Genomic DNA, 115,343 nt, shown 5'->3' with positions numbered 1-115,343 from the left:
AGATAGCGGCATTGCCATTGCCATAAAAGAAAATGCTACAGACGCTTTAGGGAATTTGTACAACACTTATTCCAAACTTTATTTTACACAAAACAAGATTAAAGAAGCGGAAGACTACACTTATAAATATGATTCGTTGCAAAGCGCTTTAAACCTGAAAGAACTGAATTTCTATACCGAAGACCTTGAAACGAAATACGAAACCCAGAAAAAAGAATCACAGATTCAATTACAGAAAGCAGAGCTTCATCAAAAGAATACCCTCAACTATATTCTTGCGGGCAGCGCTGTTGCCTTACTTTTAATTTCTTTATTGAGTTACCGAAATTATAAGAACAGGCAAAAATTACAACAGGCAAGGATAGATGAATTAGAAACAGAAAAACAACTCACCGCTACTGGAGCTGTATTGAAAGGCGAGGAACAGGAACGCACCCGCCTTGCCAAAGACCTCCACGACGGATTGGGTGGAATGCTGAGTGGTATAAAACATTCATTAAGCAATATGAAAGGAAATCTAATTATGACGCCTGACAATGCGCAGGCCTTTGAACGCAGCATTGATATGCTCGACAGTTCCATCAGGGAGATGCGCCGGGTGGCACATAACATGATGCCGGAAGTGTTGGTGAAATATGGACTGGATACAGCGCTGAAAGAATTTTGTAATGAGATAGACAGTAGTGGTGTTATTCGTACAAGCTATCATTCGATGGCAATGAGTAAGGCTGATATCGAACAGACAACAGCCGTCACCATTTACCGCATTGTGCAGGAGTTGGTAAACAATGCCATCAAACATGCAGCAGCCACCAATGTATTGGTACAAACACAATATTCAGAATCCGAAAAATTAATATCAGTAACAGTGGAAGATGATGGCAAAGGTTTCGATTTATCTTCATTAACACAGGCAAGTGGTATTGGCTGGGGCAACATTCAAAACCGTGTTGATTTTTTGAAAGGAAAAATTGATGTGCAAGGCGGAGAAGGCAAAGGCACGTCGGTGTTGATTGAAATAGGAATTTAAGATTTTGCCACAAAAAAAACGAAGCAACGCAAAGAAATGAAAGCAAGCGTATTCATAGTTGACGACCATTATATGGTGATAGAAGGTATCCGCTCGTTATTACAAAATGAAAAGGATATTGACTGGATGGGACATGCCACCAATGCCGCATCCTGTCTTGCTTTTTTGAAACAACAGCAGCCCGATGTGATTTTAATGGATATTAGCATGCCCGACAAAAGCGGCATTGATTTATGCAAAGAAGTACGGGAAAAATATCCTTCTGTTTTTGTGTTGGGGTTGAGTACATTCAACCAGCAGGCCATCATCCGCAACATGATTGATAATGGGGCATCCGGTTATGTGTTGAAAAACGCAGACAAAACAGAATTGCTCGAAGCCATTGCTGCAGCCGCATCCGGCAAAACTTATATGAGCCATGAAGTAAGCCTTTCTTTGCGGGAATCAGATAGCAGCCTGCCCCCGGTAACAAGACGCGAAAAAGAAGTGCTGCAATTAATTGCTGAAGGCCTCACTAATGCTGAGATTGCTGAAAAACTTTTTATCAGTATCCCGACGGTAAATACACATCGCAAAAGCCTGCTTGAAAAATTTGATGCAAAGAATACTGCCATTCTTGTAAGCAAGGGTATCAAGAGTGGATTGATATAGGTGGATTGATAAGCCCTAATGGCAATTACTTTCCGATACAGAACTTACTAAAAATATAATCTAATTGATCTTCGTTTGTAATAAGCCCGGTTATTTCCCCAAGATAATGCAGGCACCGGCGAATGTCTAATGCAATAAGGTCACCAGGGATTTTATTATCCATTCCTTTTCTTATATCAATCAAGGCATCATTTATTTTTTGCAGCGCTTCATAATGCCGTGCATTTGTTACAACCACATTTTCTGTTTCTATATTTCCGGTTACAACTTCTTCAACCAGCCGTTTCTTTAAAAGATTTACATGCGTATGTTCTTTGGCCGATATAAACAAAATATCAAGCCCGTCAAACTTTTTAATGATGTCATCAGCATTCATTAGATCGAGCTTGTTACCAATAAGAAGATGATTTTTACAGGCTGATGTAAGTTGCTCCTGTTCATGCAGCAGGTTTTCTTTTGTTTCATGCGCACAATCAAACATGTAAATTACAATATCTGCATTGCGCATTTTTTCCAAACTTTTTTCAACGCCGATGCTTTCAATTTCATTATCGCTTGTTCTGATGCCTGCCGTATCAATCAACCGGAATAAAATTCCTTCTATATTAATCACTTCTTCAATCGTATCTCTTGTAGTGCCTGCAATATCGCTTACAATGGCACGGTTTTCATTCAATAATGTATTCAGTAATGTTGACTTGCCTGCATTGGGTTTGCCGATAATTGCTACCTGCACGCCATTCCTGATAACATTTCCCAACTTGAACGACTGTAATAAATTGCGGGTTATTTGTTCCGCTGATGTTATCAGTTCATAAAATTGTGTGCGGTCGGCAAACTCCACATCTTCCTGCGAAAAATCAAGTTCCAGTTCTATTAAAGCGGAAAATTTTAATAACTGTTCCCTTAAATTTTTAAGCACACCGGAGAAACCGCCGCGCATATTTTGCAAAGCTGTTTTACGGCTGGCTTCTGTGTTGCTGGCAATGAGGTCGGCTACCGCTTCGGCCTGCGTAAGATCGAGCTTGCCATTTAAAAATGCGCGTTGGGTAAATTCACCGGGCTTCGCCAGCCTTGCGCCTTTTTCAATACAGGCATCAATTATTTTTTGCTGAATAAAAGCTGAACCGTGACAGGAAATTTCTACCACATTTTCGCCTGTATAGGAATGAGGGCTGATAAATAACGAAACAACAACTTCATCAATCACTGCATCCATATCTTTTAAAATGCCAACATGCAATGTATGTGATGCCTGTTTGCTTAGATCTTTCTTTACGAATAATGTATTCACTATTTCAATGGCCTTGCTGCCGCTTAAGCGAATAACGCCAATAGCGCCAACACCCTGGGGCGTTGCCAATGCTATAATTGTATCGTTCCAGCTATCTGTGTACATAGCTGTCAAAAATAAAATATAGTTGTTAGCTATACATAAAAAGCCATGAAGCGTTCTTTCAGAAACTTTGCCTTGTCAGGGTTTCTGCGTGGAAATCCACGGTTTATTCCTGGTTGTTGTTCTTATAAAATCAACGTAAGATTTATTTGCCACAGGTGCACAGATTTTTACCTGCGCACCTGTGGCAAGGTTTACATCAACAACACATTAACTCCATAATCCGGGTTAACGTTTATTGCGCTTTCTTTTCATACCCCAGCATTTTATTAGCCCAGGGAATAAAATATTTAAAATTGGGCGCATCGGTATGGCCGCCATCGTGCTGGCGCCAGGCAAGCTGGCCATCCAATAAACCAGTATTTACAGGCGGCATGTATTCTTTTGTATAATCGTTGGAAACGCCGAGGTCTTTTGCGCCCAGCAATTTATAAGCCGCACCGGCAGCAATAATAGCTTTATAACTGCCGCGCTGATCGAGCCAGTTAGCATCGCCTTTTTCGGGAATACCGTAACTTAAAAACATAGGCCGCGGCGCACATAAGGCAATTAATTCATGCGAGTCAACAGGCAAATCACAGCCGGTCATCTTACCAAATTTGGATTCTTCGGTTCCATACTTTAAAAAATTACCTGCCATCCAGTAAAACCCGCCACCGGTAAGGCTTTCAACAGCTTCGCCAAAATTGCGGCGCAATAAAGTAGCACCGCCTTTTCCGGGCGAGCCCACCAGTGCTGTTGCAAAACGCGGTTCAAATGCAAGCGTTAATAATGCTGCCTTTCCATATCTTGAAACACCTTCAATGCCTACTTTTTTTGCATCTACCAAACTGTCTGTTTCAAGGTAATCCAAAGCCCTTGCCGCACCCCAACTCCAGGCCCGTAATGCGCCCCAGTCGTCGGGTTTGCGCGGCTGGCCTTTATTCACCAAACCAATAATGCCTTTGGTTAAGCCATCGCCGTTGTCGGCCTGTATGCTGGCAGGGTCGATGGTGCAGTATCCCCAGCCGGCTGCCAGCAGTTGTTCTGTTGGCGGTGCATCGCCCACACGCGGCGGTGCAAAAAAGTTAATGTTGATTTTGGTAACAGGAGAGTAGGCGGGATATTTATCAAATATATTTTTTACAGCAGGATTGGTTTTTATCATCAGTTCCTTAAAGGTTGCATTCAATGTTTCCATATCATCATTCAATGGTTGTGCAGGCGCAGGAAACGATGGCTGCCCAAACATCATCAGCACCGGCACGGGGGCTTTTACATTCATGGGAACTACAAGCATCATTTTTATATCAACATTCACTAACGGGTAAGAGCTATTATCTACATGCCCTACTATTTGTTTGGCAACAACAGGTATAAAACCGGGAAATATAAATTCGCGGTCGGTTACTTTCACTTCCCATTTCACCTTTGGCACATCCTTCGGAATTCTTCCATACACTTCGCGTTCATAATCCTCCATTATTTCCGCACGGCGCGTTTGCCACATTGCAGGCGTGGTTACTTTTTTACCATCTTTCATGGTGAGAATATCCGGCAATTGAGGACAGGGATCAGCTATAGTTGTATCGTAATTTGCATGATTGGGCGCAGCTTCATTGCCGCTTGGCCCCGGCCTTAATTTGGTAATGCCCAACTGCTGCATCATATTTTGCTGGTTTTGCTGCGATGTAAAGTTGGATGGCTTTGGATACGTAACGCCATTAACGATTGTATCCTGTGCAGTGCTGAAATATGCAATGCAGATAGCGATTGAAAAGAATAAAAGTTTTTTCATGTGGTAATGTTTATATGGCATTGGTGTTTGCAAATTAATTTTCTACATTTTGATTATTGATCAATTGAATTTTTGTGCTGATAATTTTTTAGCAGGAAAGTCCTGATGTTTTAATTCTAAAAGCCTGTTCATACATTAAACCAAACTCTTAAAAAAATCTAATACAGGCTACACTGCTGCAGAACTTTTTTTAGTGGATGGGTGTTTCAAACGGCGCTGCCGGCAACCCTTCTTTATTCGTTAAATTTGGATTGACGGGATCGTCTGCCCAGGCATACCGCACATATTTTGGATGGGGCACTTCATCGCTTGATACAACAATTGTATTTCCTTCAATGCTGGCATTCGCCCAAACAAATTTTTTATCATCACCGGCAATGGCAAATTCAGCAGGCGCTTCGCCATCGCTTGTTGCTAAACCACTGCCTGTATTTGTAAATGATACAATTATTTTATTGCCTTGTATTGTTTGTGATTGAAAGGTGGGTCCTGAATAAACTATGTTTTCATTATAAGCAATCTTCTCCGCTGCTAACGCCAATCTATCTCCAACTTCTTTTTTCCTGTCGGGATGAATATCGTTCCATTCACCTAAATCAATAGCAACCGCCATTGCCGTGTTTGGAATGGATAACGATTTTGCCTGCGCCTGCCTGAACGATGCCCAATTACTTTCAGCAGGCTGATAGCTATAATCCATAAAGCCGGGAAGCTGTACAAATAAAAACGGAAGGCCATCCTGCTTCCATTTACCGCGCCAGTCGTTAATCATAGCGGGTTGCAGCTTTGCATATTCCTCAAACCTGCCCGTATTGCTTTCACCCTGGTACCATACAAAACCTTTGATAGCATAATTAATTAATGGCGCTATCATGGAATTGTATAAAGCCGTTGGTTGATTTTGCAAAGCAATAGCTGGTGTAAACGCATCATTTTTGCGGCGGACGTTAACAGCGCCAACTTTATATTGCCAGTAACCGGTAAGGTCAATCGTGTCATTACCTGCTATTAACTGGTAAGGCTTATCGGGTACAAAACCACCTTTGCCAAAATTGTTTGTAACACGAACAACAAATAAATTTTTGCCTGCTTTTAAAACGCCATCAGGAATTGAATAACGGCGCTGTGGGTACATATAACCAGTGCTGCCTACTTTTGTTCCGTTGATATATAATTCATCTGCATCTACAATCCTTCCTAAAAAAACTTTAGCCGGCGTATTCGTCATTGATGCAGGTATATCTATTTCCCTTCTATACCAAACAATGCCATCCAAATCTTTTACGCCCTGGTCTTCCCAATAACCCGGAATAGCAATGGTGCGCCATCCTTTCGGTGTGTATGATGCGTCGTACCATTTTTCATTCATGCCTTTATCTTTAGGCTTAGGCATTGATTGCATGGCAGCAAATGCTTTGCGGTTGGTTTCGTTTACATAAGCCGTGTCTTTATTTTTTTCAACGGTTTGCAGTATAGACGGAAATGTTTTCAACGCATCTTCGCTCATCATCGATTCAATGGGAACGCCGCCCCAGCTTGCATTGATAATACCGATTGGTACATGGTATTTTTCATATAAAGATTTGGCGAAGAAATAAGCAACGGCTGAAAATTGCTGCACATCATTTGGGTTGGCCCATTTCCACGAACCGGATGGCAAATCATTTTGCGGCGCCTGCAAAATGGTTGTATTGGGCACCCAAAATTGCCTTATTGCAGGATTGTTGGCACTGGCAATTTCATCTGCATAGCGAATGCCATGCAAGGCCATTTGATGCACCATGTTTGATTGGCCTGCACATAACCAAACATCGCCAATCAATATATCATGCAATGAAATTTTATTCTTGCCTGATATATCCATAGTGTATGGCCCGCCTGCTTTTCCGGGGGCTAATTGTACCATCCATTTACCATCATTATCTGTGGTTGTTTTATAGGTTTTGTTATTGAATTTCACACTTACCTTTTCACCTTTTGATGCCCATCCCCATATATTTATTTTCGCATCGCGCTGCAGTATCATGCTGTCTTTTATTAACTGCGGAAGTTTTATTTGCGCATTAACAAAAGAGGTTATGATCAAACAAAAACAAACTGTGATAAATCTTCTTATAGCCATCGTAATACTTTATTTAATCTTATTAACAAATTCACTGTTGCCATAGCGTTCCAGCCTGAAACCTGAAACATTGCTTTTATCATCTTTCTCAAAATGTATTTTCAGAAAGGAGGAAGTGATATAAAAATCAGTTTCAGATGCTGCCAGTAATTTGAATGTACTATTGCCAACGGTTGCAACGAGCGAACCGTTTCCCGGTTTTATTTGTGCGGTTGTTCCATCGCTCATTTTATAACTGCCTTTATATTGCTCCAGTATGTTTGATGATAATTGCAGCGATGGCCGTTTAAACACAAACTGCAATCCTCTTGCATAGCCTTCGCCTTTTGTGCCCGAATGGCCTGTGTTTTCCAATACTTTGCTTTCAATCCGGAGGTTGGTATAATGACGGTTGTTTAAGAGTGACGTTAATTTTTCAAAGCCCGGCACACTTGTTTCCACGCCGCCAACACACATAAATAAAGTTGCTGAAGGATTAGATGTATTAGCATGATATTGTTCTTCATATTTGTTCAGTATATTATTATCCCACATAAATGCAGGGCTTGCTGCCACATAGCGATTAAACATGCCCGGATGCGTGAACAAGGTGTACATGGTAAACAGGCCGCCGAGCGAACAGCCAACCAATGTCCTGTCATTTGTATCGGTGCTGTAATTGCTTTCAATAAGCGGGAACACTTCGTTTTTTATAACAGATAAAAATTGATCAGCACCGCCACTTTGCGGTAAGCGTTTTTCATTGGTAGGTGTATAATCCCTGGAACGTAAACTGTCGGGATTTGGATGATTGCCACCCCAGGTAATGCCAACGATAATCAGTTCGGGAATAAAGCCATCATAATATTGCTGGCCATATAATGCAGTTAACAACGGAAAATCCCATTGAGAATCCATGAGATAAACAACAGGGTATTTTTTATCACTCTTATCATAGCCTGAAGGCAAAGAAATTTGCAAAACATATTCCTGCCCGTTTACAATTTTTGAGGTAAATTTTCTGGTTTGTGAACCGGGAATCGTTACTTCAGTTGATTGGCTGAACAGGATTGATGCAGGCAGCAGGATTATTAATGCAAGAAAAATTTGTTTCATATTTTAATTACAATTTTTATTAAAGCCGGAACGCGAAACAGATGCGATCATTATTATCATTTTTACGGTTCATGTAAACCGGGCTACACTCTGCCAAGCCTCCTGGCTTTGCAGTTCTATGCGTTAAGCCCCCATACTTAAACCAATGCTTTTAAACTGCCATAAGGCTTTATTGTTTTTATAAACCCATTTTCATCATATTCAATCTTTGCAACTTTTATGCTGCGTAAATGCGTTACGCCTTTGCTTAAACTGCTATCGTGATAAAACAAATACCATTCGCCGTTAAATTCAGTAATGGAATGATGCGATGTCCAGCCAACAACAGGTTCTAAAATTTTGCCGGCATATTTAAACGGTCCATAAGGATTATCGCCAATGGCATAACAAATAAAATGCGTGTCGCCTGTTGAGTAAGAGAAATAATATTTGCCATTGTATTTATGCACCCACGATGCTTCAAAGAAGCGGCGGTCATTATCGCCCTGTAACAATGGATCGCCATTTTCATCCACTATAACAACATCTTTTGGCGCTTCTGCAAAGGCTAATAAATCATCGGTAAGTTTTGCAATTTTAGCACATAAAGCGGGCTCGTTATTTCCTGGTAAATGTGCCAAAGGGCTTTCCGGTTGCGTTGCATTGAAACTGCCGTCGCGCCAGCGTTGCAACTGCCCGCCCCAAATGCCGCCGAAATACATGTAATAGCTGCCGTCATCATCTTTAAATACTGCGGGATCTATTGAAAAACTTTCTTTAATTGCTTCTGGCTGCGGTATAAATGGCCCTGTTGGCACATCGCTGACAGCTACGCCAATTTTAAAAATGCCGTTATAATCTTTTGCAGGAAAGAAGAGATAATATTTGCCATCTTTTTCATTGGCATCGGGCGCCCACATTTGCTTCTCCGCCCAGGGCACATCATTTACGTGCAAAGCCACACCATTGTCTTTCGCTTCACCTGACGGAGAATCCATTGAAATAACATGATAATCTTCCATGGCGAAATGGCTTCCGAGATCGTCAAAGGCTTCACCGGCATCCACATCGTGCGATGGATAGATATAAATTTTTCCATTGAATACATGCGCCGACGGATCGGCAGTATAAATATGATTAATCAATGGTTGTGAAATAGCTTTGTTGTTCAGCTCTTCAAAATTGATGTGTTGAATACTTTCTTCAGGCATGGTATTGATCTCCTTAAACTTCCCGCTTGCCGGGAAGCTTTGTTGATTGTTGTAAAATATTGTTTTGTTTTCTTTGAACAAGTCCGGAGGCTTCGCAGAACAGTGTTAAAAATTCTTTCTTCAGCACAAGTGTTGCGACGCAACCGTGCTTGCCACAAATTCATTTGCCTGTATCATGATTCTTATAAAACACCTTGTTGTTTAGCTGTTCCTTTTTTGTTTTAAATCGTTCTCTATCTGTACTTCCATTTTTTTATTGATAACATAGAAAAACAATAAGCCTGCGCCAATTAAAAACGGTATGGATGGATATACGCTCACCAGCATTTTTGTGCCGTTAATGGCCGCGGGTGTTTGTACATCGCTGTTGGGAACATAATTATATAAACCCAATATCCATGTTACCAATGCGCCGCCAATACTGAGGCCGGCTTTTAAGCCCACCATCATGGCGGAAAATATAATGGCGGTAGCGCGGCGGTTATTTTTCCATTCGCTGTAATCGGCCACATCGGCTATCATGGCCCATAACAATGGTATGGTGAGGCCATAAAAAAAGCCGTGCAGAATTTGGGATAGAAAGATAAGTTTTACCGATGTTGGCGGATAAAAAACAAATGCCAGTATGAATAAAGTGGAGATGAATAAGCAGATGCCAAACACATCGCGCTTGCCGTATTTGTCAGCAAACCTTTTTGATAAGGTGATGCCGACGATCATAAAAATGATACCGCCTGCATTGAATAAGCCAAAGCCTGCTGATACGGGATCATCTTCAAAAACATTAAGGCCGATAGCTGAAAAGAAATGTATGATTGGGTTTACAAAGTCTGTCAGGCTTTCCTTATCAACATAATTTTTAAAATAATAAACATACGAGCCGCCTTTCATGGAAAGCGTTATAAATACCAGCGTTGTAAGCACGAGCATAATTACCCACGGCCTGTTTTTAAAAAGATCGCTTAAGTCTTCCTTCAAACTTGATTTTTGTTCAGGGCTGGGCACAATGCGCTCTTTCGTAGTAAAAAAAGTAATGAGCAACATGATAGTGCCGATGATAGCCAGCCATGTCATTACTTTTTCTATGCCCAGCGATTTATCGCCACCGCCCGCCGATACAATAATGGCCAGCATAAATACCTGCACAAAAAACTGCGCAAACATTACCGCTACAAAACGGTAAGAAGAAAGGCTGTTGCGTTGCTTCATATCGCCCGTAATAACGCCGCTTAATGCAGAGTAGGGAAGATTGTTGGCAGCATATAATAACAATAATAAAGTGTAGGTAACAACTGCATATATTACTTTGCCTTTATAAGAAAAATCGGGTGTGCTGAATGCAAGCAATGCAATTACGCCAAGCGGGATAGCGGTAAATAAAACCCATGGCCTGAACTTTCCCCAGCGCGAATTGGTTCTGTCGGCCAGTGCGCCGATTACAGGGTTGAAGCCAAAGGCCGCAATAAGCCCTACTGTTAATATCAATACAGATGCATGTTTTGGCTCAAGGCCATAAATATCTGTGTAGAAATAGGCGAGATAGGTCATTAAAGTTTGAAACACAAGGTTGGCAGCAAGGTCGCCTAAGCTGTAACCAATTTTCTCTAATACGGATAGCTTTTGTGAAGCAGTTGCTTGTTTTACTGTTGTGGAATCCTGCGCACTCATAAATTGTTTTTAAAGGATAAATTTTATTGGCTCGATATGTTTTTTAACACGGTTAAAACCTATAAGGTTTTAAAACCTTATAGGTTTAATTATTTGCAGTTGCAATAACGCTGAAAAAAGCAGGCTTAGGTTTGAAATCCCTGTCAAATAAAAGCGGGTAATTGGTGCGCCCCGGAATAGGCCAGCCGTTAAGCCACGACTGCCCGTCGTTAACGCCCCAGAATGTAATACGGCTTATATCATTTTTATATTTTACAAAGAGCCTGAATAAATCTGCATAAGATTTGGTAAGTGTTTGCTGCGCAGCATCAGGCAAACCGGCGGCATAAGGGTTCATCTCTTTGCTGCCCTTTGCAGTGGCGCTTACTTCAGCCGTTGCATTGTCCCACGGATTGGGCAATACGGTTAAATCAAGTTCGGTAAACATTACTTCAACACCTAAAGCACTAAATGCTTTAATGCTTTCTTCAATATCATTTAAAGGCACGCTGCCCGCTTTCCAATGGCCCTGTATGCCAACACCGTCAATGCGCACGCCTGCGGCCTGTATTTTTTTAATAATAGCAATGGCGCCTGCTCTTTTTTGGGGTTGTTCAATATTATAATCATTATAGTAAAGCTTTGTATGCGGCGCTGCTTTTTGCGCCAGGCGAAATGCTTCAACAATATAATTATCGCCGAGTTTTTCGAGGAAGATGGATTTGCGCAAACTGCCATCTTCATTCAGCGCTTCATTCACCACATCCCATGAATACACTTTGCCATCATAGCGGCCTGCCACTTTTGTAATGTGATCTTCAAAATATTTTTTTACAGAATCAACGCTTTGTATATGGTGCATGAATGCAGGCAATTGGCTATGCCATATTAATGTATGTGCATTTACTTTGATGTTGTTTTTTTGGGCATAAGCCACCAGTTTATCAGCCAGGTCAAAATCATATTTATTCCAGCCGGGCTGAATGATTTCCGCCTTCATGATATTCTCCGGCGTTACGGCATTGAATTGCTGCTTAATGAGTGCATCTGCAGCCGCATCTTTTTCTTCTATTTGCTGCGCATCCATTGCTGTGCCGATGAGAAAATAGTTTTTAAAAACTTCCTTTAATGAAGGCGTTGTTTGGGCGGCGGCATTTTCGCCGGTGATGCAGCAGGCCATTACCAGTGCTGCGAATGAAAGAATGTGCGAAAACCTTTTTATCATATAATCAGTTGTTTTTTAAATTGAAAATTGTCTCTTCCGGGCCGAGATATGATGGCTTTAAACCGCCAAAATCAAGCACTATTTTTTGCAGGATAACTGCAGGGCTTATCATCTGGTATTTTATTGTATGCTTTCCATTTTTATTGATGGAATGATTGGTTGTTTTAATGATGATATTGTTGGCGGCCCATCCATCCCAAACACGTGGTTTGTTTTCATCGTTATTAATGGAAATAATTTGCGGCTTTTCATCGTCTATTGAAATGGCATACTGCAAACCTGTTGAATCATTTTGAAAATTTAAGGTAGGGGAGAAGTACGCATTCAGTTTGAACGCGCCTGTATCGGAAGTATGAAATTCATATTCAAGGTAAGGCGTGTTTTTATTGATGGATTGGGTTGGCGCAGTTACCGGAAAACTTGTAATACCATCGCCATCTTTACCAATGTTTGGAATGATTTTCCAATGAATGCCTGGTGCATCTTTTTTATTGGTATAATGTGATGCTGCAATAGAAACATAACCATCCAGTTCATAAAAAATATTTCTATTCACGTCTGGTGGGTCAGGTTCAAAATCCGGTGCAACGTCTGTAAGAGTTATATCTTTAACAATGAGCTTAGAAGAATCTATTGATCTTTTTGGTTCTGTAAATACATATTTTACTTCAGGCATTTTTTGTTGCTCAGGTTGCTGCCAGTAGGTATAGCCAATATGTGTTTGGTCCATCATGTGGTTCCACTTGCCATTATTTAATTGATTGTATTCAAGTGTAATTAAAGAATCATTTGCATAAAACTGTTTTGCTTCATCTGCATATTTATTGGCAAGCGGGCTGTTGTTTTTGTAATAAAAATTATTGCGGGCAACCGCTGTATATAAATTCTGCAGGTTTGTATATGCTTTTACAGGATGCAGCACCAATTGATAAAATGCATCTTTATATTCAGAAGGCAATTCATTATTTATTTTTTCTGCTGATGTCAATAAAGCATTCCAGTCATTCGTTATTCTTTCTGCTTCATAATAATTTTCTAAACTGTAAGTTTTGGCATCTAATAATTCTGGCTTTCTCCGTGCCGCATATTGTGCATATTTCATCATTACACCGGCAATATCTTTTGAATATGTTTTGCCAAATTGCTTTGCTGCCCATTGCGTATAATAATCATTCAAATTATCTTCATTCCAGTTGTTTACATTATATGCATAATCTAAAAAGAATGATATAGGAAATTCCATCGGTTTTAAATCGCCCACATTTACCACCCATATTTGCCGGGCGCCATATTCATAAGCCAGGTGCATTTGTTCCCATACTCTTGCAATATTGTTGGTGTTTATCCATTTATAATTTCTCGGCCCGCCCACATAATCAAAATGATAGTAAATGCCATAACCGCCTTTGCGCGGCTTATCATTTAACTTTGGCAACCTGCGGATATTGCCCCAGTTATCATCACACAATAGCAGAGTAACATCATCCGGCACACGCATGCCCTGGTCGTAATAATCCTGCACTTCTTTATACAAAGCCCAATCCTGCGGCGTTTCACTGGCGGGCTTTCCGGTAACTTCTTCAATTATTTTTCTTTGGGCTGCAACAATTCTCTCTAATAAATCTATGGCAGTTCCTTTTGTCATCGGCATATCGCCATCACCACGCATGCCAATGGTAACAATGCTTTCATGATGATCCATGTTTTCAATACCCTTTTTCCAGAAGGCACGCAATGCAGTATCATTCTTTGTATAATCCCATGCACCACTGCCATAACGTTTCCATTCCTGCTGCGCACGCAGCATAGGCTCATGATGTGATGTGCCCATAACGATGCCCCATTTATTGGCAAGAATTGGGTTCAATGTATCATCATCATTAAATGCATTGCCCCACATGGCAGGCCATAAATAATTTGCTTTTAGGCGAAGCAGCAGTTCAAAAATGTGCTCATACACTAAATGGTTTACGCCGCCAAACTTTTCTTTTGTCCAGCCGCTGAATGCCGGCGCTTCATCATTAATAAATATGCCGCGATATTTTACAGACGGCGATGGATAAGTGTAGCTTCCTTTTTTTACATATACTTCAGCTTTCTTTTTTGCAGGCACATCTGCCCACCAATACCAGGGGGAAACGCCAATCTGTTCTGATAATGTAAATGTTCCATAAGCGGCGCCGCGTTTATCGCTGCCCGCAATTATTAAAGCATTTTTTATTCCTTTGATGGGGTTGCTGATTGTTTGCAGTGTAAAGGCTTCCCATTTATCTTTTATATCATCAACATTTAATTTTTTTGTTTTTATTAATTGATTGATTGTTGATGAACCCTTTATTGTTCCGATAATAATTATACTTTCTGCTGATGAAGGCAATGAAGAGATCACTCCAGGTTTTTTGCCGGTTATCATTTCTATGTCGTGCTGTAATAAAGAAGCAGCTTTATGTACAAGCCAGTCATCATGTTCATCAACATATATGGAAGTTGTTTGTGATGCTGCAACAACCGGGAAATCTGCACCTGTATTTTTTTCCGATACAAAAGACTGTGTATAGGAAGTGACCGAAAAAGCAATTGCCGAACAGAGTAAAAAAATAAATTTAATCTTCATGCAGTAAATTATAAAGGCCGACATTAAAAACCGGTGACTGGCTGGCACACTTAAAATATAGCAGCAGGTTCAGTGGCTTCGCAAACGCACCGTTTTTGCAAACAATTCTCTGGCAAAGTTTATTTTACTATTTAAAAAGGCAATGTAGTAAATAAAACGTAACCGATTGCATTAAATCTGGATTTTCTCTTATTTTAGCGGAGCTTTACATGCATCCTGGTAACTTTTAATAAATAACTATTGCTTTTATCTTTTAAAATTTTATATGAAACTGTTTGCTGTATTTGTATGCACACTGTTGTCTTATTGCTGTGTTGCCCAACATTATAATAACTTCAAAGTATCTGTTTATTGCCGTGCCTACGAGGTTAGGCAGATGGGCGATACCAATAATTATTTGAAGCCGCTCTGGAACGAAATTTCGAGGCAGTTAAAAGTTGATAAAGTTTATCTTGAAACGCACCGCGACCTGATTGTCGTGAACCAGGACACCTTAAATATTGCTAAGAAATTTTTTAAAGACAGGGGCATTGAAGTGGCTGGCGGCATCACTTTAACGATAAGCGAGCCTAACCGGTTTCAAACATTTTGTTACAGTAACCCCGATGACAGGAAATGGGTAAAACATTTAAGTGAATACACGGCGAAAAATTTTGACGAATTCATTCTTGATGATTTCTTTTTCACCAATTGCAAAGATGATGGCGCTATAAAAGATAAAGGCGATAAAAGCTGGACCCAATACCGTTTAAACCTGATGACAGAAGCTGCAAAAAGCCTGATTGTTGACCCTGCTAAAGCCGTGAACCCAAAAGTGAAAGTGGTTGTAAAATATCCTAACTGGTACGAACATTTTGCCGGTATGGGTTTTAACCTTGAAACAGAACCCAAAATTTTTGATGGCATTTATACCGGTACGGAAACAAGGGATGCTGTAACGTCTGCACAGCACCTGCAGCCTTATCTTGGTTATAATATTATCCGTTATTATGAAAATATTGCGCCGGGCAAAAATGGCGGCGGCTGGGTTGACCCGTTTGGAAGCAGTTATGCCGACAGGTATGCGGAGCAGCTTTGGATAACCTTATTTGCAAAGGCCCTTGAACAAACCTTGTTTGATTTCAGAAGTATAACCAGGCCGATAGCCGCCACAGACCGCGCCGCATGGCAGGGGCAGCATACCAGCTTTGATTATGATGAAATGATGCAGCCGGTGAATTACAACAGCGGCATACCTGCAAGGCCAACAACCATTGCAAGGTTTGCCGGTTATGCATTTGAAAAAGCAGATAAATTTTTAGGACAGTTGGGAAATCCTGTGGGTATAAAAAGTTATAAGCCTTATCATTCCGTTGGCGAAGATTTTCTGCAGAATTTTTTGGGAATGGCTGGCCTGCCGATGGATATGCAGCCTGCGTTTCCGGCAGCAGACAGCATTGTTTTGCTAACGGAAGAAGCGAAGTTTGATAATACAATTGTTGATAAAATAAAAAAGCAATTAACCGATGGAAAAACGGTTGTAATAACATCGGGGCTGCTTAAAAATATACAGGATAAGCTGAATGATATTGTTGAATTGCGTTATACCGACAGGAAAGCTATCGTGCAGGATTATAGTGCAGGCACTCTCCGGCTGGTACATGCAGATAAGCCGGTGCTTATTCCGCAAATACAATACATCACTAACGATTCGTGGGAAATTGTTTCCGGCATCAGCGGCGATAATGGCTGGCCCATCCTGCATTCGGCAGATTATTCAAAAGGGCATTTGTATGTATTAACTATTCCGGATAATTTTTCAGACCTGTACAATTTACCTGTTGAAGCATTAAATAAAATACGCCAGGTTTTAGGCGGCCAGCTCAATGTGCAGATAGAAGGCCCGGCTAAAATTAGCTTGTATGTGTATGACAATAATACCTTCATTGTAGAATCTTTTCTTGATACGGAAACAACAGTAAAAGCTGTAACGCCCACATCATTTAATACAATCACAGATATAAATTCGGGCGCTGTTATAAATGGCGAATTAAGGAAGCCTGGTTTTAGTTATATAGACAGAAGCGTGGGCGTTAAAAATGTATATACATTTACACTGAAGCCTCATTCGTTCAGGGTGTTTAAAATGCAGCAGTAAACAGGTATTAAACGCGTAATGGTTGCAATCGATTGCAATTTTTACAGGAAATTTTATACAATAATATGCATGCTGCCTGAAGCCGCATGTTCTATTTGAAAATATAAGCAGATGAAAGCATGTCTTGTAATTTTAATAACAGCGTTGAACATAGTTGCAGCAACTGCACAGAAATTTCCGCTAAGGGAAAAGATCAGCATTAATGATAACTGGAAATTTATGCGCTATAATGGTGCAGCCGACAGTTTAATATATGATGAGCGCCCGCAGGCAGACAACAGCAATGACAGCAAGGTGGCCGATACGAGGGCTTCGGAATCGGGCATGGCCACCACGTCAGAACATGCTTTAAAAAACTGGATATTGCCAACTGCCAACGATTTTATTAAAGACCCTGCAAAACATTATCAGCGCCCCGAAGGCCATCCCGGCAGCAATTTTTCTTTTGTTCAAAACGCTTTTGATGAGAAAGGCTGGGAAACAGTAAACCTTCCCCATGACTGGGCTATAAAAGGGCCGTTTTATACAGAACAAAATGCCATTATTGGCGGCGGCATGGGCAGGTTGCCGGTGCAGGGCGTGGCCTGGTACCGCAGGAAAATTGATATAAGCGCTGCCGATGCAGGCAAATCAATTTATCTTGATATTGATGGGGCGATGAGTTATGCTATGGTTTGGCTTAATGGCAAGCTTGTGGGAGGCTGGCCTTATGGGTATAATTCTTTCCGTCTTGATCTTACACCATATATAAAAACCGGCGGTGATAACCAGCTTGCTATACGGTTAGATAACCCGCCCAGCTCTTCAAGATGGTATCCCGGCGCCGGCCTTTACCGCAATGTCTGGCTAATAAAAGTAAACCCGGTGCATGTTGCACAATGGGGCACGTTTGTCAAAACGAAAAATGTTTCATCCGCTTCGGCTGCTGTTGATTTATCAGTTCAGGTTGAAAATAAAACAAACACAGATCAGCGCGTGGAAATTATTACAGATATATATGCATTGAATGATAAGTTTGAAAGGGCAATTAAAAAAACAGCTTCTTTTTCAAAACAAATTGAAACCGTAAAAGCAGGGGAGAAGCAGCAGTTTGAAAACACAGCCGCCATCAATAATCCAATGTTGTGGGGGCCGCCGCCTTCGCAAAAACCAAACCTTTATGTGGCTGTTACAAAACTGCTGATAGATGGTAAAGCTGTTGATGAATATGAAACTCAATTTGGCATACGCTCAATACAATTCAACCCTGAAAAAGGATTGATTGTAAATGGAAACCCTGTGCGCATACAAGGCGTGAACCAGCATCACGACCTGGGTGCACTGGGCGCTGCTTTTAATATAAGGGCCGCTGAAAGACAACTGGAAATTTTAAAAGAGATGGGCTGTAATGCTATTCGTCTTGCACATAATCCACCGGCGCCGGAATTGCTTGCACTTACAGATCGCATGGGTTTCCTGGTAATTGATGAAATATTTGATTGCTGGGAGAAAGGCAAAAACCCGCTCGATTTTCATTTGATATTTAAAGACTGGCATGAAGCCGATACACGTTCTTTTATTCGCCGGGACCGTAATCATCCTTCTGTTATTGCCTGGAGTTTTGGCAACGAAGTAGGCGAACAATATACCGGTGAAGAAGGCGCAGTCGTGGCAAAACAATTATATGATATTGTAAAAGAAGAAGACGATACAAGACCTGCCACCGCTTCTATGAATTATGCAAAACCCGATATGCCATTCCCGGCGGTAATGGATATACTCACGCTCAATTACCAGGGCGAAGGCATTCGCGATGCACCGGCTTACGCGCATTTAAAAGGCATAAGAACATCGCCTTTATATCCTGCATTTAATGAAAAATTTCCGCAAAAACTTATAGTGAGCAGCGAAACAGCTTCTGCATTAAGCACCCGCGGCACGTATATTTTTCCTGTTACGGGCGGCATAAGTGCACCCGTTAGTGACAGCACCGGCGGCGACCCGGTAAATAAATATGTAAGCGCTTATGATCTTTATACAGCGCAGTTTGGCGCTTCGCCTGATAAGGTTTTTGCGGCGCAGGATCACAATCCTTACGTAGCTGGTGAATTTGTGTGGACGGGCTGGGATTATATAGGCGAACCAACGCCTTATTATTCAGCCCGCAGTTCCTATTCAGGTATCATTGACCTGGCAGGATTTAAAAAAGACAGGTTTTATTTATATCAATCTCGCTGGCGGCCGGATTTGCCTGTGGCGCATATACTTCCGCACTGGACATGGCCTGACCGCATTGGAAAAATTACACCCGTACATGTTTATACTTCCGGCGATGAAGCGGAGTTATTTCTGAATGATAAATCGCTTGGCAGAAAAAAGAAAGCTGAATATGAATACCGTTTGCGCTGGGATAGCGTGGTGTATGAACCGGGGGAATTGAAAGTGATTGCTTATAAGAATGGAAAACAATGGGCAACAGATGTGGTAAAAACGGCGGGTGCTGCGGCAAAGCTTGAACTTATTGTAGACCGTGATGTAATTGCTGCTGATGGTAAAGATTTATCGTTTGTTACCGTGCGGGTTTTGGATGATAAAGGAAATGTGGCGCCGCAGGCAAATAATATAATAAAATTTGAAGTGGCAGGTAATGGAGAATTTGTTGCGGCAGATAATGGAGATCCTGCTGACCTTGTTTCTTTCGCCTCAAAAGAAAGGGCTGCTTTCAGCGGGTTGGCGCTGGCAATTATCCGTTCTGAAGCCGGTAAACCGGGTTCAATAAAACTAACTGTAACGGCAGATGGCCTGCAGCCGGCATCTGTAATTATTAAAAGCAAATGATCGTATGACAGATTTTTTTACTGGTATAATGCTTTAAGCCGGCAAATAAATTCAGTTGCTTCGGAAACACCTGGCTGTTATTCATAACCAATCTTAAGCAAATGAATCAAACAACTTCTTAACCTCTTTATAATTCAGTGGTGGCAGATTTTTTGAAGTTAATATGCTTCACTATAAAACAATAAGGCTGCCATTCGGCAACCTTATTGCAATTATTAAACAAATAAAAAGTTATTGATGATCCGGAGGTGGCGGAGGCGTATTGCTACTGCTGTCACGGCCCGGAGGAGGGGGCGGAGGCGGCATATTACCATGATCATCGTCCGGCAAAACTGCATCTTCAGGATGCGGGTTACCATGATGACAGGTTACGCATTTTACAACAGAAATAGTATCCGGCCTTTCCGAATTTTCCGGATTAAAATATTTCATGTTTATTTCATGCGTCATATTAAGCATATAACGGGCAATGTCTTTTTCAGACTTCGCATCGCTGGAAAAATCCATTTTACCATTAGCTCCCGGTGAGTGGCAAAAATTACACCGCACACCCAACGCTTTATTAAAGCCATGCATCACTTTTTCGAGGTCTTCTTTGCTTATATCTTTCGGTAAAACCTTAAGGTTTTTAAATAACCCTGTATCGCTTAAGCTGGTATTGTTCTTAGTGCTGACAGCAGGCTTGGTTGCAGCAACACTTATGAAAACACATACAGCAAGAAATAGCAGGAAATTAAGTTTTCGTTTGTTTGAATGCATCATAAAGAATTATTGAAGCGGTAAAATAATTTTATTTTTTTAAAATGACAATTTTATTACAATTGTTCATCAGCCGGGTAAGTTATGCCTGCTTTTCTTCTTATCGAATCCAATGTTTCTATCAGCGATAAAGAATCTGCGAATGTCATTACGGGGCTTTCAATTAATCCCTTTGTCAGGCATTCGCCAACATGCCTTGCCTCGTATTGATATCCGAAGCCTTCTTCAGGCCTGCCTGTATCAATAATTTGTTTTGTATCAAGCCTGCCGGGATAATATTCAACAGTTGCAAACGGTGTATAATAGCGGGAGGTTAAACGTATGCGGCCTTTGGTTCCGCAAATGTCTGCTTCCGTTGTGCAATCAGAAAGAAAAGTTGAAAACAGTTGTGCAAGCCTTCCATCGTTATATTTAAAAGTAACGGCGCATTGCTCATCGGTATTTCCTGCAGTCAATATTGCTTCTGCTGTTATAATATCGGGCTTACCTAAAAAGAACAAAGCCGTAAATACATTATAAATACCAATGTCAAGCACAGTGCCGCCGCCTAATGAGGGATCGAGCAAACGTTGCGGTGCATCCGGCGGCGCTTTAAAACCAAAATTTACAAGCAGGCTTTTTATATCGCCCAGCATGCCGTCATCAATCATTTGTTTTACTTTATTGAATGGCGGTAAAAATTTCGTCCACACAGCTTCCATTAAAAAAACTTTTTTGCTGCGTGCTGCATCAATCATTTCCTTTACCTGTTTATAATTAATGGCAAATGCTTTCTCGCATAACACAGCTTTACTGTTATTGATGCACAGCAGTGCGTGTTCATGATGATGGCTGTGCGGCGTTGCGATATATATCACATCCACTTCATCGTCTTTTACCAATGCTTCATAGCTGTAATGTTTATGTTTTATATTGAACTCTTTGGCAAACGCATCTGCCGATGCAGCATTGCGTGCGCCACAGGCAACGAGGGCTGCATCTTCAACAAACTTAAGGTCTGATGCAAATTTTCTTGCTATACGGCCACAGCCTAAAATTCCCCAACGTATCATATTATTTTTTTGAGTGGAAGATAAAGGATTTGGTTATTTTTTATGATGAACTTGTTTAAGCATTTGAAATAAATCACACAGGTGCATAGTTTTTTAGTATAAGCAAAAACAAAAGCAACACAAAAATTTCATGGAAGATGAAATACTATCACCTGTACTTTGCTTAATAATAAATACATTTTCCGAAGTAGTTACTATGGTTCCATACAGTTGAAATAAGTAACGAATAATAATTATAAAAAGTAAAGAATTACTGTCACAGATGCACCGATAAAATCAGTGCATCTGTGGTTGAAATGTGGTTATGCAAGGTTTTGTAACTTCATACAACTAAATTCTTCTCAAATGTCAAACACAGAAAACGATGCAACCAGGCTTCGCCGTAAAATTAAGACTGCTGTAATTTTTATCATTATCGGTTTATTGTTAAACGGTATTTCTGCAATACCACTGCAGGCGGAGTTAAAAATTTTGCTGTCAAATCCCGATGCGCTGCCACCATTCCTCCGCGATTGGTGGACTTATGTAAATAATGGGATAAATGATACAGGCAAAAATTATCCTTTTATGCGTTATGGTTTTGACTGGCTCGCATTTGCGCATTTAATGATTGCAATTGCCTTCATTGGCCCCTTAAAAGATCCTGTAAAAAATGAATGGGTGGTGCAGTGGGGCATCATTACATCTGCGCTTAGCATAGTGATGGCGCTGTGCTGGGAACGTTTACGTGAAATACCATTCTGGTGGTCTTTCATTGATGCATTCATTGCGGTTGTTGCGCTTATTATTCTTTTATTATGCAATGGCTGGATAAAGCAATTGAAGAAAATTGAAACTGCGTGAACAGGAAAAAGTAAATTAAGGCCTTCAATAATATAAATGAAAAAGCGTATGCCACAGATGCACGGTATATTGAATAATTAAACTGTCCTACCTGTGCATCTGTGCTAAAAATAATCTGTAAACGGTTTCTTAATTGCCATCATAATAAAAGAGTATTTTGGCGTTGGTTGAAAGATCGGTTTTTACAAACAGCTTATATGTTTCTTTGCCAACTGTAATACGCATAAGTGCACTGTTTGGCGATATGTTTCCCAGGTTATCGGCAACCAATATAAATTCATGCTGCCGGTTTAATGCATCGGCATGAATAGTAAAAGTTATAGGCTTTGTTGAAAGAAGCTCATTATTAACTACCGGCATATTGTTGTGATAAACAGATATCCTGTCGCCGTCAACTTCACCGTTATCAAACAGGTCAACAACAATATCGGGCGTTGTAATGTGATAAGCACCCAGCAGCACGTTGCCCCTTTGTTCCAGCACTTTGTCTTTAATGGTTGCAGGTTTTGCTCTTGCTGTTTCCAAAGAGTCGAGTATTGCACGCTGTTCTTTTGCAGCAAGCGCTTTACTCAGGGAATTTTTGGTGCGTTGCTGTTTTATGGCTGCAATATTTTCCAAAGAATCTGCAATCTGTTTTTTTCTTTTTTCTGAAAGCTGTGCATTCGCTGAATTTAGTTTTTGCTGTTCTTTCAATTTTGCAATTGTTTGCAAAGAATCCGCAATTTGCTGTTGCCGTTTTTTTATAGCAGCAATCGAATCTTCAATATGTTGCTGTTTGATTTTTGCTGCTACTTCATTCAAAGAATCCAACCTTCGTTGTTCCTTCAGCTTTGCAATTGTTTGTAAAGAATCTGCAATTTCTTGTTGCCGTTTTTTCACAGCAGCGATAGAGTCTTCAATATGTTGCTGTTTGATTTTTGCTGCTACTTCATTCAAAGAATCCAACCTTCGCTGTTCTTTCAGCTTTGCAATTGTTTGAAGAGAATCCGCAATTTGCTGTTGCCGTTTTTTTATAGCAGCAATCGAATCTTCAATATGTTGCTGCCTGATTTTTGCAGCGACTTCATTTAAAGAATCCAGCCTTTGCTGTTCTTTCAGCTTTGCAATTGCTTGTAAAGAATCCGCAATTTGCTGTTGCCTTTTTTTCACAGCGGCAATCGAATCTTCAATATGTTGTTGTTTGATTTTCGCTGCAACTTCATTTAAAGAATCCAATCTTCGTTGTTCTTTCAATTTTGCAATAGCTTGCAAAGAATCTGCAATTTGCTGTTGTCGTTTTTTAACAACAGCAATCGAATCTTTAATATGTTGTTGCCTGATTTTCGCTGCGACTTCATTTAAAGAATCCAATCTTCGCTGTTCTTTCAGTTTTGCAATTGCTTGCAAAGAATCTGCAATTTGCTGTTGTCGTTTTTTAACAACAGCAATCGAATCTTTAATATGTTGTTGCCTGATTTTCGCTGCTGCTTCATTTAAAGAATCCAATCTTCGCTGTTCTTTCAATTTTGCAATTGCTTGCAAAGAATCTGCAATTTGCTGTTGTCGTTTTTTAACAACAGCAATCGAATCTTCAATATGTTGTTGCCTGATTTTCGCTGCTGCTTCATTTAAAGAATCCAATCTTCGCTGTTCTTTCAATTTTGCAATTGCTTGCAAAGAATCTGCAATTTGCTGTTGTCGTTTTTTAACAACAGCAATCGAATCTTCAATATGTTGTTGCCTGATTTTCGCTGCTACTTCATTCAAAGAATCCAATCTTCGCTGTTCTTTCAATTTTGCAATTGCTTGCAAAGAATCTGCAATTTGCTGTTGTCGTTTTTTTACAGCAGCAATCGAATCTTCAATATGTTTCTGCCTGATTTTTGCTGCTGCTTCATTCAAAGAATCCAACCTTCGTTGTTCTTTCAGCTTTGCAATTGCCTGCAAAGAATCTGCAATTTGTTGTTGCCGTTTTTTTACAGCAGCAATCGAATCTTTAATATGTTGCTGCCTGATTTTCGCTGCTACTTCATTCAAAGAATCCAACCTTCGCTGTTCTTTCAGCTTTGCTACTGTTTGAAGAGAATCCGCAATTTGCTGTTGCCGTTTTTTTACAGCAGCAATTGAATCTTCAATGTGTTGCTGCCTGATTTTTGCTGCTGCTTCATTCAAAGAATCCAATTTTCGTTGTTCTTTCAATTTTGCAATTGCTTGCAAAGAATCTGCAATTTGCTTTTCATGTTTTTGCTTATATAATGCTATAGCTTTAAGTGAATCCCGTTTCAGCTTTTCCCGTTCATCTGCTTCAAATGCCAATCTTTCTTCGAGCCTTTTTTTTCTTAGTTGTGCAATTAAAACGAGGTTTGTAGTGGAGTCTTCTATTTGTTTCAGCCGCTTCTTTTCCTCTAATACTTCAGGTGTTTCTTTACAGGGAACGAAAGATTGAATGTTATTACCTGAACCGAAATTTTTTACAAGGTATAATTGCGTTGGTTCATCAAATTCACACAGCAGCCGGTAATAAACATTTATGCCATTGCAACTGTCACTGCACGCAATTATGCGGCTGGTTAACAAAAGGCTGTCTTCTTTAATCGTTAATTTATTTTCTGTTACACAGGAAAGGCATTGCGGTGTATAATCCTTTTGGGATGCTTCGCCTGAAAGAACAGTAATGCCTCTAAAAAAAAACTGGCTTGTTGTGTAGCTGCCCCGTATATCAATTATTACGGGCAGCCCTTTCTGTTTAAAAATAGTTATACCTGTAAAAGAGCTGCCTTTAACGCTGTCAATTATTAAGTTTTTTGAATTGAGCTTGGGTTCTGTTTTTTCTTTCCATAGCCCTGCAAGCCAGTTTGACTGCTGTGTATTGCCGCATAAGAATGCAAGGCATAACAGAATTGCCAGCGCGGATTTTTTTAATTTGCCCAAAGGCATTTGCGCGAATATGTAATACAGGCTGCTGATAGTGTTTGATTTGAATAAAAGGGTACAAATAAACCGAACTGAATATTAGCCAGTTTGAAGCGAAAGTAATAAAGAAGACAAAATGCCGGCGCAGGTTTCTTGCGGGCAATTTTTTTATAAATGATCTTGTGCGTTACGGTTAAATTTGTTTACACTTGTATTAAATTAATTTTTAGCACCAAACTATTATATTATGTTATCCCCATCAATGCAGGAAGCTCTGAATAAACAAGTGCTTATGGAGGCGCAATCTTCGCAGGCATACCTTGCTATGGCAAGCTGGGCCGATATACAACCGGGCCTGAAAGGCGTAACACAGTTTTTCTTTAAGCACAGCGACGAAGAGCGCATGCATATGCTTAAACTCATCACTTATATAAATGAGCGTGGCGGTTTTGCTGTGGTGCCGGCTTTGGAACAACCCACTTTAACTTTCGTTTCTTTAAAGAAAGCATTTGAAGAACTTTTTAAACATGAAGTAAAGGTGAGTGAAAGCATAAATGAACTGGTGGATATGAGCCTGAAAGAAAAAGATTATGCCACCCATAATTTTCTGCAGTGGTACGTAAATGAGCAACTGGAAGAAGAAAAGCTTGCGAGGGAATGTAATGATAAACTTGAATTAATCGGCGATGATAAAAGCGGCCTCTATCTTTTTGACAGGGATATTATGAACATGGGCGGTGAAGGCCATGGCAATAAAAAACATTGATTTATTCTAAAGCGAATTAAATGAACAATGCCTGCTCTTGCAGGCATTGTTCATTTATATTCTTTCGCCGTGCTCGTATTTCACGGCATTAACGTTTCAGCTTTATCTTCCTGAAAAAACAGGTTTTCTTTTTTCAAGAAAAGCGGCGGCCCCTTCTTTTGCATCGGCCGTATCAAAGCATTCCCCAAATTTTTTCATTTCAAAATCATAACCCTGTTGAGTATGATCGAAGTTGTTAATGCATGCAATAACTTTTGCAATGGCCAGCGGCGCTTTTGTATTAATAACATTTAATATTTTCTTTACTTCATTCAATAATTCTACAGGCGCAACAATTTTATTTACTATTCCATATTGCTGTGCATCTTCCGCAGAAATTATTTCGCCCGTCATCATTAACTGCATTGCCCTGTTTTTGCCTGCCAGTTGGGTAAGCCGCTGCGTGCCCCCATAACCGGGAATAAGCCCAAGGTTTACTTCAGGCTGGCCAAACTTTGCATTGCTGCTTGCTATAATAAAATGACAGGCTAATGCCAGCTCGCAACCGCCGCCCAATGCAAAACCATTTACGGCGGCAATAATTGGTTTGGGACAATTTTCAATTTTATCAAACACCATTTCCTGTCCTTTTCTTGCCAGCGCTTCGCCGGCAGTGCCATCAAGCTGAAGAAACTCGCTTATATCTGCGCCCGCAACAAAAGCTTTTTCGCCGGCGCCCGTAATAATGGCAGATTTTATTTTATCGCTTTTATACACTTCATCAACTGCAGCGCTTAATTCTTCTATCACGGTTCTGTTTAATGCATTCAGTTTATCAGGCCGGTTAATGATGATCGTGTAAATATTATCATCTAATAATGTTTGTAATGTTTGGTAACTCATTTTTTGTTTTTTAATTTCTGCAATTCGTTAAGCCGTGCAATATCCCACAAGTCTTTATCGCGGCTTGCTTTTAATTTCATGTTGATTAAAATTTCATAAGAAACAAAATTTGCCGGAATGTTTTTATCAATTTCAAGGACTTCTCTTTTTAAGTAAGCGTCTTCAAAGTCTAATGAAAAATCAAAAAAAGTGAGAAAATCAATAGAAGCATCATAAGGCCCGATAGTTGCTTTAAACAGGCCGGTAAAGTCTTCTTCATAAAGAGGTGCTACTTCCTGCTCTGAATAATTCATGCAAAGCAATGTTTTAATAAAGATATCCCTGTTTATATTTGTTGGCTGCAGCCATACATCCAAATCTCTTGTGTTCCTGTTATAACCATGATAATTTACCGCATAACCACCAACAAGCAAATATTTCAGGTTGTTTTGAAATGCGCAGGAAAGAAAGAGCAGAAATTCATTATTGAGCAGATCCATTATGGATTATTATAGTTCTTTTTGCGGGAATATTTTTTTTAAACTTATTTGTCAGTTGCTGCATTTTGAGAAGTGCACTAAACCTTTCTTTTGGGGTACTGTTTATCATCCATTGGAGATGATGTATTTCTTGTTCCTGGAAAGTCTTAAATATTCTTATCTTTTTTCCATTCATAATACAAATTTAAAAGTTCCTGTACTTCTTCACCCAATCCTTAATATAACCAGCTATTTCATGCGTGTTGGCGCCTGGTGCAAATAATTTGCCCACGCCCATTTCATGCAATGCCTTCATATCATCATCGGGAATAATGCCGCCGCCGGTAACCAGCACATCATTCATATCTTTTTCCTGCATCAGCTTAATGATCTTTGGAAAAACCGTCATGTGCGCACCGCTCAAAATGCTTATGCCTATTGCATCAACATCTTCCTGCAATGCAGTGTTTACAACCATTTCAGGCGTTTGGCGCAACCCGGTATAAATAACTTCCATGCCAGCATCCCGCAAAGCTGTTGCAATAACTTTTGCGCCACGGTCGTGGCCATCCAGCCCAACTTTGGCAACCAGCACACGTACCGGCCGGTTTAATGTTTCACTCATGCATTCCTTTTATAATTCATCAATAGATAATGCAATTTACGATTGAATTGCATTGATAATTTCTTTGCTTAACGGATCAATACCCGGTTCAAAATAATGCGTAAGCATGCCTTCTTCATTAATAAGGTATTTGGTGAAATTCCAAACAGGCGCTTTATTCAGCCAGCCATTTTCGTGTTCATTACTCAGCCATTCAAATACCTTATTTTGATTGGGCTTTTTTATAACAACTGATTTTTTTGCCAACGGAAATGTTACGCCGTAATTCACTTTGCAAAACTCCGCAATAGCCTCATCGTTACCTTTTTCCTGTTCATGAAAATCATTTGCAGGAAAACCAATGATGGCCACATTATACTGTTTGTATAATTTTTCCAGGTTCTCATATTGATTGGTATAACCACAATTGGAAGCGGTATTTACAATCATCAGTTTTTTGCCTTTGAATGAAGAAAGATTTTCTGTTTTACCATTGTTTAATTCAACACTGAAGTTATAGATTGATATTGCGGGTTGAGCGTGTTGCTTGTTAAAATAAATGCCCTTATTGGAATTTCTTTTCATAATAATCGGGTACAAAATCTTCATTATCCTTTGCCGTATGGTCATTTCAAAAATTTTGATGAAAGTACAGCCGGTAATGTTAATGAAGAATTATTGACTGATATTAAGTAAATCTATTTTCTTCATCAAAACCTCTTTATCAGCAGTGGTTTTAGCCAAATGAATAGCATTGTCAAAATTTAACCTGGCCCTGTTGTTATCAATGCCTGTATATAATTCGCCAAGCAAAGCATAATAATATTGGCTGCCCGTTAACTGCAGTTTTTCTGCTTCTTTAATTGCCCGTTCTTTTCCATAAACTTTTGAAAGCGCAAATGTGCGGTTCAGCGCCGCCACCGGCGAATATTCAAGCTGCAGCAAGCGGTTATACATTTGTAAAATGTTTTCCCATTTTTCTTCGCTATCTTCTTTTATTGTGTGCCAATAGGCAATGGTTGCTTCTATATGATATTTTGAAATAGTATTTCCTGTTGATGATTTGTGCAGGTAATATATTCCTTTGGTTATAAGTTCACGGTTCCATAAACTTTCGTCCTGGTCATAGTATAAAACCGGTTCACCGTTTTCATTCTTCCTGGCCGCAAAACGTGAAGCTTGCAAACACATTAAAGCCAGCAGCGCATTCACCGGCGGCAGGTTGGTTTGTTCATTATCAGCAAGCAAATAAGTTAACCGCATTGCTTCCTGGCAAAGGTCTTCCCGAAGCACAACATCTTTACTTTCTGAATAATAACCTTCATTAAACAATAAGTATAAAGTAATAAGCACATTATGTAAGCGCTTATATATTTCCTGTTTTGGCGGAAATGCAATTATTACATTTTCCTGCTTCAGCTTTTCTTTGGCACGCGATAACCTTTTGCTAACGGTTTCTTTATTGCTGAGAAAAGCATTGGCAATTTCTTCTATCCCAAAACCGCAAAGGATGCGCAAAGCGAGGCCTATCTGCGCTTCAGCGGGTATGGAAGGATGGCATATAGCAAACATCATTTGCAACTGGCTGTCGGTAATATTTTTTTCAGAAAGATCTATCTCTATCGTTTCAACGTTTGTAAAATCATTTTTTAATTGCGATTGAATTTTACCTCTAAATATTTTATTACGGGCGATATGGTTTTTTGCTTTGTTTTTAGCAACTGTATAAAGCCAGGCAGCAGGATTGGGCGGAATGCCTTTGTACGTCCAGGTTTCGAGTGCCGATAAAAAAGTTTCGCCTGCAATATCTTCTGCTGTTTCAATATGTTCAATGCCAAAAAACTTGCATAAAACAGCAGTGATTTTTGCAAATTCTGTTCTGAATAAATGTGGTATTAATTGCTGGTTTTCCATAAAAAGCTTCCGCAATATTGCTCGCGGAAGCTGCTTTTTGATTATTTAATGCTTATCATCATTTTTGGCTATTCTTCTTACTTCCATCGTATTGCCGGGGCCTTGCAGAACCGGCGATCCTTTAGCAAATTCAACAGCTTCATCAATAGATTCCGCTTTCACAATAAGATACCCGCCCAGTGTTTCTTTAATATCGCCAAAAGGCCCGTTGGTTACAACATTATTATGATGCACAACTTTGGCATCATCAAAAATAAGCCCGTTGCCAGCCACAAATTTATTTTGGGCTGCAATGCTGCCAATCCAGTCCATTGTTTGTTTCATCCAGGTTTGTATCTGCTCCGGTGATGCTATTTTTTTACCATCTTCATGCCGGAAGATTAACATGTATTCATCCATAAATTAAAATTTTTTTGTTCTCGCTTAAAAGAACAGGTTATAAAATTTGATTAATAACTGTATAACAAATGCGTTTTAAAAAAATGGACAAGCTTTGTAAATTTTTTATGATTCTTCCGGAGATTGCGTAAATCAATGTGAAATATATTATCTGCGCCTGCAAGGCTGCCAACTTGTTTGCACAAATGAAATTAAGCTTTTGATGATTTTTGAATAATAGATAAGCTCAGAATGCACCCGGAAAATATAACATGCTTAAAACCCGCATTTGAATTTAGCTTTACAGTCATAAATTTATCACATGCCCCATACATTTTCAGTTAAAGGAAATTATGTAAATATCAAAAGCAAAGCCATAAATGAAGCAGCGTTTTTTATAGAAAATGGAAAAATAGTTTCTGTTGAAATTTATGGTGAAGAGAACAAAACATTGCCTTACATTTTGCCAGGTTTTATTGACAGTCATGTGCATATTGAAAGCAGTATGCTTGTGCCTTCGGAATTTGCGAGGCTGGCAGTTGTGCATGGCACGGTGGCCACCATAAGTGATCCGCATGAAATTGCCAATGTTTGCGGCATGGAAGGCGTTGAGTTTATGATTGAGAACGGGAGGGGAGTGAACTTTAAATTCAATTTTGGAGCGCCCAGTTGTGTGCCTGCAACGGTTTTTGAAACAGCAGGCGCTGCCTTGAACAGCAACGATGTTGAGCAATTATTACAGAAGCCGGAGATAAAATATTTAAGCGAGATGATGAATTTTCCCGGCGTATTGTTGGGTGATGATGAAGTGATGAAAAAGATTGCGGCTGCTAAAAAATTAAATAAACCTGTCGATGGGCATGCCCCGGGTTTGCGCGGTGAAGATGCTAAAAAATATATTGAAGCAGGCATATCAACAGACCATGAATGTTTTACGAAAGAAGAAGCGCTGGATAAACTGCAATATGGCATGAAAATACTTATTCGCGAAGGCAGCGCTGCCAAAAATTTTGAGGCGTTGATTGATTTGCTGAATGATTACCCAAACAAAATAATGTTTTGCAGCGATGACAAACATCCTGATAGCTTGGCCGAAGGGCATATCAACAAATTGTGTGAGCGCGCCGTTGCAAAAGGAATAAATGTTTTTAAAGTATTGCAGGCTGCATGCATCAATCCTGTTGAACATTATAAGCTGAATGTTGGCTTGTTGAATAAAGGCGATGCCGCAGATTTTATTGTTGTAAAAAATCTTACATCATTTGATGTATTACAAACCTATATTAACGGTGAGCTTGTTGCTGAAAGCGGATCAACAAAACTTCAATCCATTCCTGTAAAACCCATCAACAATTTTTCTATTGATAAGGTAAGTGTAAACGATATAAAATTTACTGCGGATGAATTGAATTTAACCAATGATAAAATTCCGGTAATAGAAGCGTTAGACGGCCAGCTCATCACCAATAAATTACTGGTAAAACCAACGCTGGCAAACGATGAACTGGTAAGCAATGTGGAAAACGATATTTTAAAAATAGTTGTGGTTAACCGCTACAGGAAAGCGCCTGTTGCCAAAGCGTTTATAAAAAATATGGGTTTGAAAAATGGGGCCATTGCTTCGTCTGTTGCACACGACAGCCATAATATTGTTGCAGTTGGCTGCGATGATAAATCATTAATAAAAGCGATCAATTTAATTATTGAAGCAAAGGGCGGTGTAAGCTGTGCAGATGATGCGGGTAATGAAAGAATAGTTGCTTTGCCGGTCGCAGGTTTGATGAGCGCAGGTGATGGTTATAAAGTTGCGGCAGCTTATACGGAGATTGATAAAATGGCAAAAGCGCTTGGCTCAAATTTATCAGCGCCGTTTATGACCTTAAGCTTTATGGCGCTGCTGGTGATCCCGCATATAAAACTCAGCGATAAAGGCTTGTTTAATGGCGACAGTTTTTCATTCTTTTGAAGAAGCAATGGCATCGCTTAAAGTGTCTGCACTCATAACAGATAAAGCCAGGCTGTCTGTGCCTTTTGGCAGGTGGTAACGTATCTTAAAAGTTTTAGTTGCTCCGGGTTTGAGTATGGATGGTATAACATCTTCGTGTTCTTCCACGCGTATGCCGTTTTTATAACAAAGCATTTTAAGGCGCGTATTTTTATAAGCTGCAACAGAAGCGGTATTTACAAGTTTTCCTTTAATTACCGTATTTCCAAAAAGATTTCTTTTATCATCCGACGACAGGTGAATGAATTGTTCAGGATGTTCACTTTCACGCTGGGCAAGGCTTATCTTATTTTCAGCGTAGTTTTTTGAATCAAATTTCTCTTTGCAGGAGAAAAAAACAAACACAGTTAGTGCAACAATCAAATACTTCATACAATCTGTTTCAAATATATTAACGGCATAAGCATGGTTTTATTACAGCATCAGGCTTCCTGTCCCATCCAAACGGCGCCACCGATGCTGTTTCTTGATGCGCCTGTAACCGAAGCCAGTACAGTATTTTCTTCCCGCCATCTTAATATGCCAAGCAAAGCCATAATTAAAGCTTCCTTATACTGTACAATATTATTTTCGGCAACAATCGTTTCAATGTTTAAAGATGCTAAATTTTCCTTTATTTTTTCAATAAGGAATTTATTGAAAGCGCCGCCGCCGGTAATAAGCAGTTTATAAAGCTGCTGCGCCTGCCGGTTTGCAGTTAATGCAGCGGCAGCTCGTTTTAACTGGTAAGCAATATGTCCGGTATAAGTATTCAAAGCATCTGCAGTATTTGCATCGAAAGATTTAATGATTGGAAATACAGTATCTGTTCCAAAATTATTAGAAAGTGATTTGGGCGCAGGCTGCTGATAATAATCCAATGCATTCAGGTTTTCAAGGAGTGCAGTATTTAAACTGCCTGATGAAGCCATGTTCCCGTCTTCATCAAATTCTTTACCGGCTTCCTGCGCCAGCATATTTAATACGCGGTTGGCCGGGCAAACATCAAAAGCTATAAAATTATTTTGTTGCTGAAAAGAAAGGTTGGCAATGCCGCCGATATTCAGGTAAAAATCATAATCAGGAAATAAGAGTTTTTCACCCATTGGAACGATAGGTGCGCCCTGCCCGCCTAAAGCGACATCTATTATCCGTAAATCGCTTACTACATTAATGCCCGTTAAAGCAGCCAGCGTTGCGCCACAGCCCAATTGTGTTGTTATACCATTAGAAGGATCATGAAAAACCGTGTGGCCATGCGAAGCGATTAACTGAACCCGATGATGCAGGTTGTTTTCCTCAATAAACCTGTTTACACAATCCGCAAGATATTTACCATAAGCGGCATGCAATAAACAATAATTATATGCGCTGCTTGTTTTTGCATTGGTGAGTTGTTGCTTCCATTCATCATTGTACCCATAACAATCTGCTGCAAGTATATTATAACTCCATGAGCCGCGGTTTTCTTCCAGCTCTGTAAAAACAATGTCCAGCCCGTCTAAAGAAGATCCACTCATTAAACCAAGAACCCTGTATACCATTATAATTAATTTCTTAAGCCCGCAAGTTATTTGAATTATTTTTTGATTGGAATATTACGGGCTTCAAAATACAATGGCTGCTCTGCCATCTTCACATGCTGCAGGCTTTGATTGGCTATTAATTGATGGCTTACGAAAGTGGCTCCGGTTTGGGCGGCCCGCCTGCTGGCCTGGATTTATCTTCAGGCAATGGAATAAATTCATGGTTATCTGTTGGCGGTAATATGATGCGTCCCTGTTTCCAGTCTTCTTTCGCCTGTTCAATCCGTTCTTTTCTTGATGAAACAAAGTTCCACCATATATATCTTTCGCCCAGCGGTTCACCGCCAAGCAGCATTAATGTTGAATGTTCTTTTGCAAGCAGGTGCGGGTCTGAGCCTTTGGTAAATACAAGCATTTGGCCGGCCTTGTATGTTTGCCCGTTTATTTCTATGCTTCCGTGAACAATATAAATGCCGCGTTCTGCATGTTCTTCCGGTAAGGCGAATTTCGTATTGGCTTCTATTTCTGCATGCAAATAAAACAGCGGCGAATGTGTTTTTACATCGTTGCGCAAGCCGTAGGCATTGCCGGCAATCAGCCGCATCCAGACACCTTTATCTGTATAAACGGGTAAAGCACCAGGTTTATAATTATCAAAGGCAGGCGCCGATTCTTCATCTTTTTCAGGAAGCGCCACCCAGGTTTGTATCATTTCAAGCTGGCCGCCAGCCAGTGTTGCCGGGTCTTCAAACCGTTCAGAATGTGCAATGCCACGGCCCGCCGTCATCCAGTTTACTTCACCGGGTTTTATTACCTGTTCCACGCCCAGGCTGTCGCGGTGCGTAACCTGTCCACCAAAAAGATAACTCACAGTTGATAAACCTATATGCGGATGCGGCAACACATCGAGCGAAGATATTTGGTCCGGCGCCTGGGTAACCGGGCCGGCATGATCCATAAAAATAAACGGCCCAACCATTCGCCGCAGGCGGAAAGGTAATATGCGTTTTACCTGCATTGCCGGGCTTATGGCCGCATTGCGTGCTTCAATAACAATATCCAGCATAATTATGTTTATGTAAATCTATGCTGTTTTTAACGGGCCGGCCTTTTGGCCGGCCCGTTATCTTTTTTGAAAGAGTTTTAAACCTGAATCACCGGCTAAAATTATTGTATTACTAACCGCATTGTTTCGTTCAGCTTATCACCTTTAATTACTACGTTATAAACGCCTGCGGCCGGTTTGCCTGCAAACGGTATTGCATAATTTCCATTCTTTTGCACCTGTATATTTTTAGATAAGATCAATCTTCCATTTATATCTGTTACTTCTGCTTTTATGTGCGTGCCGCTGTAATTATTCAATGCAATAAAAGCATCGCCATTGGATGGATTGGGATATACTTTTACTGTGGGCGTTTCAATGTTTAAGGTTACAACTTTTACATCAGAAGTGTTACTGCTGCCATCTTTATTTACCTGCACAAGCTGATAATAATTATTACCATTTACAGGTTGCAAGTCATACGTGTTGTATGATTGTGCATCTAAAGAATTGCCCCTGCTTTTTATGGTAGCCACATTGCGCCAGCCTGTTTTGCCATTTGCGCTGTGTTGTATTATGAAGTGGTCGTTGCCGGTTTCTGTTGCCATCTTCCATTGTAATAACACTTTTGTATTGTCTTCAGGTTTCGCATCAAACGCATCCATTTTTGCAACCGGAGAACCATCTGTAAATGGCGACAGGCTTTTTAAATCAGCACGCTGAAACGTAGGCCAGTAAACGGTTTTATCGTCGAGCATTTGACCAATATCCCCAATGTTGCAATAAGAAAAAGTATAGTTGCCATTGTTTTCCGTTTCCTCATGGATTAATGCGAAATAGCTCATAATATCAGCCTGCCCTTCCGTTTGCCCAACAATACTTCTGTTTACCCACGGCCCGATGGGCGATTGTGCATATTCTACTTCAATCTTATCGCTTAAAGGTGTCATAAATAAGGCCACATAATGATTGGGGCCCATGCGCACTACGGAATACAAATTCACATCTGCAATTTCTTTGCTGTTTTGATAATCGTAACTCCAGCCTGTATCTGTTAAAAACTGCCACGGTGTTGTTGCGGAAAAATGGCCTGTTGGAAACCTTGCTACAACTGCATGCGATTCATACGGATTTATTTCACGGGCAGCGTAAGCATAAGTGTATCCGTCATCAGCTTTGCATAAAGTATTGTATTGAAGCGTGCCAATCCACGGCATCCATTTTATGCTGTGCAGCGTAAGGTCGGGCAATGAAAAAACGGCTACGGCTTCGCGGTTGCCATACATTAAAGGATCGTTTTCATTAAGCTGCACCACATCTGGCAGCAGCACTTTCAGCGAATCATTTTCCACGATCATATCCCTCGGCCAGAAAAAGTCATCATGCCCAACAGGATTGGGTGGTTCCATAATGGCTTTGGGCGCATCAACCGTGCCGCCAATCATCGTATGCAAAATGCCATTGGGTTTATCTGCTGTTTGCAATACCAGCGTATTGCGGAGCAACTGGTGTGTGTTCATGGAGTTGGTGGTGGTATCGTTATAGCCATACCATCCGTCGGAGAAAGTCCACACCGTTCTTCCATCGGGCAACGGTTCAGATATTTGCCCATCTGCACTCAGCCATGCATATTCATTTTCGGGCCGGTTGTTTTGCCACATATAATTCATGGCTACATCAATTTCATTATTCGTTTCATCCAATATTTCAACCTTGTCAATATTATATTCTGTATTGGATAAAAACACAAAAACAAGCGCAGCCCTGGCGTCTGCTGCTTTAAATGCAAACTGAAATTCTTCCCAGCCTGTATATAGTTTATAATCGTATTGCAGCAATTTGCCAGGGCCTTTTATAACCAGTTTCATTTTGGCTGACCTTTTTTTTGCCTTTGCCCAAAAACGCACCATATATACTTTGCCTTTTTTGAAAGCTATTACATCATGCTGCAATCCCACATCCGGTGCGGCGCCGCGGCTGGTAATATTTACCTGTAAAGATTTTAGCCCGTCTTTATACAAAGAATCTATAATGGCAGCAGTGGCTACAACGCCGGCCCGCTTTTTAAATTGCCAGTTTTGCATATTCTTTTCAAAGCTTCCGTTGGCCAACAGCTTTGCTTTTGCATTAATGTTTGCAGTGGTTTTAATTGAAGGCAGCGACAGGGGATAATCAAGGTTAGGAATTTTAAAATAATACGTTGTTCCTGCTGTTATATTTTCTGTAGGCTGAATGCTGTATTCATACTCCGTTACTGTATTATTATCCATTGACTGGCTAAGTTCATTCGTCCGGGCTAATAATTTTCCCGGTATGAATGCATTGCCCGTGCTGCTTAACTGTTGCGTGGTTGCAGCAAGATCAGTAACGGCCGTATTAACCATCGTTATCTTAAACGGATTATTGTTATCGAAATTGGTGAGGTAGCGCCAGGGGCCATTGGGCGAAGAAGCCACCTGCAGGTTAGCATTAAAGCCTTTGTTTTCACCGGTGGTGTTTTGCAACTGGATACGCAAACGCAAAATGCTGTCAATTGAATTAATGGTGATTGACTGGTTTTCGGCAGCCTTCCAGGTAGCCGAAGTTTGTGAACCGTTATTATTGCGCCATCGCCAGTTGCCTTGCGTAATCAAAGCAAAAGATGATGTGCTGAATGCAACACACAGAATGATGAGCAGTGTACATTTTTTCATGCTTTTTCAAGTTTATGTGGAGAATTTATTGAGCTGTTAGTTTACTGTCATACTATAGCAGAGATAAAATAATTTAACCTGTGAATGCTTCTCAAGGCTGGACATAGCAATCGTTACAAAGCATATTGTATAGTACGTTTAAATGAAGATAACCGCTATTGCATGTTAAACAAATTTTGCCGGCCTTCCAATATATTTCCGGCTGCATGCTGAGGTAATGATCCTTTTATACAACTATTTATATACCGCTGAAATTATGCGCAACAATAGATTTTACTTTTTTAATTTACCGCCGATGAATAAACGGGGCTTGTCTGTTTTGCTGCCGGTTGTTGCCGGGCTGCTTGCTTTTATTTCAATTGGAGAAATTAATTTTTATACAGGATGGATAGCATTTGTGCCGCTGTTTGCCTGCGTAATCAATGCGCCTTCGAGGCGATGCTTTAAAGCAGGTTTAATTTTTGGCGCGGCCTTTTCTTGCTTTGCTTATTCATGGATGATAACAGGCGCACAGCGGTTTACCGGCTATAATTTTTTATACGGCGCAGGAATTATGTTATTATGCGCCCTGTTTGTTGCATGTTACTGGGGCTGTTTATTGTTCTGCCTTTCTTTATTACAAAGGCGGGCAACGGGTATTAAAAACATCTTACTTAACAGCCTGATTGCCGCTGCTGTCTTTTGCCTGGTTGAGTTGTTATTATCATTTGTTTCAGAAGGCTTTCCGTGGTTTGGTTTTTATGCAGGCAATTCGCTTATTGATAATGTTTATTCCATTCAGCCTGCTTCATTATTTGGCGTTGGTATTTTGTCGTTTATAGTTGTTGCGGTTAATTACCTGTTTGCAGTTTTTCTTATTCAAAAGCAATGGTTGAGGTTAACTGTTCCGGCTGCAGTAATTGTTGTTTTTTTATTGGGCGGATATTTGGTTTTGCACAATTTCAATACGCAGGTTAATAAAAGCAACCCGGTAAAGATTGCCTTAATTAATGAAAATATTCTTCCGGATATTAAATGGGATGATACCAATGGCAACCAGCTTGTACAGCGCCTGCTCCGGTTGAATGAAGCTGCAACGGCACAGCAGCCCGGCATTATTGCCTGGACGGAATCTTCCATTCCCTGGACATACAGGAAAGACGATGATTTGGTAAACGAAATATTGAAGACAAGCGCAGCGGCAAAGGCAACACAAATCCTTGGCATTAATACGGAAGTAAGCGATAATGTTGTGAACAATTCAGCCTATTGTATTCAGCCCGATGGAACCGTTACCGGCCGTTATGATAAGCAATATCTTTTATCGCTGATAGAAGCGCCGTTTATCAATATCAATATTCCATTCTTTTCAAGTAAAGGTTTTACAGTGAATGCAGATAGCAGCCACCATCTTCCTTTAGCTACTTCGTATGGTAAGGCAGGTATGATGATCTGCAATGAATCTGCAGGGTATAAACCTGCTGTTCATGCAGTGAACAACGGCGCCGTTTTCTTATGCAACATAAGTAACGACGGATGGTTTAATAACACGTACATCGTGCGCAATCATTTTTACCAGGCAAGGTTAAGGGCTGTGGAAACAAGGCGTGATGTTGCGGTTAATTCCAATAATGGTTATTCCGGGTTTATTGATGCAAACGGCATTATTATAGAACAGAAAAAAGATGTTGAACCTTTTGTTTTAACCAATGCTGTTCAACTTAATAATTATAAAAGCTTTTTTGTAAAATATCCGTGGTTATTTGCTGCCGCCTGTGCGATATTTGTATCGGGCGTTATGCTGCTTACAATCTTCAAAAAAAATAATTAAACAATATGAATGTTTTGGTGATGCTTGCAAATGTTGTAATGCAACTGGCTATGTGTTTTTATGCCGATACAAAAACAATAGCTCATCCGGCAGGCTTATTTATGGCAACCGGCGATTCAACACCTGTTGTTTATCCTGTAATACCCGGCGATTGTGCAGACCCGTCTGTTATACGCTCGGGCAGCGCTTATTACGCCACCGGCACTTCTTCAGAATGGGCGCCGCATTACCCGCTTTTTAAGTCAAACGATCTTATTCACTGGAAGCAGTTGGGTTACCTGTTTCCACAAACGCCGGCATGGGCTTCGTCATCATTCTGGGCGCCGGAATTGTATTATCACAACGGTACATATTATGCTTATTATACTGCCCGCAAAAAATCTGATAATATTTCATGCATAGGCGTAGCCACTTCAAAAAATCCGGAAAAAAGTTTTACCGATCATGGCATTGTGCTGGAGTTTGGCAAAGAAGCCATCGACCCATTTATTATTGAAAGCGATGGTAAATTGTATATGTCGTTTAAAGCTTATGGTTTGGATAAACGGCCAATTGAATTGCTATGTTACCAGCTTTCAGATGATGGGCTAAAAACTGTTGGCGAACCTTTTATGTTGCTGCGCGATGATGAAAAGATAGGACTGGAAGGGCAATGCATCATTAAACGCAATAATTATTATTACCTGTTTTATTCGGCTGGCAGTTGCTGCGGAAGCAAATGCAGTTATCATGTAAATGTTGCAAGGTCAGCTTCCTTAAAAGGGCCTTATACAAAATATGAAAACAATCCTGTATTAACGGAATTTGGTGAATGGAAATGTACCGGGCATGGCACTATTGTAAACACGGCAAAAGGCGAAGATTATTATTTGTATCATGCCTACAGTAAAACAAATGATGTTTATACAGGAAGGCAGGGCATGCTGGCAAAGCTGGAATGGAATAAACAAAATGGCTGGCCGGTAATTAAACCTGTTAGCGGAGAAAAACCTGAAGGCTTTAAGGATGATTTTTCAGCCAATAAATTAAACAATAACTGGCAGTGGGATTTTCGTCATACGCAGCCGCAAATAAAAATTGAAAAAGGGGCATTGTATTTATCAGGTGAACCCACAGCAGATAATATGACAGGCACAGTATTATCAGTGCGCCCATATAAACCCAATTATGAAATAACCACGGCTATAATAAATAACAATGCTTCATTAAAAGGCTTATGTGTTTATGGTGATGCGAGTGAATCTGCGGGCATTAGCATTAAGAATAATATTGTGCAGGTTTGGTATGTAAAGGATAATGAAAAGAAAGTATTGAATGCTATAGATGCAAATGATATACAACCTGTGTATTTAAAGCTGGCAGTGAAGGATGGTTGTAACCTCAGGTTTTACTGGAGTGATGTTGCCGGAAAATGGAATGAAATAGTAACAGGTGAAGAATATTTTAATGCAGGTTTTTTGCCGCCCTGGGACCGCAGCCCGCGGCCGGGTTTATTGCAGCAGGGAAATGAGCCCGCTGCATTTGATTTTTTTGAGATCAGGTATTGATGAACTTTTGATAAGTTTCATTTAATCTTATTTGCATTCAGTTTTGGCGCTATAAAATATAACAACAGGCCGCAGCAAAAACAAAGCACAGCAAGCATTTCAGCCTGCGTGGGATGCATTCCTAAAAAGTTATAACGAATATCAACGCGTATCTTCTCAATCAAAAAACGTTCAATGCCCATCAGCATTAAACAGTAAGCCGATACACGTCCCGCAAGCTTTTCATGCCTTAACGCAAATAATAATATCAGCACAATTATTAGCCCTGCGGCCAATTCATATAAAGGTGTTGGATAAACAGGTACGGCAAGTTTATAACAATAATCATCCCATGTGCAGCCTTGCATATAAATGCCTTTGCGTAAAATATTATGCGGATAATCATAATGCCATAGCCAATCCGGCAGCCAGCCAAACGGGTTGGGTTTTATATTGTTGATGCCCCAATCGCCATCGCCAGCAATATGGCAGCCTAACCTTCCTGATGAATAACCTAATATTAAAGCCGGGGCCAGCGCATCGGCCATACGCATACGCTGTACGCCAAATTTGTAATGATATAACCACATGGCAAATGTGGCCACTATAAAACCGCCGAGAAAAGCATAGCCTTCCGAAGAAAAAAAACTGTGCACGGGGTTGCTGATAAAATTATCCCAATCCTCCAGCACGCCGAATATTTTTGCGCCGATAATGCCCGACAAAGCTGCTACCAGAATTGCATGTGGCACATATTCATGCGGGTAAATTTTTTCAACCGTTTCAATTGCAGCAACTGAATGTTGTTTATGCTGAATATAAAAAGTTATTAAAGCCCATAACGCTCCGCAAATTATACCTGCTGTTACATTGCCCTGTAACGAAAAAAAATAATCTGCATTATTTTGATTAGCATGCCCTGTAAATAAACCAATGAGCTTAAAACCCCCGGTAAAGCCCAGCAGAAAATGAAACAATATGCGTTTAATGTTTATGCTTTTTTCAGCAATGGCCACTTCTGTTCTGTAAGTTAATTCACCGGTTTTTTCTTTATATTTCAATTCATATTCCCATAACCATGCAGCCGGCACAAAAGCCAGCGCCATAAAAAAACCCGCGGTGCTTATGGCTTTTAAAAAGGGAAGGCTAATGTCGGAAAGTTCTTTAATAAGATAATATAGGTTGGGATACATGAAATTTTATCTTCTGTTAATATGCATGAAGATATTATTATCGGCACACGATTTAATTTATTCTGTATAATTAAACTTTTTATAGGCTGTCATCAATTTAAAATCATCTGTTCTGAAAGGCGCAACCGGCAACCCTTTCTTATTATACAAATCAACTTCATCTGGCTGGCTGCTCCACAAATAACGAACGGCAACCGGCGATGAAATATGCCTGTTATATACCACAACCGTATTATCATTTTTTACATAAGCTCTTGCCCAATGAAAAACGCTGTCGCTGCCCGCAATGGCAAAACCATGTATATAACCATATTTGTTTTTGCAAACAATGTTATTATCAAATGTTATAATGATGCTGTCATGAACAACCTGCATGCTTTTATAACGAGCGCTCACTTCAATGCTATCTATATCATATACCATGTTTAATGCTGTCATTGCAAGGCGGTTGCCCACAGCCAGCTTATTATGCGGATGCAGGTTGTCCGTTTCGCCAATATCAATGGTTACAGCTAAACCGGTATTGGGCAATGCTAATGTTGATGCCTGTGCTTCCCGCAATTCAGCCCATTCGCTGTTTTCAGGCTGTTCAGGTTCTTTGCCAAGATTGGGTAATTGCACAATTAAAAAAGGCAAATCGCCCTGGCCGAAATGTTTGCGCCAGTCTGTTATCATCGCCGGTAATAATTGTTTGTATTCTTCGGCCCTGCCTGTATTGGCTTCGCCCTGGTACCATATAAAACCTTTAATGCTTAACTGCGTTAACGGCGCAATATTCGCATTGTATAAAATGGCAGGCGTACCAAAAATATAAGCATTGGACACAAGCGGCCTCTTAAATTTTGATGCATCAATTTTCACCCCTTTTTTATACCTCCATTTGCCGGCCCAGTACGGGCTCCAGAACATATTATACATGCCGCCTTTTCCACCGGCATCAAACACGCGCACTGCAACAATATTATTTTTTGGCTTGATGATGCTGTCCGGAATTTTAAATGCCGTCATATTCATATTGCCGTAAGCTTCTCCAACCTTAACACCATTTACCCAGCAAATATGATAATCATCCACCTGGCCTAAATTGATGTTGGCATTGCCAAAAAAATCTTTGGGAAAAGAATCATAACTTTTCCTGAACCATACAGAACCATCATAATCTTTCAGTTCATTATCTTCCCAGTGTGATGGCTGGTTCATAGTTTTCCAGTTGCTGACATCTGTTTCAGGTTTATACCATTGCTGTGTTAACCCCGGATCATCTTTTAAATAATATTTTTTATTCCACGATGACTTCATCTTTTCAAAATCATCATTCATTTGCTGCATGCTTTTATGCGGGGCGAGATAGGTGTTATAAAAATTATAGAATTGTGGAAACTGGTGAACCGCTTCGTTGCTCATCCATTCTTCAATAGCGGTTGCACCCAGGTTATCGCTTATTAAACCTATTGGAATATTTAAGTGCTGTTGCAGATAACTTCCGAAGAAAAAACCAACGGCTGTAAACCCGTTTACATCTTTTGCGTTGGCAACTTTCCATGTACCGCCTTTTATTGTATCCTGCGGAACAAAATCAGTTCCAATGCCAACTGTAAACAACCTTATTTGATTATTGTTGAATGTGGATGTATCCGGCTTTGGATTAGCTTCTTTAACTGAAAATTGCATGTTGCTCTGGCCGCCGCATATCCAAACATCGCCAAACAAAACGTTATTTAATTCGATAGTATTTTTTCCTTTGATAATGATTTGATAAGGCCCGCCCGCAGTTTGCGCGGGCAATGTTATTTTCCATTTGCCATTTATTGCAGTGGCATTATACGTTGCATTGTTAAATGATATTGTTACGGCTTCATTATTATCAGCCGTGCCCCATATATTGCAGGGTTTATCGCGCTGCAACACCATATTGTTTTGGAATAATACAGGCAATTTTACATTAGCGCCGGCATTGGTGAACGCCATCAGGAAAAGAATAGAAAGAAAATAACTGTTTCTATGTTTCGTCAATCGTGAAAAGTTAAACGTGAAAATTTCAGCCATGCTTGGAAATTGTTTGAATGAATAAAGATATTATCAGCCACAGATGCAGGCGTTTTATCTGTGTATCTGTGGCCAAAAAAAATCTGCCAATCAGGGGCATTTTAATTTAGTCTTGCATTAATTAACCTGCTCAATAGTAATTGTATGCTCAACGGGTTGCGCCAGTTTATACATCTCGTCAGCCATAATATCCATTTGTTTTTGAATAACATCGCGCTGGCTTTTTGTATGCGTTTCCATGTAGGCATCTTTCTTGCCATTGATGAACGGGTTCTTTTTTGCTTCCTCCCTTACAGAATCGGTGATGGCCTGCGAATCCTGCAGGAACCAGCCTTTATCGTATAAATAATTATAACTGATCCAGTAAAATGCACGCAGTTTATCTTCAAGGTCTTTACGTTTTAACTGCAGCTCCATAATTTTTTTGGCCTGCTGATATTGCGGCGTATTGCTTAATAACGCAAGATTGATACCCTCGTTTAATTCAGCGCCGGTAAAGGTTTTAATAGCAGCGCCATCAATCTTTAAAGCATAATTTTTAGCTGCATCGGCATTTTTTACCGTTAATATTTCTTCATCAAATTCTTTCACAAAAGGAATTACACTTAAAGCTTCATATTGTTTTTGCGGATTTAAAAATACCCTTGCAGTTGAATCTACCGGGAATGGCAACGACTTCGCTAAATATTTAAATGAAACGGCATTATTCTTTTTACCGATTGCTGTAACAGTTGCATTATCTGCATTGATGAGCTTACCGGTTTTTGCATCGATGGAAACATTGGCGATAGGTTTATTCGCTAATCCCTGCGCTTTTAAAAACAACCAGGCCATCACCAAATGGCCTGCATTGCCGGGGTGAATCCTGTCAGGCCCTGTAACCGTAAAAGCGGTATCTGTTTGCTGGCCTTTTAAATTAATATCAGTCATTGGGTAGAACAAATCAATATATGGCCAATTGTTTTTTATTGCAGCCTCTTTCTGAAAGGCAACTATGCCTTCCATGGTTTTAAACTTGCCCCAAAACGGGTCTTTACCATTCTTTACCGTTTCATCATACGGTGATGAAGCCATCATTATTTTTTTAATGCCGGGATAGGCATTCACTTTATCGCGAATTTTTTCAAACCATTTATAAGCTGTATCAATAGCGCTTTTGCGCACACTGTCCGTCTTGTCTTTATGCATCCAGTATTCAAAATAGCGGCTGTCGTTCATACCAAAACTTATGGATAAGACTGTTGGCTTTTTTGCAAGCAGGTCGCTATCCATACGCAAATAAATTTGTTTTGCCACATCGCCGCCAATACCACCATTGAACACGGTAATTTTTCTTTCAGGAAAATGGGTGATATAATACAGCCAGATATAAATTTCATAAAAACCGGCTTCCGTAATGCTGTTGCCCGCAAATACAACGCGGTCACCATTTACAAAAGGCTCAGGCGCTTTTTGTGCGAAAGAAAGCAAGCAGGCCATCAAACAAAAACAGCTTATAACGAGTTTTAATTTCATAACAACAAATTAGTAATGTAAATGGGTAATCATATTTTTTTAAAGAAAATATCGTTTGAACAGATGTAAGCCTGAAAGCATTTTATTCTTCATAATAATAGGGGCAGTTAAACCTGTTATTCAATAAATCTTACCGGCAGCAGGTAATACATAGTACATTCAGCAGGCAGTTACCACTATTGCGGGGACACAATTAACGCTTTTATATAGCGGTAAAACTATTGTAAAGTGTCTTATGGGTTACCACATAAACTTTTGCCTTGAAAAAAATTTCTTTCCTGTTTATATGTTGCATTGTTATTGCTGCGCATGCACAAACACAATACCCCGCTGATTATGTAAACCCGTTCATCGGCGCCAGCACCAGCGCGGGCAAAGCGGGCATTTATCATGGGCTGGGCAAAACTTTTCCGGGCGCTGCTACACCTTATGGCATGGTACAGGTGAGCCCGAATACCATTACCGGCGGCGATAACGGTTCGGGTTACAGTTATGAACACAACAGCATTGAAGGTTTTGCATTTACGCAAATGAGCGGTATTGGCTGGTATGGCGACCTGGGTAATTTTTTAGTGATGCCAACAACCGGTAAGCTTAAAACATCTTCGGGAAAATTGGAAGATAAACCTGGAGAAGGCTATCGTTCACGCTATGATAAAACAAGTGAAAAAGCATCTGCCGGTTATTATGCGGTTCAGTTAACAGACTATAATATTAAAGCAGAAATGACGGCCGCGCCACACAGCGGTATGTTGCGTTTTACGTTTCCTTCCAGCAAAAAATCACGCATACAAATTGATCTTGCGAGAAGGGTAGGAGGAACATCAACAATACAATACGTAAAACTTGTAAACAATAATACAATTGAAGGCTGGATGAGATGCACGCCTGATGGCGGCGGCTGGGGCAACGGCGATGGCAAGGCTAACTATACCGTTTATTTTTATGCGCAATTCAGCAAGCCTTTAAAAAATTACGGCGTTTGGAGTGCAAGCATTCCTGATACAGCAAGCCGCAAACGTGAAGCCGTTGAAAGTGATTATTATCAGCGATGGATTGCCAATGCCAGGGTTGAAAAAAATAATAAAGAGAAAGAAGGAAAACATCTTGGCTTTTATACAGAGTTTGAAACAAAAGCGGATGAACAGGTGTTAATGAAAGCAGGTATTTCATTCGTAAGCATGGAAGGTGCAAAGCATAATCTTGAAACAGAAATAAGTGATTGGGATTTTGATAAAGTTCATCAGAATGCAGTTAAGCTTTGGAACAATGCATTGAATGTTATTTCAATTAAGGGCGCAACAGAAGAACAAAAATTTGTTTTCTATACAGCGTTGTATCATACCATGATTGATCCGCGGATTGTAACCGATGTTGATGGTAACTATACCGGTGGTGATAATAAAATCCATCATTCCGCCACCTTTAAAAAGCGCACTGTTTTTAGCGGGTGGGATGTTTTCAGAAGCCAGTTTCCTTTACAAACTATTATCAACCCAACGCTGGTGAATGATATGATTAATTCGCTGGTAACATTGGCCGATGAAAGCGATAGCAATTATCTTGAAAGATGGGAATTGCTGAATGCATACAGTGGCTGCATGCTGGGCAATCCTGCTGTTGTGGTGCTGGCCGATGCATACGTAAAAGGCATTCGCAATTATGATGTTCAAAAAGCATATCAGTATGCCGTAAATACCAATGAAAAATTTGGAAACGGTAATATAGGTTATGATGCAGGCAGCATAGCCAAAACGCTGGAATATGCTTTTGACGACTGGTGCTTATCGCAGCTTGCAGATAGCCTGCATAAAACAACTGATGCAAAAAAGTATGCATTGCGTTCAATGAATTATAAAAATATTTGGGATACCGCACATAACTGGTTCCGGCCACGCAATGCAGACGGCACATGGGAGCCATGGCCAAAAGAAGGGCGTTTAACAGATTGGTATGGTACGTTTGAAACCAATCCTTACCAGCAGGGATGGTTTGTTCCGCATGATGTGGATGGCATGACTGCATTAATGGGCGGCAAAGAAAAAGTGATTGCCGATCTTGAAAACTTTTTTAATAAAACGCCAAAAACTTTTTCATGGAATAGTTATTATAATCATGCGAACGAACCGGTGCACCATGTGCCATTCTTATTTAACCGTCTCGGCGCTCCGTGGCTTACGCAATACTGGACAAGGATTATTTGCGACAGTGCTTATCACAATTCTGTTGAAGGCCTGGTGGGGAATGAAGATGTTGGCCAGATGAGCGCCTGGTATGTATTGGCGTCTGCTGGTATTCACCCGGTTTGCCCCGGATCAACAAGAATGGAAATTACAAGCCCTTTGTTTGGTGAAACTGCAATTCATTTAAAAGATGATAAAACGTTTACCATCATCGCACATAATAATACTTCATCCAATATTTATATACAAAGCGCTTTACTGAACGGGAGGCCGTATAACAAATGTTATATTGATTATTATGATATAATGAAGGGTGGTACACTTGAATTAACCATGGGCGAAAAGCCTAATAAAAATTGGGGTATAGCACCACAGCAAACTGCCTATAAGGATTCTGTTATTACCGGTTTTTTTAAAAGAACAAAAGGCGTTGTGGCTATGGATGGCGGTTATACAATCAGCTTGAATGATGGCAAAAAATTATGGCTGTTTGGCGACAGTTATATTGATGAATATGATAGTATAACTAAAACAGTTCCGTGCTTATTCCAGGCAAGGAACAGTGCTTTATTACAGCCTTCTGCAAATGATTGGAAAAAGGCTAATACAATTCCTTTAACCGGAAGTAAAAGCAATGACAAAACATTTTTAACAGATAAAAATAATCCTAATCATTTCTTCTGGCCGGGTTGCGGTTATCAGTTGAATGATACCATTTTTGTGTATGGCATGAACATGAAAAATGCAAAGGGCGGTTTGGGTTTTGCCAAGGCCGGCAACGATGTTTGGATAAAGCTTTCCTATCCTTCTTTAAAAACAATTGCTATACAGGAATTGGCTGATAACGACAGCATACAGTTTGGCAACGGTTTAATTGAAGATAAAGAAAATGGGTTTGTTTATATCTATGGCGCAAAAGCAAAATTTATATCAGCGGATGTATATGCGGCCCGGTTTCCGTTCAATAACCCTGCTGCGAAATGGATGTATTGGAACGGCTCATCATGGAACAGTGATATTAAGGATGCAAAATCTGTTACAGAAGCTTTATCCAACAGTACCACCGTATCAAAAGTGAAGGATAAATACCTTTTACTTACAGCAGAATTCAGTGTAAGCTGCGATGGCGGTAAAAATATTTATGCGGCTGTTGGCGATCATCCCCAGGGGCCATTTTCAAAACCTAAAATCATTTATACCATCAGCGATACATTGCAGGGCCATTATCCTTTTTTCTATTTACCAATTGCGCATCCTGATTGTATTAACGATCAAAATGAATTGCTTATTCATTATTCCATTAATGGTTATGAACCTTGTATTAAAAACTGCATTGATAACAGGTTTAACCCGGAATATTACCGCCCGCAGGCAATATATGTTTCATTGAATGAACTGGGCATTGAATGAACCAGCCCTGCGTGTTCTAAAATCTTCTACAGTGCAACACTGGCAACCGCAGAGCTTGTCCGCCGTGGCGGATTCCGTTCAACAGCGCTTTCATTGTTCGTCCTGCGGACGCAACGGGAGCTTAGTTATTGGCAGTATGTGGCTTTCGTTACAATTGTTCAAGCTGTTTAATTTCCGCAATTATCTCGTCAATTACTTCTTTGTTTTGGATTTCTTTCTTGTCACCAACTTTTGCCGAAAACAAATAGAATACTTTGCCACCAAAAACTTCTGTGAATTTTTGATGTGTCTTTTCTTGTAATGCGTATTCTTTGAAAATTTCAGGCAGTTGAATTCCTGTATTAATGGGTTTTATTTGAAGTCCAATGTATTTGTCTTTTACCTGAATAAAGAAATCAACGTTAAATAATCTGTCCCATTCATCGGGTTTATGAAACAAAACGGTTAAAAGCCAGTTTCTGAAGAGAGCATGTTTTCTAAAACCGCTCTCTTTTCTTTTTCATAATGAGGGTTGTATTCTGTTTTGTTTTTGAAGAGGATATAAGATAACTTCAACATTTTTCTTTCAATTGCCATTAAGTGCGCCGGTTTTCTTTTACGGTTGAATAGCTCAACACTGATTTTTAGAAACAATTACCCGGCAGATGTGCCAGACTGGTTTAACCCGGAATATTACTGCCCTCAGAATATATATGTTTCATTGAATGAACCGGGCATTGAATAGTTGAGAAGCGTTGTCTTACTGATACCTTGCATTTATCAGTTTAACTGTTTTAAAACCAAATAACGGAATGTTACATTCAAAATTAACTTTTTGCTTTTCTTTAAATTGAACAGTTGAAGTTATGATATCATTCAGTTCAACAAACTGCAATTCATCTGCATAACAATTCAGCCTGATATGGTGTTTTGCTTCATCAGAAGAATTGTTCACCAACCTTATATACAGATCATCACCTTTATAATACATGGCTGTAACAGCCAGGCCATCATCCACACTTTTAATAAAATCATTAACTGCTTTACCGGCATTGGCTGAAGCTGTAATAACAGGTTGGTTCCACTTAATCGTTTCATTGTTTAAACCAGCTTCATTCCATTTGCCTCTGTGCGGTATAAGTGCATAATGTATATCCGTTGGCCCGCTAATGCTGTAATTTCTGTCCCATAAACCAATACCCGCATATTGAATGGTTAAAGCCAATGGGAAATTTTCGCCATGCGAATAACTGGTTACATGGTCTGAAAGCAAGGCCATACCATAATTGCCATCACCATCGGTTACATCAACCCAGTTAAAAACAATATTGTTTTTAATACTGTCCCATCGGTTGTAAAAAGTATTGGATAATTTACTTTCCGTTACATCAAGCGGTGCATCTTTATATAGTTTTTGATGTTTTAAGTTTAGCGGAAATGCAGCCAGCAATTTGCAACTGTCATTATAAAAAGCTTTATGCCGGTCGGCCGAATAGTAGCCGCCATGTTGCCTGTAATCTTCACCAATGCCAATACCTTTTTTATAATCAATATGCAGTCCTGCGTCAATGCGTTTTTGCCCTTGCGTTATTGTAATAGTTTGAATAAAATTATTTCCGCTTATCGTTCCTTCAACCTGCAGTTTTATTTGCAAAGGACCGTTTTCAACAATGGTAATTTTTACCGGTTTGTGAGTGCTTGCTGCATAGCCGCCATTATTAAAAAAATGCCCGCGCAAAGTATTAAAATCGTTTGCATCATCAGCCACGAAATTTTTGTTATCGAGATTTTTTGCGATGAGTTGTTTAATGTTGCCACCTTGTGCATCAATTATTAATTTATACAGATCGGATTCCATTACAAAATCACCGGCTTTATTTTTTATAATGGAAGCGCCTGTTAATGGTTCCTGTTTTGTTGCCTGGATGAATGAATAACTGCTATAACTCAAAGCAGGAACATCTGCTTTAAATAATAATGTTTTAGATGAATCTTTATTGCTGATGATTTGAGAGGGAACATTGTTGCCATCTTTTTCTATGCCTGTAACTAAAGAATTATCATCGAGCGGTACCGATATAATTTCATGCCTGTTAATAGCTGTTGTATTAAATGCAATTACGTTTTGCCCATCGTTATTTGAAGCTCCGGCAGTTAATGCCTGCAGTGATTGCTGTATAATATTATTGGCTGTTGAGCCGGTAAAATTTGTCCAGTCCTTTACATGGGCAGCCCAGGTTTTTCCATTGTGCATGTTATAAGGAACAATCCAGCAATCGTGATGTTGCGCCAGCAGTAATGTTCGCCAGGCTTCGTCAAATTCTTTTTCAGGATAAGGAACGCCTGCATAGAGCGTTGCCAGCGCAGCAGCTTTTTCAGCCATGGTTATTTTATTTTCAACTGCACGAACTTCCTGTGCAATGCGCTGTAAAACCTGTGCGCCCCAAACAAGGCTTACCTGTATGTCTTCCTGTGAAAGCCGCCAATTTTCAATATTTTTTTTATTTTCTATCAGCCCGAAATAATTGCGCCATGTGGTGTATTGTGTAAGCGCGGATTTATGGTTGCCAAGCCAGCGTCCGTTTTTCCAGCCGGCATCCTGCAGGCACATACCAACGGGATATTGTATGCCCTGTTTGAATGCAGCATTAATGTATGCTTCCGAATTATTCCATGCTGTTGTTTGCCAGGTTGACCTTCTTTGTAAATCTTCCGAAGTATAACGGGGAACGGTTAATATACCTGTTCCATCCGGGCCAATCCAGTTCAATGATTCGCCGCCATAAGCTTTTACATAACCGCCCCAGCAGGTATTGGGATTTTTAAGCGAAGCGTATTTAAAACCCAGCGATTTTAATATGCCGGGCAATGCGCTTGTAAAGCAAGGCTCCTCCGATGAATACGTAGTAAATTTTATGGCAGGAAAATGTTGCTGCAATTTATGCATGCCATATTGAAATTGCCTAATGATGCTTTCCTCCGAAATATTGTATAAATAACTTTGCCCGTAAGATGGGTTTACATATTCGATGGCAACATTATCAGAAGAATCATCAATCAATTTTTTGATAGCTGCATACCCGGCGGGATCTTTTAGTTGAATGGTATCCCAGCTTTCGGGCTCAATTTCAAGGTTTACTTTCCAGTCTTTATGCATGTTCAAACTATCGGCAATAAATTTTGTTACCCATAAAGGATAATGGCCATAAATGCCGCCATGATAACCGTCAACAAAATAATTTGTTTGGGCAGTGAGCGGTTGATACGTTGTTAAAGCAATTAAAAGAAACAGGGAAAAGACAGTTATTCTTCTCACAGGCATTTAGTTTAAAAAAGGGGCAGGAATACCCCTTTTAATTTTACGACTGCTTGTGTATGAGACAAAAAATATATAGTTGATATGTGTAACAATTCTAATAGTTATTGGGATTAATAAATCTCTGCAAAACCGCTCTTTCTCAATTACATTTCACAGCTATAAGTAACCTTAAAAATCGTTTCCCGCTATTCATAAAATTTATTTATGGATTCATGGTAAGAATTGTTTAACCGGCAATTGTTTTTGAGATAAAAGCTGTTGAATGAACTTGCTTTATATGAAATGGTTTTTCCGTTTTTAAAAGCAGGATTACAGGTTCATTGTTGTCTGTATAACCTGGGCTAAAGCCGCATTGTACAAGGATTTCAAGCATAACCACAGGCTTAAGCCTGCGGTTAGTAAAAGCAGGCCGTAAAGGGCTTTAGCCCGGGAGAAAATATTTTAGCCGAACAATAATGTTACAGGTTATGTAAAAAAGTTTTTTTCTGCATCTGTTGTTGAAACAATTGTATGAAGAAAAATATGATTACCCTTTTACTGCTTATTACCTTCTTTAATATTTATGCAGCAGATAATAAAAATGAAGTGCAGGCAAGCCTTACCGCTGTTACCGTTTACAGGTCCGGAGCGGAAATGACACATACTGTTTCCGCCACTTTGGTTGCAGGAAATAACCAGGTTATAATTGATAACATAAGTAATGCAATTGACAGCAGCAGCATTCAAATAAAAGCGCCGTCTTCTGTTACAATTCTTGGATTTGAATTTTCAAAAAACTACCTGGTAAATACAACTAAAACGCAGCGCAGGCAACTGCTTGACGATTCCTTGCAAACGGTGCAAAGCCATATTGATAAACTTTCGCTTTCCATCAATAATGCAAAAGAATTGCTGGATGTGCTTAAAGCGAACCGGGAAATAAAAGGGGAACAAAATGGTGTAAGTGTATCTGAACTGGAAAAGCTGATGGATTATTATTACTCAAAATCAACCGAACTGCAAAACACCATTGCCGCATTAACTGAAAAGAAAAATAAAGCAATTGTTCTTATCGATAAAATAAAAGATCAAATAGATGAAGAAAATAAAAAGAATATAAATACGGCGGGCAGGTTAACGCTTGAATTAAATGCCGCTATGCCTGTAAAAGCAGATTTTGTTGTTTCTTATATTGCCCGGAATGCTTACTGGCAGCCGTTTTATGACATGCGTGCAGACAATATTCAGCTTCCTTTAAAAATTTTTTATAAGGCAAAGATTGTTCAAACTACCGGCATTGACTGGAAGCATGTAAAGCTTTCTTTGTCAACAGCAACGCCATCGCAAAAAGGCAATGCGCCGGAGTTGCAATCATGGTTTCTCGGTTATATTAATCGTTATCAGCATAATAATCTTAATAGTGCTTTAGCGGGCAGCGCAGCCGGTATTCAAATACGTGGCGCTTCAAATTTGAGTGAAGTAGTTGTTGTTGGTTATGGCGCCGAAAAGAAGGACGACATGGCCGGTAATTATGTTGCGCCTAAACCTGTATATGTTGTAAATGGCAATGTTGTAAGCGATGACGTGTTCCGGCAAATAGACCCTAACAGCATTAAAAGTATTGATAAATTAAAACCTGCTGCTGCAAAAAATATGTATGGCAGCGTTGCAGAAGGCGGGGCTACTGTTGTGCAATTGAAAGAAGGCCTGCAGGATTATATTGCCGTAACCGATAAAACGCTGAATGTAAATTTCGATATAGATATTCCTTTTGATGTGCCAACAAGTGGTAAAGAACAAACGGCCACTTTGCAAATTATTGATGCCGGTACGGCATACGAACACATTGCTGTTCCTAAAATGGATAATGATGTTTACCTTATAGCGAAACTGCAAAACTGGGAAAGGCTGAACCTGCTGCCGGGTGAAGCCAATATAATAATAGAAGGCACTTATGTTGGCAAAACTTATATTAACCCGGAAAAAACATCTGATTCGCTTGATATAACGCTGGGCAACGATAAGCGTGTGGTTGTAAACAGGAAAAAGCTTGAAGACTTTAGCAGTGTAAAGTTTTTAGGAAGCAACAAACTTCAAAAATTTACTTATGAAATTGTGGTAAGGAATAATAAAAAAGAAGCGGTAAATATTATTGTAAAAGATCAATACCCGCTAAGTACGAATAAGGATATTGAGGTTGAATTAAACGAAACTTCAGGCGCTGTGGCTGATAAAGATAATGGTACGCTGGCCTGGCAACTGCAACTTGGCCCGAATGAATCAAAAACCCTCCGGTTTTCTTATTCGGTTAAATATCCCAAAGACAAAACAATTAATATTTACTGATCAGCGATCGCTTTTCTCTTTCAAACGATGGTGTATATATTCAGAAGGCATTATGCCAAATTGCTTTTCAAAATTCTTGCTGAAAATTTTGGGAGAATTGTAACCTACAATTTCAGACACTTCATTAACGTTGTGGCCTTCTGCCATTAACTCAGCCGCTTTTTTTAAACGGGTAAGATTAATGAGATCGTTAGGGGTGAGGTTAGAAATGGAATTTATTTTACGGTAAAATGTTGGCCGGCTCATATTCATAAATTTTGCAAGCCGGTCAACATCCAGGCCGGTATCCTGCAAATGTTCAACAATTACCTCGTTTACTTTATCTAAAAAATGTTCATCAGATTTTGTGTGTGCAATGGTTTTTAACGCTACCAGCGGGGAGTTTGCAAAGAATTGTTTTACCTTATTCCGGTTGGCCAGCAAACTTGCTATTTGCGTTTTTAAATATTTAGGCGAAAAAGGTTTTTCAATATAAACATCAGCACCCAGTTCAAGGCCTTCAATTTTTGCCTGCAAAGTATTTTTGGCCGTTAATAATACCACGGGCAAATGACTTAGTTCAACATCAGATTTAATAATGCTGCATAATTCAAAACCGTCCATCACAGGCATCATTACATCGCTTACAATAAGGTCGATCACCTCATTTCTCAATACATCCAGCGCTGCTTTCCCGTTTATTGTTTTTTTTATATCATATAAATCCAGCAGGTTGCTTTCAATAAAATCAAGTATCTCCACATTATCTTCCACTAATAAAATTACCGGCTTCATATTCAGTCGCTGTTATGTGTATTATTGATGGGATGAACCGGCAATGTAAGCACAAATACATTCATGTGTTTTGCAGATGTATCCAACACCAGCGTGCCGCTATGCATTTCTGCCAGCGAGCGGCTTAGCGTTAAACCAATGCCGGTGCCGGCATGATTAGATGTTTCCTTAAGGCGATAAAAACTATCAAATATCACTTCCTTATTTTCTTCGGGAATAATAAAGCCATCGTTGGAACATATTAACTGGTATTTTTCTTTTTTGTCATTCGTATAATGCAGGCTGATGGAAACAAATTTCTCTGCGTATTTAACCGCGTTATCAATAAGGTTGCTGAATATTTTATTCAATGCTTCCTCATCTGCATAGGCAGATAAATTTTCAACCGACTTTACATCAAGCCTGATATTTTTTTGCTCAGCCACCGGTTTAAAACGTATATAATTATCATACAAAAGGCCGGAAACATTTGTTTTAATAAAACTGAGATGAAAGCCGTTCATTTCAATTTTTCTGAAATCAAGCAATTGATTGGCCAGGTGCATCAGCCTGTCTGTATTACGGCTCATCAGTTCAACACTTGTTTTAATGGAAGGCAGTTCATCAATCTGGTCCATAATATTTTCCATCGGGCCTTTTATTAATGTAAGCGGCGTTTTAATTTCATGCGCCACGTTGGTAAAGAAATTTATCTTGTCTTCATAATTTTCTTTTTCTTTTTCAAACGCCAGTTTTTCAAGCCTGCGCTGTTGCCTTGCCCTCGACCGGTCAATAAAAAATTTAATTGTAAAAAATATTACCAGTAAAGCCAGCACAACATATAAAGTGTATGCCTGCCAGGTGCGCCAGAACGGCGGTAATATTTCAATATCAAGTTTTGCATAATTGCTGGCTGCATTTTTTTCGCCCAATGCTTTTACAAGAAAGGTGTAGCTGCCCGGCGCCAGCTCTGTAAAGTAGGCTTTACGGTTGGTGGAGAGATAAGTCCAGCCTTTATCAAGCCCTTCCATTTTATACGCATAGCCAATGGTGGAAGGTGCGTTATAATTAAGCGCAGCAAAATCAATATTGAAAGATGATTGATTATGCGCCAATGTGATTTTTTTGGTGAACGTGATAGATTGTTTAAGCGGCGACTTTGTTGAATCTATCGCCAGCTCTTTGTTATATACCTGGAAACCGGTAATATAAACAGGTGGAATAAAATCGTTGTTAGTGATGGAGTCAGGATTAAAACTAATCATGCCTTTAACACTGCCGAAATACATATTGCCTTTATCGTCCTTGCAGGCTGACCGGTAGTTAAACTGGTCTGTGAGTAGCCCATGCGATTTATTAAATATTTTTATCTCCTTTGTTGAAGGCGTAAACCTCACCAGCCCTTTGGAAGTGCTTACCCATAAATTATTATGGTTGTCTTCAAGAATAGCATACACCACATCTGCGGGCAGGCCATCTTTCGATGTATAAATATGCAGCTCTTTTTTTTCAGGTTTATAAGCGCAAAGCCCGCCTTCAGTAGCAAACCATACCGTGTTTTTGCTATCGTAATAAATATAGTTTACAATGTTGCAGGCAATAACCTGGTTGTGATTGATAGAAAAAAAATAATGGTCTGCTTTGTTAGTGGAGGGGTTATAAATGTAGATGCCATCGCCATAAGTGCCGCCCCATATATTGCCCTTATCATCTTCGCCCAGCGCACGAAAAAAGCCTTTTGGCAAGGCGGTAATGCGTTCAAAATTGTTAGTTGATGGCAGGTATTTAAATGCGCCTTTATCAGTGGCAGCAATTATTTCACCACGCTTTGTTTTAAGTAATGCCCCTATAAAATTGCTGCCTATATTGGCATTAAGCGTATTAAAATTGTGCAGCCTTTTACCATCGTTGTTCAGTAAATCGAGCCCGTGTAAATAAGTGCCCGCCCATATCGTATCATTATAAGCAAGCAGGCTGTGAATATTGGAATATGAAACCGTTTGCCTGTTTTTCGCCGGGTTGTAATTGATGAAATTGCCGGTTGCGGGATTGAATTTGTTGAGCCCTGCATCTTCTGTGCCTATCCATAACATGCCGTGGTCATCTTCATAAATTTCACTCACGGCATTACCGCTTATGGCATTCTCATTTACCTTGGGAAAATATTTTTTAAAAATAATATCCTGTTTAGGATAATAATTTACGCCGCCAAAATAAGTGCCTGCCCATATACCGCCTTGTTTATCCATGCAAAGCGTTTGCACAATATTATCTGATAAAGAATAAGGGTCTTCAATCTGTTTTTTAAGGTTGTAATAATTGCCGTTGCTGATATTTAAAATATAAATGCCCGACTGTGTTGCAATCCAGTATTCATTTTTATTGATGGCCAGTATGTCGCGTACAATTATATCTGTTTTGTCTGTATTTAAAGTAAGCAGGTCTTTATACGTTGATGTTTTTATATCGAATAATTTCAAACCCTGGTTAGATGTGCCGATGAGCAAAGTGCCATTGCCTGCATCGTACAGCGATTGAATCCATTTTGAAACAACATAACCGGAATGGCTGAAGAGATCATATTTTTCATCGAAGCTGTTGCTGGCTGCATTGTATTTTGCAATGGTGCCCGATGAAGTGGTTACCCATAAACTGCCATCTTTTAAAATATTGTAAGCCGTTACTTCTTTATTTATTTGAAATGCACTGGTAACATTTGTTTTTATGTTGTGCCGGTACAGTGCATACAGCGTTATATAATATACGTTGTCGCCAACAACTTTTACAGATTGCACCGAGCCATTGCCTGCAGGCTCAAATTTTGTAAAGCTTTCTGTGAGTTCATCAAAAATGAATAAACCTTTTTCCGTGCCCGCCCAAATTTTTTTATCTGCTGTTTCTGATAAGCTCATGATGGCGTTACTGCCAATACTTTTTTTGTCTGAAGGATTATTACGAAAGATTTTATAAGAAAGCCCGTCAAAACGGTTCAGTCCATCCCTTGTGCCAAACCACATAAAACCAAGATGGTCCTGCATTACGCAAAGCACAGCATTGTTTGAAAGGCCATCTTCAACCTGGTAGTGCGTAAAATAGTAAGGCTGGCTGCGGGCATCAGCCATAATAAATAACAATACCATGAATGCAAAGCATTTCCTCATATATGGCAAATATGCGGTGAAAGTGAATTGTTTGATTACCGGCAGTTGTGCAGATGGCAGTGTTACTTATTCCTAATGCTGCATAATTGCATGGCAGGTTTATCGTGAAACGTCAATCGTAAAACCTGAATATAACAATCTGCAAATTTTCAGAGAATAAGGTTGGAATGAGGGATGTAACTTTTTCTGCTACTAAGGTTTAACACATTCTCTTTAAAAAATTTTATGAATATGTAACCTTATTGTTTTGCTGATCTTAATAGCAGAACGATCAATCATTTTTGTTCAACCTTATCACCTTATTCAATCCACCTGGCAAACTGTAATAATCTTTGTCAATATTAACCAATACAATTGTTTCAAGTAATTGCTTTATCAATTTTGAGACAAATCCGTACAAACATGAAACAAAAAATCTTCTTGCTACGGGCATAAATTTTTCTTTTTGCTACGGTTACTGCTTATCATTTGTAAGAAAGCTATACGCCAGTACTTAAAATTGATTGCCATGATTATGATGAATAACTGCCACCAGCAACTTTCAGACAGGGAACTGCTTGATCTTATAAAAGAAGATGACAAAAAAGCTTTTGAAGAAATATACAGCCGCTACTGGGATTTTTTAATGCAGCTTGCAATGAAACTTTTACAGTCGAAACAAAAAGCGGAAGATATGGCGCAGGAAATCTTTATCAGCTTTTATAACAGGCGTCATAAGTTTGAATTAACGGTTTCGCTGCGTGCCTATTTTTCGCAGGCTTTAAAATTTAAGGTGATGAATGAATTCCGGTCGCAGGTGGTTAGGGATACGTACAGCAGGCATATACGATATGTTTATACTTACGCGGTTAATACAAGCTGCCATGCTTATGAAACAAAAGAACTGGCTTATCATATCAGCCGTTCCATTAATTTATTGCCTGAAAAATGCAGGCAGGCTTTTTTATTAAGCCGCAGTGAAGACCTTTCTTATAAGGATATTTCCGGCCAGTTGAATATTTCTGTAAGCACGGTAGAAAAACATATCAGCAAAGCGCTGAAGTTTTTAAAAACCAATGCCTGCCTGCAATAATTTCAACCTGTAATAATAATTTCATCTTATAACATGATTGCATTTATACGAATTAAATTCATCGCTATTTTTCTTTTTATTACCTGCTGTTTACATGCACAAAAACCATTGGTTGAATATGTAAATACATTGCAGGGCACTAACTCAAGCTGGGATTTATCTTACGGTAATGTTTATCCAACCATAGCCTTGCCGTTTCCCATGCATTCATGGTCGCCGCAAACCGGCAAGAATGGCGATGGCTGGAAATACACTTACGATGCAACAACCATTAGAGGCTTCCAGGAAGTGCACCAATGCAGCCCGTGGATGGGCGATTACGGCGTGTTTGCTTTAATGCCTGTTACCGGAAAATTATTGGTGAATGAAGATGAACGCGCTTCCTCTTTTAAACATGATAATGAAGTTGCAAAGCCATCTTATTATAAAGTAAAATTCGATAATGGTATTACAACTGAAATAAGCCCAACGGAACGCGGCGCTTTCATGCGTTTTTCTTTTCCAAAAAAAGATGCGTTTATGGTGTTTGATGGTTATACAAAATTCAGCGCCATACAAATAATACCGGAAGAAAAAAAGATCATTGGTTATGTTACCAACGGCACATTCATCCCCAAAGAATTTAAAAACTTTTTTGTTATACAATTCGATCAGCCTTTTGTTGCTTATGGCACCTGGAAGCAGGAAGATGGCAGCATAACTGCGAATAATTTGTTTGACTCAGGGCAAAAGCGCGGCGCTTATATACAATTTAAAAAAGGCGCGAAGGTGAACGTAAAAATCGCTTCGTCTTATATAAGCCCGGAGCAGGCTGCGCTTACTTTGCAACAGGAGCTGGGCCAATACAAAAAATTGAAAGAAGCCACTGCTGCTGCTAATAAAACCTGGAATGAATTGTTAGGGCGCGTAAAGGTTGAAGGGGGCACAGAAGAAGAAAAGGCCACGTTTTATTCCTGCCTGTTTCGTGCAAATTTATTCAGCCATAAATTTTATGAAATAAAGGAAGATGGAAGTCCATATTATTTTAGTCCTTATGATGCCAAAATACATGATGGGTATATGTTTACCGATAATGGTTTCTGGGATACATTCCGTGCACAATTCCCGTTAAGCAATATCCTGCATCCAACCATGGAAGGAAGGTATATGCAATCGTTGCTGGATGCACAGCAGCAATATGGTTTTTATCCAACATGGTCAAACCCTGGCATGAGCGGCGTAATGGTAGGCAATCATGCTATATCATTATTAACCGATGCATGGATAAAAGGCATAAAAACTTTCGATCCGGAAAAAGCATTGGAAGCCTATTTGCATGAAGCCACCAATAAAGGATTTTGGGGCGGTTCAAGCGGGAGGGAAGGCCATCAATACTGGTTTCAGCTTGGCTATATTCCATACAAAGAAGTAGGTGAAAGCGGCGCTAAAACATTGGAATATGCCTATGATGACTGGTGCGCTTATCAACTGGCAAAACTTACCGGCAATTCATTTTATGAAAATGTTTTTGCAAGGCAAATGTTTAACTATAAAAATATTTTTGATACTGCGGTTGGCTTTGTTCGCGGCAGAACAAAAACAGGGGAGTGGGTACCTGAAAATTTTGATCCTGTTGAATGGGGCGACCCGTTTACCGAAGGCAATCCATGGCAATGGACATGGTCGGTGTTTCATGATATAAATGGTTTAATAAAGCTGATGGGCGGCGAACAAAAATTTAATGCAAAACTGGATAGTTTATTTACAGCGCCGAATGTTGTAAAGTATGGTTCTTACGGCCACGAAATACATGAAATGAAAGAAATGGTATTGCAGGATATTGGCCAGTATGCACATGGCAATGAGCCGGTGCAGCACGCAGCTTATTTATATAATTACAGCGGCCAGCCCTGGAAATCGCAAAGGCAATTACGGGAAATAATGGCGAAGATTTATAATGCAGGCCCCAATGGTTTTCCGGGCGATGAAGACCAGGGTGAAACTTCATCGTGGTATGTGTTGAGCGCTTTGGGCTTATATGCTGTTTGCCCCGGCACAGATCAATATGTAATTGGCAGCCCGGTGTTTAATAAGGTTACAATTACGCTGGAAAATGGTAAGCAGTTTATTATTGAGGCAAATAACAACAGCGCTAAAAATGTATATATACAATCAGCCAAACTGAATGGCGTAAACTATAACCATAACTGGATTACTTATAATGATATTATTAACGGTGGCGTATTGCATTTTGAAATGAGTGATGCGCCCAATACCAAACGCGGCATTGATGATGCAGATAAACCGTATTCTGTTTCCGTAACGCTGCCAGGCACTTCAAAAGCCTCAGACCGGTAGCAACAATTTTAGGTATATCTAACGTGATGTGCTGTTAGAATTATGAGCATGTTAGTATTAAATTATGTTGACAGAGCGTCATGCCCGGGTAGCGAGACGTCTCATAAAATTTATGTTGCTAATTATTCAAGAGATTTCTCCTATCGTCGAAATGACGGTTCGGCTTTTCTTTATATAATTTAATAGCACCGCAGGTTAAAAAATAATTAAGAAATAATTAGAACTTAATAGCGGTTGCAAAAAAAATGAGTGACTATATACAATAACGATGATATGAAAAGATTATTCTTTGGTGCCATTACTGCCTGCGCATGTTTAATTACAGCCTGCACAAAAGAAAATTTCCTTGATAAAACTGCAACGACCGATCTCGATGAACAATCCGTATTTTCTGACAGCGCCCGTTCAATGGATTTTCTTTCGAATATTTATGCAAATGTAGATTTCAGTTTTAGCCTTTCCAGGTTTGGCGGTGCTGCAGGCCTTGATGCCGGCAGCGATGAAGCCGAAGGGCCTTTGTCAACAACCGTTACCACCTACAACCAGTTTGCATCCGGCGGCGTAACGGCATTCAGTATTGCAACAGATGCATGGAATAATTCCTATACGCAAATAAGGGCCGTAAACCAATATTTAAAACATCTTGCTGTTATTCCCTTCCCCGATCATTTAAAAAGCAGGACAAAAGGCGAAGCCATTTTTTTACGTGCATGGTATTATGCATTGATGCTGAAACATTATGGCGGTGTGCCTGTAATTGGCGATACCGTATATGCAGAAACAGATAAAATTAATACGGTAAGAAACACTTACGAAGAGTGCGTGAATTATATTACGGAACAATGCGATCTTGCTGCTTCTTTATTATCTGCATCTTACGCCGGCCTTGATTATGGAAGGGCAACAAAAGGCGCAGCGCTTGCTTTAAAAGCAAAAGTGCTGCTGTATGCGGCAAGCCCGTTGTTTAATGGTGGTGCAGAAACAGATGACGCTGCATTAAAAGCAATTATAAGTTATCCCACTTATGATGTAAACCGCTGGAAACTGGCTGCAGATGCGGCTAAAGCGGTTATTGACCTTGGCGCTTACAGTTTAAATATTGATAACGATACAAAGCCCGGTTATGGCTTTTACAACCTGTTTCAAAAGCGTGTAAACAGCGAATACATTTTTGCAAGGATGGAACCCGATAATAAAGATCTTGAAAATTTATGGAGGCCGCCTTCCCGCGGGGGAAGTTCCACGCAGGGTTCTTTTCCTTATCAAAATCTTGTTGATGCCTTTGAAATGAAAAACGGGTTATCTATCACTGATCCAGCTTCAGGTTATAACGCAGATGATCCATATACCAACAGGGACCCGCGTTTAGACTTTACCGTTACGCATAACCTGTCTATGATCTATGTTGCTTACGACCAGCTGCGCCCTGTTTACACGTATGACGGCGAGCCAAACGGCGATGGCTTTGGCGCAGGCACGCCCACCGGTTATTATGGAAATAAAATGTGTAATGATAATGTAATTCCTAACTACTTCTTTAATGTATCGCAGCGGTGCTACCCGATGATAAGATATGCCGATATTTTGCTGATGTATGCTGAAGCTATGAATGAATATGCAGGCCCGTCGCAGGAAGTATATGATGCCGTTGAAGCAATAAGGCAGCGTGCAGGCCTTGATCCTTACCAGTTGAAACAAGGAATGAATAAAGATGAAATGCGCACGGCGATACAGCATGAAAGACAGGTGGAGCTTGCATTTGAAGAATCAAGGTTTTGGGATGTAAGAAGATGGAAGATTGCAGATCAGACAGATAACCAAACCATGTATGGCATGCGTGTGCAAAAAGATGCAAACGGCAACTACAGCTATTCAAAAGAAACGGTGCGTAAACGCAGTTTCAGGGCCGCTATGTATTTATGGCCTATTCCGCAAAGCGAAGTTGCCAAATCTTCTGACTTGTTGCAAAACCCCGGATATTAAAAAAGATAAAATTGAAATATATGCTTGCGAGAAAAATATTTTTTCCTGTTATAATGATTATGGCCGCTGCTTCCTGCTCCACAAAAAAAGAAATGATGGCCGAGCCGGTGAAAGATCTGAATGCAACCTGGCATATTCAAAATGTTACCAGGAATACGGTTGACATAACACAATACATTGATGCGGCTGATTTCAGGCTTACATTATCGCCCGATAATACTTATACGCTTGAAGGAAACAACATTCCGTTTCTTGTAAACAATGCAGCCGGCACCTGGTCATCGGATGATCCGCAATATCCTTACAACATTACACTTAAACCTGCTGACAGCACCAGCAGTTTCAGCGGCAGCATTGCAACGCCTGTATCAAAAGGGCAGCGCACATTAAGCATAACATTCAGTCCCGGATGTCACTCCAATACTTACATCTACACATTTGAAAAATCTAATTAAACATGCAGGCAACATCAAAAAATAAAGGATCGATCAGGAGAAAGATATACCTGTTATTGTTTATTGCTTTTGCAGGTTTAATTATTACTGCATGTGTTTCAACGCTCACCATTGTAAGCCAGGATGCATTGGTTACGCCCGGCGATTCTGCACACATGGTGATAGCGTTGCAATGGTCTGAAATAAACTACGACCGCAACGACAGGCAGGTGGTTGGTATTTGTGTGCCCAAATCATGGAATGCAGCACTCAATACCACCATGACTTATACAAGTGATGTAGGAAATGGAAAACTCGTTGTGATACCCGATGGCATTACAGAGCCTTCAACCGGGTTATCTTATCCCACTGCAATGATGAACAAGTTTGGCATTGGCCCTAACTATATCAATGACATGGAATGGGTTGTTTTCTGGACGGACAATAAATTATTCGCAGCCAATCAAACCACTGTAAATGGCACTATATACATCAGCATAAAAACCGGCGAAGATTATTTAAGCTTTAAGCCTGGTTATGCCATGTGTGAAGATGAAGATGGCTTGTCTGATGAAAATTCCGGTTATTATCAAAGCCAGTTTGGAACCTGTATGGAAGTGATAGGAAATGACCTCACTGTGGATGTGCAGGATTTCTGTAATCCGCAAATTGGGCCAGCAGAACCGTCAAGCTCCACGCTCAACGATATTATCACTATCAAATACAATGGCAATCTTGATACCTCTGCATTAAAGAACCAGGCCAATATTTATTTCTGTGCAAAAGCCTTTACTACCACGGGCGACAGCATAGAAGTTTGCCAGCCGTCGGCACAAACACAGCTCACGCCTTTTGATATAAAACAATGGCGCATAGATTTCTGGCCAAAGAAGTTTTTCAACGTGCCGGATGGCATTGAGCTGAAACAACTGCAATATTATTTCACCGATCAAACAGGGGCGCTTAAAACAGGTTATGGCAATACGGATGCACCGTTTAAATACACTTTTAAATGCAAATGATAAAAGCCTGAACATGCATAAAGCCATCATAGCTAAAACAAATTGTTGTATGAAAAAATTTTTAATACTGGTGTTTTTTATAACCTGTTATTGTGCGCAAACAATGGCCCAGCAATTCACGGTTAAGGGTAATGTGGTTGATGAATACGGGCGTGCGCTGGCAGGCGTTACCATTCAGTCAAAGAAAACAAACGCCGTAACAACTTCGGCTGAAGATGGCGTGTTCAGCATTGCAATACAGCCAAACGATGTGCTGCAATTCAGTTATTCCAACTATAAAACCAGCAGCATTGCCGTACCTGATTCATCAGCCATAATCATTGCAAAGCTTACACCCGCTGCATTTGCAGCGCCTGCCACAACAGATGTTTTGTATGAAACAAGGGATAATCAAAAAATATTAGGATCTGTTTCCACCATTTATAACGGCCAGCTTACAACAACACCGGCATCATTGTATGCGTATGCACTGGCAGGAAGGCTGCCGGGTTTATATACGCAGCAAAACCGCGGCTGGAAAGGTTTCAACGATAATGCACTTGGCTCGGTTGACGTGGATGGATTGTTTTATCCAAACCAGAAAGGCCTCGGTGCACCTAATGATAATACCGAGATAAACCTTACCCTGCGCGGTCAATCACCCATTACAATTGTTGATGGCGTGCAACGCGATATTTATACGATCGATCCTGAAAACATAGAATCTGTGAGCGTGCTGAAAGATGGCCTTTCAACCATATTGCTCGGGCAAAGAAGTTCAAGAGGCGTTATACTGGTTACAACAAAAAAGCCGGTGGCAGGTAAGCCGCACATTTCTTTAACGGCGCAAACAGGCATACAGCAGGCGCTTGAATTACCCGATCCTTTGCCCGCATACCAGTATGCTTATTTGTATAACGAAGCGCAAAGCAATGAAGGCAAACCTTTGTCTTACACAGAAGCAGACTTTCATGCATACCGGGATCATTCGGACCCTTATGGCCATCCCGATGTAAACTGGTTTAATACCATATTAAAAAACAATTCGCTTATAAACCGGTACAGCCTGAATGTAACAGGTGGCGGCACAGCAGCACGTTATACAATTGGTCTGGGTTATTTATCTGACAATGCATTGTTCAATGGCAGTAACCCTGCTTATGAAACCAACGCTACGATAAAGCGTTACACTGTTAATTCCAATATTGATGTGGATGTAACGAAGTATTTTAATGCAAAGCTGCAATTGTTTGCACGGGTGCAGGAAGAAAACCAGCCCGGCGGCGGCACAGATGCCATCATCAGCCAGATGTATTCAACGCCTAATAATGCTTATCCTGTATTCAATCCTGATGGTTCTTTTGGCGGCACACAGGCTTTTCAAAGAAACTTGTATGCGCAATTAACCCAATCAGGTTATATAGAAGATTATGAAAGGGATATTTTTTCAAACCTGGAACTCAATTATAAATTCGACCAGTTTGTGCCGGGTTTATGGGCAAAAGTGCAAAGCAATATTTCGGTATATGCAGCCAATTCCACCAACAGGAGCGCAGGTGTTCCTTCTTTTAAATTCTCTGTAAGCGGCAACGATACATCGTATAACCGTTATGGAAATTTTACCGACCAGGGAAATAATTTCAACCTCACTTACAGTGCGCAGTTCTGGTATTTGCAGGGTGCTTTAGGTTATACGCGTTCCATCAGGAAAAACAACTTTACTGTAAAAGCTTTTTACGACAGGTATGAAAGCATATTTAATTACGACCTGCCTAAAACGCTGCAGAATATTGCACTTGCAGGAACGTATGATTTTGATGGAAAATATTTTCTTGAAGCAGCCGTGAATTACAGCGGACAGGATTACTATCCGCCAGGCAACCAGTTTGGTTTATTTTATGGTGCCGGCCTGGGCTGGAACCTTGCCAAAGAGAACTTTATTAAAGACAATGTTAGCTGGATAAACAATCTTAAACTCCGTGCAACTTACGGCAGAACAGGCAATGATAATGTGGGCTATTTCACATGGCGTGAAAGCTACCAGTTGAATATCGTTAACCCAACCTATCCTATTGGTATAAACAGGGCCTCACAGGGCGTAACACAGCAAACCACGCTTGCCAATCCGAATGTAACATGGGAGAAAGCTGATAAATATAATGTGGGTATAGATGCCGCTTTATTTAAGAATAAGTTCTTATTAACTGCCGATTATTATAACAACCGCTACTTCGATTTATTGCAATTGCGTGGCAAGCAATCATCCATGATCGGTATTGGTTATCCGTATGAAAACCTTGGCATTAATAATTATTCAGGCATTGAAGTGCAGGCTACTTATCAGAATAATATCAAAGATTTTAATTACGCTATTTCAGGCAATATTTCTTCGCAGCAATCAAAAGTTATTTACAGTGATGAGATTGAACAGGCTTATGGGTGGAATAAACGCACCGGCCAGCGTGTAAATATTGAATTTGGATATATAGCCGATGGATTGATTCAAACACAGGAAGAAGCTGAAACAGCAGCAGCGCCTGCAGGTTATACGTTGCAGCCCGGCGATATAAAATATAAAGATTTAAATGATGATGGTTTGATCAATCAATACGATCAAACAGCTATTGGCGAATCAAAGTCTTTAATGTTTTATGGCGTAACAGCCAGCATCAGCTACAAAGGTTTTGATATAAGTGTATTGCTGCAGGGTGTTGCCAACAGAAAATATTTGCTGATTGATAATTCATTCGGGTCAGGCACACAGCAGGCATATACTTACATAGTTGGAAGATGGACGCCCGAAATTGGTACTGCGTCTGCATTTCCGCGGCTTACGCCTGGTATCAATGCCAACAATGATCTCTGGAGCAGCTACTGGATGCGCAACGGTAATTACTTCCGTTTAAAAAATGCAGAGATAGGTTATTCATTGCCTTATAAGCTGGTTAACCGTTTAAAGATGACGCAGATAAGGGTATTTGCCAATGGCCTTAACCTGTTTACGCATGCGGCCTTCGACCGTGTTGACCCGGAAGTATATCAGCAGGCTTATCCCAATCAGCGCATCATCAATTTCGGCCTTAATGTTAAGTTCTAAGTAAGAAGAATTATGAAAAAATATATTGCCATATTTATTGTTATAGCAGGCTGTGTTGCAGCATTAAGTTCCTGCAGAAAATATGAAAGCGTTCCGGTAGAAACAGTTACGCCCGATTATATATGGGATGCAAAAGATTCGAACGGAGTCTATGCAAGCCAGTACTTGTTTTCCATTTATGCGGCCTTACCTCAGATTACAAGCAACCGCATTGGCCGCGATTTTCTGGATGCCGGTTCTGATGATGCAGTTACATCGCAAACAACGGCGCAATCCATCACCCTGCTGGCCACGAATGGTATAACCATTTTTAATAATCCTGATGATGCATGGGCCAGCAGTTATAAAGGCATAAGAATGGCTACGAATTTTCTCAACAATTTTGGCGCAGTGCCTTTAAAGAATGTGAATGAAAAACGTTCCTGGTTTGGTGAAGCAAGGGTGATGCGTGCATTCTTTTACTGGGAACTCGTAAGGCGGTATGGAGGCGTGCCCATATTAGGCGATTCATTAAAAACGCTGGAAGATAATATTGAAATACCACGCAGTTCATTTGCAACCTGCGTAAACTATATTGTAAATGAATGCAACCGTGCAGCCGACAGTTTGAGGGATGACCCCGTTGATGATGCCAATTATGGCCGCTTTACAAAAGATGCGGCAAGGGCTTTAAAAGCGCGGGTGTTATTATATGCTGCAAGCCCTTTGTATAATGGCGGCAATATAGCTGATTCATTAAATGGTTACGATAGTTATGATGCTAACCGCTGGAAGCTGGCTGCTGACGCTGCCAAAGAAATAATGAACCAGGGCGTTTATGATCTTGAAGAAAATTTTATCGACATATTTATTTCGCAACGCAGCAAGGAAGTTATTTATGCCAAAACAAATACTACGGGCAAAACGGTAGAAACTACTAACGGGCCTATCAATTATGCTACAGCGCCGGGCTCCGGCAATACAAGCCCAACGCAGGAATTAGTGGATGCTTATGGCATGGCAAACGGCCTTGAGATTAATGATCCCAATTCAGGTTATAATCCTGAAGACCCATACACAGGCAGAGACCCGCGTTTAGGATATACAGTATTGTACAATGGCGCCCAATGGTTAAATACGCCTATTCAAACATACATAGGCGGCATCAACAGGCCGGGCGGTGCAACAGTGCAAACACAAACCGGTTATTACCTGCGCAAATTCATGGGGCATTTTGAAAATACAACTACTTACGAAGATCATTATCACGATCTCATCTATTTCCGTTATGCAGATATTTTATTGATGTATGCAGAAGCCATGAATGAATATGCAGGCCCTTCTGATGATGTGTTTGCAGCAGTTGAAAAAATAAGGCAGCGGGCAGGATTAAACCCTTATGCTTTGGATCATGGTATTTCAAAAGATTCATTGCGAACTGTTATCCGCAATGAAAGACATAAAGAATTGGCATTTGAAGAACAGCGCTACTGGGATATACGCCGCTGGAAAATTGCGGGCCATGTTTATAATGATGCGCCTTTACATGCCATGAATATTATCAACAGCCCCAATGGCCTCGTGTATAATATTCAGCCGGTGCTTACAACAGCTTTTGACGAATCGAAAATGTATTTCTATCCCATTCCATACAATGAAGTGGTGAGTAACGAAAACATGCGGCAGAACCCGGGATGGCAGTGATGGCGTGAATGGTTAATCGTGAATCGTGAATGCAAACGATAGCTGATTTACGGTTTGATTTTGTAAAGCCTTTTCCGGCGATGCATGTTATAAAAACCTGGACAGAAATATAAAGCTGGATTAAAACAAAATATATTATTCACGAAAAGAATAACAAAGACTTAAATAACAAAATGAAAGATGAATTATCAACCTGGTGTATTCATGTTTGACGATTCACGTTTCACGAAAATTATAAACTTCATACGATGAAAAGAACTTTTTCATTCATATTACCAATACTTATTTGTTTATGTTTTACTGTTGGCGTGCATGCGCAAACAGTAAGGGGAAGCGTAAAAAATATAGAAGGGCCGCTGGCATCTGCATCTGTTGTAGAGAAAGGTTTGCCGGCCAATGGCACGGCCACAAATGCTGATGGAAACTTCAGGCTTACTCTTAAAGGAAGATCAAAAACATTGATAGTTTCAAACATTGGGTATGTAACGCAGGAAGTGAAAATTGAAGATGCATCAAAAACATTGGAAATAATCCTGCAGCCAAACGACCAGGGACTTGACCAGGTGGTTGTAGTGGGTTATGGAACAAAAAAACGTGTAACCAATACCGGCGCCGTAAGCACAATTTCGGGAGAATCTATCAGGCGTGTGCCTACCTCAGCTGTACAAAATACTTTACAGGGAAGAGTGCCTGGAGTATTCTCCGTACAACGTGGCGGGCAGCCGGGCAAAGACGCATCAGACTTTTTTATACGCGGTATAAGTTCATTAAATCCTGATGGCAATAAACCATTGATTATTGTGGATGATGTGGAATATACTTACGAGCAGCTTGCACAAATAAATGTAAACGAAATTGAAAGTATTTCTGTTCTAAAAGATGCTTCTACCACAGCAGTATATGGCATTAAAGGCGCCAACGGCGTATTGATTGTAAAAACACGCCGCGGTGCAAATGGTGCGCCGCAGGTGAATGTGCGTGTGGAAAGCGGTTACAACACACCTACAAGAGTGCCCAAATTTTTAAACGCTTACGAATCTGCAACACTGGTAAATGAAGCATTGAACAATGATGGCCTGCAGCCGCAGTTTACACAATCGCAGTTAAATCATTATAAAACAAAAGACGATCCTTATGTTTATCCCGATGTGAACTGGTATGATGTGGTGCTTAAAAAAGGTTCACTGCAGGCCAATACGAACGTTGATATTTCAGGTGGAACCGATAATGTAAAATATTTTATTTCTGCCGGCGCCTTTACGCAGAATGGCAACCTGAATAATTTTTCCGATCCGCGCAACCAGGGCGTTCATAACAACTATTTTTATAACCGTTATAACTTCCGGAGCAATTTAGATATACAGGCCACGAGGACAACCAAGCTCAGGCTTGATGTTTCGGGCAGGTTCGGGCAGGTGAATTCGCCGTTATTCTATGCGCCAACACTCAGCCCCACTACCATCATTAACAGCGTTATGTCTGAAATATATAATTACCAGATCATAACGCCGTATGCTGCGCCGGTATTGAATCCTGACGGAAGTTATGCTTATGCTTTCGGGCCAAACCTCAGTAATGTGCCTACCCTTAATGCAAGGCTTGCGACCATGGGTTATTCAAGAAACAACAGGACCGATTTTAATGTTTTATTTGATGTAAACCAGCGCTTCGATTTTATAACACAAGGCCTCGGCGCTTCCCTGCGCATTGCTTATGCAGGTACAAATGATATTACAAGAACGCAGGCACGCACGGCTACGCCGCCTGCCTATCATTACGATTCATCGGGCGGTTACACGCTTGATAAAAACGGCTTGTATGAACTGGCTCCATTTGCTTTAAGCGGCGGCAACGATCTTTTTGACAAACGTTTAAATATCCAGGGTTTTATAACCTATGACCGCACTTTTGGCCAGGATCATTTTTCTGCATTTGCATTGTTTAACCAGGAAAGTTATGTTACAAAAAGCGGCGGCACACTGGCGGTACCGCAAAAACTGCGTGGCACTACATTAAGCCTCCACTATGATCATAAACAAAAATATATAGTTGATTTTAACGCAGCCTATAACGGTTCAGACCGTTTTGCGGCAGGCCACCGTTATGGCATATTTCCTGCCGGCAGTATTGGCTGGAACCTGGCGCAGGAAGATTTCTTTAAAAATGCTTTCCCTGTTTTCCAACTGTTTAAACTTCGTGGCTCTTATGGTTTGGTGGGTTCTGATGCGGTGATTGACAACCGCTATTTATACCAGCAGGTGTATTCAAGAGGCAGCTTCTATTATTTCGGCACTAACAGCAACATAACACAAGGCCTTTATGAAGGCAGCCTGGGCAATCCCAATGTTACCTGGGAAAAATCAAGAAAAGCAGACATTGGCCTTGACATTAACATGGTGCATGATAAAATATCCATGCAGTTTGATGTGTTCAATGAATACAGGTACGACCAGTTGTGGTTTCCCGGTTCAGTTCCATCCATTATAGGCGTTGGTTTGGCCAGGGCCAATATTGCCAGCGTACGCAACCGCGGGTTTGAGGGATTGATAAAATTCCAGGATAAGGTGGGCGATATTGCGTATGATATTACAGGCGTTATCAATTATGCAAAGAATAAAATTATTTATGAAGATGAACCAAACCAAACCTATCCCTGGCTGGCAAGAACAGGCCATCCTATTGGCCAGCCATTTGGTTATACGGCCATTGGTTTTTATGAAAGCCAGGAAGATATTGATAAGAGCGCAAAGCCGAATATTGATCCTTCTTCTATTAAACCCGGCGATCTTAAATATAAAGACCTCAATAATGATGGTGTGATTGATGAGCGCGACCAGGGGCCAATTGGAAAGCCCAATATACCCAGTTTGAATGCCGGTATAACATTTGGGTTTCACTATAAAGGTTTTGATTTAAGTATATTGTTCCAGGGCGCATTTGATTATAGTTTCCAGGTTACAGGTATTGGCATACAGCCTTTTCAAAGCCAGTGGCAGCCGGTGCATGAATTAAGATGGACGGAAGCAACTGCAGCTAATGCAAAATTTCCAAGGCTGAGCAGCAATGCATCGTATGAAAGCAGCCCCACTGCTTATCCTTCCGATTTCTGGCTCGTAAATGCTATGTATGTGCGTATGAAATCTGTTGATATTGGTTACCAGTTTCCAAAGAAATGGCTGCCTTTAAAAATTAATAATGCAAGGTTTTATTTCAGTGGTTATAACCTGCTTACATGGACTAATTTTAAACTTTACCAGCAAGACCCAGAAGTGGCCACCAATACAGTTGGTGATGCTTACCTAAATCAACGTGTATTTAATGTGGGTTTGCAGGTAGGGTTATAATGATAACTTTTGAAAAAGTTTTCAACTTTTAATGCCAACAGTTATAATGAGCGCTGTGATAACAGTATTGATGATGCAAGAATAAAATGGAAATAAAGGCTTTTTCTTTTCCAGGAACCAATAGGCAGAATCAATAGATAAAGACAGATGCCGGCATAATGATACTCGTGGTAAGAAACATTGTTGCCGGCAACCTAAAAAAACAAAAGCGAAGCTTTTATCCTAATTCAGGATACAAAGGAAACTGCGTCATAAACTCGTTCACTTTGCCTTTAAGTGATGAAAGATAAGCCTCGTCATCAGCATTCATTAAAGCAGCATCAATACTGTCAACAATAAACTGCATGTGTTCTTCTTTCATGCCGCGTGTTGTAACCGCCGGCACACCCACACGAATGCCCGATGTTACAAATGCGCTCTTGTCATCAAACGGCACCATGTTTTTATTTACAGTAATATCTGCTTTGCCCAATACCTGTTCGGCTTTTTTGCCGGAAATATTTTTATTGCGAAGATCAAGCAGCAGCAAGTGGTTATCGGTGCCATCACTTATGCTCTTATAACCTTTATCATTAAAAGCTTTTGACATGGCCTGCGCATTGGAAATAATCTGCTTTGCGTAAACGGTAAACTCATCCGTAAGAATTTCACCAAAAGCAACAGCCTTTGCAGCAATAATATGTTCCAGCGGGCCGCCCTGGGTGCCTGGAAAAACAGCCAGGTCGAGCAGGCTGCTCATCATACGGATATTGCCTTTTGGATCTTTTATGCCGAATGGATTTTCAAAATCTTTACGTAGCATTACAATACCACCTCGGGGGCCACGCAATGTTTTATGCGTGGTAGAAGTAACTATATGGCAATGATCGAAAGGATCGTTCAATAATTTCTTTGCAATTAAGCCGGCCGGGTGTGCAATATCCGCCATCACCAAAGCGCCCACTTCGTCGGCCACTTTGCGAATGCGGGCATAATCCCAGTCGCGGCTGTAAGCGCTGGCGCCGCATACAATTAATTTAGGTTTTACTTCACGGGCTTTCGCTTCCAGCATTTCATAATCAACCGTACCGGTTTCACGCCCAACCCCATAAAAATGCGGCTGGTACAATTTTCCGCTGAAATTTACAGAAGAACCATGCGTAAGATGGCCACCCATGCTTAAATCCAAACCAAGAATGGGATCGCCTGGTTGCAATAAGGCCAGCATAACGGCAGCATTGGCCTGTGCACCGCTATGTGGCTGCACGTTGGCATACTCAAGATTAAAAATTTGTTTAAGCCTGTCAATGGCAAGCTGCTCACATTCATCCACCACTTCGCAACCGCCATAATAGCGGCGGCCCGGATAGCCTTCAGCATATTTATTCGTCATTACATTACCCATGGCCTGCATGGTTTGCAGGCTGGTAAAATTTTCACTGGCAATTAATTCAATACCGCGGCGCTGGCGTTCAAGTTCTTTTTGAATGAGAGAAAATACAGCTGTATCTTTTTGCATGGCTTTAATTCAATTTGCCGCAAAAGTAACTGTTCAAAAAAATAATTGGCCTGTAAGTTTTGTACATTTTGTAGTTACATAACTTCCTTAATTATTGTTTTATTCACCTTCACAAATAGTTTTTTACTGATGAACTATGTTTGCAGCAGCAGATGAAGCAGCATTGTTTTAATTTCAGGGAGCAGCATTTATGGCTTTCGCCGGAGCGGGCTATTTTTTGGGAAGATGAAAAAACACTCATTTTAAGCGACAGCCATTTTGGTAAAACCGGCCATTTCAGAAAAGCCGGCATTCCTATGCCGCAATACGTTTTTATAGAAGATTTACAACGTCTTTTTAATCTCCTTCAATTTTATAAACCTGAACAATTAATTGTTGTGGGCGATTTTTTTCACAGCCGCTCCAATAAAGAACATTTATTGTTTGAAAAATGGCGCAACGATTTTACCCAGCTTGAAATTTTACTGGTAAAAGGCAACCACGATATTTTACACCGCGACTGGTATGCACAAACAAAAATCAATGTGTTTGATGCTGATCTTTTGCGCATAAATCAGTTTGCCTTTATGCATGATTGTGCCGACATTGAAAAACACACTGCACATACAGATGCCTATTTTCTTACCGGGCACCTGCATCCCGGCATTTCCATTAAAGGGAAAAGCAGGCAGCATTTAAGCTTTCCCTGCTTTTATTTTAATGATGCATTTGCCATTTTACCGGCATTTTCCAAATTCAGCGGGCTGGCTTTGATCAACAAAAAGAAAGCAGACCACGTTTTTGCCATTGTGAACGGAGAATTAGTGGAGATATAAATTTTTCTGCTATCACCATGTCCTGTCTTTCAGAAATTCCTGAATCTGTTCTTTTCCAACGGGCAGTTCGTTAATATGTTCATTAAGCCATTGCGAAAAATCTTTTTCAATATCATCTGCCCATTTTGTATCAATCTGGCCTGCCGTATATTTTCCTTCGCGCAAACGCTGGTGCCCGAATAAATCCCTGAGCCGTACAATCTCTGAAGTTGTAACCACCTTTTCGGCAAGGTGTGGCGGAATAAAAATCACCACGCCCAGTTTACCCAGCACCACATCGCCGGGCATTACAGTAACTGTTCGTATGCGGGTTGGCTGGTTTATACCAACGATCATCGTATTCAAATCGCCCGGTGGGTTATGATAAGACGGGTCGTAACTGGTATAATACGATGTGAAACCGCCAATTTCTTTTAATCCCTCCACATCCCTAAGCGCACCATCATACACAATTCCATTTCCGGATTTTGCGTAAATAGCGTTACCCACATTGTCGCCAATAGTCGGGCCATTGCGATGAGCGCCAAACTGGTCGGCCACATACACATCGCCCTTCACCAGCAAATCAACCGGCCAGGTATTCTGCCCGCGTTTGCCTTCTTTTTTGCCGGCTGAATCAATCGCTTTCCATACATCCGGGCGGGCGGGCATAAAGGTTGCCGTAACGGCGCGGCCCACTAAAACGCTGTCAGGATTTATTACCTGCCAATCTTCAGCAACCTGGTAACCGTAACCGGCGTTTTTCATTACAGCCCAGGCTTCTTCCACACTCACCGATTTCATGCGGCGAATAATATCGTCCGGTACTTTTGGGCGGCCATCCGGAAAACGTTCACCTTTCCATAAAGGTGTTAAAGCAATTAATTGTTCTTTACTTATTTGTACCTGCTGCGCCTGCATTGGTATGCAAAAAGCAAGTATTACAATGGCTAATGATATTTTTTTAAGTGTTGACATAGATAACTATTTAATTGTAATAACCTCTTTTTTATTATTTGTTCTTGAGACTGTTGAACCATCCGGTGGATGATTATGCCACCAGCTTGCCAGCGTTGAACCGGTAACATTCATAACCGGGCCGAAAATAGCCGGCGCCAAACCGGCAGTAGCCAGTTTGCCCATTGCCAGCGCCAGGCCCGATGCAAGCCCTGCATTCTGCATACCCACTTCCAGTGCGATTGTCCTGCAATCTTTTTCCTGGAATTTTAATACACGGGCTGACCAGTATCCCAGGAAATAACCGGCTAAATTGTGAATAAAAGTTGCTATCAGCAGCAGTGCGCCAACTTTAACCAGGTTATCCCTCCCGGCGGCTGTAATAATTGTTAGAATGAATGCTATGCCCGCCATCGAAACCAGCGGCATCGCCTTATCAAGCCATTGAAATTTACCATGAACGAGATAGTGAAATGCGAGGCCTGCAACAACAGGAATAATAACAATCTTGGTAATATCCCATACCATATCCCAGAAATGCACTTCCACAAAACTTCCGCCCAACAATTGCATTAATAAAGGCGTTAGAAATGGTGCAAACATGGTAGAAATAGTGGTGACTGATACGGACAAAGCAAGGTTGCCTTTTGCGAGATAGCACATTACATTCGATGCAAGCCCGCTGGGGCAGCAGCCAATCAATATAATGCCCGCAGCAATTTCTGCAGGGAAATTAAATGCCTTTGCAATGGCAAAACCCACCAGCGGCATAATGATGTAATGACAGGCTACACCGATAATAATTCCTTTCGGCATTTTTAAAACATTGGCAAAATCTTTCAGGCTTAGCTCGGTGCCCATTCCAAACATAATTATTTGCAATAAAGGAATGATTAAAGCCGATAATTTAAAGTCGCCAATGGTTGTGAAATACTGCGGGTGGTACATAGCAATGCTTACAACAGAAACTATCATTACAGTATAGGAAAGCCCTTTCAGAAAATGGTTTCCCCTGAATGCAATGGCAAGCGTTGCAAAGAAAAATGCCAGGAACCAACCGGCTACGTCATGATTTTTATTAATCGTGGTAAATACAAAAACAAGCAGGCAGGTGCATGAAATAGCATAAAAAATATTATAGATAGTTTTTTTTGCGGCAGGCATAATCGTTATTAAGTGTTTAAATCTTCTTAATCAGGATATTTTTACAAGGATATTTATTGAAAAAAAGGCACATCCCTGATGGCGTATTTTTTCATTCCTTCCTCGTTTATCTCCACACCAATCCCGGGTTTTTCTGAAATTGTGATGAAACTGTCTTTCACCCATTCACCATCATAGGTAACAATTTCCTTAAACATAGGATCGGTATGGAAATATGACTGCCATTCGAGTATTAAAAAGTTAGGTACTGATGCGCATACATGGCAGGAGGCCATTGCCCCGAGAAAAGAAGCCACCATGTGCGGCGCAAAAGGCGTGTAATATAAATTAGCAAGGTTGGCAATGCGCTGTCCTTCTCCCAACCCCCCGCATTTTTGCAGGTCGGGCATGATAATATCAACGCCGCCAATTTCAAGCAACCGCCTGAAACCATAAGCCAGGTAATGATTTTCACCGGCAGCAATTGGCGTGCTTGTGGATTCGGTTATAAGCTTATAAGCTTCCGAATTTTCTGCGGGAATAGGCTCTTCCAGCCACAACAGGTTCAGCGGTTCCAGCCGTTTGGAAATAGCTTGAGCTGTAACGGCATCGTACCGGCCATGCATATCTACCAAAATATCATTTTTAGGCCCGACAGCTTCCCGTGCAGCAGCAATTTGGTCATACATTCTTTGTAATTCACCGGGACTGGCCGTCCAGTTATAGGCATCATATTTATTGGGGTCGTTTGCCTGGTCAAGATCGAATTTAATGGCATTAAAACCCATGCCCGTTGCCTTTTTAGCGGCGGCTGCAAAATCTTCCGGTTGCGGCAGGTTGCGCTGGTATAAAGCTGTATCGCAATATACCCTTATTTTATCGCGGAATTTGCCGCCAAGCAATTGATACACAGGTAAATTCAAAGCTTTACCTGCTAAATCCCATAAAGCTGTTTCAATGGCCGAAAGCACTGCCACATACATACCCGATTGAGCGCCCTGGAAGAAGCCCTGCCTGCGTATGTCTTCAAAAAGCCGGTGTACATTCAGCGGGCTTTTTCCTTTTAAACGCATGCCGAAATTTTTTACGAGATAGTAAGTGCCGGGTATGGCATCAACGCCTTCGCCGCAACCCCAGATACCCTGGTTTGTATAGATTTTTACAAACAGGCTGCCGCGTATATAACCGCATTTTACATCTGTAATTTTTAAGTCAGATGGCGGTGAATGCTTCGGCGTTCTCTCAATAGCTTGCTGGTATGTTTGGCCGAAACCGGATAACGGTGCAAATGGTGTAATGGCTGCAGCAATAGCTGTCTTGGATAAAAAAGATCTTCTTGAATTGGTCATTCTTAAGATGTTTTAGATAGTTATACAGAATAATAAAAAACAATCGTTTACAATATGCTAAAAGCTGATTTTGTGTTATTACAAATATAGTGTTTTGACAAATTTATGCAATCGGTTGCTTAACCGGGCCTGAATTTTTTTCCTTGAATACATTCACCAAGATCCGCAAAACCAAACTGCTTGAAATATCAGGATAACTGCCGGTGCTAAAAACCTTTTAAGCAACTGCCATTGACTTAATGGCATGGCAAAACAATACGTAATTCTAAAATTGAAGATAGCAACAAATTTTGAATGGGGAAGCTTTGGTATTTTTAGTGTTATCAAAAAAAATCAAAAAGTATGTTAGCCTATTTGCTTTAAGGGATGGTATAAAAAGAGAAAAATTTGTACCCATCTTTTGTCATTATAAAATCAAGTGCAATTTGCGCCCCCTCAAATTTTGGAGAAGGGTCAATCCGTGTAACAAGAACTTCTTGTATGTTGGGGAATTTATTTTTAAATATATTCTTATAACAAGGGTGAATGTTCGTCATTGCGTTGTTGCCTCTGTTTAAGAAATTTAATTTTGACTGGTCAGCTATTCGCCTGATTAAATCGCTGTCAAAAATTAATTGATAATCTTCTTTAAAAAAAATATCAGCCGCGATATAAGACAGTTCATTGTAAAATTTGTTATACCATATTTTTTTATTCCTCTTTTGAAAATCTTTGAATAAAGAATCCTTGTATTCAGTATCTATTACGCAGTAAGCACAATAAATACAATTGGTTGATAATTCCCTCAATCGTTTAATATCGTTATGAATGGCTGCATCTGCAAATGAATTCCATGTTTCTTTAAATTTTATACTGTCAGTGTTAGTTGTGTCGTAAGTAATTTTTGAATCATGATAAGGAACGGGTTTATGACTGCCAGCAAATGAACATTTTGATAATATCGTAAAAAGAAATGGAATAAATAGATTAAGACATTTCATAAACAGCTTGCAGCCTGATCGCAAATATACTAACATGCTAATGCCTATAATTTTACAGGTAACATTAATCTGTATAAAAACAATACAACTTATAACCGGTTTATTGCTGGCGCTATGAGAGAAAAGGGGAGAAGGATATAACAGAATTATGTGTTTATAAAGTGAGAATGGAAAAATTACAGAAGAGTAATTCTATCTGTAAATTGGCGGGTAAATTTTTACTATGCCTCAATTTTTAATTCTTGCCAAAGACTATACAGATGCCTATGCATTGCAGAGGCGGCTTTCTGTTCGGGAAACCCATTTAAAAAGAATGCGTGTGGAAAAGGCTGAAGGGCACTTTATTGTTGGCGGCGCCAAGCTTAACAAAGAGGGTAATATGTATGGCTCTATGTTAGTGGTGCAGCTTGAAAACGAAGAAGCGGTGAGACAATGGATAAATGAAGACCCCTATATTACAGGTAATGTATGGGAGCATGTTGAAATATTGCCTTTTAAAATTGCAGAGGTTTGAATTTTATCTGCTTCTTCCCATCCAAAGAATTGTGTTGATAATAAACCGGTTTTGCATTTCACTTGAAAAGGTTGAAGAAAGTTGTGCATTGGTGCCATGCTCATAATCCATATCGTTATGGCCCATATTAATGTACACCATTTTATAGTTGATGTTTGTCCACGCAACTGGATAATAGCCGCTATGCCATATCTCATTTAATTTGGGGCCGGTGCCCAAAGGAAAGCTGGTTGTATCAATAGCCAGCAGGATTTTTATATTCTTGTTTTTTCGGATATCATTCTCCCAGCTATACCATTCATTGGGAGCCGATTTAAATATTTCAGGTAACCCTTTTGTTGAAGGGGAAACCGCATCTTCTACCCGTAATATGGCTGATGTGGGCCGCCATGTATTGGATTTGTATTCACCGGCGCCAATAAACTCATTATGATACCAGTTCCAGTTTTGCGGATAATCTGAAGGCGTTAATGCAAAACCCGAAAAATGAAAACCTATCCATCCACCACCGTTTTTCATATATTGCTCAAAAGCCAGCCGCTGCAACGAATCTTCGGGCCTGGTATCTAAAAACATTACAACTTTATATTGTTTTAAAAATGCAATGTTCAGTTTACTCCAGTCGCTGGTTGAATCATAAATAAAGCCATATTGTTTTGCCATTTCCGGGAACCATTTATTAGCCTCGTGCACAAAACTTATATGGGCAAGGTCGTGCTTTGCCGTATAAAAAGCTATTACTTTAAAGCTTGTGTCATTTTTCTGCGCATTGGCATTCATCAGCGAAAAACAAACAGAAAAAAAAATAATTATGATTGATCTGGCGCCTGGTAATTTAATATATGCCATGAATTAAAGAAGATTTATTTTGAGAGCCCTGCTATAAGATTAATAGTAAGTGCCACGACAAAAGTGTTGAGTGCAAATGATAACAAGCCATGAAACAATACAATGAGCCTTATTTTGGGCGATGATACCTCTACATCAGAAACCTGGAAAGTGCAGCCAATTACAAAAGAAAAATAGGCAAAATCGAGATAGTTAGGTTTGGTATTTCCCGGAAATTCAAGCCCTGTGGCATCTTTGCCCGGGTTGTTTTCGTCATCATCATAATATATATGTGCGTAGTGAAAAGTGTAAATAGAGTGCACCATTATCCAGGAAAGCATCATTCCGCTTATAGCTGCGGGTAAGTAAAGAATATCTCTTTCTGAACTGTTTTGCTGCGAAAGCATAAGCAGCAAAACAGTAAACATACTGGCCAGCGACGAAAGCACTATCAGCATAAATACAAAAATAGCGCTGCCATCATCTTTCGTTGCCAATTTTTTTATTTGCGGAACAGATCTTTTTGCAATCACTATCCAGCTTAATATAAGATAGCATAATGCAAATGCATCCCACATAAGCGTTATCTTTATGAGCGATGATGTTTTCTTTAAAATAAAAAAGGCAATAAAGCTTATGATTAAGCTAATTGCAATCCTTTGTAAAGGGTGCATCCGTAAAAGATAACTATCGAAATCTTTCTCTTTTTTTGACTGCATATTTTTTATACTTGGAAAATGTTTGAGTTAATAAAAAATGTTATGATTTTTCATAATCAATTTACCTGGCTCAAACAACTCCTTAAGCTGAAGGTAAAATTAAATGTTATGCTTCTTTAAAATGTACCTAATATCCGGGCGCAGGCAATCACCTTTAAATATTGCGTGTTAAATTGCATGTATAAGATGATCTTATTTAGATGAAAAGAATAGCCATCATAATTCCTGCATTATTTTTTTATATGGTTTCGCTTGCGCAAAGCCAGAAAATAATTTCTGATTGCACCATTTTATATTCAATAAACAGCTCCGGTTCGGAACACAGGGATATGGGATCGAAAACACTTTATATTAAAGGAAAACAAATGCGGGTTGACCTTGCGGGTAAAGCTTTTAAGCAAGCATTATTTTATAACAACAACACTGGCAATGCTACTGTTTTAAAAGAAATAGGCGCATCAAAATATATTGCTCAATACAATGCGGCGGAATGGAAAAAATTAAATCATATATATGACAGCATCAGGGTTGAAATAAAAGACTCGGTAAAAAATATTCTCGGTTATAATTGCAGGCAGGCAGTCCTTACTTTAAAAAACGGCAAAGTTTACACGGTTTATTATGTGCCGGGATTAATTCCATCGGTTATGGAAATGCCCTTTGAAGCTAAAAATATACCTGGTCTTGTACTTGAATATGAATCAACCGGCAGAGATAATGAAAACATTATTTACGCAGCACAGAAAATTGATTTCAAGCCTGTAATTACACACCTGTTTGATATACCTAAGACCGGTTACAGAATTTTACACTGATTAATGTGTGCCAGGACGGGAAGGCGTTTTGAAAAAAGGTGTTTTCACCTTGTATTTGTATGGATAAACATAAGCGGTATTACCGTGCTCCATACGTATCATTGACTGGCCTTCAACAGAATTTAAAGAATTTATCTGGTAAAGGTTTGAAGATCCTTTATATTGGAATTGGGAAAGCCTGAAACTTGGATAAGCAGTATTTTTTAAAGTGGTCCGGGTAAAATTTTTAAGGCTTAAGTCCGTAGTATCGCCTTTTTTCCTGCTTTTATTATTATCTACAAAAGAGGCAAATGCCTGTACGCTGAAAGCAAAAGCAAGCAGCAGCATTAGTCTTTTTGGAGATAAAATCTGTTTCATGGCGCAAATATACAACTTTAACACGAAATATACTTTTCTATAACGTAAATAATAATCTTTTGTTACAGAAATTGGAAAATATATTATCATTTTTTAATTTTCCGCAACCTCACGCCTATGCATGACCGTCCTTTTCGCGGAAATACAGATGAAATTGATGATTTGATCAGGCAATATGAAGATTTACGGGCCGGCAGAAAATCTTCCTTTCTTGAGGAAGAGTCCTTCGAAATCCTGATAGAATATTTTAATGAAAAAAACAGTTTTCATAAAGCACTTGAAATAACGGAAACAGCGCTTGATTATTTCCCTTATTCCGGGGACCTTTTTGTGAGAAAAGCAGATTTGCTTGTTGCCATTCATAATTACACCGCAGCGCTTGAAGCCCTGAAACAGGCTGAATTCTACGATCATGATAACATAGATATATACATTCTGAAGACAGATGCCTACCTGGCGCTGGATTTGCCCCAAAAAGCTGCATCGTTACTCGAAGAAGCTTTGTTGATTTTTGAAGGCGATGACCGCCTTGATCTTTTATTTGAACTGGCTGATGTGTATGATGATTATGAAGATTTTGATAAAGTTTTTGATTGCCTCGTTTTAATACTTAAGCAGGAACCGGCCAATGAAGAAGCACTGTATAAAATTTGTTTCTGGACAGATTTTACGGGCCGTAATGAAGAGAGCATAAAGCTGCACCAGGAAATAATTGAAGATCATCCTTATTCTGAACTGGCATGGTTTAATCTTGGTTCAGCTTACCAGGGGTTGAAACTGTATGAAAAGGCCATTGATGCCTATCAGTATGCAGTTGCCATAAATGATAAGTTTGATTACGCCTATCGTAATATGGGCGATGCCTATATAAGGTTACGCAGGTATAAAGATGCGATAGAAGTGCTGGAAAAAGTGGGTGAAATTACCAGGCCTGAAGATGTGATTTTTGAGGCCATCGGCCATTGTTATCATAAGCTTGGAAAATTTGCATCGGCGCGGTTTAATTATCGCAAAGCGAGCCACATAAATACCGGCGACAGTAAACTTCAATATAAAATTGCCCTTACATACATTAATGAAAAAAAATGGGATAAGGCAATTGTACATCTTGAAAACGCATTGCGTATTCATAAAAACGTTCCTGAATATAACCTGGCCATGGGCCAGTGTGTGCTGCAGCTTGAAAACTATAAAGATGCTGTGCATTATTTCAGCATGGTTGTAAGAAGCCGCCCTAAAAATGTACGCGGCTGGAAAGCGCTTATTACCTGCCTTTATCAATCGGAATATTTTGAAGAGGCTATTCAGCAGTGCATTACAGCATTAAAACTTACGGAAGGGAAACCGTTAATTCACTATTTATACAGCGCGGTTTTGTTTGCTGCGGGCAAACAAAAAGAAGCATTGATGCAACTGGAAGCCGGGCTTAAGAAATCGCCTGCACTTGTAAAGAGCTTTGTGGACCTTAATCCATCCATACTTCAAAATTCTTTTGTTGTAGATTTGCTGGCGCGTTACAGGAAATCAAAACGCAAAAAATAAGTTGCTTTTTTCATTACATATCATAATAATACCTCATACCCTTATTTTTGCGACCCAAATAAGTTTGCATGAATTTTAATCTTACTCAAATTCCGGAGAGGAATCAGAAGCCCCGTGCAAGTGGAATAACAATGGTTATGGATAAAGGGCTTAGTATTGAGGAAGCAAAGAATTTTTTAAGTATTGCTCATCCCCATGTTGATATTTTAAAGCTTGGTTTTGGAACTGCCTTCGTTACGCCCAACCTTCGGGAAAAAATAGAAGTCTATCAGTCTTTTGATATACCTGTTTATTTTGGAGGTACTTTGTTTGAGGCTTTTCTCATCCGCAACCAGTTTAATGATTACATAGAAATGTGTAAGAATTATAACATTGCTTATATGGAAGTAAGCGATGGTTCCATCACCATACCGCATGCTGAAAAATGTGGATATATAGAAAAGCTTGCTAAGCATGGGACAGTGTTAAGCGAAGTTGGCTCCAAAGACGAAACCAACATTTTTCCGCCTTATAAATGGATTGAACTGATGCGGGCAGAACTTGGCGCTGGTTCTTCTTACGTAATTGCAGAGGCAAGGGAAGCGGGCAATGTGGGTTTATACCGCGGCACCGGAGAAGTAAGGCAGGGCCTGGTACAGGAAATCCTTACACAAATACCGGCGGAAAAAATTATATGGGAAGCGCCTCAAAAATCGCAGCAGTTATATTTTCTTGAACTGCTGGGCGCCAACGTAAACCTTGGCAATATTGCCCCCACAGAAGTTATACCACTGGAAGCTATGCGGGTGGGTTTAAGAGGTGATAGTTTTCATTTGTTTTTGAATAAAAACTAAGCCATGCGGCAATTTGGCCTGATCGGTTTTCCGCTTTCGCATTCTTTCTCTCAAAAATATTTTACCGAAAAATTTTTGAAGGAAAATATTACCGATGCGGCTTTCCTGAATTTTTCTATTCCTGATATTGCAGATATTGAAAACATATTCCGCGATCATCCTTCATTGCAGGGTTTGGCAGTAACCATTCCTTACAAGAAATCTGTTATACCTTATCTAAACAGCGTTGATGATGCCGTTAAAGAAATGTCTGCCTGTAATTGTATTAAAATACGGGGCGAAATAAAAACGGGATTTAATACAGATACAATTGGTTTTGAAAAATCGTTTGTAAAACAGTTAAAACCGCATCATAAAAAAGCGCTGATATTAGGCACGGGCGGTGCTTCCGCAGCCATACAATATGTATTAAAAAAGCTTAATATTGAATATTTGCTGGCTTCAAGAAATAAATCCTTGAAGGCAATTGCATACAGCGATATTTCTCCTGCAATATTTCTTGAATTCAATATTATCATTAATTGTACACCCCTTGGCACTTATCCTGATACAGGCAAAGCTCCTTTATTGCCTTATAATTTATTAACTCCGGAGCATTACTTGTATGACCTCGTTTATAACCCGCCACTAACCAAATTTTTGCAGTATGGAAAGGAAGCGGGGTGCACCATTAAAAACGGTTACGAAATGCTTGAATTACAGGCAGAAGAAAACTGGAAAATCTGGAATAGCTGAAAAACACGTGTCACCGGTTTAAAACAGTTATGAAATGCCCTTAAATCTCTGGTATGCCCAACGCAATGATTATTTAAAGCGTATTCCGTCTGGCAATTGAAAAAAGCAAAAAAATAAACAGATGAAAGAGTTTGTAAAAAAATTTTTGCGCTAATAATAATTTAATATTATTGCAAACTTGAGAAGCACAAATTAAAGTTGCATCATGCCAAAAAAACAAATTTTTACCCTCGAATATGCCGTAAGGTGCTCGCCAGGCATCCTGTATGGATTTCTTTCTACACCGGCCGGGTTAGGCGAGTGGTTTGCTGATAAAGTTGATGAAAGAGATAATATATTTATTTTTTCATGGAACGGCTCTATTGAAAAAGCTGAGGTTGTAGACTCTGAGCTTGATAAGTTCATACGTTTTCACTGGCTTACCGCACCAAAAGATGAATATTTTGAATTTAAGATTGAGAAAACTGAAATCACCAATCAAACTATACTGGTTATAAAAGATTTTGCTGAGAAGAATGAAATAAAAGATCAAACCCAGCTTTGGGAATACCAGGTTAAAGAACTTTTTCACCGGTTAGGTAATTAATCCATATCTAACTATTTCTTCCGAAAGAAATACTCAATATTCCCCGCCTGACCGAATCAGCCGGGAAAGAACAAGACAATATGCAATGTTCAATTGTAAACTTCTGCAAATTGAATATTGCTTATTATAAAAATTAAGCCCTGATCAGCATTTCAATAAATTCCCTGTATTGCTTTCTAAAAAATATTTCAGCATCATTCCATTTATTTAACGGAAGCCGGGCGGCTATTTTTATAAACTCTTTTTGAAGTATTTCTTCAGAAGGAACAGCATTAAAAGGCTTGTAATTTGATTCTTCAAAATGATGCACCCATGGCGATGTGTTTACGCAAATAAAATAGGCTTCGTTCTGTTTATTTTTTATGAATTGCGATAGTGCAGCTTTATATTGGTTGAAAAATTTTCCTGAAAGCTGAAGTGTTATACTGAAATAATTTCCCCACCAGAAAAAGCATCTTATGGCAAATGCATCATCTTTATTAAAAAACCTTGGGTGGTCCATCATTATATAAGGCAGTCCCAAATAATTTTCTCCTTTATAAATTTTTGGCGATGATGAATGCATTTCACCCGGCAGTGAATTTGAAAAGCTGTTTAATATCTTTCTGAAATCTTCACTCAGCACGCCAAATAAATCATACACCTTTTGTATAATTCTATTCTTTGTTAAAATAAATTCGCTGTTTACAACCAGTTCCAATTCCTTTTTTGAAAGCTCTACATTTGTAGCGGGCATAAGCGTATTTTAAAACTTATTGCAAAGTGTTGAAAAAACTTGACATACTTATTGTTAAAGCATTTGTCGGCCCTTTTATTGCCACCTTTCTCATTTCATTGTTTGTATTGGTGATGCAATTCTTCTGGCTGTACATTGATGACCTTGTAGGCAAGGGGCTTGATGTATTTACTATTTTAAAACTCATAAGTTTTGTAGCGGCAACAGCGGTTCCGCTTGCATTACCGCTTGCATTGCTGCTTTCATCTATCATGACGTTTGGCAATCTTGGTGAAAGCTTTGAGCTTGTTGCCATAAAATCTGCAGGCATTCCGTTGCTGCGGTTTATGGCGCCCCTGCTTATACTGGCCATTCTTATAAGCTCTGTTGCTTTCTTGTTTGCCAATAACATTATACCGGTTGCCAATCTTAAACTAAACGCTTTAAAATATGATATTATAGTTACCAAGCCTGCGCTGGATATTAAAGAAGGTGTTTTTTATGATAAGATTGAAGGCTTTGTAATAAAGGTGGGTAAAAAAGAAAAAGACGACAGCACTATTCACAACGTAGTTATTTATGAAAAGAATTATGGCCCGCAGGATCAATTCCTGGTAGCCAACAGTGGTGTGATGAAAGTAACACCGGATAAACGTTTTCTTCAATTTACGTTGCATGACGGATGGAACTACCAGGAAAACGGGAACCGCTATAGTACCAATACAGATTTTATAAGGATGGGCTTTAAAGACTACCAGAAAGATTTTGATTTAAGCAGTTTCCAGATGAACAGAACAGAAGACAGCCTGTTTAAGTGGGACCCGAAAATGCTTACAGTTCATCAGCTTAATTTATCTATTGACTCCATTTCAAAACTGAGGGATTCAAATATAAACCGTTTGAAATCGCAGTTGCAGCCCGTGCTTGTCTTTTACAAATACCGCGACAGTGCCTGGGTGCTGCCCGATTCATTGAAAAATAAATCATTAAAAAATATTCGTTCTATTATTCCCGATAGTATGGCCACAACCGTGTATGACAGGTCATCTTCAGCCATAAATTCAGTAAAAGGGTTTGTTGATATTGCGCAGGGCGAATACAGCGACAGGCAAAACCTGCTGCGCAAAAACCGGGTGGAATGGAACCGTAAATTCAGTTTGTCTTTTGCGTGCATTGTGCTCTTTATGATTGGCGCCCCGCTTGGCTCCATTATAAGGAAAGGCGGTCTTGGTTCACCGCTTGTGTTTGCCGTTATCTTCTTTGTTTTATTTCATTTGCTGAACACCTTCGGCGAAAAATTTGCCAAGCAGGGTGTTACCAGTGCAGCTTTCGGAATGTGGCTTTCCACTATTATCCTGGTACCGGTTGGCGTATTTTTAACTTCAAAAGCTATGAGGGATTCGCAGTTGTTTAATAAAGAGTTTTATTTCAGGTTTTTTAAAAAGTTTAAGTCGTTGATGGGGGCAAAAGCCAAACCTGAAAATTGATAAACTGTATTTATATAAAACTTATTTCCGGTATCAGTTTTTAAAATCTAATAAAGGCAATTGCAGACAGCACAACAAAATTTCAGGGTTCAAAAATGGATTACGGCTTTGTCTGTAATACTTTTTGCCGCAAAGATTATCGCCTATTATTTTACAAATTCGCTGGCAGTGCTTTCTGATGCGCTTGAAAGCATTGTAAATGTAATAGCGGGTTTTATAGGGTTGTATAGTTTATATATTGCTGCAAAGCCTAAAGATGCCGATCATCCTTACGGGCACGGCAAAGCTGAATTTGTTTCTGCTGCGGCTGAAGGAACATTGATTGTTGCATCCGGTATTCTTATTCTTTACGAAGCTGTTATAAATTTTATACAAAACAGGCCGCTTGAAAAGCTTGATACAGGGCTGTGGCTGATTGCCTTTACAGCGGTAGTAAATTTTATTGCCGGTTTTATTTGTGTAAGAATAGGCAGGCGCAACAGTTCGCTTGCTTTACAGTCGAGCGGCAGGCATTTAATAATTGATACGTGGTCAACACTTGCTATTATTGCAACGCTTGTAATTATTTTATTCACTAAATTTTATTGGCTTGATAAAATAGTTGCCTGCATTATTGCCTTCGCAATTATCTTTAACGGCTATAATATTGTGCGCAGCTCACTGGCCGGGATAATGGATGAGGCCGATACGAAGTTATTGCAGCGGATGGTACGGTTGCTTAATGAAAAGAGAAGGCCAAACTGGATTGATATACATAACCTGCGCATTATAAAATATGGCAGCGTATTGCATATTGATTGCCATCTTACCCTTCCTTTTTATTTAAATGTGCTGGAAGCGCATGATGAAGTAGTGGCGCTGGAAAATTTAATTATTTCAGAATTTGGGGAACAGGTTGAAATGTTTGTTCACACAGATGGAAGCTACCCGGTAAGCTGTGCTGTTGTATTTAATGAAGAAGAAAAATCGGCCTGCCCGGGTTCTCAGCCGGGAAAAGAATGGAAACTGGAAAATATAATGAAGAACGAGCGGTTTGGGCTGTCGCAGATAGAAGTTGATACCGCCGGCTGAATTTATTATGGCTTAATATTATTTAAAACCGTACCTGCTTATTTTGTTTTATGAAACCGCACATAAAAAAAATTCTAATCATAGAAAGATAAATATGTGAGGTTTCATCCGGCAAATAAAAAATCAAAAAATATTCGGATGAAACGCCCATGCAAAATATTTTTTTCACATAGGGGAATGTAGATCAGGGCGTTCCATGAAACCATTGAAAAAACAAATATGTACGAATGAAAGGTTTTATTCTTGGCATTTTATTGCTTTGTATTTCACCATTGCTCAACGCTCAAAATAATAGTGCGCATATGCGCATTAGTGTTATAACCTGCGGGCCGGGCAATGAGCTGTATTCTTTATTCGGCCACACTGCATTGCGTATAATTGACAGCGTAAATCATACTGATGTAGTGTATAACTGGGGTGGCTTTACTTTCGATCAGCCTAATTTCTATTTAAAATTTATGCGTGGTAAGCTGCTGTATTATTCTTCTGCAGATGCTTTCCCGGAATTCATGTATGAATATATTTACGACCACCGAACTGTTTATGAACAGGAATTGAAGATAGACAGCGCATCAAAACAAAACATTATTAATGCCGTTAACTTCAATATGCAGGGCAATAACCGTTTTTATAAATATGATTTCCTGCTTGATAACTGCACAACAAGGGTAAAGGATATTGTTTTAAAGAATATACAGGGCGATACCATACACAACAGGATTGTTCCTGCCGGAACTACTTCGAGAGACCTGATTCATTATTACCTGGAAAGAGGCGGCCAGCACTGGACGAAGATTGGCATAGACATTTTACTTGGTGGCAGGGTTGACCAGGTTGTTTCAAATGATGAAGCGATGTTTATGCCCGAATTTTTTATGAAAGGCCTTGCCACTTCTTCTGATAAAGGCGTTTATGTGGCAAAAAATAAAACCGTTTTATTAAAAGGAGATAACGGAGATGGGTCTTCGGGCAAATACATTCCGCTTATTACGCTTACCATAATTTCGGTGGCGCTTTTTGTGGTTTCAAAGCTTCATGCAAAATGGGCAAAAAGATTCACAAGCTTTGCTGATGCTTTGCTGCTTTATATAACAGGCCTTATAGGCTTGCTTTTATTGTTCATGTGGTTTGCTACGGATCATACCGTTTGCAAAAACAATATAAATTTAGTTTGGGCCTTGCCATTCAACCTTCCCGTTGCTTTCTGCCTCATTAAAAAACCTTCCTGGCTGAGCAACTATTTTTTTATTGTGGCCGTTATTACAGCAGTATTTATTGCCACATGGTTCTGGGTGCCACAGCAGTTAAATATTGCCTTGCTGCCTGTGGTAATTTTACTGTTAAACAGGTATATAAATCTTTCCAATAAGTATCGTAAGGTAATTTAAAATGATAAAGACCATTACGTATAAAAACACTCCTTTATCATATTATGCCTGCGGCAAGGGTTTCTCCGTTGTATTGTTGCATGGCTTTGCAGAAACATACGCAATATGGAAAAATCAATCCGGTTTTTTGAAAAATTATTACAGGCTTATAATACCCGATTTGCCAGGTTCAGGCGCATCCGCGTTATTTGAAACCGGTAAGAATAATTTAACCATTGATGAACTTGCAGATAGCATTCATTCAATAATAATAAATGAAAATATTGAGCGTTGCATAATGCTTGGCCATAGCATGGGCGGATACGTTACGCTTTCTTATGCTGAAAAATATGCTCATAAATTACAAGCCTTTGGCCTTGTGCATTCAACTGCTTTTGCAGACAGTGAAGAAAAAAAGCAAATCCGCAAACGCGGTATTGAAATAATGGAAACTTATGGCGGCTATGCTTTTCTTAAAACAACCACTCCTAATTTATTTACCACAGGCTTTAAAAAAAAGCATAATGAAATAGTAAAAGAATTAATAGAAGAAGGCCGGCATTTTAAAAAAGAAAACCTGCAGCAATATTACTATGCCATGATGAACCGTGCAGATAAAACCAGTGTGCTTAAAAACACTGTGTTACCGGTTTTATTTGTTGCAGGAACAGAAGACGCTGCCGCCCCTTTGAATGATGTATTAAAACAGGTGCATGCGCCTGAAATTGCATACATTCACATTATAAATAATATGGCTCACCAAAGCTTGCTTGAAGTGCCTGTGGAATTAAACAGTGTATTGAAGAATTTTATAGATGAGGCTGCATAAAAATTTAAATATTTTAAGACTGTTGTTTGTGTTAATAATTCTTTTATCGGCACAAAAATCTTATGCCGACCATCTTAAAGGTGGCTGGATGAAATATACATTTACAGGTAAAACTGGCAGCACGCTTAATTACAAAATTTCTTTCTATCAGTATTCAGACTGCAGCCAGCGCGAAAAGGTGGATGCCGGTATTTACATGGCGGTGTTCGATGCAAATTCTTCACAGCCAACGATGGTTAAATATATTCCTCAGGCCACCTTAACCACTGAATCAAAAAATGATTTCGGTCCTTGTTTTCAAAACCCTCCGTATGTATGCTATCTCGTGGCAGAATATACAACCACCATCAGTGTTCCTGAAAATGAAGACGGTTATACGCTTTCGGTGCAACGTTGCTGCCGTATTGCCGGCATTGCAAATGTGCCGGTTTCAAACAGTTTTGGATTAACTTACACCATTACAATTCCCGGCGGGAGCAACAGCAACGATAACAGCCCTGTTTTTAGTTTCAATGATGCATCAGCTATTTGCGTTGGCTCTCCTTTTTCTTTCGATTTTTCAGCTAAAGATATTGATGGGGATGAACTCGTATATTCACTGTGCAGCGGATTAACCGGCGGCACGCAGTTTGAACCGGTGGTGGAAGATCCATCCGCGCCTCCCTATAGTTCTATTTCTTACATTTCCCCTTATTCCGGCACACGGCCGCTTGGCGCAAATGTTTCAATCGATTCAAAAACAGGCGTACTTTCAGGCATAGCCCCCGATAAAACAGGCACCTATGTTGCGGCAGTTTGTATTGATGAATACAGGAATGGAAAGTATATTGGCCATACAAGAAAAGAACTGCATCTTGAAGTGTCTAATTGTAAATTAGGCGGCGCTCAATTGGATCCGTCTTACATAACCTGTGATGGTTTTGATTTTACATTTGTAAATAAAGCGGGCAATAATCCTAATTATACATATTCATGGGATTTTGGTATTACCAACCTTACTTCTGATACTTCTGCCGAAGCTTCTCCAACTTATACTTTCCCCGATACAGGCGTTTATACGGTGCGGCTTAAAGCTAACAACAATAAGGGTTGTGAAGATTCAGCGAAGGCGGAGGTAAAAATATTCCCCGGTTTTAAAACAGATTTTTCTATTGATGGCAGTTGCATATTCAACCCGTATAATTTAAAAGATTTAACCACAACAAAGTATGGATTTGTTGATTCCTGGAAATGGTATTTTGGGGATGAAATTAATGATGGCGGAATTTTTATTCCGCCTGGTGATACTGTTCAATATCCAACTCATAACTATTTTGATACCGGCCAGAAGATCATTACATTAATTACAACCAGCTCAAAAGGTTGCATTGATACAGCTACGAAAGTGCTGGCGGTTAATACCGGCCCCAATGTTGCCATGGGTTTTAGGGATACGCTCATCTGCAGCATTGATACACTCAGGTTAAATGCATCTTCATCCACGGAGGGTGCAACCTTTAATTGGTTGCCAGCCTACAATTTAATTGGCTCAAACACAGCGAAGCCTTATGTTTATCCAAAACAAACCACTAAATATAATCTTACTGTAAGCTATAAAGGTTGTGTTGCTGAAGACTCGGTTGTCGTAAATGTTATTGATAAAGTGTCGCTGGAATTGCCTGCCGATACAGCTATTTGTAAAACAGACAGCATACTGCTTACGCCATCCACCAACGCGCTTTATTTTTCCTGGGCGCCTGCACAAAATTTAAGCAGCGACACTGCAAAAGCACCGGTAGCGGTTCCGTTATCAAACACAAAATATACTGTTACCGCTTCAGTTGGAAAATGCAAGGCAACAGATGCAATTAATGTAACTGTAGTGCCTTATCCTTCCGCTGATGCGGGCGATGATATAAGTATATGTTATGGCACCACAACTCAATTGCACGCTAATATAGAAGGCTCCGGTTTTTCTTGGACGCCGGTAAACTCACTGGTAAATTCACGCAGTTTGTCACCACTTGCCGGGCCGCAGTCAACAACAACATATATATTATCGGTTACAGATACAATTGGCTGTCCCAAACCTGTAAGTGATTCTGTTATAATATCGGTTATTCCAAGGGTGATGGCAGATGCGGGTAATGATACCGTTATTGTGCGCCAGCAACCGTTGCAGCTTGAGGCTAAAGGCGGCACTAATTATCAGTGGATGCCTGCTTCCGGTTTAAGCGATCCGTTTATAGCCAATCCTGTTGCAACATTTACTGACGGCCCGGATACGGTTTCCTACAAAGTAAAAGTGAGTACGCCTGAAGGCTGTTTCAGTTACGATAGCATTAAAATCTACATTTTTGAAACAGAACCACAGGTATTTATTCCAACAGCTTTTTCACCTAATGGTGATGGCGTAAATGATGTATATAAAGTAACGGTTGCAGGAATGAAACAGTTTTTCTATTTCAGGATTTATAACCGTTGGGGACAATTGCTGTTTAATACCGGCACTCCAAACAAAGGCTGGGATGGAACCTACAATGGGAACAAACAACCAGGCGGCACGTATGTTTACGTTGTGGAAGCAACGGACTATAACAATAAGCCCTATTTAAAGAAAGGCAGTTTTGTTTTAATAAGATAAGAGGGGATGTTACAGGTAGTTTTTGTATTTATTAGCAGATTCGACTTGACAATATACATTTTGAAATGACAAAAGAGGACCTGATAAATATAAAGAAACATGGACGTTGGCGAATAACATTACAAGATGCTTATAGTAAATTTTTTTTCATTCTGTTCCCGCTTGGGATTGTGGTTGTGGGTGCTTTTGCAGCGCTTTCCGGATTTAAAAATAACGTTGTAAGTTTAAAAATTTGTTCAATCATCATTTTGATGACCGGATTTTTTTTGACTTTTTTTGTTGGCAAGAAACTTTATCAAAATCAAATCTTTCAACGATTTCAGATTCATGGGTTGACACAAGATAAAATAGAAATAACTCTGAAACGAGCAGGGTTTAATAATATAAAATATTATAGTGTAGGCTATTATACTGCAACAACAAATATGTCTGGCTTTTCATGGGGAGAAGAAGTTACAATAATATTTGACGATGATTATATATTGGTGAATAGCAGGCCCAATGGAAATACGTTCTCCTTTTTTCAACCATTCACAATTTTTAAAGATCGCCATAACATAAAGAAAATAACAGATGGGCTTACCTGAATAAAGACATATAGTCCACTAAGGTCGCGGGTATTTATATATTTTCATAAATTACATTTCTTCTAACAATTCTTTCGCTGTCTTCATATAAGTATTTATTATAATTTTCGTTTTAGTGGAATAATCTTTGAGTTAACTCTCAACGGTCAACCCATTGAAAAAATAAAAATCTGCGAATGAAACAAACGCCAATATTGTTTTGTTTTTCTGTTGTTTTTAGTTTGATGATCTGTTCATGCAATAATGTGTTGCAGAAAGATTACGAGTTTTATTACTATCCTGAAAAAAACACTTATTATGATGTTGTGAATAAAGAATATATCTATTCTTTAGACGGCGGCGAAACCTGGGATTCTTTATTTGTGGCTTCAGGAAAAGAGCCCGGCACACTTGGCACCAAACGCATTTTACATAGTAAACAGCATAGCATCTGGCTTAATAATGCGGAGCATATTCAGCAATATAATGGCCGTGCAGTGAATGTGCTGGCAAGCGATACCACTGCTTCAAACCAGGCACTTGCAGCAGAACGCAAAATAAAAAAAGCAGCAAGTACAACAACTCAAAAAAAAGAGCCTGAAAAAAAGCCCGGCTTTTTTAAAAGACTTTTTGGAAAAAAAAATAAAAACTAATGAAACCAGGTATGATAATTTTTCCCAACAATGGGAATATACATAGCGAGGTTCTCTGCCGACTGAGCTGTTCAGGCGGGCATGAGACAACTGAAAAAATAAATATGCACGAATGAAAACAACTTCTTTCTGGCAACGCATGGGTTTTCACGAATGGTTTTTGAAACGGGAAGCCACTTATGATATAAAACAGGCGCCGCCGCTTACTGCCGATGATATATATAAATACATTATTCAGAAATTTGAAGACTCTGTAAAAGAGCTGTCATTTGCCAACCGCATTGTTTTCTTTCATGAATACATTGTATGTTTTAATGAAGAAGATTATACACAGTTCACGCAAAACAAAAAAGGCATTTTCGGATTGATTGTGCAGGAATGTGTAAAGCAATTTTACAATATTCTTGAACGGTATAACAATGAAGGAAAGGTGGTTGCTCCATCTTCCAGTAAATGGGTGTTCCGCTTTGCAGCGCACCCTGAATATTTACGCGGTGATAAAAGCGTTATTGGTAAATTAATGCCGGGCAGCATCCATCAAAAAAAAGAAAGTTTAAGGGTAACTTTTATACCAAGGCAAACAGGCATTGCAGAAACATTTGATGTAAACCCTGAGTTATTGGACGGTTTTATTTTTTACAGCGATGGCTATTATGAAATTGCTTACGACCAGCATTTTAGCATGCACGATAAAGCCGTAAAAAACAGTGAGAGTAAATTACTTGCAAGGTTTGAAACCATTGTGCCAGATAAAGAATTTGCCGGAAAAAAGATTGAATATTATATGCGGGAAACTGATATTCTTATTTCAGGTAAAGATGAAGCTGCGGATAAGGAAGATGTTTTTCGCATACCCTCAGAATGGGTGAATACGCCGCATTTGCGGGTAAAGTTTAATAACGATGACCAAAAATTTTACCTGGCTTCGTTTGGTGAAAAAACATTGGTAAATGAAAATGAAGTAGTGGCAAGCAATACAGATAACCCGGTTTGGGTGCCGCTGCCGCTTAATTCGCGTATTGTGCTGAATGGTATTGTGGGTGTGAATATTTTTAAATCATGAACGTGAAACGTGAAACGTCAAACGTGAAAACTTCGAAGGGCTTTTTAGAATGTGGCAGTCAAAATATTTTAAATGTTGAATGCAGCCTGTTTAAAGTTGTCTGACAGTTTGATCTGTTATATATCAATAGGGAAAATAAAAAAATAAACGCTGTTGCATTCACGTTTCACGATTGACGATTGACGAAAAAAACATTCAATAAACATCAATCATGTTAAATATTATTCTTTCATCATCGCTGTTTGCAGTTTGCCTGTTATTGCTGGCGGCTAATTTTCGCGATGTAAAAAAAACGCACAGGAACGATGGCTGATAACTTTTACGGCAATACGGATACGGGCAAAATGCGCGACAATAATGAAGATAATTTTATAGCGCAGAAAATTGTGCACGATAAATATATTGTTGGCTGTGTTATTGATGGCGTTGGCGGATATGAGGGCGGAGAAATTGCTGCAGCGCTTACACGTGCAACTATTCTTAATACATTAAAAAATGCATCGGGCGATGTAATTCATTTGCTCAAGGCAGCACTTACTGAAGCAAACAAAAAGATTTTTGAAAAGAAACAAAAAAGCGATAAGCATAACCAGATGGCCTGTGTGGTTACGCTTGCGCTTGTTGATATTAATGATAACAAATTTTATTATGCACATATTGGCGATACGAGGCTGTATCTCTTCCGCGATAACTCGTTGGTAAAAGTTACTCACGATCATTCTTTTGTTGGCTTTCTTGAAGAGAGCGGCCGCTTAACGGAAGAAGCGGCCATGAGCCATCCCAAACGCAATGAAATAAATAAAGCGCTTGGCTTTGATGAAGTAAAATTTTCTGAACCGGATTATATTGACACAGGAGAGTCTCCCTTTTTACCGGGCGATACTTTATTGTTATGCAGTGATGGCTTATATGATATGATCAACAGCCGAACGATAACCGGTATCTTAAGTTCACCACAAACATTAAAACAAAAATCTGCAGCGTTAATTGATGCCGCTAATCTTGCAGGCGGAAAAGATAATATAACTGTTGTTTTAATTCAGAATGATAAATCGCCCTCACAATATGAGGCTACAAAACCGGTTGCTAAAAAAGTGGAACCGGAACAAGAAATAGCCACCGCAGTTCCCGTTGAATATATAAAAAAAGAAATTGTTGTTAAGAAAAATGGCGGCGCTTTCATTCGTTTTCTCGTAGTGCTTTGTTTGCTGTTAATTGCAGTGCTTTCCTGGTTTATTTACAAAGATTATGTTGGTAATAACAGCGCTTCTGTTGTTATGCCCGACCCTCCCCGTATGGAAAGAAACAGCCAGGTTGTAAAACTGTCAGACAGTATTAAAAATTCAACATCAAATATTATTTCATTAAGAAATCTTTTTGGTAATAATCCTAAGGTTGTAATAAATGATTCTTTGCTTATCAAATCTGATACGTTAATCATACACGGCAATAATGCTTTGCTTGTTGCTGATTCAAGCTATAATGATGCAGCCTTTATTTTCTTTCCGCAGTGCAAGTACGTACTGCTTGACAGTATAACATTTGAAAATTTTAATACGGCATTTATTGCCCGCGGTACCGCTGTGCATTTAAAAGATGTGCGGTTTAAAAATTGTGTTGTTCCTATTGCTTATGCTGTCAGCTTGCCTGCTGATACGCGTGTGTCCGGTGTTATTTCAGACAGTGCTTTATTAAAAATTGATTCAGCTAAAACTATTGTACACGAAAGATGAGTGCACCAGCAAAACAGCATATAAACAGGAATACAGAAAGGATTTTTTTACTGCTTTTAAGTGCAGTAATGGCCGTGCTTTTTTATAAAATGTACCTGGTTATAAACGCAGGTTTTAAAGAGGTGCCTGATCGTTTGAAAAACGGCACAATGATTAACCTGAACGATGTGCATTATGCCGGGAATATGAAAACGCTTTTGCAAAAAGGCCGTTATTTCAGCGATGAGAAGGATATAAATTTAATCAGTTCAACTTTTGAAAAAACAAGGCTTGCAGATAGCGCGTCCATTGATAACATCGGAGACTTGAATAAAAAGCAATACAGCGTACTTGCCGAAACTGCTTTATCACAGGGCGGTGAAACATTCAAGCGAAGAGTGCAGGGCGAAAGAATTGCGTTAGGCATAACAGATGAAGAAACTGCATTGTTTGCATTACAGCAAAAGGATCGTTCAGCGGTTAGCAGCGTTAACGATTTGCATGCAGGCAGCCATAGCATCAGCGGTTCTATACACGAAGCCGGCATTGCTGTGCCAAACGTTATCGTGCGCCTGCAATTGATTTTGCCGCAGGATAGTTTATACAGCAACAATGTGGAAGAAGTTGACAGTATGCTGCAGCAAAATACAACCACTGTAAAAAAATTGTATGCAGTTGACTCATTAAACAATAAGCAACTGCAATCGCTCACGGCATACGCACAAACAGACGCGCATGGTAATTTTGTTTTCAAAAATCTTCCTGGTGACAAGACTTATAAAATATTGCCGCTGCAATTGAATTATGCTTTCGGTTATTCGCAGGGAATAGAAAAATTGGATCATGATGCCTCTTTTAATTTTTATCGTTCACCACACCGCTTAAAACTCTTTTCCACAAAAGATTTCAGTTCGCTTAAAAAGGAAAAAGCATTTATTGTAAGAACGCCCGATGAAGTAATGCAATGGTTTTGGATAATCTCCATTTCTTTTATTGCAGGTTTCCTGTTGCTGCATGTGGTGATGAGCTTGTGGTTTAAAAATGCCGACCAGTTAATATTGCCAGCCATAATGGTGATTACAGGCTTATCATTCATAACCTTATTCAGCCTCCAGGATCCTTTGCGGGATTGGTTTTTGGCAAAAAATACAATTGGCTATTTCATAGCAGGCATTGTTGGAATAATCTTATTGTTATTGTTCGATTTAAAACGTTTTACAACAGATTCAAAACTCTACCGTCTATTTGTTTTCAGCAAAATGAAGCTTGCTTCAAATGGATGGCCCTGGGCTGTTATTGCATCCGGTTTATTGGCTATGACATTGCTGTTTGGTACCGGCCCTGAAGGCAGCGGCGTTAAAGTAAACCTCTTCGGTTTTCAGCCAAGCGAAATTGTAAAATTTGTTATAGTATTTTTTCTTGCAGGCTTCTTTGCCACGAATGAAAAATTCATCTCTTCTTATTTTACATGGACGAAACGCAGCCGCTTCTTTGCATTTGCATTAATTGCAATACTTGCAACAATATTTCTTTTTCTAATGCTGGGCGATTTAGGCCCTGCAATGGTTTGCTGTTTTGCCTTTATTATTTTATTTTCTTTTTCAAGAGGCGATTTTGCCCACATGGCAATATCAGTGCTGTTTTATGTGCTGGCTGTTTGGTTATTGGATAATGTATTGACTGCAACGGCTGTTACTGCTGTGTTTTTTGTTATTTATACATTAGTTGTCACAAAAAAAATAAGCGAATCATCTGTTATGGCGCTGGTGGTTATTGCCGCGTTTTTATTACTGGATAAAATACCATTGATAGCAGAATATTTTCCCGGCCCGATGGAAAGATTAATTGACCGCAAAGCTATCTGGCAGGATCCGTGGAATAATGAAGTGTTTGGCGGCGATCAAATTGCAAACGGCATCTGGGCCATGTCAGGCGGCGGCATTACAGGCCAGGGCGCCGGCGAAGGTTTTGCCAAAACAATTCCCGAAGCACACACGGATATGATTTTACCTGCAATGGGAGAGGAGTTTGGCCTTGCAGGCATCATCAGTGTTTTTATTGTATTCTTTATTTACCTGCATCGTTCCATTGTTATCGGCAGGCATTCCGGCAGGCCGTTTTTGTTTTATATATGTGCAGGAATTGGTATTGCAACATTCGTCCAGTTTTTGCTGATTGCAGGAGGGTCAGTTGGCGCTTTGCCTTTATCGGGTGTAGCCTTGCCATTCATGAGCTATGGCGGTTCGTCGTTAATAGCAAACATGCTGGCTGCAGGATTTTTATTATCTGCATCAACTGTACAAGGGTCGCCTGTACAAATGAAATTTATATCGCAGCAACAAGATAGAAATCTTATGCCTGCATTGATAGCAGCCTGCGCCGCAATTATATTGCTTGGCGTGAGTGTAACAAAATACATTCTTGGTAATGCAAAATGGATTGTGCAACCGGCATTGGTTGCCGACAGAAGCGGCGCAAGGATGTTTAGTTACAACCCGCGCATCAGTATTTTAATGAACAGGCTGCAGGCAGGAAATTTATTAGACAGGAATGGCCGGATACTGGCAACGAGCCACCAGGATTTAATTAACACACAACGCGACTCATTGCTGGCATTGAACATTCCGGAAGAAGATATAAATGCAATGTTTTATAAACGCCAGGACCGTTATTATCCTTTCGGCGCACAAATGTTTTTCTGGACAGGCGATGCCAACACAAATATTTTTAACGGTGCATCTAACGGTTATTTTGCTGAATACCGCGAAGCGGCTGAAATGCGTGGCTTTCCTATTCCTAAAAACAGTTTTTCAGTAAGTGCAACACGTTATCACGAACAACGTTTTCTTCCTGAAACTTCAACGGAAATGAGTGTGGAGAAGAAAGATTACAGTGCATTGGCGCCGCTGTTGCTTGCCGGTATAAACAGTACTGCCGTTGATTCATTTAAAAACAAAAACCGTGATGTTCATTTAACGCTCGATGCCGCTTTACAAACAAGGATACAGCAATCTTTACAAAGCGATGACTCACTGGTGAACAATCGTGTTTCTGTGGTTGTAATGGAAGATAAAACCGGCGATGTGCTTGCTTCTGCCAATTATCCATTACCGCAGGTGAATGACTGGGATATGCTTAATCTTACGCCACAACAGCAAAACGCATTGCCTGGCTGGATTACAGATAATGACATTGGTTTTACCATTGCTTCACAGCCCGGTTCAACAGCAAAGCTTGTTACAGCGCTTGCCGCATTTAATAAATTAGGACTTGCTGCATCGAAAAAAATTATTAAGGTTTATCCTGCTGATCTTATTCGTACAAAAGGTTACGAACCTGATGAAGCAGGTAATATAAATATTGAACGCGCTATTGTAAGGTCAAATAATTCATTCTTTATAAGGCTTGCCAATGAATCGCAGTTGCAGGAATATATGGGTGATCTGTATTTAAAATCAGGCATGTTTTTGCATGGTGTTGGTGGTTATTATTATGACTATGATATGAATAATAAAAAGCAGCAGGAAGAATGGAAACAACTCTGGCGTAAAACAGAATTTGCAAGTTTGAAAAGCTATAATCCGTCTAACATTAAAAGAACACGCGGTAAAGGCATTTCGGGAATGGCGTGGGGACAGGGCGAATTAATTGCAACGCCTGCTTCCGTTGCGCGTATCGCATCGGGGATTGCAAACAATGGAACAATGATGCAAAGCCGTTATGTTTTAAAAGTAAGCGGGCAGCAAACAAAACTGTTGCCGGGTATTGAATTGGCAAGCGATTCTGCCTCAAAGCTGATGACGAAATATATGATTGAACAAAGCCTTCCAAAGGTTTGGCATTTGGGAATGAGTGTCGCGGGTAAAACAGGAACGCCGGAACGCATTGTAAAAAATGAAAGAGTGAATGATGGCTTGTATGTTTTCTTTGCGCCTAACCCAAAAGACAGCGGCCATATTGTTGTGTGTGTGCGTATTGAAAGTTGCCAGGGATCAAGCATAGCCGTTAAATTGGCAGGCAAACACGTTGTTCCTATATTAAAAGAAATGGGTTATATAAGAGGTTTTGGCGACGAGAAAAAGAAACCTGCTAAGGTTGTTTCGAATAAACAGCTTGCTGTTAACCGTAATCAGCCAACTGCAAATAATCAACAATAAATAATGATAACATGCTTAGCATTTTAAAAAAGGATAAACAGCCTAAAGATGTAAAAACATTGAGGAGCGGCCTGCTTGATTTTATTAAAGATCAATTGAGAAAAGCGGAAGGCGAAGGCGCTGATATTAAAGGCATGCATTTATATATTAATTGCAATGCACAGGATAAATTTTTATACGACAGCGCTGTGTATATAAACAATACAGATTTGTTTAAAGAAGAGATACAACGCATTGCCGATGATTTTGACATCAATCTTCACGCAGGCTGGCAGTTCCAGGTTTTTTGTGATGAAGAAGTGCCGCCGGAAGCTATTAAATCAGCAGATCTCGGCGCAGCTTTGTTTATATCAACCAAACAGAAACCAACCATCAGGCGCGAAGCGATTGCTTATTTGAAAGTATTGAATGGTGAAGCAGAGCAAGCTGTTTATACGCTTAAATCATCGGGCAAAAAAATTAATATCGGCCGTGAAAAAAATGTGCAGGTTGCTGATGGTTATTTGCGACAGAATCAAATTGCTTTTCCGGATAGCAGCAATCATAAAAGCAATAAATCTGTAAGCCGCCAGCATGCACATATTGAATGGAGCGAAGAAGCTGGCGCATTTTTTTTATATGCAGATGAAGGCGGAATTCCGCCTGCCAATAAAGTGAAAGTGAAGCCGGAAAAAGGGTCGGAGATAAAACTGATTACCACGGAAGTTGGTTATCATTTAAAAGAAGGCGACCAGGTAATTTTGGGGGAATCGGCGTTGCTGGAATTTAGTTATTTGGAATAATGAACGACGTGTTTATATGAAGTTAGGAGACTTTGCAGAGCATGCAACTTTGCGCAGTGTTTCTTTTCTTTTAATATTCAATAATCAATATTCATGTGGTTTTTCAATTGAATATTGTTTATTGAACATGGGATATTGAGTGTTTTTTAAAATTAGCAACAACAAATGAGTAAAGTTTTTACCATAACATCAGGCCTGGAAACAATGGGCGCCCTTAAAACAGGCGGCCAGGGTTCTGTGTATAAAGGCAGGCGAATGGGCGAAATTATCACTGCCATTAAACTGTTGCCCACACCTATTTACAGCGAAACCGCCGATGATAAAAACTTTACGCATTTTCAGAATGAGGTTCAAAAACTAAAGAAAGTAAATGAACAACCAAACCCAAACGTTGTAAAACTCGTTAGTTCAGGTATTACAGAAACAGGGAATTTCCCCTATATCGAAATGGAATTTATTGAAGGCCCTGACCTGGAAGAATTATTAAAGCCACCCCATGATCCTGTTTTTACTATAAAAGAATGTTTGAAGGTTGCAGAACAATTATCGGGCGCATTGGCGCATTGCCATCGCTTTAATGTGAAACATGGCGATATTAAAAGCAACAATATAAAATTTAATAAACGTACCGGAAATTACGTGTTGCTCGATTTTGGTTTGGCAATAATGAGCGATGAAGACAGGCGTACAAGCCTTCGCCATGCAGGCGCAATAGAGTTTATGGCGCCCGAGCAGAATGAAGGCCGCATGCTGTTTGAAACAGATGTGTACAGTTTTGGCGTGGTGATGTTTGAATTGCTGGCTGGCATTGTTCCCTTTCCGTTAAAAGATAAGGGTGAAACATCACGCAATGCTGTGATGCTGGCGCACATGGAAGCTACGCCGCCAAACATTTTTGCCTTGCGTGGAAAAGCCTTGCCCGAATTGTGGAGCAGTGAGAAGAGAGAGAATGAAATGCTTATACCGGAATGGTTGTTTGCAATGGTATATCGCTGTCTTGAAAAGAAACCGGAAGAGCGGTTTGCAAGCGGCATGGCTTTGCATGAATTTATTGTGAAGAACAGCGTGTCATTTGCGAAGGGCGAAGCTTCAGGCCAGGTAAAATTATTGCAGCAGGAAAACAGGAAGCTGCTTGAAGAAAACAGGAACCTGCAGAATGAATTGAAACAATATCGTTCCGGCAAAATAACGGTTACATCTTATCAAAATGCATCAGGTGAAAATGTAATCATACAAAAAAAGAAAAGCAGCGCACCTAAAGCTTTTTTGTGGATACTGGCAGGTTTATTTGTCGCGGCCATTTTTATATATGCTATCCAGTTAAATAATAAGAGCAATGTAATAAATAACAATGCAAAGAATGTGCTTTCAGATTCTTTATTGCATATAACAACAGAGCAGCAGCAACAACTTAACAATGCGAGGGATTTATTAAAAGCGAATAATAAAGATGCAGCGCTTGATATTTACCAGCAGTTGTCGCAGCAGGAAATTGCGCAGGCAATGTTTCAATATGCCAACCTTGCCTTGCAGGGAAAGAACGACAGGCTCGATTGTAATGAAGCTTTTGAAATGCTTACTAAAGCAAGCGATAAAAATTATCTCCCGGCCAAAACAACACTTGGCTTTCTATACGCATTTGCCAACGACGAAAACACGTTGAAACAACTGAATTATTATGCACGTTGTGTATTTCCGCTTAATGTTTCCAAAGGCGCTGATCTTTTAATGCAATCAACTGTACAGGGCGATGTTACCGCTGAACAATGGCTAAGTAAACTGGATAAGAAATAATGATATTTTTATCTAAGCCATATTCAGCAAAATCAATCTATAAAAAACCTGTTGAAGCGGTTTTAATCTTCCTGAATTTTTTTTATTTGATTAGATTTGGAGTAACTCAAACGCTGCGACAATGGATAAATTTTACAGGTGGCTTATCCTGTTTTATAGTTGGGAAAGCTCGTCAAAAAAGAATATCTCCACTTTTGAACTTGCAAAAGGTAAAAAGCAACTCAGGAAAAATGTAATACGCAGCATAAGAAACTGGGCGCTTATTGTATGCGGTATTTTTTCTGCGGCCTGTGGCCTTAAAAGTTTTTTATTGCCTAACAGTTTTATTGACGGCGGCGCTACCGGTATATCATTGCTTACGGCTGAAGTGTCTGGCGTACCGGTTTCAATTTTACTCATTATTGTAAACATCCCTTTTGTACTGCTCGGTTATAAAACTATAGGCCGTTTTTTTGCTATAAAAACAATCGTAACAATAACAGGGCTGGCAATTGTTGTGGCTTTTTTAAATCTCCCGGAAGTAACGCATGATGCATTGCTGGTTGCTGTATTCGGCGGTTTTTTTCTTGGCGCCGGCATTGGCCTTTCCATTCGCGGCGGTGCTGTTTTAGATGGCACGGAAATACTGGCAATTTTTTTAAGCAAAAAGCTAAATGTTTCTATTGGAGATATTATCATTATTATAAATGCCATTATATTTTCTTTCGCCGCTTATTTTTTGACTATCGAGGTTGCTTTGTATTCTATGATAACGTATCTCGCAGCTTCACGAACGCTTGATTTTGTAATTGAAGGCATTGAAGAATATATGGGCGTAACCATCATATCCGTTCATAATGAAAAAATAAAAAAGATGATCATTAATGTAATGGGCCGTGGCGTAACGATTTATAAAGGCAGCGAAGGTTTTGGCAAGAGCGGCACAAATAAAGAGCGGGATATTCTTTATACAGTTATAACGCGCCTTGAGCTGAGCAAACTCACTGCTGAAATTGACAAAATAGACAGTGAAGCTTTTATTGTAATGAATAGTGTGAAAGATACAAGAGGCGGAATGATTAAGAAAAGGCCTTTAAAACATTAGTTAGCGTTTTGCAGGTATCATTTCATTTGCCAGGAATGTTTTCCAGTCTTCCAGCATTTTACCTTTTAATACACGTGGAAATTTATGCTGGCCGCCAATCTTGCCAAGCGAACGCATGAATTGTATAAAGGTTTTTTCAGGCAAGACATCCAGAAAAACTTCTTTTAATGCATGGCCTCTTTCTGTGGCATAATCATCATTTAACTGTTTAAGATAATCATCTATTTTAAAGCGGAGTGTTTCTGCATTTACCGCATCATCGCAGGCCACATACCAATGATGGGCAAATAAATTTTGATAGGGTTCGCCCACCACGGCAAACTCGGGAATAGAAATATTCATATCGCTGCTGGCAAGCTCTATGGCTTTATTCATATTCTCCACGCTCAAATGCTCGCCCACCAAACTCAGGTAATGTTTGGTTCTGCCGGTAATAACAATTTCGCAGCGTTGTTTATCTGTAAAACGAATGGTATCGCCTACAATATACCGCCAGGCGCCGGCGCTGGTACTAATTACCAATACATAGTCTTTATGTTCTTCAACTTCTGCAACGGTTAATACCTGCGGGTTTTCAACAGGGTCTCCGTTTGCATCAAAATTCTTGTCATCAAACGGAATAAATTCATGAAAAATATGCTCATTGGTCACAAGCCGCATGCCTTTTGAATTAGGCCTGTCCTGGTAAGCAAAAAAACCTTCGCTTGCAAGATAGGTTTCAATATAGGTAAGTGGTTTAGCCAGCAATTTTTCAAAGCTTTTTTTATAAGGCTGAAAGCTTACGCCGCCATGTACATAAAAGGCAAGGTTGGGCCATATATCGTGTATGGTTTTAAGATTATATTCTTCAATAATCATCTCCATACACATTTGTATCCAGGCCGGTACGCCAACAATAAAACCAATATCCCATTCAGGCGCTTTCTTTACAATTTCCCTCAGCTTGCGGTTCCAATTACGTTGCCGTGCAATTTTTTTGCCCGGTTTATAAAACGGCTGAAACCAGAACGGGACCTTTTTTGCTGTAATGCCGCTTAAGTCGCCGGCATAATAACCACCGCCTTTTTGCAAAGCTGTGCTGCCACCCAGCATAAGCCATCCCTTTCCAATGGAACGAACAGGAATATCGTTATAGTTACGCAGTGAAAGTATCTGGCGTATCATCACCACGCGGTTGCCTTTAAGCAAATCGTTTGTTATAGGAATATATTTACTTGCAGCCTCGCTGGTGCCGCTGCTTAAAGCATAATATTTTATTCTGCCGGGCCAGCAAACATCCGGGTAACCCTGAAGTGAACGGTGCCACCAGGCATCATAAATTTTGTTATAATTAAACAGGGGAACCTTTTGCTGAAACAGCTTAACACAGTTTTCCTGCAACCCGATTTCATCAAAACGGTATTGCTGGCCAAACTCGGTAAATCTTGCTTTATGTAATAATTTCCGCAATACACGTTCCTGCTGCCTTTTAAAATCATTTTGCGGCAGGCCAAGTCGTGCACGAATAGTTTCAGGAAGTTTGATATCAAACAATGCCATCCAGGTGGTCTTTATTCAACTTACGAAACTAAGGAAATTTTACATCAGCATAGCAATTTCATTTAGCTCTTAACTAATCAATAGGATAAACGGTTGTACAAAATAAAGTAAGATATATTTGCGCATGCTTAAACAGGTACTATTAGAAGCGGTTAAAACTGCAGCCGCAATTATGAAAGACTATTCCACCCGCAGTTTCACCATCAGTAATAAAGAAGGCATTAATAACCTTGTAACGGAAGTGGACCATAAATGCGAGGAAGCAATTTTTGAGATCATCAAAAAAAACTATCCTGATCATTACATTTTAAGTGAAGAGTCCGGTGAAATTGTGCAGGATTCAAACTACAAATGGATAATTGATCCTATTGATGGCACCGTAAACTATGCCAATCATATACCAATATGCTGCGTAAGTATTGGTATTGAAAAAGACGGTAAAATGGAACTGGGAGCAGTGTATAACCCTTTTATTGATGAACTTTTTTTTGCAGAACGCGGCCAGGGTGCAAGCTTAAACGGCCAGCCGATACGCGTAAGCAAAACGCAGCATTTAGTTAACAGTTGCCTGGTTACGGGGTTCCCATATACTTATCTTGATATGCCAAACGGCCCGCTTGAAGTGTTTGGAAAGTTTATAAGAAAAGGCGTTCCGGTAAGGCGGTTTGGAAGTGCTGCCATCGATCTTTGTTATGTTGCAGCAGGCCGCTTCGATGGATTCTTTGAACATAAGCTGAATGCTTGGGACAGCGCAGCAGGTTTTTTGATAATTGAAGAAGCAGGCGGTAAAGTAACCGATATGAAAGGGGATTACTATAACCCTTACCAGCCGGGCATTATAGCCACTAACGGCATTATACATGATGATCTTTTGAAAGTGGTACAGGGCGGGGAAGTAGAATAATGTACAATTTTTAGATTTTGGGTTTACGATTTGCTTAGTGCCTGATTACGTTATAGGTTTATAAATTCAAAATAAGGGTTTAATCATAAATTGTAAATCTAAAACCTTAAACAAAATGACGAAAGAAATTTTAATGCACAGATTAAAGCAATATGCTTTAGGTTATGCAAGACTTGTTTTACGCCTTCCGTATAATATTGTTAATAAAAATTACGCTGATCAGGGCAACCGTTCAGCATCTTCATCAACAGCAAATTACCGGGCAGCCTGCCGTGCAAAATCACACGCAGATTTTATAAATAAATTAAAGATCGTTGAAGAAGAACTGGATGAATCAATTTTTTTTCTTGAAATGATAGTTGAATTAAATCCTTCCTTTGGTGAATCAATAAATCTTTTGCATAAAGAAGGTGATGAACTGCTTGCCATTATTGTTGCAAGCCTGAAAACTTTGCACAATAAAAAATTATAAAATAAATAATTAAACTGTCAGAATATTGAAGAGGCCTAAATCGTACATCCAAAATCGTAAATCGTAAATAGCAATGAGTAACCGCACAGAAATATCAACGTTGGGAGAATTTGGGTTGATCAATCACCTTACAAAAAATTTTGAAATAAGCAACGCATCTACTATTGTAGGTGTGGGTGATGATGCCGCAGTAATTGATCATTACGGAAAACAAATTGTTGTTACAACCGATCTTTTAATTGAAGGTGTGCATTTTGATTTAATGTACACGCCTTTAAAACATCTTGGTTATAAAAGCGTGGTTGTAAACCTGAGCGACGTGTATGCCATGAACGCAACACCTGCGCAAATCACTGTTAGCATTGGCGTAAGCAACCGCTTTAGCCTTGAAGCATTGAATGAATTTTATGAAGGCATTTATGCCGCCTGTGAAAGATATAATGTTGACCTGGTTGGCGGCGATACGTCTTCATCTCAGAAAGGATTTATTATTTCTGTTACTGCAATAGGAGAAGTTGCGCCTGATAAGTTTGTAAAAAGAAGCACTGCAAATAAAGGCGATTTAATTTGTGTAAGCGGAGATTTAGGCGCTGCATTTTTAGGCCTTACATTGCTGGAAAGGGAGAAAAGTATTTATCTTGAAAACCCGCAGATACAACCTGACCTCGAAAATGAAAGCTATATAGTTGGCCGTTTTTTAAAACCTGAAGCAAGAAAGGATATTATTGAATATTTCGCGGAGCAAAATATTGTACCAACTGCAATGATGGATATAAGTGATGGTTTAAGCAGTGAAGTATTGCACATAAGCAATCAAAGCAATTTAGGTTGCAGGCTGCATGAAGATAAATTACCCATTGCCGAAGAAACCCGTTTGGCTGCTTTTAAATTTGGGTTAGACCCTACTGTTTGTGCGCTTAACGGCGGTGAAGATTATGAACTGGTTTTTACGGCGAAGCAGGACGATTATGATAAACTTGTTTTGAATGATAATATCAGCATAGTTGGCTATATGACGGAACTGGATGAAGGCCGTAAACTGATAAGCAAGGGTGGAAATGCTTTTGACATCACAGCGCAGGGATGGAATGCTTTGAAATAAACTGTAAGCCGGCGCCCGGCGCTTCGTTATAGCTTAATTTAAAGGGATACCAAACCACGATAACTTTTTTTCATAGAACATAGATTTTCTTTTTGCTTTGGATTTACTGAAGTATAGATTTAGCCAATCCTGTTGTTCATTTAAGCGGTTGTCAAGGTCAACAATCAAGGGCAAAAGTTGTGATAGGAATTTATCCATTGCCGGATCGGGATTGGATATTTGTTTGATATTATTTTTAGCCTTCAAAATATCAGCATTAGTTGAATCTATCATGCCTTGTATTTCTTCATCTGTTTTTTCCGGCTTAAACTGTTTATTGCGATATTCAATAAAGCCATTAAAATCTTTCACCGCTCCATTAAAATAGGCAACAGCATCGTTATAAAGCGTTGCAAGCATGGCCTGCCGTTTATTTTCTTTATCTATCTTATCGTTCTCTATATCAAGTTTAATATGCCTGAGCCTGTCGAATATCATTGAATTTTTTACACCGTTTTTTTCAATCCTGCGGGCTTCTGCGGTTAATTGTTCAATATGGTTCTGCTGTTCAAACAAAGCAATAGAATCAGCATAATTAAAGAATGCCCTGGTTGTATTTTGTGTTGTTTTACCTTCATAAAACTCCTGGTTGGATACCGGGTAATTAAGGCATTGCCAGAGATAATCAAAAGGTATATGTGTTTTAATTAAGAATGAAGGATCAGCTTCAAAATACTTATTATCAATTCGCTTATAAAACTTTGAATTCATAATATAACCAGAACCCCAGGTGGGATCGAACAAAAACCATGCGGTATCAATGTAAGCAGCACACCATACATGTGGAATATAATCGGTGAAGCCATTTTGCTTTGTATAGCCCGGAACCATGAAAGATTTTATATTGCATTTTGCACATATATCATTAAACAAGGCTGCATAGTTTTCACAAATACCTTTTCTCGTTTTTAATGGCTTATCTATTTTTTCTTCTGCCGCTTCATAAAAGTTCAAGGCAAACATATTGTCAATATCATATTGAATATTGGATGCTACCCAAATAAATGCAGCCCTTGCTTTTTCTTTATCTGTTGCAAAATTTGAATTAATATAGCCCGCAATACCGGCTGTAGTCGCAGTTAATGAATCGGGTATCTGCAAGGCTTTTGCATCTATTGCCGCATATTCATTTACACTTATTTTCTGTGCATTTAAAATTTGAATAAACAATAAAAGAAAAACCAATAAACTCAGTTGTTTTATAGAGGGTTTCATGTGGTTGAATAAAACTATTTAAAATTAAAACTGTACATCAAAACTCATTTCTTCTCCGTCTCTCGAAATTATCAGCGTTGTTTTATCGCCCTTTTTAAAGTGCTGCAAGGCTTGCATATAAGTTTGCACATCCACAAATTTAAAATCACCTAACTGCAATAAAACATCACCGGGTTTAAGGCCGATTTTTTCCGCCGTTTTGCCTTTGCTTACGCCATCAATGCGCATGCCGGCGCCGGTATAACCATAATCGGGCATTACGCCTAAAGTTACGGGCAGGCTTACACTGCGCATTTCTGCATCCTTTGTTTTAAGAAATGAAAGCTTGCCTTTATCGTTAGCTGCATTAATAATGTTTACGATGTAATCAACTATTTCCGTTTCGTCTTTATAATTTATTTTATCCGCATCATCTGTGGCTTTATGATAATCAGGATGGCTGTTGGTAAAAAAGAATAATACCGGCACGCTGTCGCGGTAAAATGCAGAATGATCGCTTGGCCCGCTGCCGCTGCTGTCGAATTTTATTTCAAGATTGGGATCGGTGGTTGTTTGAAAAATTTCTCCCCATGTTGGTGAAGTGCCATAACCGCCAATGGTGAGTTTACGGTCGGCCGCATATCTTCCTACCATATCAAGGTTGATCATGTAATTCAGGTTCACGTTGGCTGTTGGATGCTGCAGCCAGTATTTGGAGCCAAGCAGTCCCAATTCCTCACCTGAAAAAGCCATGAATAAATAATTATTATTCCTTGCTTTTGTATTGTATAGAATCCTTGCCAGTTCAAGCATAGCCGCAGTGCCGCTTGCATTATCATCAGCGCCGTTATGTATCTGCCCGGCGCCATCCAGGCTGTTGCCGTCTTCACCATAACCCAAATGGTCGTAGTGTGCGCCAATTACAACAGTTGTGGGTGCATTAAAATTAATATAGCCAATCACGTTATGTGCTTTTCGGTTATCTGCCTGCAGGTGCACATTCAAATCAATGTCATAAATGCCGGTAAGGTCAGCAAAATGTTTCTGCAGGCCTTGTTGTGTTATATAAATAACGGGAATAGTAACGGCTGCCGTTGTATCGAATTTATTAAACAGGATATTATCGGCCTGTGTTGAACTGTTATAAACAATTAGCGCTGTTGCGCCTTTCTTGGCATCTGTTTCTGCTTCTTCTTTTAATAAACTGCTGATGTCAAAATGCGGGTTGTCTTTATTGTCTTCCAAAACATCAGATACATTCCAAAACCATATCTGATCCTGTTCGCGCAGCATGGGAGAAACGCTGCCTTTGGCCCCGGCGCTTGCTGAAATGGACAAAGGATAATAATCTGTTTTCGCTTCAAGCTGTTCACCATTTACAGAAAAATGATTGTCCGGTGAGTTGAAAGAATTGCCTTCACTTATTTCAAATGCCTGTATAAAACCATTGTCGCCTTTAGGTGCAAGCTTATATTTTTCAAACATATTGCTGATGTACTGCATGGCAAGGTTTTCACCGGCGCTGCCTGCCCTTCTGCCTTCGAGCTTATCGCTGGCAAGATAATTAATGTGCGATTGAAGGTTGGCTGTGATTATTTTATCTGCTTTTGCCTTGGCTCTTTTAGACTGTGCATTTGTTGCAGTTACAACCGGTAATATTAAGAGTATCAGTATAAGCTTTTTCATTTTTCCTGTTGATTACCGCAAATGTAAGCGAGAGATTTTATAACGAAGGATCACAGGTTTTAGTTTGCATAATTTAAGAAATTGTTTTCTCATTTCTTAATTGCAGAAAATAAAATTTTGTGCTTCTTAAACTATCTGCAGTCATTTCAAAATAATAAAAGCCGGGAATTTGCCTAATAACAGAAGCCTTATTTTTGTTGCCCTAAATTTATGATATGGGTAAACATGCTTACATATTCCCCGGGCAGGGATCGCAGTTCAGCGGAATGGGAAAAATTTTATATGATACCAATGCACAGGCAAAGGAATTATTTGAACAGGCAAACGATATTCTTGGCTTCCGCATAAGCGATATTATGTTTGGCGGCACAGATGAAGAATTAAAGCAAACAAAGGTTACACAGCCTGCTGTTTTTTTACATTCAGTAATTGCTTTTAAAACATTAAACAATGTGAAACCTGATATGGTGGCCGGCCATTCGCTTGGTGAATTTTCGGCGCTGGTTGCCAATAATGTTTTAAGTTTTGAAGACGCGCTGAAACTGGTAAGCATTCGTGCACAGGCAATGCAGAAAGCATGTGAGATAAATCCTTCAACTATGGCCGCCGTATTGGCTTTGGCCGATGAAAAGGTGGAAGAAATTTGCGCAGCCGTTACAAAAGAATTAGATCATGACCAGGTGGTGGTGGCTGCTAATTATAATTGCCCTGGTCAGTTGGTAATAAGCGGATCAACCGAAGCTGTTGACCTGGCCTGTACAAGAATGAAAGAAGCCGGTGCAAAACGTGCATTGTTGCTGCCTGTTGGCGGTGCTTTTCATTCGCCTTTAATGGAGCCTGCAAAAGCAGAATTGGCGGCTGCTATTGAATCAGCAACATTTAACGCAGCAAGCTGCCCTGTTTATCAGAATGTGGTTGCAGTTGCTGTAACTGATCCATCAGCCATAAAAACAAACCTGATTGCACAGCTAACGGGCGCAGTCCGCTGGACGCAGAGCGTGCAGGCAATGATTGCCGGTGGCGCCGCGGAATTTACTGAAGTTGGTCCCGGCAAGGTGCTGCAGGGATTAGTAAATAAAATTGATAAGAGTGTTGTTACAAATGGAGTAAGCTGAACGTGAAACGTGAATCGTCAAAACGTGAAAGCTTAAAAGTTTCTAAGCGAACTAAGCGCGGAATATTGAGC

The 115,343-nt window shown here is 39.8% G+C and carries 83 protein-coding genes (1 of these 83 only partly in view); 43 read left to right on the top strand and 40 right to left on the bottom strand.

What is annotated here, in order from left to right:
- A protein-coding gene (locus BM015_RS16640) for a tetratricopeptide repeat-containing sensor histidine kinase (protein ID WP_090661143.1) crosses the window boundary here: on the top strand, positions 1-1,030 show its 3' portion. The gene continues 917 nt to the left of window position 1, outside the view; 1,030 of the gene's 1,947 nt are visible here — the last part of the coding sequence; its start codon lies beyond the left edge, outside the window; the stop codon is at positions 1,028-1,030.
- Positions 1,031-1,066: 36 nt separating this feature from the next.
- The gene (locus BM015_RS16635) at positions 1,067-1,681 is read left to right on the top strand and encodes a response regulator (RefSeq protein ID WP_090661138.1); all 615 of its coding nucleotides are present in this window, start codon (positions 1,067-1,069) and stop codon (positions 1,679-1,681) included.
- 25 nt (positions 1,682-1,706) lie between these two features.
- Here the strand turns inward: BM015_RS16635 and mnmE are convergent, their stop codons facing one another.
- The 8 genes from mnmE to BM015_RS16595 form a co-directional block, all read right to left on the bottom strand.
- Positions 1,707-3,080: a tRNA uridine-5-carboxymethylaminomethyl(34) synthesis GTPase MnmE gene (gene mnmE, locus BM015_RS16630; protein ID WP_090661134.1), complete on the bottom strand. Its 1,374-nt coding sequence runs from the start codon at positions 3,078-3,080 to the stop codon at positions 1,707-1,709.
- 232 nt (positions 3,081-3,312) lie between these two features.
- Entirely contained in the window at positions 3,313-4,854 is a 1,542-nt protein-coding gene (locus BM015_RS16625; protein ID WP_090661131.1) for an alpha/beta hydrolase family protein, read from the bottom strand.
- Between the two features lie 190 nt (positions 4,855-5,044).
- Positions 5,045-6,976 carry a sialate O-acetylesterase gene (locus BM015_RS16620; RefSeq protein ID WP_090661128.1) on the bottom strand — a complete coding sequence of 644 codons (1,932 nt, stop codon included), beginning with the start codon at positions 6,974-6,976 and terminating at the stop codon, positions 5,045-5,047.
- A 9-nt stretch (positions 6,977-6,985) separates the two neighbouring features.
- On the bottom strand, positions 6,986-8,071 hold the full coding sequence (locus tag BM015_RS16615) for an alpha/beta hydrolase-fold protein (protein WP_090661124.1): 1,086 nt from the start codon (positions 8,069-8,071) through the stop codon (positions 6,986-6,988).
- A gap of 137 nt (positions 8,072-8,208) precedes the next feature.
- The gene (locus tag BM015_RS16610) at positions 8,209-9,342 is read right to left on the bottom strand and encodes a glycoside hydrolase family 43 protein (protein ID WP_245751465.1); all 1,134 of its coding nucleotides are present in this window, start codon (positions 9,340-9,342) and stop codon (positions 8,209-8,211) included.
- A gap of 120 nt (positions 9,343-9,462) precedes the next feature.
- Positions 9,463-10,929: an MFS transporter gene (locus BM015_RS16605; protein WP_090661121.1), complete on the bottom strand. Its 1,467-nt coding sequence runs from the start codon at positions 10,927-10,929 to the stop codon at positions 9,463-9,465.
- Positions 10,930-11,014: 85 nt separating this feature from the next.
- Positions 11,015-12,133 carry an endo-1,4-beta-xylanase gene (locus BM015_RS16600; RefSeq protein ID WP_090661118.1) on the bottom strand — a complete coding sequence of 373 codons (1,119 nt, stop codon included), beginning with the start codon at positions 12,131-12,133 and terminating at the stop codon, positions 11,015-11,017.
- A gap of 4 nt (positions 12,134-12,137) precedes the next feature.
- Positions 12,138-14,747 (bottom strand): glycosyl hydrolase 115 family protein, encoded by a 2,610-nt coding sequence (locus BM015_RS16595; RefSeq protein ID WP_218148522.1) that lies wholly within the window; start codon positions 14,745-14,747, stop codon positions 12,138-12,140.
- 265 nt (positions 14,748-15,012) lie between these two features.
- On the opposite strand from BM015_RS16595, the gene BM015_RS16590 reads away from it, so the two are divergent.
- Positions 15,013-16,884, top strand: a complete 1,872-nt coding sequence (locus BM015_RS16590) for a hypothetical protein (protein WP_090661113.1) — start codon at positions 15,013-15,015, stop codon at positions 16,882-16,884.
- A gap of 111 nt (positions 16,885-16,995) precedes the next feature.
- A complete protein-coding gene (gene galB / locus BM015_RS16585) occupies positions 16,996-19,701 on the top strand; it encodes a beta-galactosidase GalB (RefSeq protein ID WP_090661110.1) in 2,706 nt (901 codons plus the stop codon).
- Between the two features lie 231 nt (positions 19,702-19,932).
- Here the strand turns inward: galB and BM015_RS16580 are convergent, their stop codons facing one another.
- Together BM015_RS16580 and BM015_RS16575 are read right to left on the bottom strand one after the other, a co-directional pair.
- The gene (locus BM015_RS16580) at positions 19,933-20,463 is read right to left on the bottom strand and encodes a c-type cytochrome (protein ID WP_245751464.1); all 531 of its coding nucleotides are present in this window, start codon (positions 20,461-20,463) and stop codon (positions 19,933-19,935) included.
- A gap of 53 nt (positions 20,464-20,516) precedes the next feature.
- On the bottom strand, positions 20,517-21,512 hold the full coding sequence (locus tag BM015_RS16575) for a Gfo/Idh/MocA family protein (protein WP_090661107.1): 996 nt from the start codon (positions 21,510-21,512) through the stop codon (positions 20,517-20,519).
- A 345-nt stretch (positions 21,513-21,857) separates the two neighbouring features.
- Between BM015_RS16575 and BM015_RS16570 the strand changes: the two genes are divergently transcribed.
- The gene (locus BM015_RS16570; RefSeq protein ID WP_090661104.1) at positions 21,858-22,355 is read left to right on the top strand and encodes a hypothetical protein; all 498 of its coding nucleotides are present in this window, start codon (positions 21,858-21,860) and stop codon (positions 22,353-22,355) included.
- 129 nt (positions 22,356-22,484) lie between these two features.
- On the opposite strand, the gene BM015_RS16565 is transcribed toward BM015_RS16570, so the two are convergent.
- Entirely contained in the window at positions 22,485-25,271 is a 2,787-nt protein-coding gene (locus BM015_RS16565) for a coiled-coil domain-containing protein (protein ID WP_090661101.1), read from the bottom strand.
- Positions 25,272-25,494: 223 nt separating this feature from the next.
- Here BM015_RS16565 and BM015_RS16560 point away from each other — a divergent pair, with 223 nt between their 5' ends.
- Positions 25,495-26,013 (top strand): ferritin, encoded by a 519-nt coding sequence (locus tag BM015_RS16560; protein WP_090661098.1) that lies wholly within the window; start codon positions 25,495-25,497, stop codon positions 26,011-26,013.
- 102 nt (positions 26,014-26,115) lie between these two features.
- Here BM015_RS16560 and BM015_RS16555 read toward each other — a convergent pair whose 3' ends face one another.
- The 6 genes from BM015_RS16555 to BM015_RS16525 form a co-directional block, all read right to left on the bottom strand.
- Positions 26,116-26,895, bottom strand: coding sequence for an enoyl-CoA hydratase/isomerase family protein (locus BM015_RS16555; RefSeq protein WP_090661095.1), 780 nt, complete (start codon positions 26,893-26,895; stop codon positions 26,116-26,118).
- The gene (locus BM015_RS16550) at positions 26,892-27,374 is read right to left on the bottom strand and encodes a hypothetical protein (protein WP_090661092.1); all 483 of its coding nucleotides are present in this window, start codon (positions 27,372-27,374) and stop codon (positions 26,892-26,894) included. Before BM015_RS16550 ends, BM015_RS16555 begins: the two co-directional genes overlap by 4 nt.
- A 184-nt stretch (positions 27,375-27,558) precedes the next feature.
- Positions 27,559-27,978 (bottom strand): cobalamin B12-binding domain-containing protein, encoded by a 420-nt coding sequence (locus tag BM015_RS16540; protein WP_090661086.1) that lies wholly within the window; start codon positions 27,976-27,978, stop codon positions 27,559-27,561.
- A 36-nt stretch (positions 27,979-28,014) separates the two neighbouring features.
- Positions 28,015-28,587 (bottom strand): glutathione peroxidase, encoded by a 573-nt coding sequence (locus BM015_RS16535; protein ID WP_090661081.1) that lies wholly within the window; start codon positions 28,585-28,587, stop codon positions 28,015-28,017.
- 45 nt (positions 28,588-28,632) lie between these two features.
- Positions 28,633-29,871, bottom strand: coding sequence for an RNA polymerase sigma factor (locus BM015_RS16530; RefSeq protein WP_090661078.1), 1,239 nt, complete (start codon positions 29,869-29,871; stop codon positions 28,633-28,635).
- 45 nt (positions 29,872-29,916) lie between these two features.
- Positions 29,917-30,270: a YciI family protein gene (locus tag BM015_RS16525; RefSeq protein WP_090661075.1), complete on the bottom strand. Its 354-nt coding sequence runs from the start codon at positions 30,268-30,270 to the stop codon at positions 29,917-29,919.
- 301 nt (positions 30,271-30,571) lie between these two features.
- Here BM015_RS16525 and ade point away from each other — a divergent pair, with 301 nt between their 5' ends.
- Positions 30,572-32,215, top strand: a complete 1,644-nt coding sequence (gene ade / locus BM015_RS16520) for an adenine deaminase (protein ID WP_090661072.1) — start codon at positions 30,572-30,574, stop codon at positions 32,213-32,215.
- On the opposite strand, the gene BM015_RS16515 is transcribed toward ade, so the two are convergent.
- From BM015_RS16515 to BM015_RS16500, 4 genes are all read right to left on the bottom strand, one after another.
- Positions 32,204-32,626, bottom strand: coding sequence for a hypothetical protein (locus tag BM015_RS16515; protein ID WP_090661069.1), 423 nt, complete (start codon positions 32,624-32,626; stop codon positions 32,204-32,206). The genes ade and BM015_RS16515 overlap by 12 nt on opposite strands.
- A 50-nt stretch (positions 32,627-32,676) precedes the next feature.
- A complete protein-coding gene (locus tag BM015_RS16510; RefSeq protein ID WP_090661066.1) occupies positions 32,677-33,777 on the bottom strand; it encodes an anhydro-N-acetylmuramic acid kinase in 1,101 nt (366 codons plus the stop codon).
- A 130-nt stretch (positions 33,778-33,907) separates the two neighbouring features.
- Positions 33,908-34,825, bottom strand: a complete 918-nt coding sequence (locus BM015_RS16505; RefSeq protein ID WP_090661063.1) for a pirin family protein — start codon at positions 34,823-34,825, stop codon at positions 33,908-33,910.
- Positions 34,826-34,926: 101 nt separating this feature from the next.
- Positions 34,927-37,497 carry a carbohydrate binding domain-containing protein gene (locus tag BM015_RS16500; RefSeq protein WP_090661061.1) on the bottom strand — a complete coding sequence of 857 codons (2,571 nt, stop codon included), beginning with the start codon at positions 37,495-37,497 and terminating at the stop codon, positions 34,927-34,929.
- A gap of 295 nt (positions 37,498-37,792) precedes the next feature.
- Between BM015_RS16500 and lnt the strand changes: the two genes are divergently transcribed.
- Positions 37,793-39,307, top strand: coding sequence for an apolipoprotein N-acyltransferase (gene lnt / locus BM015_RS16495; RefSeq protein ID WP_177191943.1), 1,515 nt, complete (start codon positions 37,793-37,795; stop codon positions 39,305-39,307).
- Between the two features lie 5 nt (positions 39,308-39,312).
- Positions 39,313-40,854, top strand: a complete 1,542-nt coding sequence (locus BM015_RS16490; RefSeq protein WP_090661057.1) for a family 43 glycosylhydrolase — start codon at positions 39,313-39,315, stop codon at positions 40,852-40,854.
- Positions 40,855-40,871: 17 nt separating this feature from the next.
- Here the strand turns inward: BM015_RS16490 and BM015_RS16485 are convergent, their stop codons facing one another.
- The 3 genes from BM015_RS16485 to BM015_RS16475 all read right to left on the bottom strand — a co-directional run bounded on the left by BM015_RS16485 (position 40,872) and on the right by BM015_RS16475 (position 45,587).
- Entirely contained in the window at positions 40,872-42,026 is a 1,155-nt protein-coding gene (locus BM015_RS16485; protein WP_090661055.1) for a prolipoprotein diacylglyceryl transferase, read from the bottom strand.
- A gap of 57 nt (positions 42,027-42,083) precedes the next feature.
- Positions 42,084-44,039 (bottom strand): sialate O-acetylesterase, encoded by a 1,956-nt coding sequence (locus BM015_RS16480; protein WP_177191942.1) that lies wholly within the window; start codon positions 44,037-44,039, stop codon positions 42,084-42,086.
- Positions 44,040-44,189: 150 nt separating this feature from the next.
- A complete protein-coding gene (locus BM015_RS16475) occupies positions 44,190-45,587 on the bottom strand; it encodes an SGNH/GDSL hydrolase family protein (protein ID WP_090661051.1) in 1,398 nt (465 codons plus the stop codon).
- A gap of 260 nt (positions 45,588-45,847) precedes the next feature.
- Between BM015_RS16475 and BM015_RS16470 the strand changes: the two genes are divergently transcribed.
- Positions 45,848-49,180 carry a GH92 family glycosyl hydrolase gene (locus BM015_RS16470; protein WP_090661049.1) on the top strand — a complete coding sequence of 1,111 codons (3,333 nt, stop codon included), beginning with the start codon at positions 45,848-45,850 and terminating at the stop codon, positions 49,178-49,180.
- 148 nt (positions 49,181-49,328) lie between these two features.
- Here BM015_RS16470 and BM015_RS16465 read toward each other — a convergent pair whose 3' ends face one another.
- Complete coding sequence (locus tag BM015_RS16465; protein ID WP_090661047.1) at positions 49,329-49,619, bottom strand: MjaI family restriction endonuclease; 291 nt, start codon at positions 49,617-49,619, stop codon at positions 49,329-49,331.
- A gap of 300 nt (positions 49,620-49,919) precedes the next feature.
- Entirely contained in the window at positions 49,920-52,475 is a 2,556-nt protein-coding gene (locus tag BM015_RS16455) for a glycoside hydrolase family 38 C-terminal domain-containing protein (RefSeq protein ID WP_218148521.1), read from the bottom strand.
- A 525-nt stretch (positions 52,476-53,000) separates the two neighbouring features.
- On the opposite strand from BM015_RS16455, the gene BM015_RS16450 reads away from it, so the two are divergent.
- On the top strand, positions 53,001-54,803 hold the full coding sequence (locus BM015_RS16450) for a DUF4139 domain-containing protein (protein ID WP_245751463.1): 1,803 nt from the start codon (positions 53,001-53,003) through the stop codon (positions 54,801-54,803).
- Here the strand turns inward: BM015_RS16450 and BM015_RS16445 are convergent, their stop codons facing one another.
- Positions 54,804-55,577, bottom strand: a complete 774-nt coding sequence (locus BM015_RS16445; RefSeq protein ID WP_090661040.1) for a response regulator transcription factor — start codon at positions 55,575-55,577, stop codon at positions 54,804-54,806. It lies immediately after the preceding gene.
- Positions 55,578-55,579: 2 nt separating this feature from the next.
- Complete coding sequence (locus tag BM015_RS16440) at positions 55,580-58,717, bottom strand: ligand-binding sensor domain-containing protein (RefSeq protein WP_090661038.1); 3,138 nt, start codon at positions 58,715-58,717, stop codon at positions 55,580-55,582.
- Positions 58,718-59,231: 514 nt separating this feature from the next.
- Between BM015_RS16440 and BM015_RS16435 the strand changes: the two genes are divergently transcribed.
- From BM015_RS16435 to BM015_RS16400, 8 genes are all read left to right on the top strand, one after another.
- Complete coding sequence (locus tag BM015_RS16435) at positions 59,232-59,789, top strand: RNA polymerase sigma factor (protein ID WP_177191941.1); 558 nt, start codon at positions 59,232-59,234, stop codon at positions 59,787-59,789.
- Between the two features lie 33 nt (positions 59,790-59,822).
- Positions 59,823-62,126 carry a GH92 family glycosyl hydrolase gene (locus BM015_RS16430; protein ID WP_090661034.1) on the top strand — a complete coding sequence of 768 codons (2,304 nt, stop codon included), beginning with the start codon at positions 59,823-59,825 and terminating at the stop codon, positions 62,124-62,126.
- A gap of 273 nt (positions 62,127-62,399) precedes the next feature.
- Entirely contained in the window at positions 62,400-64,109 is a 1,710-nt protein-coding gene (locus tag BM015_RS16425) for a RagB/SusD family nutrient uptake outer membrane protein (protein WP_090661032.1), read from the top strand.
- A gap of 20 nt (positions 64,110-64,129) precedes the next feature.
- Positions 64,130-64,564 (top strand): DUF5004 domain-containing protein, encoded by a 435-nt coding sequence (locus BM015_RS16420; RefSeq protein ID WP_090661030.1) that lies wholly within the window; start codon positions 64,130-64,132, stop codon positions 64,562-64,564.
- Between the two features lie 2 nt (positions 64,565-64,566).
- Positions 64,567-65,565 carry a DUF4961 domain-containing protein gene (locus BM015_RS16415; RefSeq protein ID WP_090661027.1) on the top strand — a complete coding sequence of 333 codons (999 nt, stop codon included), beginning with the start codon at positions 64,567-64,569 and terminating at the stop codon, positions 65,563-65,565.
- Between the two features lie 49 nt (positions 65,566-65,614).
- Positions 65,615-68,641 (top strand): SusC/RagA family TonB-linked outer membrane protein, encoded by a 3,027-nt coding sequence (locus tag BM015_RS16410; protein WP_177191940.1) that lies wholly within the window; start codon positions 65,615-65,617, stop codon positions 68,639-68,641.
- Positions 68,642-68,653: 12 nt separating this feature from the next.
- On the top strand, positions 68,654-70,324 hold the full coding sequence (locus BM015_RS16405; RefSeq protein WP_090661021.1) for a RagB/SusD family nutrient uptake outer membrane protein: 1,671 nt from the start codon (positions 68,654-68,656) through the stop codon (positions 70,322-70,324).
- 248 nt (positions 70,325-70,572) lie between these two features.
- The gene (locus BM015_RS16400) at positions 70,573-73,668 is read left to right on the top strand and encodes a SusC/RagA family TonB-linked outer membrane protein (protein WP_090661018.1); all 3,096 of its coding nucleotides are present in this window, start codon (positions 70,573-70,575) and stop codon (positions 73,666-73,668) included.
- A 217-nt stretch (positions 73,669-73,885) separates the two neighbouring features.
- On the opposite strand, the gene BM015_RS16395 is transcribed toward BM015_RS16400, so the two are convergent.
- On the bottom strand, positions 73,886-75,166 hold the full coding sequence (locus tag BM015_RS16395; protein WP_090661015.1) for a serine hydroxymethyltransferase: 1,281 nt from the start codon (positions 75,164-75,166) through the stop codon (positions 73,886-73,888).
- Between the two features lie 152 nt (positions 75,167-75,318).
- Here BM015_RS16395 and pdeM point away from each other — a divergent pair, with 152 nt between their 5' ends.
- On the top strand, positions 75,319-75,981 hold the full coding sequence (gene pdeM / locus BM015_RS16390) for a ligase-associated DNA damage response endonuclease PdeM (protein WP_090661012.1): 663 nt from the start codon (positions 75,319-75,321) through the stop codon (positions 75,979-75,981).
- Between the two features lie 12 nt (positions 75,982-75,993).
- On the opposite strand, the gene BM015_RS16385 is transcribed toward pdeM, so the two are convergent.
- From BM015_RS16385 to BM015_RS16370, 4 genes are all read right to left on the bottom strand, one after another.
- The gene (locus BM015_RS16385; RefSeq protein WP_090661009.1) at positions 75,994-76,938 is read right to left on the bottom strand and encodes an RraA family protein; all 945 of its coding nucleotides are present in this window, start codon (positions 76,936-76,938) and stop codon (positions 75,994-75,996) included.
- 6 nt (positions 76,939-76,944) lie between these two features.
- A complete protein-coding gene (locus BM015_RS16380) occupies positions 76,945-78,081 on the bottom strand; it encodes a bile acid:sodium symporter family protein (protein ID WP_090661006.1) in 1,137 nt (378 codons plus the stop codon).
- 53 nt (positions 78,082-78,134) lie between these two features.
- Positions 78,135-79,409 (bottom strand): mandelate racemase/muconate lactonizing enzyme family protein, encoded by a 1,275-nt coding sequence (locus BM015_RS16375; RefSeq protein ID WP_090661003.1) that lies wholly within the window; start codon positions 79,407-79,409, stop codon positions 78,135-78,137.
- 359 nt (positions 79,410-79,768) lie between these two features.
- The gene (locus BM015_RS16370) at positions 79,769-80,389 is read right to left on the bottom strand and encodes a hypothetical protein (protein WP_090660999.1); all 621 of its coding nucleotides are present in this window, start codon (positions 80,387-80,389) and stop codon (positions 79,769-79,771) included.
- A 223-nt stretch (positions 80,390-80,612) separates the two neighbouring features.
- Between BM015_RS16370 and BM015_RS16365 the strand changes: the two genes are divergently transcribed.
- Positions 80,613-80,903: a YciI family protein gene (locus BM015_RS16365; protein WP_090660996.1), complete on the top strand. Its 291-nt coding sequence runs from the start codon at positions 80,613-80,615 to the stop codon at positions 80,901-80,903.
- 3 nt (positions 80,904-80,906) lie between these two features.
- On the opposite strand, the gene BM015_RS16360 is transcribed toward BM015_RS16365, so the two are convergent.
- The gene (locus BM015_RS16360; protein WP_090660993.1) at positions 80,907-81,752 is read right to left on the bottom strand and encodes a ThuA domain-containing protein; all 846 of its coding nucleotides are present in this window, start codon (positions 81,750-81,752) and stop codon (positions 80,907-80,909) included.
- A gap of 14 nt (positions 81,753-81,766) precedes the next feature.
- Entirely contained in the window at positions 81,767-82,450 is a 684-nt protein-coding gene (locus BM015_RS16355; protein WP_218148520.1) for a DUF1345 domain-containing protein, read from the bottom strand.
- 200 nt (positions 82,451-82,650) lie between these two features.
- Between BM015_RS16355 and BM015_RS16350 the strand changes: the two genes are divergently transcribed.
- A complete protein-coding gene (locus tag BM015_RS16350) occupies positions 82,651-83,265 on the top strand; it encodes a hypothetical protein (protein WP_090660990.1) in 615 nt (204 codons plus the stop codon).
- On the opposite strand, the gene BM015_RS16345 is transcribed toward BM015_RS16350, so the two are convergent.
- Positions 83,266-83,622, bottom strand: a complete 357-nt coding sequence (locus tag BM015_RS16345; RefSeq protein WP_143075903.1) for a hypothetical protein — start codon at positions 83,620-83,622, stop codon at positions 83,266-83,268.
- Positions 83,623-83,739: 117 nt separating this feature from the next.
- Here BM015_RS16345 and BM015_RS16340 point away from each other — a divergent pair, with 117 nt between their 5' ends.
- The 4 genes from BM015_RS16340 (at position 83,740) to BM015_RS16325 (ending at position 87,318) form a co-directional block, all read left to right on the top strand.
- Complete coding sequence (locus tag BM015_RS16340) at positions 83,740-85,164, top strand: tetratricopeptide repeat protein (RefSeq protein ID WP_090660984.1); 1,425 nt, start codon at positions 83,740-83,742, stop codon at positions 85,162-85,164.
- A 68-nt stretch (positions 85,165-85,232) separates the two neighbouring features.
- On the top strand, positions 85,233-85,997 hold the full coding sequence (locus BM015_RS16335; protein ID WP_090660982.1) for a phosphosulfolactate synthase: 765 nt from the start codon (positions 85,233-85,235) through the stop codon (positions 85,995-85,997).
- A gap of 3 nt (positions 85,998-86,000) precedes the next feature.
- A complete protein-coding gene (locus tag BM015_RS16330) occupies positions 86,001-86,732 on the top strand; it encodes a shikimate dehydrogenase family protein (protein WP_090660979.1) in 732 nt (243 codons plus the stop codon).
- Positions 86,733-86,937: 205 nt separating this feature from the next.
- The gene (locus BM015_RS16325; protein ID WP_090660976.1) at positions 86,938-87,318 is read left to right on the top strand and encodes an START-like domain-containing protein; all 381 of its coding nucleotides are present in this window, start codon (positions 86,938-86,940) and stop codon (positions 87,316-87,318) included.
- A 133-nt stretch (positions 87,319-87,451) separates the two neighbouring features.
- On the opposite strand, the gene BM015_RS16320 is transcribed toward BM015_RS16325, so the two are convergent.
- Positions 87,452-88,054 (bottom strand): hypothetical protein, encoded by a 603-nt coding sequence (locus BM015_RS16320; protein WP_090660973.1) that lies wholly within the window; start codon positions 88,052-88,054, stop codon positions 87,452-87,454.
- A gap of 26 nt (positions 88,055-88,080) precedes the next feature.
- Here BM015_RS16320 and BM015_RS16315 point away from each other — a divergent pair, with 26 nt between their 5' ends.
- The 13 genes from BM015_RS16315 to BM015_RS16255 all read left to right on the top strand — a co-directional run bounded on the left by BM015_RS16315 (position 88,081) and on the right by BM015_RS16255 (position 107,221).
- Positions 88,081-89,520: an LptF/LptG family permease gene (locus BM015_RS16315; protein WP_090660969.1), complete on the top strand. Its 1,440-nt coding sequence runs from the start codon at positions 88,081-88,083 to the stop codon at positions 89,518-89,520.
- Between the two features lie 60 nt (positions 89,521-89,580).
- The gene (locus BM015_RS16310; protein WP_090660967.1) at positions 89,581-90,591 is read left to right on the top strand and encodes a cation diffusion facilitator family transporter; all 1,011 of its coding nucleotides are present in this window, start codon (positions 89,581-89,583) and stop codon (positions 90,589-90,591) included.
- A gap of 227 nt (positions 90,592-90,818) precedes the next feature.
- A complete protein-coding gene (locus tag BM015_RS16305) occupies positions 90,819-91,979 on the top strand; it encodes an Lnb N-terminal periplasmic domain-containing protein (protein WP_090660965.1) in 1,161 nt (386 codons plus the stop codon).
- A 1-nt stretch (position 91,980) separates the two neighbouring features.
- Complete coding sequence (locus BM015_RS16300) at positions 91,981-92,787, top strand: alpha/beta fold hydrolase (protein WP_090660962.1); 807 nt, start codon at positions 91,981-91,983, stop codon at positions 92,785-92,787.
- A gap of 28 nt (positions 92,788-92,815) precedes the next feature.
- Positions 92,816-95,410 carry a T9SS type B sorting domain-containing protein gene (locus BM015_RS16295; protein WP_177191939.1) on the top strand — a complete coding sequence of 865 codons (2,595 nt, stop codon included), beginning with the start codon at positions 92,816-92,818 and terminating at the stop codon, positions 95,408-95,410.
- Between the two features lie 65 nt (positions 95,411-95,475).
- Positions 95,476-95,997, top strand: a complete 522-nt coding sequence (locus BM015_RS16290; RefSeq protein WP_090660955.1) for a hypothetical protein — start codon at positions 95,476-95,478, stop codon at positions 95,995-95,997.
- Positions 95,998-96,173: 176 nt separating this feature from the next.
- Complete coding sequence (locus tag BM015_RS16285; RefSeq protein WP_143075902.1) at positions 96,174-96,629, top strand: hypothetical protein; 456 nt, start codon at positions 96,174-96,176, stop codon at positions 96,627-96,629.
- Positions 96,630-96,741: 112 nt separating this feature from the next.
- Positions 96,742-97,692, top strand: a complete 951-nt coding sequence (locus BM015_RS16280; RefSeq protein ID WP_090660951.1) for a hypothetical protein — start codon at positions 96,742-96,744, stop codon at positions 97,690-97,692.
- Positions 97,693-97,997: 305 nt separating this feature from the next.
- Positions 97,998-99,425, top strand: coding sequence for a PP2C family protein-serine/threonine phosphatase (locus tag BM015_RS16275; RefSeq protein ID WP_090660948.1), 1,428 nt, complete (start codon positions 97,998-98,000; stop codon positions 99,423-99,425).
- Positions 99,422-103,561, top strand: coding sequence for an FtsW/RodA/SpoVE family cell cycle protein (locus BM015_RS16270; RefSeq protein ID WP_090660945.1), 4,140 nt, complete (start codon positions 99,422-99,424; stop codon positions 103,559-103,561). Before BM015_RS16275 ends, BM015_RS16270 begins: the two co-directional genes overlap by 4 nt.
- Positions 103,562-103,572: 11 nt before the next feature.
- On the top strand, positions 103,573-104,343 hold the full coding sequence (locus tag BM015_RS16265; protein WP_090660942.1) for an FHA domain-containing protein: 771 nt from the start codon (positions 103,573-103,575) through the stop codon (positions 104,341-104,343).
- A 165-nt stretch (positions 104,344-104,508) separates the two neighbouring features.
- Entirely contained in the window at positions 104,509-106,137 is a 1,629-nt protein-coding gene (locus tag BM015_RS16260; RefSeq protein WP_090660939.1) for a protein kinase domain-containing protein, read from the top strand.
- 121 nt (positions 106,138-106,258) lie between these two features.
- Positions 106,259-107,221 carry a YitT family protein gene (locus BM015_RS16255; RefSeq protein ID WP_090660936.1) on the top strand — a complete coding sequence of 321 codons (963 nt, stop codon included), beginning with the start codon at positions 106,259-106,261 and terminating at the stop codon, positions 107,219-107,221.
- On the opposite strand, the gene BM015_RS16250 is transcribed toward BM015_RS16255, so the two are convergent.
- On the bottom strand, positions 107,222-108,760 hold the full coding sequence (locus BM015_RS16250; protein WP_090660933.1) for a GH3 family acyl-acid amido synthetase: 1,539 nt from the start codon (positions 108,758-108,760) through the stop codon (positions 107,222-107,224).
- Positions 108,761-108,884: 124 nt separating this feature from the next.
- Here BM015_RS16250 and BM015_RS16245 point away from each other — a divergent pair, with 124 nt between their 5' ends.
- The 3 genes from BM015_RS16245 to thiL all read left to right on the top strand — a co-directional run bounded on the left by BM015_RS16245 (position 108,885) and on the right by thiL (position 111,238).
- Positions 108,885-109,664 carry an inositol monophosphatase family protein gene (locus BM015_RS16245; RefSeq protein ID WP_090660930.1) on the top strand — a complete coding sequence of 260 codons (780 nt, stop codon included), beginning with the start codon at positions 108,885-108,887 and terminating at the stop codon, positions 109,662-109,664.
- A gap of 115 nt (positions 109,665-109,779) precedes the next feature.
- Positions 109,780-110,136 carry a four helix bundle protein gene (locus tag BM015_RS16240; protein ID WP_090660927.1) on the top strand — a complete coding sequence of 119 codons (357 nt, stop codon included), beginning with the start codon at positions 109,780-109,782 and terminating at the stop codon, positions 110,134-110,136.
- A 73-nt stretch (positions 110,137-110,209) separates the two neighbouring features.
- On the top strand, positions 110,210-111,238 hold the full coding sequence (gene thiL / locus BM015_RS16235) for a thiamine-phosphate kinase (RefSeq protein WP_090660925.1): 1,029 nt from the start codon (positions 110,210-110,212) through the stop codon (positions 111,236-111,238).
- A 33-nt stretch (positions 111,239-111,271) separates the two neighbouring features.
- Here thiL and BM015_RS16230 read toward each other — a convergent pair whose 3' ends face one another.
- Complete coding sequence (locus BM015_RS16230; protein ID WP_090660922.1) at positions 111,272-112,492, bottom strand: transglutaminase domain-containing protein; 1,221 nt, start codon at positions 112,490-112,492, stop codon at positions 111,272-111,274.
- 24 nt (positions 112,493-112,516) lie between these two features.
- Positions 112,517-114,157 (bottom strand): M28 family peptidase, encoded by a 1,641-nt coding sequence (locus BM015_RS16225; protein WP_090660919.1) that lies wholly within the window; start codon positions 114,155-114,157, stop codon positions 112,517-112,519.
- Between the two features lie 215 nt (positions 114,158-114,372).
- On the opposite strand from BM015_RS16225, the gene fabD reads away from it, so the two are divergent.
- Entirely contained in the window at positions 114,373-115,272 is a 900-nt protein-coding gene (gene fabD, locus BM015_RS16220; RefSeq protein WP_090660916.1) for an ACP S-malonyltransferase, read from the top strand.
- The last annotated feature ends 71 nt before the right edge of the window (positions 115,273-115,343 follow it).

The sequence above is a fragment of the Parafilimonas terrae genome (assembly GCF_900115755.1).
Taxonomy (GTDB): Bacteria; Bacteroidota; Bacteroidia; order Chitinophagales; family Chitinophagaceae; genus Parafilimonas; species Parafilimonas terrae.
The sequence above is the reverse complement of the archived record's forward strand: the minus strand, read 5'-3'. Positions and strand labels throughout refer to the sequence as shown.

Coding starts and splice junctions, on each gene's coding strand:
- BM015_RS16635 (WP_090661138.1), top strand. CDS start 1,067: ATGAAAGCAAGCGTATTCATAGTTGACGACCATTATATGGTGATAGAA.
- mnmE (WP_090661134.1), bottom strand. CDS start 3,080: ATGTACACAGATAGCTGGAACGATACAATTATAGCATTGGCAACGCCC.
- BM015_RS16625 (WP_090661131.1), bottom strand. CDS start 4,854: ATGAAAAAACTTTTATTCTTTTCAATCGCTATCTGCATTGCATATTTC.
- BM015_RS16620 (WP_090661128.1), bottom strand. CDS start 6,976: ATGGCTATAAGAAGATTTATCACAGTTTGTTTTTGTTTGATCATAACC.
- BM015_RS16615 (WP_090661124.1), bottom strand. CDS start 8,071: ATGAAACAAATTTTTCTTGCATTAATAATCCTGCTGCCTGCATCAATC.
- BM015_RS16605 (WP_090661121.1), bottom strand. CDS start 10,929: ATGAGTGCGCAGGATTCCACAACAGTAAAACAAGCAACTGCTTCACAA.
- BM015_RS16600 (WP_090661118.1), bottom strand. CDS start 12,133: ATGATAAAAAGGTTTTCGCACATTCTTTCATTCGCAGCACTGGTAATG.
- BM015_RS16595 (WP_218148522.1), bottom strand. CDS start 14,747: ATGAAGATTAAATTTATTTTTTTACTCTGTTCGGCAATTGCTTTTTCG.
- BM015_RS16590 (WP_090661113.1), top strand. CDS start 15,013: ATGAAACTGTTTGCTGTATTTGTATGCACACTGTTGTCTTATTGCTGT.
- galB (WP_090661110.1), top strand. CDS start 16,996: ATGAAAGCATGTCTTGTAATTTTAATAACAGCGTTGAACATAGTTGCA.
- BM015_RS16580 (WP_245751464.1), bottom strand. CDS start 20,463: ATGATGCATTCAAACAAACGAAAACTTAATTTCCTGCTATTTCTTGCT.
- BM015_RS16575 (WP_090661107.1), bottom strand. CDS start 21,512: ATGATACGTTGGGGAATTTTAGGCTGTGGCCGTATAGCAAGAAAATTT.
- BM015_RS16570 (WP_090661104.1), top strand. CDS start 21,858: ATGTCAAACACAGAAAACGATGCAACCAGGCTTCGCCGTAAAATTAAG.
- BM015_RS16565 (WP_090661101.1), bottom strand. CDS start 25,271: ATGCCTTTGGGCAAATTAAAAAAATCCGCGCTGGCAATTCTGTTATGC.
- BM015_RS16560 (WP_090661098.1), top strand. CDS start 25,495: ATGTTATCCCCATCAATGCAGGAAGCTCTGAATAAACAAGTGCTTATG.
- BM015_RS16555 (WP_090661095.1), bottom strand. CDS start 26,895: ATGAGTTACCAAACATTACAAACATTATTAGATGATAATATTTACACG.
- BM015_RS16550 (WP_090661092.1), bottom strand. CDS start 27,374: ATGGATCTGCTCAATAATGAATTTCTGCTCTTTCTTTCCTGCGCATTT.
- BM015_RS16540 (WP_090661086.1), bottom strand. CDS start 27,978: ATGAGTGAAACATTAAACCGGCCGGTACGTGTGCTGGTTGCCAAAGTT.
- BM015_RS16535 (WP_090661081.1), bottom strand. CDS start 28,587: ATGACCATACGGCAAAGGATAATGAAGATTTTGTACCCGATTATTATG.
- BM015_RS16530 (WP_090661078.1), bottom strand. CDS start 29,871: ATGGAAAACCAGCAATTAATACCACATTTATTCAGAACAGAATTTGCA.
- BM015_RS16525 (WP_090661075.1), bottom strand. CDS start 30,270: ATGGATGAATACATGTTAATCTTCCGGCATGAAGATGGTAAAAAAATA.
- ade (WP_090661072.1), top strand. CDS start 30,572: ATGCCCCATACATTTTCAGTTAAAGGAAATTATGTAAATATCAAAAGC.
- BM015_RS16515 (WP_090661069.1), bottom strand. CDS start 32,626: ATGAAGTATTTGATTGTTGCACTAACTGTGTTTGTTTTTTTCTCCTGC.
- BM015_RS16510 (WP_090661066.1), bottom strand. CDS start 33,777: ATGGTATACAGGGTTCTTGGTTTAATGAGTGGATCTTCTTTAGACGGG.
- BM015_RS16505 (WP_090661063.1), bottom strand. CDS start 34,825: ATGCTGGATATTGTTATTGAAGCACGCAATGCGGCCATAAGCCCGGCA.
- BM015_RS16500 (WP_090661061.1), bottom strand. CDS start 37,497: ATGAAAAAATGTACACTGCTCATCATTCTGTGTGTTGCATTCAGCACA.
- lnt (WP_177191943.1), top strand. CDS start 37,793: ATGAATAAACGGGGCTTGTCTGTTTTGCTGCCGGTTGTTGCCGGGCTG.
- BM015_RS16490 (WP_090661057.1), top strand. CDS start 39,313: ATGAATGTTTTGGTGATGCTTGCAAATGTTGTAATGCAACTGGCTATG.
- BM015_RS16485 (WP_090661055.1), bottom strand. CDS start 42,026: ATGTATCCCAACCTATATTATCTTATTAAAGAACTTTCCGACATTAGC.
- BM015_RS16475 (WP_090661051.1), bottom strand. CDS start 45,587: ATGAAATTAAAACTCGTTATAAGCTGTTTTTGTTTGATGGCCTGCTTG.
- BM015_RS16450 (WP_245751463.1), top strand. CDS start 53,001: ATGATTACCCTTTTACTGCTTATTACCTTCTTTAATATTTATGCAGCA.
- BM015_RS16445 (WP_090661040.1), bottom strand. CDS start 55,577: ATGAAGCCGGTAATTTTATTAGTGGAAGATAATGTGGAGATACTTGAT.
- BM015_RS16440 (WP_090661038.1), bottom strand. CDS start 58,717: ATGAGGAAATGCTTTGCATTCATGGTATTGTTATTTATTATGGCTGAT.
- BM015_RS16435 (WP_177191941.1), top strand. CDS start 59,232: ATGATGAATAACTGCCACCAGCAACTTTCAGACAGGGAACTGCTTGAT.
- BM015_RS16430 (WP_090661034.1), top strand. CDS start 59,823: ATGATTGCATTTATACGAATTAAATTCATCGCTATTTTTCTTTTTATT.
- BM015_RS16425 (WP_090661032.1), top strand. CDS start 62,400: ATGAAAAGATTATTCTTTGGTGCCATTACTGCCTGCGCATGTTTAATT.
- BM015_RS16420 (WP_090661030.1), top strand. CDS start 64,130: ATGCTTGCGAGAAAAATATTTTTTCCTGTTATAATGATTATGGCCGCT.
- BM015_RS16415 (WP_090661027.1), top strand. CDS start 64,567: ATGCAGGCAACATCAAAAAATAAAGGATCGATCAGGAGAAAGATATAC.
- BM015_RS16410 (WP_177191940.1), top strand. CDS start 65,615: ATGAAAAAATTTTTAATACTGGTGTTTTTTATAACCTGTTATTGTGCG.
- BM015_RS16405 (WP_090661021.1), top strand. CDS start 68,654: ATGAAAAAATATATTGCCATATTTATTGTTATAGCAGGCTGTGTTGCA.
- BM015_RS16400 (WP_090661018.1), top strand. CDS start 70,573: ATGAAAAGAACTTTTTCATTCATATTACCAATACTTATTTGTTTATGT.
- BM015_RS16395 (WP_090661015.1), bottom strand. CDS start 75,166: ATGCAAAAAGATACAGCTGTATTTTCTCTCATTCAAAAAGAACTTGAA.
- pdeM (WP_090661012.1), top strand. CDS start 75,319: ATGAAGCAGCATTGTTTTAATTTCAGGGAGCAGCATTTATGGCTTTCG.
- BM015_RS16385 (WP_090661009.1), bottom strand. CDS start 76,938: ATGTCAACACTTAAAAAAATATCATTAGCCATTGTAATACTTGCTTTT.
- BM015_RS16380 (WP_090661006.1), bottom strand. CDS start 78,081: ATGCCTGCCGCAAAAAAAACTATCTATAATATTTTTTATGCTATTTCA.
- BM015_RS16375 (WP_090661003.1), bottom strand. CDS start 79,409: ATGACCAATTCAAGAAGATCTTTTTTATCCAAGACAGCTATTGCTGCA.
- BM015_RS16370 (WP_090660999.1), bottom strand. CDS start 80,389: ATGAAATGTCTTAATCTATTTATTCCATTTCTTTTTACGATATTATCA.
- BM015_RS16365 (WP_090660996.1), top strand. CDS start 80,613: ATGCCTCAATTTTTAATTCTTGCCAAAGACTATACAGATGCCTATGCA.
- BM015_RS16360 (WP_090660993.1), bottom strand. CDS start 81,752: ATGGCATATATTAAATTACCAGGCGCCAGATCAATCATAATTATTTTT.
- BM015_RS16355 (WP_218148520.1), bottom strand. CDS start 82,450: ATGCAGTCAAAAAAAGAGAAAGATTTCGATAGTTATCTTTTACGGATG.
- BM015_RS16350 (WP_090660990.1), top strand. CDS start 82,651: ATGAAAAGAATAGCCATCATAATTCCTGCATTATTTTTTTATATGGTT.
- BM015_RS16345 (WP_143075903.1), bottom strand. CDS start 83,622: ATGAAACAGATTTTATCTCCAAAAAGACTAATGCTGCTGCTTGCTTTT.
- BM015_RS16340 (WP_090660984.1), top strand. CDS start 83,740: ATGCATGACCGTCCTTTTCGCGGAAATACAGATGAAATTGATGATTTG.
- BM015_RS16335 (WP_090660982.1), top strand. CDS start 85,233: ATGAATTTTAATCTTACTCAAATTCCGGAGAGGAATCAGAAGCCCCGT.
- BM015_RS16330 (WP_090660979.1), top strand. CDS start 86,001: ATGCGGCAATTTGGCCTGATCGGTTTTCCGCTTTCGCATTCTTTCTCT.
- BM015_RS16325 (WP_090660976.1), top strand. CDS start 86,938: ATGCCAAAAAAACAAATTTTTACCCTCGAATATGCCGTAAGGTGCTCG.
- BM015_RS16320 (WP_090660973.1), bottom strand. CDS start 88,054: ATGCCCGCTACAAATGTAGAGCTTTCAAAAAAGGAATTGGAACTGGTT.
- BM015_RS16305 (WP_090660965.1), top strand. CDS start 90,819: ATGAAAGGTTTTATTCTTGGCATTTTATTGCTTTGTATTTCACCATTG.
- BM015_RS16300 (WP_090660962.1), top strand. CDS start 91,981: ATGATAAAGACCATTACGTATAAAAACACTCCTTTATCATATTATGCC.
- BM015_RS16290 (WP_090660955.1), top strand. CDS start 95,476: ATGACAAAAGAGGACCTGATAAATATAAAGAAACATGGACGTTGGCGA.
- BM015_RS16285 (WP_143075902.1), top strand. CDS start 96,174: ATGAAACAAACGCCAATATTGTTTTGTTTTTCTGTTGTTTTTAGTTTG.
- BM015_RS16280 (WP_090660951.1), top strand. CDS start 96,742: ATGAAAACAACTTCTTTCTGGCAACGCATGGGTTTTCACGAATGGTTT.
- BM015_RS16275 (WP_090660948.1), top strand. CDS start 97,998: ATGGCTGATAACTTTTACGGCAATACGGATACGGGCAAAATGCGCGAC.
- BM015_RS16270 (WP_090660945.1), top strand. CDS start 99,422: ATGAGTGCACCAGCAAAACAGCATATAAACAGGAATACAGAAAGGATT.
- BM015_RS16265 (WP_090660942.1), top strand. CDS start 103,573: ATGCTTAGCATTTTAAAAAAGGATAAACAGCCTAAAGATGTAAAAACA.
- BM015_RS16260 (WP_090660939.1), top strand. CDS start 104,509: ATGAGTAAAGTTTTTACCATAACATCAGGCCTGGAAACAATGGGCGCC.
- BM015_RS16255 (WP_090660936.1), top strand. CDS start 106,259: ATGGATAAATTTTACAGGTGGCTTATCCTGTTTTATAGTTGGGAAAGC.
- BM015_RS16250 (WP_090660933.1), bottom strand. CDS start 108,760: ATGGCATTGTTTGATATCAAACTTCCTGAAACTATTCGTGCACGACTT.
- BM015_RS16245 (WP_090660930.1), top strand. CDS start 108,885: ATGCTTAAACAGGTACTATTAGAAGCGGTTAAAACTGCAGCCGCAATT.
- BM015_RS16240 (WP_090660927.1), top strand. CDS start 109,780: ATGACGAAAGAAATTTTAATGCACAGATTAAAGCAATATGCTTTAGGT.
- thiL (WP_090660925.1), top strand. CDS start 110,210: ATGAGTAACCGCACAGAAATATCAACGTTGGGAGAATTTGGGTTGATC.
- BM015_RS16230 (WP_090660922.1), bottom strand. CDS start 112,492: ATGAAACCCTCTATAAAACAACTGAGTTTATTGGTTTTTCTTTTATTG.
- BM015_RS16225 (WP_090660919.1), bottom strand. CDS start 114,157: ATGAAAAAGCTTATACTGATACTCTTAATATTACCGGTTGTAACTGCA.
- fabD (WP_090660916.1), top strand. CDS start 114,373: ATGGGTAAACATGCTTACATATTCCCCGGGCAGGGATCGCAGTTCAGC.